91 protein-coding genes and 1 pseudogene (2 of these 92 only partly in view) are annotated in these 115,343 nt (G+C 49.5%); 51 read left to right on the forward strand and 41 right to left on the reverse strand.

The genetic code is table 11. The features are described from left to right. The 11 genes in view from BUB16_RS09005 to BUB16_RS09055 are tightly spaced (at most 21 nt apart) and all read right to left on the reverse strand, a layout consistent with a single transcriptional unit that may run on beyond the window. A protein-coding gene (locus BUB16_RS09005) for a Na(+)/H(+) antiporter subunit D (RefSeq protein ID WP_073062599.1) crosses the window boundary here: on the reverse strand, positions 1 to 977 show its 5' portion. It extends 754 nt beyond the left edge of the window; only the first 977 of its 1,731 coding nucleotides appear in the window; it begins with the start codon at positions 975 to 977; the stop codon falls past the left edge of the window. Further along, the gene (locus tag BUB16_RS21465) at positions 967 to 1,182 is read right to left on the reverse strand and encodes a hypothetical protein (protein ID WP_073062603.1); all 216 of its coding nucleotides are present in this window, start codon (positions 1,180 to 1,182) and stop codon (positions 967 to 969) included. The genes BUB16_RS09005 and BUB16_RS21465 overlap by 11 nt, the downstream gene beginning before the upstream one ends. 4 nt (positions 1,183 to 1,186) lie before the next feature. Next, entirely contained in the window at positions 1,187 to 2,671 is a 1,485-nt protein-coding gene (locus BUB16_RS09015; RefSeq protein ID WP_073062608.1) for a monovalent cation/H+ antiporter subunit D family protein, read from the reverse strand. A gap of 21 nt (positions 2,672 to 2,692) precedes the next feature. Then, positions 2,693 to 4,192, reverse strand: a complete 1,500-nt coding sequence (locus tag BUB16_RS09020; protein ID WP_073062611.1) for a complex I subunit 5 family protein — start codon at positions 4,190 to 4,192, stop codon at positions 2,693 to 2,695. Next, complete coding sequence (locus BUB16_RS09025; RefSeq protein WP_073062615.1) at positions 4,189 to 4,557, reverse strand: cation:proton antiporter subunit C; 369 nt, start codon at positions 4,555 to 4,557, stop codon at positions 4,189 to 4,191. The genes BUB16_RS09020 and BUB16_RS09025 overlap by 4 nt, the downstream gene beginning before the upstream one ends. Beyond that, a complete protein-coding gene (locus BUB16_RS09030) occupies positions 4,557 to 4,991 on the reverse strand; it encodes an MnhB domain-containing protein (RefSeq protein WP_073062618.1) in 435 nt (144 codons plus the stop codon). Before BUB16_RS09030 ends, BUB16_RS09025 begins: the two co-directional genes overlap by 1 nt. Beyond that, positions 4,988 to 5,296 carry a hydrogen gas-evolving membrane-bound hydrogenase subunit E gene (gene mbhE, locus BUB16_RS09035; RefSeq protein ID WP_073062621.1) on the reverse strand — a complete coding sequence of 103 codons (309 nt, stop codon included), beginning with the start codon at positions 5,294 to 5,296 and terminating at the stop codon, positions 4,988 to 4,990. Before mbhE ends, BUB16_RS09030 begins: the two co-directional genes overlap by 4 nt. After that, positions 5,293 to 5,538, reverse strand: coding sequence for a Na(+)/H(+) antiporter subunit B (locus BUB16_RS09040; protein ID WP_073062624.1), 246 nt, complete (start codon positions 5,536 to 5,538; stop codon positions 5,293 to 5,295). The genes mbhE and BUB16_RS09040 overlap by 4 nt, the downstream gene beginning before the upstream one ends. Beyond that, complete coding sequence (gene mnhG / locus BUB16_RS09045; protein ID WP_244545665.1) at positions 5,538 to 5,873, reverse strand: monovalent cation/H(+) antiporter subunit G; 336 nt, start codon at positions 5,871 to 5,873, stop codon at positions 5,538 to 5,540. The genes BUB16_RS09040 and mnhG overlap by 1 nt, the downstream gene beginning before the upstream one ends. Further along, complete coding sequence (locus BUB16_RS09050) at positions 5,863 to 6,138, reverse strand: MrpF/PhaF family protein (protein ID WP_073062629.1); 276 nt, start codon at positions 6,136 to 6,138, stop codon at positions 5,863 to 5,865. Before BUB16_RS09050 ends, mnhG begins: the two co-directional genes overlap by 11 nt. Next, entirely contained in the window at positions 6,138 to 6,695 is a 558-nt protein-coding gene (locus BUB16_RS09055; protein ID WP_073062632.1) for a Na+/H+ antiporter subunit E, read from the reverse strand. The genes BUB16_RS09050 and BUB16_RS09055 overlap by 1 nt, the downstream gene beginning before the upstream one ends. 506 nt (positions 6,696 to 7,201) lie before the next feature. Here BUB16_RS09055 and nuoL point away from each other — a divergent pair. The 18 genes from nuoL (at position 7,202) to folE2 (ending at position 27,946) form a co-directional block, all read left to right on the forward strand. Next, positions 7,202 to 9,223, forward strand: coding sequence for an NADH-quinone oxidoreductase subunit L (gene nuoL, locus BUB16_RS09060; RefSeq protein ID WP_073062635.1), 2,022 nt, complete (start codon positions 7,202 to 7,204; stop codon positions 9,221 to 9,223). A gap of 13 nt (positions 9,224 to 9,236) precedes the next feature. Next, positions 9,237 to 10,844: a complex I subunit 4 family protein gene (locus BUB16_RS09065; RefSeq protein WP_073062637.1), complete on the forward strand. Its 1,608-nt coding sequence runs from the start codon at positions 9,237 to 9,239 to the stop codon at positions 10,842 to 10,844. Positions 10,845 to 10,848: 4 nt separating this feature from the next. Next, on the forward strand, positions 10,849 to 11,139 hold the full coding sequence (locus BUB16_RS09070; RefSeq protein WP_073062640.1) for a 4a-hydroxytetrahydrobiopterin dehydratase: 291 nt from the start codon (positions 10,849 to 10,851) through the stop codon (positions 11,137 to 11,139). A 5-nt stretch (positions 11,140 to 11,144) separates the two neighbouring features. Further along, entirely contained in the window at positions 11,145 to 12,593 is a 1,449-nt protein-coding gene (locus BUB16_RS09075) for an NADH-quinone oxidoreductase subunit N (protein ID WP_073062643.1), read from the forward strand. A gap of 331 nt (positions 12,594 to 12,924) precedes the next feature. Then, entirely contained in the window at positions 12,925 to 13,311 is a 387-nt protein-coding gene (rpsF, locus tag BUB16_RS09080) for a 30S ribosomal protein S6 (RefSeq protein WP_073062646.1), read from the forward strand. A gap of 37 nt (positions 13,312 to 13,348) precedes the next feature. Beyond that, positions 13,349 to 13,600: a 30S ribosomal protein S18 gene (gene rpsR, locus BUB16_RS09085; RefSeq protein ID WP_073062649.1), complete on the forward strand. Its 252-nt coding sequence runs from the start codon at positions 13,349 to 13,351 to the stop codon at positions 13,598 to 13,600. Positions 13,601 to 13,617: 17 nt separating this feature from the next. After that, the gene (gene rplI, locus BUB16_RS09090) at positions 13,618 to 14,076 is read left to right on the forward strand and encodes a 50S ribosomal protein L9 (protein WP_244545666.1); all 459 of its coding nucleotides are present in this window, start codon (positions 13,618 to 13,620) and stop codon (positions 14,074 to 14,076) included. Positions 14,077 to 14,114: 38 nt separating this feature from the next. Then, positions 14,115 to 16,142, forward strand: coding sequence for a protein-disulfide reductase DsbD family protein (locus BUB16_RS09095; protein WP_073062651.1), 2,028 nt, complete (start codon positions 14,115 to 14,117; stop codon positions 16,140 to 16,142). A 149-nt stretch (positions 16,143 to 16,291) separates the two neighbouring features. After that, complete coding sequence (locus BUB16_RS09100; protein WP_073062654.1) at positions 16,292 to 17,002, forward strand: MotA/TolQ/ExbB proton channel family protein; 711 nt, start codon at positions 16,292 to 16,294, stop codon at positions 17,000 to 17,002. Positions 17,003 to 17,040: 38 nt separating this feature from the next. After that, positions 17,041 to 17,310 (forward strand): hypothetical protein, encoded by a 270-nt coding sequence (locus BUB16_RS09105; RefSeq protein ID WP_244545667.1) that lies wholly within the window; start codon positions 17,041 to 17,043, stop codon positions 17,308 to 17,310. Between the two features lie 18 nt (positions 17,311 to 17,328). Further along, positions 17,329 to 17,874: an ExbD/TolR family protein gene (locus BUB16_RS09110; RefSeq protein ID WP_073062660.1), complete on the forward strand. Its 546-nt coding sequence runs from the start codon at positions 17,329 to 17,331 to the stop codon at positions 17,872 to 17,874. An 8-nt stretch (positions 17,875 to 17,882) separates the two neighbouring features. Continuing rightward, complete coding sequence (locus BUB16_RS09115) at positions 17,883 to 18,332, forward strand: ExbD/TolR family protein (protein ID WP_073062663.1); 450 nt, start codon at positions 17,883 to 17,885, stop codon at positions 18,330 to 18,332. An 85-nt stretch (positions 18,333 to 18,417) separates the two neighbouring features. Continuing rightward, complete coding sequence (thiL, locus tag BUB16_RS09120) at positions 18,418 to 19,458, forward strand: thiamine-phosphate kinase (protein WP_073062667.1); 1,041 nt, start codon at positions 18,418 to 18,420, stop codon at positions 19,456 to 19,458. A 171-nt stretch (positions 19,459 to 19,629) separates the two neighbouring features. Next, positions 19,630 to 21,693 (forward strand): ATP-dependent zinc metalloprotease FtsH, encoded by a 2,064-nt coding sequence (gene ftsH, locus BUB16_RS09125; protein ID WP_073062669.1) that lies wholly within the window; start codon positions 19,630 to 19,632, stop codon positions 21,691 to 21,693. A 345-nt stretch (positions 21,694 to 22,038) separates the two neighbouring features. Beyond that, the gene (locus BUB16_RS09130) at positions 22,039 to 24,789 is read left to right on the forward strand and encodes a TonB-dependent receptor (protein ID WP_170864339.1); all 2,751 of its coding nucleotides are present in this window, start codon (positions 22,039 to 22,041) and stop codon (positions 24,787 to 24,789) included. A 103-nt stretch (positions 24,790 to 24,892) separates the two neighbouring features. Continuing rightward, the gene (locus BUB16_RS09135; protein ID WP_073062675.1) at positions 24,893 to 26,242 is read left to right on the forward strand and encodes a beta-helix domain-containing protein; all 1,350 of its coding nucleotides are present in this window, start codon (positions 24,893 to 24,895) and stop codon (positions 26,240 to 26,242) included. Between the two features lie 311 nt (positions 26,243 to 26,553). Further along, positions 26,554 to 27,012 (forward strand): 6-pyruvoyl trahydropterin synthase family protein, encoded by a 459-nt coding sequence (locus BUB16_RS09140; protein ID WP_073062679.1) that lies wholly within the window; start codon positions 26,554 to 26,556, stop codon positions 27,010 to 27,012. A 34-nt stretch (positions 27,013 to 27,046) separates the two neighbouring features. Next, positions 27,047 to 27,946 (forward strand): GTP cyclohydrolase FolE2, encoded by a 900-nt coding sequence (folE2, locus tag BUB16_RS09145; RefSeq protein WP_073062683.1) that lies wholly within the window; start codon positions 27,047 to 27,049, stop codon positions 27,944 to 27,946. Positions 27,947 to 28,176: 230 nt separating this feature from the next. On the opposite strand, the gene BUB16_RS09150 is transcribed toward folE2, so the two are convergent. Beyond that, positions 28,177 to 31,827, reverse strand: a complete 3,651-nt coding sequence (locus tag BUB16_RS09150; protein ID WP_073062687.1) for a multifunctional oxoglutarate decarboxylase/oxoglutarate dehydrogenase thiamine pyrophosphate-binding subunit/dihydrolipoyllysine-residue succinyltransferase subunit — start codon at positions 31,825 to 31,827, stop codon at positions 28,177 to 28,179. A 374-nt stretch (positions 31,828 to 32,201) separates the two neighbouring features. Here BUB16_RS09150 and BUB16_RS09155 point away from each other — a divergent pair, with 374 nt between their 5' ends. The 8 genes from BUB16_RS09155 (at position 32,202) to BUB16_RS09190 (ending at position 44,688) form a co-directional block, all read left to right on the forward strand. Next, the gene (locus BUB16_RS09155) at positions 32,202 to 33,998 is read left to right on the forward strand and encodes a M3 family oligoendopeptidase (RefSeq protein ID WP_073062690.1); all 1,797 of its coding nucleotides are present in this window, start codon (positions 32,202 to 32,204) and stop codon (positions 33,996 to 33,998) included. Between the two features lie 7 nt (positions 33,999 to 34,005). Continuing rightward, positions 34,006 to 35,520: a GAF domain-containing protein gene (locus tag BUB16_RS09160; RefSeq protein ID WP_084088150.1), complete on the forward strand. Its 1,515-nt coding sequence runs from the start codon at positions 34,006 to 34,008 to the stop codon at positions 35,518 to 35,520. Next, positions 35,517 to 36,689 (forward strand): phosphopentomutase, encoded by a 1,173-nt coding sequence (locus BUB16_RS09165; RefSeq protein WP_434083888.1) that lies wholly within the window; start codon positions 35,517 to 35,519, stop codon positions 36,687 to 36,689. The genes BUB16_RS09160 and BUB16_RS09165 overlap by 4 nt, the downstream gene beginning before the upstream one ends. A gap of 178 nt (positions 36,690 to 36,867) precedes the next feature. After that, positions 36,868 to 37,722, forward strand: a complete 855-nt coding sequence (locus BUB16_RS09170) for a sigma-70 family RNA polymerase sigma factor (RefSeq protein WP_073062696.1) — start codon at positions 36,868 to 36,870, stop codon at positions 37,720 to 37,722. A gap of 452 nt (positions 37,723 to 38,174) precedes the next feature. Next, on the forward strand, positions 38,175 to 41,045 hold the full coding sequence (locus tag BUB16_RS09175) for a ligand-binding sensor domain-containing protein (RefSeq protein ID WP_073062700.1): 2,871 nt from the start codon (positions 38,175 to 38,177) through the stop codon (positions 41,043 to 41,045). A 47-nt stretch (positions 41,046 to 41,092) separates the two neighbouring features. Further along, the gene (locus BUB16_RS09180) at positions 41,093 to 41,728 is read left to right on the forward strand and encodes a response regulator (RefSeq protein WP_073062906.1); all 636 of its coding nucleotides are present in this window, start codon (positions 41,093 to 41,095) and stop codon (positions 41,726 to 41,728) included. 125 nt (positions 41,729 to 41,853) lie between these two features. Beyond that, positions 41,854 to 43,110, forward strand: coding sequence for a hypothetical protein (locus tag BUB16_RS09185; RefSeq protein ID WP_073062702.1), 1,257 nt, complete (start codon positions 41,854 to 41,856; stop codon positions 43,108 to 43,110). Positions 43,111 to 43,212: 102 nt separating this feature from the next. After that, positions 43,213 to 44,688: an OmpP1/FadL family transporter gene (locus tag BUB16_RS09190; protein ID WP_084088151.1), complete on the forward strand. Its 1,476-nt coding sequence runs from the start codon at positions 43,213 to 43,215 to the stop codon at positions 44,686 to 44,688. A 238-nt stretch (positions 44,689 to 44,926) separates the two neighbouring features. Here the strand turns inward: BUB16_RS09190 and BUB16_RS09195 are convergent, their stop codons facing one another. After that, the gene (locus BUB16_RS09195) at positions 44,927 to 45,991 is read right to left on the reverse strand and encodes a carbohydrate-binding family 9-like protein (RefSeq protein WP_139240252.1); all 1,065 of its coding nucleotides are present in this window, start codon (positions 45,989 to 45,991) and stop codon (positions 44,927 to 44,929) included. A 384-nt stretch (positions 45,992 to 46,375) separates the two neighbouring features. Between BUB16_RS09195 and BUB16_RS09205 the strand changes: the two genes are divergently transcribed. The 5 genes from BUB16_RS09205 (at position 46,376) to BUB16_RS09225 (ending at position 54,029) form a co-directional block, all read left to right on the forward strand. Continuing rightward, positions 46,376 to 47,737 carry an acyclic terpene utilization AtuA family protein gene (locus BUB16_RS09205; protein WP_073062710.1) on the forward strand — a complete coding sequence of 454 codons (1,362 nt, stop codon included), beginning with the start codon at positions 46,376 to 46,378 and terminating at the stop codon, positions 47,735 to 47,737. Between the two features lie 129 nt (positions 47,738 to 47,866). Next, positions 47,867 to 48,904, forward strand: a complete 1,038-nt coding sequence (locus tag BUB16_RS09210) for an NAD(P)/FAD-dependent oxidoreductase (protein ID WP_073062713.1) — start codon at positions 47,867 to 47,869, stop codon at positions 48,902 to 48,904. 215 nt (positions 48,905 to 49,119) lie between these two features. Beyond that, on the forward strand, positions 49,120 to 50,922 hold the full coding sequence (locus tag BUB16_RS09215) for an ABC transporter ATP-binding protein (protein WP_073062717.1): 1,803 nt from the start codon (positions 49,120 to 49,122) through the stop codon (positions 50,920 to 50,922). A 77-nt stretch (positions 50,923 to 50,999) separates the two neighbouring features. After that, entirely contained in the window at positions 51,000 to 52,232 is a 1,233-nt protein-coding gene (rnz, locus tag BUB16_RS09220) for a ribonuclease Z (RefSeq protein ID WP_073062720.1), read from the forward strand. Between the two features lie 12 nt (positions 52,233 to 52,244). Then, positions 52,245 to 54,029, forward strand: coding sequence for an ABC transporter ATP-binding protein (locus BUB16_RS09225; protein WP_073062724.1), 1,785 nt, complete (start codon positions 52,245 to 52,247; stop codon positions 54,027 to 54,029). A 386-nt stretch (positions 54,030 to 54,415) separates the two neighbouring features. On the opposite strand, the gene BUB16_RS09230 is transcribed toward BUB16_RS09225, so the two are convergent. The 7 genes from BUB16_RS09230 to BUB16_RS09260 all read right to left on the reverse strand — a co-directional run bounded on the left by BUB16_RS09230 (position 54,416) and on the right by BUB16_RS09260 (position 64,071). Further along, the gene (locus tag BUB16_RS09230) at positions 54,416 to 56,230 is read right to left on the reverse strand and encodes an SLC13 family permease (protein WP_073062727.1); all 1,815 of its coding nucleotides are present in this window, start codon (positions 56,228 to 56,230) and stop codon (positions 54,416 to 54,418) included. 212 nt (positions 56,231 to 56,442) lie between these two features. Further along, the gene (locus BUB16_RS09235) at positions 56,443 to 57,429 is read right to left on the reverse strand and encodes an endonuclease/exonuclease/phosphatase family protein (RefSeq protein ID WP_073062730.1); all 987 of its coding nucleotides are present in this window, start codon (positions 57,427 to 57,429) and stop codon (positions 56,443 to 56,445) included. A 2-nt stretch (positions 57,430 to 57,431) separates the two neighbouring features. After that, on the reverse strand, positions 57,432 to 58,325 hold the full coding sequence (locus tag BUB16_RS09240) for a universal stress protein (protein ID WP_073062733.1): 894 nt from the start codon (positions 58,323 to 58,325) through the stop codon (positions 57,432 to 57,434). Between the two features lie 50 nt (positions 58,326 to 58,375). Next, complete coding sequence (gene corA / locus BUB16_RS09245) at positions 58,376 to 59,482, reverse strand: magnesium/cobalt transporter CorA (protein WP_073062918.1); 1,107 nt, start codon at positions 59,480 to 59,482, stop codon at positions 58,376 to 58,378. Positions 59,483 to 59,769: 287 nt separating this feature from the next. Continuing rightward, the gene (locus BUB16_RS09250) at positions 59,770 to 60,453 is read right to left on the reverse strand and encodes a YiaD family glycine zipper/OmpA-like lipoprotein (protein WP_073062736.1); all 684 of its coding nucleotides are present in this window, start codon (positions 60,451 to 60,453) and stop codon (positions 59,770 to 59,772) included. Positions 60,454 to 60,768: 315 nt separating this feature from the next. Beyond that, entirely contained in the window at positions 60,769 to 63,318 is a 2,550-nt protein-coding gene (locus BUB16_RS09255) for an ABC transporter permease (protein WP_073062739.1), read from the reverse strand. A gap of 30 nt (positions 63,319 to 63,348) precedes the next feature. After that, a complete protein-coding gene (locus BUB16_RS09260) occupies positions 63,349 to 64,071 on the reverse strand; it encodes an ABC transporter ATP-binding protein (protein WP_170864340.1) in 723 nt (240 codons plus the stop codon). A gap of 262 nt (positions 64,072 to 64,333) precedes the next feature. Here BUB16_RS09260 and BUB16_RS09265 point away from each other — a divergent pair, with 262 nt between their 5' ends. Beyond that, on the forward strand, positions 64,334 to 64,972 hold the full coding sequence (locus BUB16_RS09265; RefSeq protein WP_073062742.1) for an arylesterase: 639 nt from the start codon (positions 64,334 to 64,336) through the stop codon (positions 64,970 to 64,972). 286 nt (positions 64,973 to 65,258) lie between these two features. Here BUB16_RS09265 and BUB16_RS09275 read toward each other — a convergent pair whose 3' ends face one another. From BUB16_RS09275 to BUB16_RS21470, 5 genes are all read right to left on the reverse strand, one after another. Further along, the gene (locus BUB16_RS09275; RefSeq protein ID WP_084088153.1) at positions 65,259 to 65,948 is read right to left on the reverse strand and encodes an SIMPL domain-containing protein; all 690 of its coding nucleotides are present in this window, start codon (positions 65,946 to 65,948) and stop codon (positions 65,259 to 65,261) included. A gap of 69 nt (positions 65,949 to 66,017) precedes the next feature. After that, on the reverse strand, positions 66,018 to 67,499 hold the full coding sequence (locus BUB16_RS09280; protein WP_073062748.1) for a diadenylate cyclase: 1,482 nt from the start codon (positions 67,497 to 67,499) through the stop codon (positions 66,018 to 66,020). A gap of 497 nt (positions 67,500 to 67,996) precedes the next feature. Further along, complete coding sequence (locus BUB16_RS21080; RefSeq protein ID WP_084088154.1) at positions 67,997 to 68,809, reverse strand: VOC family protein; 813 nt, start codon at positions 68,807 to 68,809, stop codon at positions 67,997 to 67,999. Between the two features lie 103 nt (positions 68,810 to 68,912). After that, complete coding sequence (locus tag BUB16_RS09290) at positions 68,913 to 69,728, reverse strand: helix-turn-helix transcriptional regulator (RefSeq protein WP_073062751.1); 816 nt, start codon at positions 69,726 to 69,728, stop codon at positions 68,913 to 68,915. Positions 69,729 to 70,143: 415 nt separating this feature from the next. After that, a complete protein-coding gene (locus tag BUB16_RS21470; RefSeq protein ID WP_170864341.1) occupies positions 70,144 to 70,311 on the reverse strand; it encodes a hypothetical protein in 168 nt (55 codons plus the stop codon). 67 nt (positions 70,312 to 70,378) lie between these two features. Between BUB16_RS21470 and BUB16_RS09295 the strand changes: the two genes are divergently transcribed. Then, on the forward strand, positions 70,379 to 71,779 hold the full coding sequence (locus BUB16_RS09295) for a DNA recombination protein RmuC (protein ID WP_084088155.1): 1,401 nt from the start codon (positions 70,379 to 70,381) through the stop codon (positions 71,777 to 71,779). A 114-nt stretch (positions 71,780 to 71,893) separates the two neighbouring features. Here the strand turns inward: BUB16_RS09295 and BUB16_RS09300 are convergent, their stop codons facing one another. The 8 genes from BUB16_RS09300 to BUB16_RS09335 form a co-directional block, all read right to left on the reverse strand. Next, complete coding sequence (locus tag BUB16_RS09300; protein ID WP_073062755.1) at positions 71,894 to 72,169, reverse strand: anti-sigma factor; 276 nt, start codon at positions 72,167 to 72,169, stop codon at positions 71,894 to 71,896. Between the two features lie 131 nt (positions 72,170 to 72,300). Beyond that, a complete protein-coding gene (locus tag BUB16_RS09305) occupies positions 72,301 to 73,173 on the reverse strand; it encodes a class I SAM-dependent methyltransferase (protein ID WP_073062757.1) in 873 nt (290 codons plus the stop codon). Positions 73,174 to 73,368: 195 nt separating this feature from the next. Beyond that, a complete protein-coding gene (locus BUB16_RS09310) occupies positions 73,369 to 74,832 on the reverse strand; it encodes a sensor histidine kinase (RefSeq protein ID WP_073062759.1) in 1,464 nt (487 codons plus the stop codon). Continuing rightward, complete coding sequence (locus tag BUB16_RS09315; protein ID WP_073062933.1) at positions 74,829 to 75,548, reverse strand: response regulator transcription factor; 720 nt, start codon at positions 75,546 to 75,548, stop codon at positions 74,829 to 74,831. Before BUB16_RS09315 ends, BUB16_RS09310 begins: the two co-directional genes overlap by 4 nt. A 205-nt stretch (positions 75,549 to 75,753) precedes the next feature. Next, positions 75,754 to 76,701: a hypothetical protein gene (locus BUB16_RS09320; protein ID WP_073062936.1), complete on the reverse strand. Its 948-nt coding sequence runs from the start codon at positions 76,699 to 76,701 to the stop codon at positions 75,754 to 75,756. A 367-nt stretch (positions 76,702 to 77,068) separates the two neighbouring features. After that, positions 77,069 to 77,767, reverse strand: a complete 699-nt coding sequence (locus BUB16_RS09325) for an RluA family pseudouridine synthase (RefSeq protein ID WP_073062761.1) — start codon at positions 77,765 to 77,767, stop codon at positions 77,069 to 77,071. Beyond that, a complete protein-coding gene (locus tag BUB16_RS09330) occupies positions 77,767 to 79,245 on the reverse strand; it encodes a sodium:solute symporter family protein (RefSeq protein ID WP_073062763.1) in 1,479 nt (492 codons plus the stop codon). The genes BUB16_RS09325 and BUB16_RS09330 overlap by 1 nt, the downstream gene beginning before the upstream one ends. After that, the gene (locus BUB16_RS09335; protein WP_073062765.1) at positions 79,245 to 79,478 is read right to left on the reverse strand and encodes a hypothetical protein; all 234 of its coding nucleotides are present in this window, start codon (positions 79,476 to 79,478) and stop codon (positions 79,245 to 79,247) included. Before BUB16_RS09335 ends, BUB16_RS09330 begins: the two co-directional genes overlap by 1 nt. A gap of 322 nt (positions 79,479 to 79,800) precedes the next feature. On the opposite strand from BUB16_RS09335, the gene uvrC reads away from it, so the two are divergent. The 6 genes from uvrC (at position 79,801) to BUB16_RS09365 (ending at position 86,506) form a co-directional block, all read left to right on the forward strand. Then, positions 79,801 to 81,669: an excinuclease ABC subunit UvrC gene (uvrC, locus tag BUB16_RS09340; protein ID WP_073062767.1), complete on the forward strand. Its 1,869-nt coding sequence runs from the start codon at positions 79,801 to 79,803 to the stop codon at positions 81,667 to 81,669. 212 nt (positions 81,670 to 81,881) lie between these two features. Continuing rightward, positions 81,882 to 82,529: an RNA polymerase sigma factor gene (locus BUB16_RS09345; RefSeq protein WP_073062768.1), complete on the forward strand. Its 648-nt coding sequence runs from the start codon at positions 81,882 to 81,884 to the stop codon at positions 82,527 to 82,529. Continuing rightward, entirely contained in the window at positions 82,513 to 83,175 is a 663-nt protein-coding gene (locus BUB16_RS09350; protein ID WP_073062771.1) for a hypothetical protein, read from the forward strand. Before BUB16_RS09345 ends, BUB16_RS09350 begins: the two co-directional genes overlap by 17 nt. Positions 83,176 to 83,542: 367 nt before the next feature. Next, on the forward strand, positions 83,543 to 84,286 hold the full coding sequence (recO, locus tag BUB16_RS09355) for a DNA repair protein RecO (protein ID WP_073062774.1): 744 nt from the start codon (positions 83,543 to 83,545) through the stop codon (positions 84,284 to 84,286). Further along, positions 84,283 to 85,485 (forward strand): S1C family serine protease, encoded by a 1,203-nt coding sequence (locus BUB16_RS09360; RefSeq protein WP_073062776.1) that lies wholly within the window; start codon positions 84,283 to 84,285, stop codon positions 85,483 to 85,485. Before recO ends, BUB16_RS09360 begins: the two co-directional genes overlap by 4 nt. A gap of 454 nt (positions 85,486 to 85,939) precedes the next feature. Then, on the forward strand, positions 85,940 to 86,506 hold the full coding sequence (locus BUB16_RS09365) for a hypothetical protein (RefSeq protein WP_073062779.1): 567 nt from the start codon (positions 85,940 to 85,942) through the stop codon (positions 86,504 to 86,506). Between the two features lie 506 nt (positions 86,507 to 87,012). Here the strand turns inward: BUB16_RS09365 and icd are convergent. Then, positions 87,013 to 88,260, reverse strand: coding sequence for an NADP-dependent isocitrate dehydrogenase (icd, locus tag BUB16_RS09370; RefSeq protein WP_073062782.1), 1,248 nt, complete (start codon positions 88,258 to 88,260; stop codon positions 87,013 to 87,015). A gap of 272 nt (positions 88,261 to 88,532) precedes the next feature. Between icd and BUB16_RS09375 the strand changes: the two genes are divergently transcribed. The 4 genes from BUB16_RS09375 to BUB16_RS09390 all read left to right on the forward strand — a co-directional run bounded on the left by BUB16_RS09375 (position 88,533) and on the right by BUB16_RS09390 (position 93,249). Next, complete coding sequence (locus tag BUB16_RS09375; RefSeq protein ID WP_073062785.1) at positions 88,533 to 88,733, forward strand: hypothetical protein; 201 nt, start codon at positions 88,533 to 88,535, stop codon at positions 88,731 to 88,733. 117 nt (positions 88,734 to 88,850) lie between these two features. Beyond that, positions 88,851 to 90,701 carry a DNA mismatch repair endonuclease MutL gene (gene mutL, locus BUB16_RS09380; RefSeq protein WP_073062789.1) on the forward strand — a complete coding sequence of 617 codons (1,851 nt, stop codon included), beginning with the start codon at positions 88,851 to 88,853 and terminating at the stop codon, positions 90,699 to 90,701. 169 nt (positions 90,702 to 90,870) lie between these two features. Then, a complete protein-coding gene (locus BUB16_RS09385; protein WP_073062792.1) occupies positions 90,871 to 92,004 on the forward strand; it encodes a tRNA-queuosine alpha-mannosyltransferase domain-containing protein in 1,134 nt (377 codons plus the stop codon). Between the two features lie 249 nt (positions 92,005 to 92,253). Further along, a complete protein-coding gene (locus BUB16_RS09390; protein WP_073062796.1) occupies positions 92,254 to 93,249 on the forward strand; it encodes an aldo/keto reductase in 996 nt (331 codons plus the stop codon). A 112-nt stretch (positions 93,250 to 93,361) separates the two neighbouring features. Here the strand turns inward: BUB16_RS09390 and BUB16_RS09395 are convergent, their stop codons facing one another. Both BUB16_RS09395 and lysS read right to left on the reverse strand, forming a co-directional pair. Further along, the gene (locus BUB16_RS09395) at positions 93,362 to 94,588 is read right to left on the reverse strand and encodes an ABC transporter permease (protein ID WP_073062820.1); all 1,227 of its coding nucleotides are present in this window, start codon (positions 94,586 to 94,588) and stop codon (positions 93,362 to 93,364) included. 89 nt (positions 94,589 to 94,677) lie between these two features. Next, positions 94,678 to 96,213 carry a lysine--tRNA ligase gene (gene lysS, locus BUB16_RS09400; protein WP_073062823.1) on the reverse strand — a complete coding sequence of 512 codons (1,536 nt, stop codon included), beginning with the start codon at positions 96,211 to 96,213 and terminating at the stop codon, positions 94,678 to 94,680. Positions 96,214 to 96,752: 539 nt separating this feature from the next. On the opposite strand from lysS, the gene BUB16_RS09405 reads away from it, so the two are divergent. After that, the gene (locus BUB16_RS09405) at positions 96,753 to 97,406 is read left to right on the forward strand and encodes a 4'-phosphopantetheinyl transferase family protein (RefSeq protein ID WP_139240253.1); all 654 of its coding nucleotides are present in this window, start codon (positions 96,753 to 96,755) and stop codon (positions 97,404 to 97,406) included. Positions 97,407 to 97,557: 151 nt separating this feature from the next. Beyond that, a complete protein-coding gene (locus tag BUB16_RS09410; RefSeq protein WP_073062830.1) occupies positions 97,558 to 98,454 on the forward strand; it encodes a Rossmann-like and DUF2520 domain-containing protein in 897 nt (298 codons plus the stop codon). Between the two features lie 2 nt (positions 98,455 to 98,456). Here BUB16_RS09410 and BUB16_RS09415 read toward each other — a convergent pair whose 3' ends face one another. The 3 genes from BUB16_RS09415 to BUB16_RS09425 form a co-directional block, all read right to left on the reverse strand. Beyond that, positions 98,457 to 99,332 carry an endonuclease/exonuclease/phosphatase family protein gene (locus BUB16_RS09415; protein WP_073062832.1) on the reverse strand — a complete coding sequence of 292 codons (876 nt, stop codon included), beginning with the start codon at positions 99,330 to 99,332 and terminating at the stop codon, positions 98,457 to 98,459. A gap of 401 nt (positions 99,333 to 99,733) precedes the next feature. Then, positions 99,734 to 101,320: a sodium:solute symporter gene (locus BUB16_RS09420; RefSeq protein ID WP_073062835.1), complete on the reverse strand. Its 1,587-nt coding sequence runs from the start codon at positions 101,318 to 101,320 to the stop codon at positions 99,734 to 99,736. A gap of 396 nt (positions 101,321 to 101,716) precedes the next feature. Then, positions 101,717 to 102,718 carry a LacI family DNA-binding transcriptional regulator gene (locus BUB16_RS09425; protein ID WP_073062845.1) on the reverse strand — a complete coding sequence of 334 codons (1,002 nt, stop codon included), beginning with the start codon at positions 102,716 to 102,718 and terminating at the stop codon, positions 101,717 to 101,719. Between the two features lie 353 nt (positions 102,719 to 103,071). Here BUB16_RS09425 and BUB16_RS09430 point away from each other — a divergent pair, with 353 nt between their 5' ends. The 5 genes and pseudogenes from BUB16_RS09430 to BUB16_RS09450 all read left to right on the forward strand — a co-directional run. Beyond that, on the forward strand, positions 103,072 to 106,110 hold the full coding sequence (locus BUB16_RS09430; RefSeq protein WP_073062847.1) for a SusC/RagA family TonB-linked outer membrane protein: 3,039 nt from the start codon (positions 103,072 to 103,074) through the stop codon (positions 106,108 to 106,110). Between the two features lie 18 nt (positions 106,111 to 106,128). After that, on the forward strand, positions 106,129 to 107,637 hold the full coding sequence (locus BUB16_RS09435; RefSeq protein ID WP_073062849.1) for a RagB/SusD family nutrient uptake outer membrane protein: 1,509 nt from the start codon (positions 106,129 to 106,131) through the stop codon (positions 107,635 to 107,637). A 115-nt stretch (positions 107,638 to 107,752) separates the two neighbouring features. Beyond that, positions 107,753 to 109,345, forward strand: a complete 1,593-nt coding sequence (locus BUB16_RS09440) for a sulfatase family protein (RefSeq protein ID WP_073062851.1) — start codon at positions 107,753 to 107,755, stop codon at positions 109,343 to 109,345. Between the two features lie 41 nt (positions 109,346 to 109,386). Beyond that, positions 109,387 to 110,766, forward strand: a complete 1,380-nt coding sequence (locus BUB16_RS09445) for a glucoamylase family protein (protein ID WP_073062853.1) — start codon at positions 109,387 to 109,389, stop codon at positions 110,764 to 110,766. A gap of 267 nt (positions 110,767 to 111,033) precedes the next feature. Beyond that, a pseudogene (locus BUB16_RS09450) lies at positions 111,034 to 111,957 on the forward strand (glycoside hydrolase family 3 N-terminal domain-containing protein); the annotation flags it as partial. Positions 111,958 to 112,273: 316 nt separating this feature from the next. Here the strand turns inward: BUB16_RS09450 and BUB16_RS09455 are convergent. Together BUB16_RS09455 and BUB16_RS09460 are read right to left on the reverse strand one after the other, a co-directional pair. Beyond that, on the reverse strand, positions 112,274 to 113,269 hold the full coding sequence (locus BUB16_RS09455; RefSeq protein ID WP_073062858.1) for a LacI family DNA-binding transcriptional regulator: 996 nt from the start codon (positions 113,267 to 113,269) through the stop codon (positions 112,274 to 112,276). A 126-nt stretch (positions 113,270 to 113,395) separates the two neighbouring features. Then, positions 113,396 to 114,400 (reverse strand): LacI family DNA-binding transcriptional regulator, encoded by a 1,005-nt coding sequence (locus BUB16_RS09460; RefSeq protein ID WP_073062860.1) that lies wholly within the window; start codon positions 114,398 to 114,400, stop codon positions 113,396 to 113,398. 639 nt (positions 114,401 to 115,039) lie between these two features. Between BUB16_RS09460 and BUB16_RS09465 the strand changes: the two genes are divergently transcribed. After that, positions 115,040 to 115,343, forward strand: partial view of an RNA polymerase sigma factor gene (locus BUB16_RS09465; RefSeq protein ID WP_073062862.1) — the 5' end (the start) only. 326 nt of this gene lie beyond the right edge of the window; only the first 304 of its 630 coding nucleotides appear in the window; its start codon is at positions 115,040 to 115,042; its stop codon lies beyond the right edge, outside the window.

Consider the following 115,343-nt stretch of genomic DNA (forward strand, 5'->3'; position numbering starts at 1 on the left):
GAAAGCTTGTTTTTGCCTGTGGCATACATGACGGCGCCGGCGCCCATAAAGAGCAGCGATTTATACAGGATGTGACTGAATGCATGGGCCGCTGCCCCGTTAAGAGCCATCTCGGTGCCGATGCCGATACCCGTAACCATGTACCCGATCTGACTAATGATACTGTAGGCGAGAATTTCACGTATGTCATTGGCAAGCAGCGCATAGATAGTCCCCCAGACAGCCATAGTCAGTCCGGCCCAGATCAGGATATCCCAACCGGGGAACAGGCGAATCAACACATAGACTGCAGATTTTGTTGTCAGGGCGCACATGAAAACCGCTCCGGTAATGGTCGCTTTGGGATACGCATCCGCCAGCCACGCATGCAGCGGGGGGATGGCAGAGTTTATGGCCACGCCGGTCAGCATCAGTGTGCTTGAGAGCGTATGCTCCGGAGCGAGGGGGCCCAGCAAAAGAGAGCCCCCCTCCGAGAGGTGCAGCAGTACACCACTGAGCAGGAGTCCCCCGCCCAGGGCATGGACCAGTATATATCGCATCCCTGCCTTGTCGGACCGTTCCGTCCGCCGGGCCCAAATCAGGTAGGAGGAAGTCACGGCCATAATTTCCCAGTAGACAATAAGGGTAAAAAAGTCCCCCGCAAAAGTAACCCCGAGCGCACCGCCGGCATAGGCAAGGGCAGAGGCCTGCTGTCCCAGCTCTTTCATGTGCAGGGCATAGATTCCGCCTACAATTGTGATAAGGGCGAAGATGGTACCAAAGATACGGCTCAGGGCATCAACGGTGAGCAGGTGAAGCTCATAATTCGCCAGTGTGGCCTGCAACAGACTTCCCTCGGGAAGCATCCACAGAACGCCCAGAGCTATGGTCGGAAACAGGATAAATGCCGTCCCGCGCGCTTGCCGGGGAAGCAGCGGCAGCATAAATGCTCCGGCAATTAAAATGACAGCCGGTATCGTAAATAGTTCAACGATCATAATAATCTTCGTCTCTTAAGAGGATTAATTTTCCCAACCACAGGGAGAGAAATATAAGAACGGCAGAACCAACAAGTCCCAGGATGATATAAAATGCCGGAATATGGCTCCACCAGTGATCTCCGTGGTGTTCTACCATAGTGAATTCAACAATGAGACTTATCACTGTCAGAATTCCAAGTAATATCCAATGCCATTTCTTCATAGCGTTACAGAGTATTAAAAACAGTTTCAGCTATACCGGATGCCAGCTCGAAAAAGTGAAAAAAGAGATCCGGGAAGAGGCCGAAAATAACGGATGCTGTTGCTGTTATTACGATGGGGACGACCATGAAGGGGGAGGCCTCTGTATGTCCCTCCAGTTCCTTCCCGCCTTTCTTGAAATATGCGCGGTGTATGATGGGAAAAAAATACCCCACATTAAGCAACCCGCTTATGATAAGAATGATCAGCGGAAGCATCATATCCCCTTCCAGTACGCCGGCCCCTAAAAACCATTTACTTACAAAACCATTTATGGGAGGGAGTCCCGCAAGACCCATCGAACCAATGACAAATGCCCCCATGGTCCAGGGCATAACCGTGGCAATTCCATTCAGATCGCTGATGTTCTTTTTATGAAGGTTTACCATAATTGCTCCCGCACAGAAGAAAAGGGTAATCTTCATCGTGGCATGGGCTGAAATGTGCATGATACTGCCCGTAAGTCCCAATGGAGTGACCATGGCCGCACCCAGTACGATATAGGAAAGGTGTCCCACGGTCGAATAAGCCAGCCGCCGTTTTAGGTTATCCTGGGCAAAGGCCAGCAGGGATGCCACAATAATGGTAACCCCCGCTATGACCATGAGGATGTCGTTTAACCCGAAATTGCCCATCACTTCCGGACCGAATACATAGTGAACGACGCGAATAATGCCGAAAACGCCCGATTTTACGACCGCCACCGCGTGTAAAAGGGCGCTGACCGGGGTGGGGGCCGCCATTGCAGACGGCAGCCAGCTGTGAATAGGCATAATTCCGGCTTTAACACCCACGCCTCCCAGGTAGAGTAGAAACAGCGAAACCGCCATGGTATTGCTGAGCTCCACATCTCCAAAAATACCGCCCGGCTGAAATGAAAGTGTGCCGGTAAGGGAATAGGTAATACCTACCGCTGCAATAAGCAACAGGCCCGCTGTTAGCGTATAGGCTAAATATTTGCGACCGGCGCGGATAGCCTCTTTGTTTTCGCTGTGTATCACCAGCGGGTAGGTCGCAATGGTCAGCATTTCGTAAAAAATAAGGAAAGTGAGGAGGTTTCCCGAAAAAGCAATACCGATCGTTGACGAGAGACATATGGCAAAACTGGCAAAATAGCGGGTCTGTTTCTTCTCCTTGTGTCCCCGCATATAGCCGATGGAATAGAAGGAAGTGAAAATCCACAGGCCGGATGCAACGATAGCAAAATACACCCCGAACGGATCGGCGCGCAGCTCAATGGGCAAATTCGGGGCAATTTCAAAAAGAGTCAGTTCGATAGTACGTCCCTCTAAAGCGGCGGGGATGAGCGTAAGGACCAGCAGAAACTTAACAACGCCGGCCAGGATGGTCCAGAACTCACGAAGGTTGGGTTTGCCGGAACTCAGCAGGATAAACGGTACCGCGGCCAGCGATACGAGTACAGCATATAAGGGGACAAAAGTAAGCTCCATTACAAAGGTTAATTTCTTGGTTTATAATCCAGCGGGAAACATTGTTACAATAGCCGAAACGATAAATGCATTGAGCAGTCCGACAGCCAGAATACCGAAGGCAATGATGGAGGTGGTCCAGAGCATAGACGGTTTAACTTCATTGGTAGTCAGGGATGAAATAATACCGGTTTTCTCATCCGTCGACTCGGGATCACGCAGGTACACTTTCTCGAGAATGCGGAAAAAGTACACTGCATTGAGCAATGAACTTATCAGAATAACTGATAATAGCAGCCAGTTGCTGTTTTCAATGGTTCCAAGCGCGAGATACCACTTGCTGAAAAATCCCGCCAGCGGCGGCAGGCCTACCATGGAGAGGGCGGCTGTTGTAAAGGCTACCATTGTCCACGGGTATTTTTTCCGGTAACTGTCGTCGAATTTCGTAATATCCGTATGTCCCTCTTTCAGGCGGAGGTTGCCCGAGACCAAAAAGAGACAGGCTTTCATCAAGGCGTGATTGAGCACATGCAGCACGGCACCGATAAAACCGAAGGGATTTGCGAGGCTGATCCCCATAATAATGTATCCGATTTGAGAGACACTGCTGTAGGCAAGCATCCTTTTGAGGTCACTCTGGGCAATGGCCATTACCGATCCATATAAAATACCGATTCCGGCCAGTATGCCGATAATATCAGTAATAGGGATCGCCGAATCTATAATATCAACACCGAACAGATAGAGAACGACCCGAAGAAGAACATAAGCCGCCACCTTTGTACCGATGGGAGCTATAAGAGCTGAAGAGGTAGAAGAGGCATAGCTGTAGGAGTCGGGCAACCAGCCGTGCAGGGGAAAGAGCGCTGCCTTGATCCCGATACCGGCGACCATTAATGCCAGAGCCGTAATAATCGCAGAATTGCCAATGACCTCCGGTAGCATGGCCGCCATATCGATGATGTTGAGCGTACCCGTCACGGTATACAGAAAGCCGACACCCAACAAGTAAAGCGATCCGCCCACCGTACCGATAATCAGGTAGCGAAAGGCCGCATAGGGCGCTCTCTTCTCACCGATGCCGATAAGGGCGTAGCTGGCGAGCGAAGAAATTTCAAGAAAGACGTAAAGGTTAAAGAGATCGCCCGTCAGAACCATGCCGTTGAAGCCAAGCATAAGCAGCATGGCAACCGAATAATATCCGGTTACTTTGCCCGGAAACTCTCTTTTGCCGATCAGGCGGGAATGGATCAGCACAAAAAGAGCAATAGTATTGATAACCAGCACGATAAACCCGGACAGTCCGTCGTAGACAAATTCAATCCCTACGGGCGGCTCCCAGCCCCCGAAAAAGTAGCGGATGGTTTCGCTGCCGCTGATGTAGTTATAAAAGCCGAGAGCAGAAAACCCCGTAGCTATGGTTGCCCCCAATACGGCCCAGTAATACGACAGGTGCCTTTTCCACAGCCCCAAAAGCGGAATAAGAACAGCAAAAGCCAGAAATGTAATAGGAATTAAAGCCGGTATATCTGATCCGATCATTGAATCTTTTCTAACAGTTCTTGTTCGTTCAGGGTCTCGTAGCGATTGTAGATGGTAATAAGCAGGGCAAAAGCGACGCCCAGGGTTGCGACTCCCACTACAATAGCCGTAAGCATGAGGGTATGGGGGAGGGGATTCATATAATTTGCGACCTCTGTGACAGGAAATTCATCGCTTTTAACGGGGACGGTAGCTCCCCACTTAGAGGCAATTGAGACAAAAAACAGGATGACCCCCGTTTGGAAGATCGAGAGCCCGATCGTCTTTTTGACAAGATTATCTTTAATGAGCATCCCGTAAAGCCCGATAGCCAGCAAGATAATGGTGAACCAATACGCATAATGTCCCAATACAAAATCAACCATCAGTCTTCCCCCCTGATCATATCGTCAAAAATTGATACCAGTACCGCCATGACGGTCAGGCCGATACCCAGTTCAATAATTAAAATTCCCCAGTAACGCAGATCCGGGGCATCAAGTCCCGGAATGGGAAGCTGTCCATAATCAAGAAAATAGCCTCCCGCAAGGAGAGCCGTCAGTCCCGTACCAAAATAGATCAGCACCCCGATGACCGCCAGGGGCGTGGTGAGATAGTCGCTGAACTGAATACGTGAAATACGGCGTCCGCTGGAAATGCGGATCAGGAGCAGCGAGGCCGCCAGAAGAGTGCCGCCCTGGAATCCTCCGCCCGGGCTGTAGTGGCCGTGAAAAATAACATACAGCCCAAACAGCATGATATAGGGACTCAACAGGCGAGAGCCCAGTAAAACAATAGGACTTGCAACGCGCTTTTTCATTCTTCCTCCTCCTCGTGTTTTCTTAACAGCAGAAAGCAGATCATCCCAGCGGTGAATATGACTATTTGTTCCCCAAGTGTATCAACACTACGGTAATCGCCCAATACCACCGTGACCATATTATTGGTATGGGCATCGTTATAAGCCTCCTGCACATAATAGTTGCCGGGCACTTCCGTACCCGTAATACTCGTTTCCCGGTTCATTTGATTGCCTGCCTCTCCGCGATACGGCAAATCCATGGCCGCAAAAAGCAGCAGGCCCGTAAAGCAAATTATTAGAAAAAACTGGATAAAATTTTTCAATCGACTGTCTTATATGTGGTTTGATAGATAGCAACGACAAGCAGAATACCGGTGACACCGGCCCCGACAACAGCCTCCGTAAAGCCGACATCCACAGCTCCCATGGTGGTAAACAACAGGGCATTCAGGAAGCTGAAGATCGTAAGCATGACGACTGCCACCAGCAGGTCATCCGATTCGAGGGCAATAATGGCCGTCGTGAGCAAAAAGAAAAATAATATGAGTTCAAATTCCCAGTACATCAGGCTTGGTTCCCTTTTTCTTTATCGGTTCCTTTGAATAACGGCTTGAGATTCGCTTCATATGCGGCGCGGGCCAAAGCATGTGAACCTATTGGGTTTGACAGTGCAATAAATAACAGGATTAAAAGCAGTTTGAGACTATTGACATGGAATCCTTCATAGATAATAAGTCCCGCAATAATCAGCAAAAGTCCCAGCGTGTCGCTTTTACTGGTGGCATGAGTACGAGAGTAAAAATCGGGCAGGCGTATGGTGCCTATACTGCCCACCAACAGGAAAAAAATGCCCGCAATAACGAAGAGGACCGTAAAGATAATTTGAATATCAGTCATCATATCGCACCTCCACTGCAGTAAAGTATTTGGCAATGGTCAGTGAGCCTATAAATCCCAGAATGGCGTAAGCAAGTGTTATATCAATAAACATGTCGATCCGGCCGAAGAGGTATCCGATCAGGCAAATCAGAGCGATGGTTTTGGTAGCTATGGCATTCGTACCGATCAGGCGATCGAATACCGTAGGCCCTTTGATGACACGGTAGGCCGGTATGGCAATAATTGCCGTAAGTATGACGGCACTGTATAAAAAGAAAGTGTGCATTACAGATTTTCGTTATCTGATATAATTTCGACATCCGAGACGACCGGGTGCATCTCGCTCGTAAAAAGCTTCAGCACTTCCCTGGGCATTTTGTCATTGACGATGCCCTCATAGGCCTTGGGATCAATGGAATGGACGAGAAATTCGTCTTCATGTATGTCCACCGTAAGCGTGCCGGGCGTAAGAGTAATGGAATTTCCCAAAATCATTTTGGCATGGGCGCTGGGCAGATCCACCTTGAAGCGCACCATCCTTTGTCTGACCGGCAGAGAAGGCGTAATAATTAAAATGGCCACCTGAATACCCGATAGAACAATTTGCATTACCATCCACAGCAAATAAAACATCAGTCGGCCGTACCGCAACTCATCCAGTACATCCACCTCGTCTTCAAAATATTTATGCTTGCGCAGCTGGTAGTTGAGAGCCATGACTCCGGCAACGCTGGCAACGCCCATAAGGCTGTGTATGGGATCAAAAAAACCGCTCATAATGTACCAGAAGGTCATCAGCGTGATGAATGACACAACAAAATTTCGCAGGGACAGAGTCTTCACAATTCCGTGGTCAATATGTTATCAATGATCAAAATAGTCGCTAAACATACAAAATCTAACTTAGACCTGAAATAGAAATAACAGCTTAGGAATGAATTTAACAAAACTTAAATAATTAATTGATCCGCAGACTCAATCTGCGAGGGAAAGTAAGAAAAGTCGGTTAAAATTTGAAAATGAGACTGCATTTTCTTTTTAGGGAAGACACTGACAGGCGTCAATTCCAATGGTCTTTTCGTCAATACCGACAAAGGCACAACGGGATAGTGCGTAATACGTGTATCGTATGGGGTCATCAAAAAGGTTCGATAGTTAAATACATGAAACTGCTAATTTAGAAAGCAACTAAATACGTGCAATTATCAAATAATTGCACATCCTGTCCTTTACCTTCACTTACTTTTTTGTATCTTTGCCCTCTGATAATTTCCCTTGGGAAAATGAGGGGTATTGGCTACTTTTGGGCCTGAAATTTTGTAAGGATACAATACTGAAATATCGTTTAAATGGATTCTGCTACTACGCTTACAAGTCTGATAATTATCCTTCCGCTGGTGGGCTTTCTGATCAATGGGTTAATAGGGTTGAGTTCCGATTCGTTCCGCCGGCGAAAAAGCCTGATCGGAGCGATTGCCAACCTTTCGGTATTTATTCCATTTGCTATAGCTGTCTATTTCTTTTTGAATATGGGGCAGGAATCAGCACCCATCTTCGCCGAACTTTTCACCTGGATTGAAGTCGGTTCGCTCAGCGTGGATATTGCCTACCAGATCGACCAGCTTTCCCTGGTCATGATCCTGGTGGTAACCGGGGTCGGATTTCTGATCCACCTCTATTCCATTGGGTATATGTGGGAGGATGAGGGCTACTGGAAGTTTTTTGCCTACCTGAACCTTTTTATTTTTGCCATGATCAATCTCGTGATGGCTGATAATTTGCTGTTGCTGTTCCTGGGATGGGAGGGCGTGGGACTTTGTTCCTACCTGCTGATCGGGTTTTGGTATTCCGATATGGCGAAGTCCGATGCGGCCAAGAAGGCTTTTCTCTATAATCGCGTGGGCGACTTTGCTTTTCTCATTGCAATATTCATGATTTTCCAGTTTGTCGGGAGCCTGCGCTTTGAGACTATATTGGCCAACCTGGGGGCTATTCCGGCGGATGCTACCTTCTGGATCGCCCTGCTGATGTTTATCGGGGCCACCGGGAAAAGCGCTCAAATCCCGCTTTTTGTCTGGCTGCCGGATGCAATGGCCGGACCTACATCGGTTTCGGCCCTTATCCATGCGGCCACCATGGTTACCTCCGGAATTTACCTGATTTCCAGGCTCTCCCCGATGTTCGTGGCGTCCCCGGAAATCATGATGATTATCGCCGCCATCGGGGCTCTCACCGCAATTGTTGCAGCCACTATCGCGCTCACGCAAAATGATATCAAGGGCGTGCTGGCCTATTCCACCGTATCGCAGCTGGGATACATGTTTCTGGCCCTCGGTTCGGGAGCCTTTACCGCCGCTATCTTTCATGTGGTGACGCACGCCTTTTTTAAAGCTTGCCTCTTTCTCGGATCCGGTTCGGTCATCCACGCCATGGAACATGTCGAGCACGGTCTCCACGAAGAGGGCAGGGATGTTCATTTTGATCCCCAGGATATGCGGTTTATGGGGGGACTAAAGGAATACATGCCCTCGACATACAAGACTTTTCTGATTGCAACGGTGGCGATTGCCGGAATTCCCCCGCTGGCCGGCTTTTTCTCAAAGGATGAGATTTTGGCATTTACCTTTAACGCCGGCTTCGGTGAGTTTGCCGGTTCTCTTTACTTTTTGCTTTGGGGCGTGGGTATCATTACCGCTTTCCTGACGGCTTTCTATATGTTTAGGCTCACCTTCGGTACGTTTAACGGATCGTTTAAGCTGCCCGATAAGATAAAAGAGGCAGCCGGAGCAGAAAAGCACCTGCATGAAAGCCCCCAAACGATGACGATTCCTCTGTGGACCCTCGGCGGATTGTCGATTGCGGGGGGATTTATTGGCGTGCCCAACTTTTTAGTATCGACGTTTACTCATGAAGAGGCGCATATTAACCTGCTTCATAACTGGCTGCATACGGTTACCGCAGACTACGGACTCGGACTTTCGCACTCCGTTGAATGGATCCTGCTTATTGTCTCAGTCCTGGTAGCCGTGGGTGGATTGTATGTCGCCTGGCGCTTGTACGGCGGTGGTGCTACCGAGGAATCCGACGCTCTGCTTTCCGACCGGTTCGGTGCACTGTACCAGACCTGGAATGAGAAATACAGCCTCGATGAGTTTTACGAGGGACTGGTGGTCCACCCGCTGGTTCGCTTTTCTGACAAGGGGCTTGCCAAATTCGATATGAAGGTTGTTGACGGAACAGTAAATGCGGTGGGAGGGATCGTTCGCCTATTTGGTAGTGTATTCCGGTACCTCCAAACGGGGGTGGCCAGCAGTTATGCCCTTGCGCTTGTTATCGGTGTTCTTCTCGTGTTAAGCTTGTTGATCCTGTAAATAAATTGTGAACATGCAGTTACTTTTAAACATTTGTATTTATCTGCCGCTTGCCGGCATTGCCGCCATCCTGGTATCCCGTAACGACAAGGCGACGAAATGGATTAGTCTGCTCACTACAGGAGTTACGTTCCTGCTGTCGCTGCTGCTGATATTTAACTTCGATATCGCAAATTCAGGGACTGCCCAGTTTTTGACGGAGGGTTCGCCCGTGCTGGCCGGTATGGATATTAAGTATCTGATCGGATTGGACGGACTAAGCCTCCTTCTTTTCATGCTTACAACTCTTATGGGTCCCCTCGTTATTCTTTCTTCCTGGGATTCGGTCAATAAGCATCTGGCCGGCTATTATTCCATGCTGTTGCTCTTGCAGACAGCCTCGATGGGCGTGTTTGCCTCTCTTGACCTGATTGTATTTTATGTCTTCTTTGAACTTTCGCTTATTCCCATGTATTTCCTCATCGGGATCTGGGGCGGCAAGGGGCGTATTCATGCCACCGTAAAGTTTTTTGTATACACCCTCGTCGGCTCGCTCATCATGCTGGTCGGACTTATTTATCTTGGCTACGACGCCGGCTCGTCCCTGCAGGGGTATGTTTTCAGTACCGACTGGCGGTTTCTCTCGAGTGGAGCCTATCAAATAGGACTGGTCGAGCAGACCTACCTGTTTGCCGCTTTTGCGCTGGCATTTTGTATCAAAGTACCGTTGTTTCCTTTCCATACCTGGCTGCCCTATGCCCATACGGAAGCCCCGACGGCCGGATCGGTGGTACTGGCAGCCATTATGCTGAAGATGGGGACCTACGGGCTTCTCCGGGTGTGCCTGCCGATTTTTCCGAATGCATTTGTTGAATTCGCTCCATACATGGCTGCTCTTGCGGTTATCGGTATAATCTACGGGGCCCTGGTGGCGATGGTTCAGAAAGATGTGAAGAAGCTGGTCGCCTACTCCTCTGTAAGCCACCTGGGGTTTGTCGTGCTGGGGTTGTTCGCCGTCAATGTGATCAGCGTGCAGGGTGCGTTGCTGCAGATGATCAACCACGGAATTTCTACCGGCGCCCTCTTCCTGATTGTAGGCATGATTTATGATCGAAGACACACCCGCATGATTGAAGATTTCGGAGGCATTGCCAAGGTTCTGCCCGTTTTTGCGGTCATGTTCATGGTTGCCACCCTCGCCTCCATCGGCTTACCGGGGTTGAACGGCTTTATAGGAGAATTCCTGATTTTGAACGGTGCTTTTCATTCGGAGGTGATCCCGCAAAATGCGTTTGTCGTATTTGCGGCCCTTGGCGTTATCCTGGCAGCTGTCTATATGCTGTGGATGTATCAGCGGGTGATGTTCGGTCCGTTGAAACACAAGGTTAATGAGAAATTGCAAGACTTGAATGCACGGGAAATCGGCATACTGGTCCCCCTCGTCATTTTAATGTTCTGGATTGGAATTCGTCCCGTTGACTTCACCCAATATTCCGAAGCACAGGTGAACAATCTGTTGCAGGCATCCGAGGAAAAAAGAATGGCCATTAAGCAGTCAGCAACAATCGGGGAACTTCCGGAGTGGACTTCCGCATTTTATGATGTAACGGATGAATTAGCATTACAACCCAAAAACAGATAGTACCATGGCTGATCCACTTTCACTTGATGAAATCACTCGGCAATTAGAAGACCTGCCCGGATGGGAGCACAAAAACGACAAGGTGAGCAAGGAATTCACCTTTGAAAATTTTCGGGATGCGATGGGCTTTATTACCCGTATTTCATACGAAGCTGAAGAGCAGGTTCATCACCCGGAAATTTTTAATGTCTATAATACCGTTGATATTTCGTTGAGCACCCATGATGCCGGCGGAAAAGTTACCGAAAAAGATATTACGCTAGCAAAAACTATTGAGTCACTGTATAACAACTAAGTTGCATGGATTATTTACACGATCTTAACGCTTTTTTGCCCGGCATTATCGTAGCTGTTGCCGGGCTTATTGCCCTTTTGATTGACGCCTACAAAGATGATCACGACGGCATTTACGGCTTGGCCGTAGCCGCTCTGGGGGCCGGCCTGATACTGGCCGTAATGGATATGTTCGGCCCGGTGGGCGAGGCATTTTCCGGTATGATTACCTATGGTGGGGTTTCTGCTTTTGGAAGTACGGTAGTACTGTTCGGTTCGCTTTTTTGTGTTCTGATATCCCGGGAATATTTAAAAGCGGTTGAGCACGACTTCGGCGAGGTCTATGCGATGATTCTTTTCGCCACCACGGGTATGCTGGCTTTGGCCAGTGCCAATAACCTGGTTATGATTTTCGTAGGTCTTGAAACCATGTCCATTTGTCTCTACGTGCTGGCGGGCCTGATCAAAGATCGAAAAACCGGAGCCGAGGCGGCGCTTAAATACTTCCTGCTTGGGGCTTTCTCAACCGGTTTTCTGCTCTATGGAATGGCCCTGCTCTACGGGGCAACGGGTTCGCTGAGTATTCCGGAAATTGCCCGGCAGGCCAGTTCCGATCTTCTTTTTGTCGGGGGAGGCGGCCTGCTGCTTGTCGGTTTTTTCTTTAAAATATCCGCGGTTCCTTTCCATATGTGGACTCCCGATGTCTATGAAGGCACTCCTACAACGATTACCGCATATATGGCCACGGCCTCAAAATCTGCGGCATTTGTGGCGCTGATTGTCATTGTATCGAAGATGATACCCGCTGAAACGGCCGACTGGTCGAATGTCATAGAAGTGATTGCTATTATTACGATGATATTGGGAAATATCATCGCACTGGTTCAGGACAATATGAAGCGCATGCTGGCATACTCCAGCATTGCCCATGCCGGTTATCTGCTGGTAGGATTGGCCGCAGGGACCCCCGAAGGGTACAGCGCGGTACTTTTTTACCTGTTGGCGTATTCCATCATGAATATCGGAGCATTCGGCATTGTCGCCTACTACGAACGCCAACAGGGACTGGACTTTACGGATGTCAATAATTACGCGGGGCTTGGATTCAAGCGTCCTATTATGGGCGTGATGCTTTCGCTCTTCCTGTTTTCACTGGCGGGTATCCCCCCGCTGGTCGGATTTTTCGGGAAATACCTGGTCTTTGCCGCCGCGATTAATGCCGGGATGATCGGTCTTGCTGTCGTAGGCGTACTGGCAAGTGCGGCAAGCGTCTATTATTATTTGCGTCCGATGGTTTATATGTATTTCCGTGAACCCCATAAGGATGTCCCTTTCGTACAGGCCGGGATGGTTTATAAAACGACCCTCATAGTGTTAGCTGTCATGACAATCTATTTCGGCGTGGCCTTCGGCGGGTTACACGATCTCCTTTCCTCTTATTACACGGGCAACTGGGTAGCATTTTTGGGCAACTGACCTGAATAACTTAATACGGGTTAGGTTCTTTTGTCGCTCATCTCCTTGGGGGACTTTCTGCAAGAGTGGTTACTCGGATTATTCTTATTCGCTTGTGAATAAGCCGGGGTAAATGTGCCTGGGGTCAAAACATAACCTTCAGGCTTTTTTCTTCGCCGCAAAATAGTACTTGGTTAAGCAAGGGAGCGCGGTTCACCGGCCGAAGCATTTTATTTGCCGGGAGAAGATTGTAATTAATGGCAAAAAGCGCTATTTTTGCGTGCCTGCTGGCGAGTGAAAGTCACTACGCCGGCTGTTTCAAACCGAAGCAACCAAAGGAAACATATCACACATGAGTAAAAACTATTACGAGCTAACCTATATTATTAATCCCGTTCTCGAGGATGAACAGTACGAAGAGATCGTGAAAAAGTTTACCGACTATATCCGCAACAACGGGGGAGAGATCGATGAAGTGGATGAGTGGGGAAACCGCAAGTTCGAGTATGAGATGGATAAAAAATCAAGCGGTTATTACGTAAATGCTTATTTTAGTGCCCCCGGCGAGCTAATAGAAAAGCTGGAACGTGCCCTTCGCATTGATGATCACGTAATGCGCTATCTTACGCTTAAGTATGATGCAAAAATGCTGCGACATCGTGAACTTCAGCGCAAAAATGCCGTACCTACGGTCTTTGTTGATGAAGAGGAAGAGGAAGGTGAAGAAGACGAAGATTAATTCGAATCTATTTTGATAACTACAACTATTTTTTGCTATGATTAAGAATCCATCACATCCGAAGAAGGGACAGATAAAAACACGCTCATGCAAGTTTACCAAAGCGGGCATTGAGTATATCGATTACAAAGACACTGAACTGTTACAGCGTTTTATGAACGACCAGGGAAAAATTCTGCCCCGCCGTGTAACGGGTACGAGCGCAAAGTACCAGCGACAGCTTTCCCGTGCGATCAAACGAGCCCGTTTTTTAGGAATGCTTCCCTATGTAGCAGATAACCTTCGATAAAAAATTTACTATTTCCAATGGCTAATAAATATATGAAATTAATTTTACGAGAAGATGTGGAAAAGCTCGGTGACTCCGGTGATATTGTCGAGGTTAGAGCCGGCTATGGGCGGAACTACCTGATTCCCCAGGGGAAAGCTATGATGGCCACCGACGGGGCGCTGAAGCAGCTGGATCGTATCAAGGAGCAGGCGGAACGTCGGGCTGAGCTTACCATCGAAGCGGCGCAGGAGATGGCTGAGCGTCTTGAAACCACTTCCGTCACTATTCCTGTTTCCGTGGGGGAAGACGAGCGTATCCACGGCTCCGTAACCAATCAGGATGTCGCAGAAGCCCTCGAACAACGGGATGTTACCATAGACAAGCGAAAGATTTCGTTGGACCAGGACATCAAAACGTTAGGTGAGTATACGGCTACCGTAAATCTTATCGGTGAGATTAAACCGCAGATTAAGGTTTGGGTCGTGAAAGAATAAAACGTCGACTTCGGCGTTTTTAACCTAAACTGCCAAGTATGGATGCGTATTTAAAATATGTAGTGGGGATCATCATCTTGATGTTATCCCCATTTCTTATTCAGGCCCAACAGATGTTGGATCCTGTCACGTATACCGTTGCGGAGGCTCCGCGCGAGGCAGAGGCCGGGGCCGTTATTGAAGTCACGGTGCACGCCTCCATTGAGGGACAGTGGCATTTGTATTCGATAGCGAACGACCCGGACGCGGGCCCGTATCCCACCCAGTTCAGTTCAGCCAATCCCCAGATGAGCGTGGCGGGAGAGGTCCGGGAGAGCGAACCTTCCATAGAGATGGACCCCAATTTTAACGCCGAGCTCGGCTGGCATACCGGGGAAGCCACCTTTACTATTCCAGTGGCTTTTAAGCCCGATACGGAAGGATCTTCCATGATTGACCTCGAAGTCCTGTACCAGGTGTGCGATGACCGTTCATGTCTCCCCCCCAAAACCAAGTCCATTACTCAGCCGATTACCATTAGCGGGGTTGCGGATGAACCCTATCGCGATTTTGAAGAACCATCGGAAAGTACGGCCGGCGAAACCGGTACCTCATCCAACACTCCCGATGACACGGGGGATCTTTCGGATTCTTCCGGAGAGGACGAAACGTCAACTGCCGGAACAATCACCGGTAGCAGTTTGAGCTTTGGCAGTGATGGCATCTTATCATTTTTATGGATTGCACTTATGGCGGGTTTTGCCGCACTGCTCACGCCTTGTGTATTTCCGATGGTACCGTTGACAGTTTCTTTCTTTTCAAAACAGAAAGAAGGACAGGGCAGCAGGGCGGTGGGACAAGCACTTGTTTTTGGTGTGGCCATTGTGGTTACGTTTACCATCCTGGGGGCGCTTCTTGCCCTGTTGGTCGGGGCATCAGGAGCCAATCAGTTTGCTGCCAATCCATGGGTCAATCTTTTTATTGCTCTCATTCTTGTTGTTTTTGCGGTCAGTCTGCTGGGAGCTTTTGAGCTTCGTCTGCCGTATCAACTGACGAACTGGCTGAATAAAAAAAGTAATGAAAGTTCAGGTATAGCCGGTATTCTGTTCATGGCATTGACGATCAGCGCGGTCTCGTTTTCATGCACAGCACCCTTTGTAGGTGGTGTTCTGGCCGCGACCACCGGTGGCGAATGGTTTTATCCCATCATCGGGATGGCCGCCTTTTCGGCAGCATTTGCAAGTCCCTTCGTAATCTTTGCCCTTTTCCCGCGCTGGCTGGAATCGCTGCCGAAAAGCGGTTCATGGATGAATATTGTTAAAGTTCTGTTAGGCTTTATTGAGCTTGCCGCCGCCATCAAGTTTTTCTCGAATGCCGATCTGGTCTGGCAATGGGGACTTATTTCCCGTCCTTTTGCCATTGCGGCCTGGATCGCCATCTTTATGGTGGCCGGTCTTTATGTGCTGGGAGTTTTTACGCTTTCTCATGAGACTAAACCCCAAAAAATCGGAACGGGCCGTGTAATGTTGTCGCTTCCCTTACTGCTGTTTAGCTTTTATCTCATCCCGGGATTGCTGGGAGCTTCGCTTGGAATATGGGATTCCTGGCTCCCCCCCAAACAGGCTACGGATGTAAGCGTAGTACAGACGCTCGCACAGCAGGGCTCCACAAGTACCAGTAACGGGGCCCGTAAATCCTGGTCAAGCAATTACCAGGCTTCCGTGGAAAAAGCGAAAAAGGAAAATATTCCCGTATTTATTGACTTTACAGGCTATACGTGCACTAATTGCCGGGCGATGGAAGCAAATGTATTTCCTCAGCCATCTATTCAAAAACGATTTGCAAAAATGGAGCAAGTGCGTTTATATACAGACGATGGATCTGAGGGTCCAAAAAATCAGCAATTTCAATTTGAATTTACAGGTACCGTTGCACTCCCCACATATGTAATTGTGGAACCGGAAACCGAAAGAATCTTGGAACAACTGGTTGGTTATGCCAGTAAAGATAGGTTCCAGCGATTTTTGGATGCAGGCCTTCAAAAATTTGACAACATAAAAAAAAGGCAGCAAATTGGGATGAAATGATAGACATTTGATATCAGAATGTGTGAAAAGAAGTGAAAATATTTTTTTTGCTTCCTTCCTTTGACATTTTAATTAAATTAATCTATCATTTTCCATCTTTACGAGCCCTTATAAACTGATAACTAATTTAATTTAACTGGAGTAATCGTATGACATCGTCAATAACACTCTTTTTCCTTCAAGCAGGAGCGGATCAAGGTTTTTTTAATTTAATCGTCGAAAGATTTAATGAAGGTAACGAGGGTGGGTTTATGTGGCCGGTCCTTGTCGCTCTCATCTTAGGTTTGGCTATTTTTCTTGAACGTATCATAACATTAAACCTGGCAGATATCGATACTCGCAAATTTGTCGTTGATGTACAGGAAGCCCTCGATGAGGGAGGCGTGCCTGCTGCCCGTCAACTTTGCGCTGAAACCCGTGGACCGGTTGCCTCTGTTTTTCAGGCTGGCCTGATGCGGGTCGACGAAGGCATCGATGCGGCAGAAAAGGCCATTTCAGCATACGGATCGATAGAAATGAGCTTTTTGGAACGGGGGCTCGTATGGCTCTCCCTATTTATTGCTATCGCCCCGCTGTTAGGTTTTCTCGGGACGGTTGTGGGTATGATCCAGGCATTTGATGCCATTGAACAGGCCGGTGATATTTCTCCCTCACTGGTGGCCGGCGGTATTAAGGTAGCACTGCTTACAACAGCTGCAGGTCTTCTCGCGGGTATTATTTTGCAGGTTGGGTACAACTACTGCGTCTCCAAGATTGACCGCATTATTTCTGAAATGGAGGAGAGCTCCATTACCTTAATTGACTCTATTGTGATGCTCAAAGAAGGAAAGCAAGTGGCTCCTGATGAGTCCGGTGAGTAAAATAACCTTGAAATTAATGCTAATTCTTATTTAATATTATGATTGTAACCATAGCAATAGGATTAGGCTTGGGGTTAATCGGACTCGGTATCTTAGGAATGCTGATTTCCGGTATCCAAAGCCTTATTAAAGGAAAACAGGACTTTAAGAAAATTCTGACAATGCTGGTACCATTTGCCTTTTTTGGAATAGCCTATGGTATCTTTGGCGATATCACACAGGCCGGGGTTGCTACCATGTTGTTTATGATGGCACTCATGATTCTGACAATCCTTCTTACCGGTTTGCGCGGTACATTTAATGTATAATTCTTAGGTTCTAACACTATGTTTAATAAAAACAGGAAGCGAGAGGAACCGGAAGTAGGAGGCGCAGGAATGGCGGATATTGCCTTTCTGCTGCTTATTTTCTTCCTGCTCGTCACAACCATTGATATTGATACCGGTATCGGCCTTCAACTGCCTCCGGCCCCTGAAGAAGACCAGGAGCCGCCCCCCATTAAAGAGCGTAATTTGCTCAACATCCTTGTTAATGCAGAAGGCATGATATTGATTGATGATGAACCCACACAGGTTGGAGAGGTAAAACAGATCATCAAAGATTTTGTAACCAACCGTGGAGAAGATCCCAATCTTTCCGATTCGCCCGATAAAGCGATCGTTTCGATTAAGACGGCCCGACAAACGCCTTACCGGACATATATTAATATGCTCGATGAAGTGATGGGTGCCTATAACGAACTGCGCGATCAGGCTTCACAGTCCGAATTTGGCGTTCCATACAGCCAACTCGAGGATGAGAGTGACCAGCAACAGGCCGTACGGGATATCTATCCCAAGAAAATTTCAATTGCAGAACCAGATGAAGGATAAGATCAACTATGGCACATTTTGAAAAAAAATCGGCTGATACAAGCCAGGATATCCCGATGTCCGCAATGCCGGACATCATCTTTATGCTGCTTATCTTTTTCATGGTGACGACCGTACTCCGTGAAGTTGAGCTTCAGGTTCAAATTAATTATACGGAAGCAGAAAATATAGAGAAGATTGAGCAGAAGCGCCTGATCAGTTACATTTATATAGGGCCCGAAAAGCTTCAGGGTAATCAACTGGGAGAGACGCGTATACAGATAGACGACGCCCTCATTGATGATATTGGAGCCATTAGAAATATTATGTATGACAAGTATCAGGAACAGCCCAAACTGATCGTTTCCCTCCGTGTACATGATGAGACCGAAACGGGCATTGTTACGGATGTTCAGGAAGAACTCCGCGAGGCTGGGACTCTGAGAATAAACTACTCTACAAGGCAGGAGACGGAATAAAAGCATAGCATAACATTATTTTTCAAAAGGCAAGTACACACCTGTGTACCTGCCTTTTTTATTTATTTTATTATAGCAGAAGAATATGGATAAAGGATCTTTTAGGACGATAGATTCAGTAGGCCGCGGCGAACTTATCAAAGAATTGATGGAGCACAGTTCCTTCAGCCGGGATGAGGTCATACAGGGGTATGGCGATGATTGTGCGGTGCTGGAAAATAGGGGGGAGGGAATATATCAGCTGTTGAGTTCAGAAAGCTTTATGGAGGGAGTTGATTACGACCTGACCTATGTCCCTCTTCATCACCTGGGCTACAAGGTTGCTACGGCTGCTGTCAGCGATATTTATGCGATGAACGGTACTCCGCAGGTGGTCCTGGTAAATCTTGCCGTTCCTAATAAGATTTCCGTCGACATGTTGAAAGAGATCTACCGCGGGATCGGCGCAGCGGGGAAGGATTATGAATTTCAGATAGCCGGTGGGGACCTGACAGCTTCTCACAAGACGCTGGGCATTAGTATCAGCTGCCGTGGCGAGGTCCCCGGAAACAACGTTATCTACCGGGAAGGAGCACAACCGGGAGATGCGATCTGCGTGACCGGCGACTTGGGCGCAGCTGCTGCCGGGTTGCGCATACTTATGCGTGAGAATAAATTTTGGCGGGAGCAGGAGCAACAGCAGGCTTTCCAGCCGGATTTGTCCGACTATGAGTATGTGGTACGGCGACAACTGGTACCGGTCGCCCGGAAGGATTTTATTGAACAGCTTACCGATTTGAACCTTTCGCCCTCATCCATGATCGATTTAACCCAGGGACTGGTCAGTGAGCTCAAGCATCTGACCGGAGCCTCAGAGGTGGGAGCTTATTTTTACCAGGCCGCCTTACCTATCAGCTTGGATACCCGTTCGGTGGCTGACGAAATGAAAGAAGATGTTGACAAATATGCTCTGTACGGGGGCGAGGATTACGAACTGATGTTTACCCTTCCCGAACAAAAAGTGGAAAAATTAGCTGATGAATTCAGTGATTTTACAGTTATCGGAAAAATAACCGACTCCTCGGAAGGTATTCGCATGCAAAAAGCAGAGGGAGACGTTGCCGTTTTTGATGGTAGAGAAGAATAAAAGAGAACGTAAATAAACAGGACTGACTGTTTGTGCACTCCGGAGCATACGTTTTGGTATTTTAAACCGTTAACAAGAAGGTCAGCGAAAGTAAATCCGGGGTATATTACGCACACTTAAAATATTTGCCGTATATTTATACGATAAAATCAATTTGCTACCATTCAGTACATGTCTGAGAAAAAGAATTTTTCTAATAAAAATAATTTGAAAGGCCCCAAAAAGGGAGATGAAAAATCTCCTAAATTTCCTATTTGGATATATGTGGTCCTGCTTTTAGCCCTGTTCGGTATTCAGATCTACTTTATGAATACCGGCAATGGTGAACAAATAAAATACAGCACCTTTTTATCGTACGTTGAAAAGGGCTACATCGAAGAGATTACGATAGAAAACGGATCCTATATCAAAGGTGTGTATAGCAATAAAGCCGTAAAAGAGGGCGTCGTGACCCCGGCAACTGAGCAGGAGGACGGGTGGCAGCTTGACAGCAGTTCAGCAAGCCAAAACAGCTTTACGACCACCATGCTTGAGGGCGATGAGATTCGACCCCTATTAGATGACCATGACGTTGCATATGACGTACGCGTTGAAGGCGACTGGTTCAGCGGAATCTTAATTTGGCTGATACCCATCGGGCTGGCTATCATTTTCTGGATATTTATTTTTCGCCGGATGAATCCCGGTCAACAGGTACTGAATATCGGCAAGAACAAAGCTTCGCTTTACGACAAGCAGAAAGAAAATGAAGTCTCTTTTAAAGATGTGGCCGGACTTGAAGAGGCAAAGGCGGAAGTAGAAGAGATCGTCGAGTTTCTGCGGACCCCCAAGAAATTTACCAAGCTGGGAGGAACCCTGCCCAAGGGAGTACTGCTGGTGGGACCTCCGGGCACGGGGAAAACGCTGCTGGCCAAGGCAACGGCCGGCGAAGCGGATGTACCCTTTTTTAGCCTCAGCGGTTCTGATTTTGTGGAGATGTTTGTAGGCGTGGGGGCCGCCCGGGTGCGCGACCTGTTCAAACAGGCGAAAGAAAAGGCGCCCTGTATCATCTTTATTGACGAGATTGATGCTATCGGACGAAGTCGCGGCAAGGGAATGATGATGGGATCGAACGACGAACGGGAGAATACCCTGAATCAGCTGTTGAGTGAGATGGACGGCTTTAACACCGATAAAGGGGTTATCATCATGGCTGCTACCAACCGCCCGGATGTCCTGGATACGGCGCTGCTCAGGCCGGGACGTTTTGACCGGCAGATTTTGATTGACAAGCCTGATCTTCGGGGACGGATGGAAGTGTTGAAAGTGCACGCCCAGAAGCTGAAACTTTCCGAAGATATCGACCTTAAACTGTTGGCCTCACAGACACCGGGCTTTGCCGGGGCTGAGCTGGCAAATCTCTGTAATGAAGCAGCTCTCATGGCTGCGCGTCGCGGTAAAGAACAGGTGGAAATGGAAGACTTCCAGGATTCCATTGAACGGGTTATAGCGGGACTCGAAAAGAAAAATAAGCTTATTAATCCCCGGGAACGGGAGATCGTAGCTTATCACGAATCGGGACATGCCATCGTGGGCTGGTACCTGGAACACACGGATCCGGTATTGAAAGTAAGTATCGTGCCCCGGGGATTGGCCGCCCTGGGCTATACTCTGCAAACACCGCTTGAGGACCGTTTTCTCATGACCACCGAAGAGCTTAATGATAAGATATGTGCGCTGCTGGGCGGCCGTGTAGCAGAAGAAATCATTTTCGGACGTATTTCTACGGGGGCCCAGAACGATCTCGAGCGTATCACCAATATGGCTTTTGCCATGGTAGCCGAATACGGGATGAGTGAAGAAATTGGCTATCTGTCACTTAAGGACTCTCAGAATCCTGAAAACAGCTACGGCTTCAATAAAAAATATTCCGAACACACCGCAGAGCGCATCGATGAGGCGGTAAGTGAAATCATCCGCAGCAACTATAAACGTACCAAAGCTCTGATCATCAAGCACAAGGATAAGCTTGAAAAAATGGCCGATACGCTCCTGGATAAAGAAGTTATCGACCACAATGATTTAAAAGAGCTGCTGGGCGACCATCCCGAGGGAAAGTACCCGGATGGGATTTTTGCCACCGACCAGGGATTGAAAACCTCCAACGGACATGGCGATAAGGGTACGGCCGGCGACCCCGCAGAGGAGGAACCTGCACAAGAAGAGGAGAGTAATATTTCGGAACAGGGAGAGTAGGTACAGAAATCTTTGTAGAGGCCTTTGCAAAAGCGTTGCTTTGGCCAATGGCTGTACGTTCCCGATTTCAACATCCTCATCTATCGTTTATACACTGCGGTTTTGAAATCGCTCAGGGATTGGTATTGAACAAAACCCTGGTTTTTTCAAAGCCCTCTTATATTTATTTGAGACGGTAAAACTCCTTTCTTTGACGACAGTGCAGGCCTGTTAACATTAAGGTTATATGGGAATAACATTTTGGTAATGATTGCATAATATTCGAGCAATGTGAGTGTGCTATCCTTGACATGTCATGTTAAGGAATCAACTAAAAATAAACTCAGCACACTTATCATGAATGTTATGACGCTTTGTAAAAAGATATTCATCATTCTCCTCATACCCGCTGCAGCGGTATTGGGCATCAGTGAGATGTCCGCGGCACAATCCCAATCGGCAGATCCCGGGCAGATCACCGGGAAGGTCGTAGATGCCCAAACGGGCGAAACGATCATCGGTGCCAATGTGGCGATAACCGGCACGACCAAAGGAGCCGCAACCGATCTGGACGGTAGATACTCGATCCGAAACCTGCAGCCAGGAACTTATTCCATAACAGTAACCTATATTTCATATTCCAAGAAAACGGTCACGGGAGTTGAAGTCAACCCGGGAGAATCTCAAATACTTGATATATCGCTTCAGCCTAAAACTGTAGGTATGGACGAAATTACCGTGACGGCCACCGCCGATCAGAGTAGTGCTGCTGGCTTGTTAGCCATGCAGCGGAAATCAGTGCCCATGCAGGATGGATTGTCTTCGCAGCAGATATCCAAACTGGGAGACAGCGATGTTGGCGCAGCCATAAAGAGAGTAACAGGCGTCACAGTACAGGATGGGAAAAATGTTTTTGTTCGTGGCCTGGGAAATCGTTATAGCAATGTTCAGCTAAATGGTTCGCAGCTGCCGTCCACCAATCCCAATAAAAAGGAAGTGCCTGTCGACCTGTTTGGAAGTGGATTGGTGAGTAACATTATTGTTCAAAAGACGTTTACAGCCGACCAGTCTGCTGAATTTTCGGGCGGATCAGTACAGATAACCACTCGGGAATTTCCCGATGACCGGAATTTAACCCTAAGCTATTCAACCAGTTATAATACGGTTTCCACGCTTGAAAATACATTGACAAGCGGGGGCAGCAGTACTGATTTCTTAGGGTATGATAATGGCAAACGTAAACTGCCCTCCATACTAAAGGGACAGCGTCTTAACGATGAAATTGCTCCCCGTGTTGTACAGGGCCTGCATGACAATTGGGGAATTGATTCGAATAGAAACGCTATTCCATCACAAAGTGTGAGTGTTAACTATGCCAACCAGTTTAATGAAGACAGGATACCAATAGGAATCGTGGGTAACTTTTCTTACAAATTCGCGAGAGATCTGCAGCCCAATAAAATACAACGATTCATACAGTTTTTCGATAGTAACGGGCCTAATTATCTGACGGATTATGATCACAATGAGGGTGTCATACAGGCTGATCTCAGCGGTATGCTTAACATTTTTATCAAACCTTCATCTGTCACCAAGATTGGACTCAAATCATTGTATTCCAATGCAACGACTGATAGTAAAAGCGTCATCGAAGGACCCTATCAAAATGGTATTAACCGATTGACCGTACTGAATTTTGATCGTCGAACGGTATTCTCGAATACGTTGGAGCTGGAAACCTACTTTAGGAACTTCATGTCATCAACGCTTTCCGGTAATATTAGCTACAACCGAGCGGTGCGTATGCGGCCGGACCGGCGCACTACACGCTATAACCTCACGGGGGGAGAGTACAGGTTTGCTCCTTTTGGAGATAACAACGGGCACTTTTTCTCGGATCAGAACGATAATAACTATGCAGGAAAACTTAAATACGAGTTTACGCCTGTAGACTTTGTTAGAATCTCTGCCGGCGGCAATATTACCATTAAAGATCGTAGCTTTACGGCCCGGCGGATTGCGTATCGTGATCAGGTGGCTCCATTTATAAATGGTGATGTGGCTACTCAGCCACCCAGTGGTATTTTAGCTGATGAGCTGGTTGAAAATGGAGCGCTGGAAATGGTCGAGACTACACAGTTTGGGTTGAATCAATCCGACTGGTATGATGGTTTTCAGTCCATCTATGCGGGTTTTGTGAGTACACAATGGAATGTTATTGACAGACTTTCTTTCGAGCTGGGAGGGCGTGTGGAAAACTCTGTTCAAACCATCGAAGTACCCCTGAACCTGGGTGGAGATTATGAAGAGGCTTCAAGAGTTGACAATACCGATTTTTTGCCTGCAGTCAATGTGACCTATGAGATTAGTGACAGGAGTAACTTACGTGCTGCTTTCTCACGGACATTGGCAAGGCCTGAGTTCCGGGAGATTTCAAACTTTAATTTTGCAGATTTCTTCGGCGGGAAACGGATTTATGGTAATCCCGATTTGGAGCGAACCCGAATAACCAATTATGATCTGAGGGTTGAAACTTATCCGAGAGGCGGAGAATTATTTGCCGTTAGCGCTTTCTACAAACAATTCGAAAATCCTATTGAGCTTTTCTATCGCCTTACCGAAAACGTTGAGGTGTTTTACGATAATGCCCCAGAAGCCGATCTGTACGGCATTGAAGTTGAGGGCCGAAAGAACATAACCGATCGCCTACAGATTGTTGCCAATGCGTCGTATATCCTTTCTGAAACAAAGATGGGCAGCGGCGCTTCTAACCGGGTAGCGAATATAGAACGCCCCATGGTTGGACAATCACCCTTTATTTTTAATGTTTCTTCATTTTATACCATTCCCAAATGGAATATGAATCTGTCGCTAAGCTACAACACATTTGGAGAACGTGTTGTTACTGTTGGTCAAAGCGGGCAACAGTACGATGAATATGAGCAGCCCTTCCATGATTTGGGAGCTAAGATCGAGTACCCGCTGGCGGGTGTGAATCTGAGCTTGGAAGCTAGCAATCTTTTAAATGATGTACAAGAATACACACAGGGTCCTGCAACTACATTCCGATACAAACCCGGAGTCACTTTTCAGCTGGGAGCTACCCTTTCATTATAACTTAATGGTTTAAAAATACTATCATAATGGTTTCGTAATGATCATCACTTAAATTTTTCCTCTAACAAAACAACCACCTAATCAATCTAAAACCTTACTTACTATGAAGTCGATAGTCACAAAACTGATTGCAATTTTGATGCTGCCATCAATGCTATTGTTGGCAAGCTGCGATGATGACAATCCCGTTAATCCCGAGCCAAATCCGCCCGAAGAAATCCCCGCTGTTTATGAAGATCTGCCGGGAGAACTCATCAGTCAGGATGAGACCTGGTCGAACGATACCACTCTAACCGGACCCCGTTTTGTTCTCCCCGGTGTTACGCTGACGGTGGAAGAAGGGGTAGAGGTCAGTTTTACCTATCATAATCAGAATAATGATGAGGTAGGCACGATCATTACGTTACCCGGCGATGCTACTAATTTCGACGAGCCGCGCGCTTCTGGTCGTTTAGTTGCCGTTGGTACGGCAGACAATCCGATTATATTTACTGCCGAACAAAAAGAAGTAGCCAGCTGGGGCGGTATTATCCTCGCCGGTGAAGCCAGCAACAATGTTCCCGGGGGACTGGGAGAAATCGAAGGTCTCGATCAGGCCGTACAATATGGTGCTGATATTGGCGGAGGAGAGTCGTTTAACGACCAGGACGACAGTGGTCGGTTAAGCTACGTGCGCATTGAATACTCCGGCTACAGCATTGCGGACGGCAGCGAGCTTCAGGCATTGACGCTTTATTCTGTAGGCAGCGAAACGCAGTTAGACCACATCAGCATCTACCAATCGGTTGATGACGGCGTAGAGCTCTTCGGCGGTACGGTAGATATCAAATACCTGGTCATCAAAGGAGCACAGGATGATACCTTTGACTACGACCAGGGATGGACCGGCCGAGGTCAGTTCTGGGTTGGGGTACAAACCGAAGGAACTCGTTCTAACAGTGGTTTTGAGAATGACGGTTGTGATGACCAGGCTGACTGTGATGGAGGAAATGGTCCGACTGCACCTCAAATTTACAATGCAACGATCTATGGAAATGATGTAGCCAATGGCGAAGATATTCGAGGCTTGCGCTTACGTGAAGGCATCGAGGGGGAATATAAAAATATCATCATTGCCAACTTTGGAAAAGAAATAATAGCTCCGATTGTGGTTGATGAAGATGGAACGGAAGCTAATATAGGTTCTTCACTCACATTCGGTGGCAACATTTCATACAATAATGCCAACGATGGATCTTCGCTTTCGTACTATAGTGATCTGGGGCTACAGAATATGGATCCCCAATTTGTAGATGCGGCAGGATTTAATTTCGCCTTGGAATCGGATTCTCCTGCACTGACCAGCGGCGTTGCACCTCCTGTGGATGACTTTTTTGACCAAGTTGAGTACAGCGGTGCTTTCGGTACCGAAGACTGGACGCAAGAAGGCAGCTGGGTACGCTGGTCTGATTAAAAATTTCTATCTACCCATAATCGTCTCACATACATCGTGTGAGGTGTGCTGATCACAAGGAGGCTCTGTTGAAAGCGGAGCCTCCTTATTTTTTAGGTCACATCCCATATCCCAAATATCCGGGTTCTATGTTCTTTGGCTAACACCCTTATTCTACCCGGATTATGCACCGGGTAAGCACAGAATAGTATCTTCCAGGTCACAATAAATTTGAAAAAAAACTTTAATGGTTATAGTTTAGGTTGATATTTCGGAACCCTGGCTTTTGCATATTCGTTTTGGAGAGTCGATATTTCAAACAATAAAACAGTATGGATTTGGTTTTTGTTACACGTAAGGCACATTTTAACGCAGCTCACCGATTACACAACCCCGACAAGTCCGATGAATGGAATCGACAAACGTTCGGCAAGTGTAATCATGAGAACTGGCACGGACATAATTATATTGTAAAGGTGACGGTTGCAGGAAAAACGGATCGTGCTACCGGATACGTAATCGACTTGTCGACGCTTAAATCGATTATTGAAGAACGCATTGTTGAAGAGTGCGATCATAAGAACCTGAACCTGGATGTCCCGTTTTTAGAGGGCATTATGCCTTCAACGGAAAACTTAGTCAAAGCCTTTTTTGAGCAAGTCGAGGAACCGATTGCAAATGAAGCATATGGCAGTGGTTTCCTGTATAGCCTTGAATTGGAGGAAACCGAACGAAATTCAGCTGAATATTGTCCTTATCGATTGGGAAAACCGTTGCCTGAAATTGATTAATATTTATTGAACAAGCATTACCATTACTTAAAGAATGATTTCTACCACATTGAAACGATATTACGACCCTACATTTACCGTCTCCGAGGATTACAAGGACAGTCTCCCCGACCTGCAAAATGGTCCGGCTTCACTGATCGAAGGAGCGAATGTCCCCATTCAGCAAGTGGGTATTTCGGATTTTAAGCTTCCGCTCAAGTACCCGCGTCCCGATGGTGAACTCATTACCCTTGAAACATCTGTCGAAGGCTATGTGGGACTTGAAGCGGGCAAGAAAGGGATTAACATGAGCCGGATCATCCGCCGGTTTTACGATTTCAGGGATGAAGTCTTTCATCCGGATATGCTCAGGGACATTCTGGAAACGTATATCGAGCAGCTTGATTCGAACGCTGCCTATCTCAAATTGTCATTCAACTATCCGATACTGCAGGAGAGCCTGCGGTCGGACCTGGAAGGGTACCAGTATTATGAAACGGCTATCGAGGGCGTATTGAGTGCGGATGGCGAGTTTCACAAATTCATGCATCTCGATTTTGAATATAGCAGCGCCTGTCCCTGTTCCTATGAGCTTTCCGAACATGCACGGGACAAAAGAGGCGTCGCCAGCATCCCGCACAGCCAGCGCAGTGTGGCCAGCTTGACGGTTGAACTGGATGAATCAATCTTTGTAGAAGATTTGGTCGACCACTGCCGTCAGGCATTAATGACCGAGACCCAGGTCATGGTCAAGCGAGAGGATGAGCAGGCCTTTGCGGAGATGAACGGCGCCTTCCAGAAATTTGTGGAGGATGCGGCCCGGTTGCTTTATGAGGAGCTGAACCGGGATAAAAATATTCTGGATTTTGTCATCCGCTGTGCCCATATGGAGAGCCTCCACAGCCATGATGCGGTCAGCCGCATTTGCAAAGGGGTCCCGAACGGTTTACGCTGAGCCGCATTTCTTAAAGAGGTCTTTGCAAAACCGTCCTTTTGGCCAATCTCTGTATTTTTGCGGTTTCAACATCTTCACCTGTAGTCTATACACTACGGTTTTGAAATCGCCCAGAGGTTGCTGTTGAACAAAAACCCCGGTTTTTCAAACGCCTCTCACAGTAAATTCCATGTAAAAGGGTTGCCGAACTTTAAAAATTGGCCACTCTTTTTTAATATATTTTGGTTTTTTTACGTCAGTGCCTGGTCAATCAGTTTCTGCTGCTCTGCTTTGTGGATTTTCACCTGTCCCGCTGCCGGTGAAGCCGAAGCTTGACGTCCGGCATAACGGAGGGACTGGTTTTCCTGAAGCTGCTGCATGATGCGGGGTGCGACGAATGTCCATCCTCCCATATTCTTTGGCTCTTCCTGACACCAGACAATGTCATCCACGTGTTCGTATTCCGACAGCATATCTTTTACGTCCCGGTCGGGGAAGGGATAGAATTGTTCCAGTCTTGCTACAGCAATGTTGTCAATCTCCTCGTCTTCACGCTGTTTATACAGGTCGTAATACACCTTGCCCGAGCAGATGACCAGCCGGTCAATACGGCTTTTGTCTTCCACGTCCCCGTCCGCAATAAAAGGCTGATAGGCCCCCTCTGCGAGGTCCTCAGTCCGCGACGTCGCCAGCGGGTGACGCAGCAGGCTCTTGGGCGACATAATAATAAGCGGTTTTTTGTCCTCCTGCATGGCCTGTTTGCGAAGGATATGGAAATACTGGGCCGGCGTAGTCAGATTTACGATCTGCATATTGTCTTGGGCACAGAGCTGCAGGAAGCGCTCGAGCCGGGCGGAAGAGTGCTCGGGGCCCTGTCCCTCATATCCGTGCGGGAGCGTCATCACAAGTGCTGATTTTTGTCCCCATTTCGCTTTGCTGGATGAAATATATTGATCAATAGGAATTTGAGCGCCGTTCACGAAATCACCGAACTGGGCTTCCCAGATGACCAGTGCATCGAGCTTGGCCGCGCTGTAGCCGAATTCAAATCCCACGCAGGCGAACTCGCTGAGCAGGCTGTTATAGGGGTAAAAAGGGGCCTGGTCCTCATTCAGGTTATTCAGGGGGGCAAATTTCTGGTCCGTCTCCGTACCGTGAAGGATCGCATGACGGTGAGAGAAGGTCCCCCGTTCGGCATCCTGCCCGGTAAGCCGCACCGTGGTCCCGTTTTTCAGCAGCGATCCGATAGAGAGGGCTTCGGCAAACCCCCAGTCGATCTTTTTTGTATTTTTTTCTACTATTTCCGCTCGTTTTGCCAGCTGTTTCAGCAGTTTGGGATTGGCATCGAACCCTTTGGGAACGGTATTAAGCTTAACGGCGATATCCTTGAGCTCCTCTCCGGGATAGGTCGTATCCGGGAATTCCGGCCAATTTTCCTGCCTGGTTTCGTGGCGCTCGATCATATCGTCGGTGACTTCGAGGGGAGAGGCGTTTTTGGCATCCTCAAAGGCCTCCCGGAGCAGCTCATCAAACTCGTCAAAGAGCTCCTGTGCTTCCTCCTCCGTCAGTTCTTCCTGGTTAAGCAGGTGTTGTGCATAGAGGTCGCGGACCGGCGGATGCGATTCGATCTCCTGATACATGCCAGGCTGGGTGAAGGCGGGTTCATCGCCTTCGTTATGACCATACTTCCGGTAGCAGATAAGGTCGATAACGACATCTTTATTGAATTTCTGGCGATATTCAAAAGCCATCTGCATGGCATGTACCGCTTGTTCGGGGTTGTCGCCGTTCACATGGAAGATCGGGGCCAGGATCATCTTCGCCAGGTCGGAGGCATATTCGGTAGAGCGGCCGTCTTTCGGGAGCGTGGTGAATCCGATCTGGTTGTTGATGATGATATGGACGGTGCCCCCGGTTTGATACGCTTCCAGCTGGGACATGTTAAGGGTTTCGCTCACCACACCCTGTCCCGAGAAGGCGGCATCGCCGTGGATGAGAACCGGCATGATATTTTTGTTGGCGTCATCCGCCTGATCGTGATCCTGGGTTGCCCTGGTAGCCCCTTCCACTACGGGGTTCACGGATTCGAGGTGGCTGGGGTTCGGCATTAACTCAATATCAATATCCCGGCCGGCTTTCGTACGGTACTTGCCTTCAGCTCCCAGGTGGTACTTGACATCCCCGGAGCCCTGTATGCTGTCGGGATCGAGATTACCTTCAAAATCGGCGAATACTTTGCGATAGGGTTTGTTCAGGATATTCACCAGGATGTTTAATCGTCCCCGGTGAGCCATACCCATGAATATTTTTTCCACCTCATCTTCCCCTGCTTTTTCGAGCATGTGATGCATCATGGGAATCAGGGTATCGGCGCCTTCGAGCGAGAACCGCTTATGGCCGATATATTTTTTATGAAGAAATTGTTCGAATGCTTTGGCCTGGTTAAGCTTGTGCAGTATTTCCTTTTTTTCATCAATATTCAGCTCAGGCGTATTGGCCGTAGACTCCATTCGCCCGCGCAGCCACTGCCGCTCATCCAGATCCAGTAAGTGCATGTACTCAGCCCCGATTTTACCGCAGTAGGTGTCGCGAAGCAGACGCACAATTTCCCGCAGGGGCGCCTTCTCATTGCCCCCGAGTCCGCCGCAATAGAACTCGCGGTCCATATCCCAGAGGGTCAGCCCGTAATATTCCAGATCCAGTTCGGGACTGTGATCCGGCTCGTCGCTCAACGGGTCGAGGTCCGCCAGTACGTGTCCCCGCGTACGGTACATATTGATAAGACGCATGACGGCAATAGCCCGCTTGTTATCCTCGAGCGAGGCTCCCTGGCCGTCAAGCTGACCCACATACTTGTCACCCCCAAAAGGCAGGGGATCGTAGGAAATGTCGAGATCGTCAAAAATCTCCTCGTAAAAGGTTTCTTCGCCATTAAGCAGGGTATGGAGTTTTTTCAGGAACGAGCCTGATTCTGCTCCCTGGATCACCCGGTGGTCGTAGGTAGAGGTCACCGTCATCACTTTGCTTACCCCCAGCTTGCTGAGCACTTTTTGCGACATCGACTGGAATTCGGCCGGGTAGTCAATGGCCCCGGTGGCAATAATTGTCCCCTGAGTATTCATCAGGCGCGGTACGGACTGCACCGTGCCGATCATTCCGGGATTTGTCAGCGTAATGGTGGTCCCGTCAAAATCGGAAAGCTCCAGGTTACCGTTGCGAACCTTGTCAATAAGATTGTTATAGGCATGGAAAAACTCCCGGAAGTTCATTTTGTCCACCCCCTTGATATTCGGCACCAGGAGGTTGCGCGAGCCGTCCTTGTTTTGCACGTCTACCGCCAGTCCCAGGTTAACCTGGTCGGGAATTACTTTGTAAGGGTCGCCATCCTTGCGCACAAAAGAGTTGTTCATATTGGGAAACTCTTTCAGTGCTTTTACAATAGCCCAGGCAATATAGTGCGTAAAAGATGATTTGGGCTCATCGTGCTGGAGGAGATGACGATTGATGATCGCCCGGTCCTCAATGAGCATCTTCATGGGCAGCACGCGGACCGACGTAGCGGTCGGAATCTGAAGGCTGTCATCCATATTTTCGACAATCTTGCTCGATACCCCCTTGATTTTTTCGAGCGTCTTGCCCTTGGGCACGCCCTTGTCTTCTTTCTTCTCTTTTTTTCGAGCAGCCGTTTTATTGTTCTTTTCGCGTCGTTTGTTAGAGGCAGGGGTACCATTACCGGCCTTCTGGGCTTCTTCTTTCAGCTCTTCTATGGAATCATCCTCATCAAGCTCGTCAAAATATTGTTTCCAGTGATTGGGTACCGATGAAGGATCCTCCTTATATTGGTTAAACAGTTCTTCAACAAGTGCAGAATTAGGTCCAAATACAGCTTCCAGCGACTTCAAAATGTGATCTTATTGAGTAAGGTTAAAAATTAGCAACAGTTTAAAAAACTGATCAATTCAATGTTAAATTTGATTGATTTTTTTGGTTTCTTTAAGAGACCAGGAAACAAGTCTAAAGTTAATCATTGTAATGTTAAAATACGATTCCTCAGGGCAGTTAATTTTTATGGTAGATAGCCTTGCAAAAACCGTGATTATGGCCAATCTCTGTATTTTCGCGTATTCAACATCCTTCCATATGCTTTATTTGGAAAGGTATTGAATACACCCGGGGGTGATGTTGATCAAAATTCCTGGTTTTTCAAAGCCATCTTGTGCTGAGCCTGTGTGAACGTATATTACTATGAATCATTAATATTAATTACAAACAATTTATGACTAATAACGTGAGCGACCAAACCGGTGCTGAGAAAATAACATGGGACCTTTCCGATCTGTATGCATCCATAGACGATCCCGACCTGCAGGATGATAAAAAACGCGTGCGTAAACTCGCCGAAGAGTTTGCCTCTTCATATAAAGGGAACGTAACGGAGTTTGATGAAAAAAATATGAAGCGCGCCCTGCAGGATTATGAGAAAATTTTAGAACTGCTGGGCAAAATAGGATCGTATGCCCAGCTTATCTGGTCGACCGATACCTCAAACGCCGAATATGGCAAATTAGTTCAGGAGTCGAATGAACTTTCCTCGGAAATCCACCAGCAACTGGTCTTTTTCGACGTGGAATGGCTGGCAATGGATGATGAAAAAGCGACCCGCCTGATTGAGAGCGAAGAACTGCATGACTATCAACATCACCTGGAGACGTCGCGCCGGTATAAATCCCACATTCTGGATGAAAAGGCAGAACAGGTTCTGTCGGCCAAAAAAGTAACCGGTCGCAGTGCCTGGAATCGCTTTTTCGATGAGACAATGGGAGCGGCTCGGTTTAGGCTGGATGGAGAAGAGCTTACCCAGCAGGAAGTGCTGAGCAAGCTGCACGAACCGGATCGTGGGTTGCGGAAAAGGGCTCACGCCGCGCTTACGGAGACGTTCTCCGAATTAAGCCGGTCGCTGACCTTTATTTTTAATACGCTGCTGGCCGACAAACACACTGACGACAAGCTGCGCAGCTATTCCAGCTGGATTTCCTCACGTAACCTGGCAAATGAAATCGAAGACGATACGGTCGATATTCTGGTCAACACCGTAACGGATAACTACCGCCTGGTTCACCGCTTTTATAACCTCAAGCAGTCGCTGCTGGATTATGATGAATTCTACGATTACGACCGCTACGCACCGCTGCTGCAAAATGAAAAGGAGGTCCGGTGGGCCAGCGCCCGCAGTACCGTACTGGATTCGTATGCCGACTTCCATCCCGAGATGGGTCGCATTGCCGGCAAGTTTTTTGATAAAGACTGGATCGATGCCGCGATAAAGCCGGGCAAACGGGGTGGGGCTTACTCCGCCAGCACCGTCCCCTCCGTCCACCCCTATGTGTTTATGAATTATAACGGGAAGATTCGTGATGTCCAGACGCTGGCTCATGAACTGGGACATGGGGTACACCAGTACCTCTCGCGTGAGCAGGGCGTACTGCAGGCCAATACGCCACTTACTACCGCAGAAACGGCTTCCGTATTTGGTGAGATGCTGGTCTTCCAGACCCTGATGCGCGAACTCGACGACCCCAGAGAAAGGCTGGCCCTGTTGATCGGCAAAATTGATGATACCATTGCCACCGTATTCCGCCAGGTCTCGATGAATCGTTTTGAGCACGCCATCCACACCAAACGCAGGGAGGAGGGAGAGCTGACAACCGAGGAGTTTTCTTCGCTGTGGCGTCGGACGCAGCAGGATATTTACGGGGAATCCGTAACGCTGACGGAGGGTTATAACCTGTGGTGGAGCTATATTCCCCATTTTCTTCACACGCCGGGATATGTATATGCCTATGCGTTCGGTGAGCTGCTGGTGCTCGCCCTTTACGAGCAGTATACCCGGTCGGAAAACGGCTTTGCTGACCGCTATATCGAGATGCTCCGGGCGGGAGGAGCCGACTGGCCGGAACATATTGTCGGAAAGCTGGGTCTGGATATTACCCGGCCGGATTTCTGGGGTAAGGGAGTGTCAGCCATCGAACAGATGATTGAACAGGCAGAAGAATTGGCACAAAAGATTAGCTAAGACCTCTATGAACAACTATGCAGCCGCACCTGAAGAAAATCGATCAAAAGCGGAAATAATGGGACGAAAACGCCAGGAAAAGGCATTGAGAGAGTTCAAGCATGTGCTGAAAGATCTCATTTTCCTGCTCCGGAGTGCTTCCGGCATGCAAACCGTGTACATGTACTGGATTAACCGGTCGCGTAAGCAGTTTGTCCTTGAGACCAAATCTACCGAGCTCGATAATGTTATCTTTAAAGACCGCCTCGCCTTTGAGAACCATTTTTTAAATGACTATAAGGATATCTCGGAAGCCGCTACCCTGGAAATAGGACGGGAGCTGGATCCCTCCCTGCTGAAGCACTATTACGACAGGGTACCGGTGCGGTATGTAACCATGCTGCCCTTTGTGAATAACGGCGAAACCGTCGCCATCACCGTACTTGAAGCGCGCGATCAACATTCTGCTGACGAACAAGGCGATGTTATATATTCCTATATCGAGGCGCTGCGCAATGTCCTGAATACGTATCTGGAGATCAGTGATCTCTATGAACAGCAAAATGAATGGGTCGATTACGAGAAATGCCTTGACAGACTGAACGTACGCTGCCATCGCGCAGAACTGGTTAAGCGGCTGCTCAATATCCTGCAACAATTTCTGCCGGATGGCGGAGTGTCATTTGTCACGCAGGGGATGGGAAGCTGGTGTAATGTGATGAACTCTGATGAGGCCCGGCATCCTTTACCGGTCGGTATGACCATGGAAAAACGCTCGCTTGCCAGCGAGGCCGCCGAAAACGGGAGTACCGAATTTGCTATTCATTTTAATAACAGTCCCAAGCGATTATCGCCGCGGGAACAGCAAACCGAAGGCGCAACCATGGCCATACCTCTGCTGATGAACGATCGCCGGCAGGGAGTCGTGCTGGCCCACGATAAAAATCCGCTTACGTTTAAGGAATCCACAAAGCACAAACTGATGAACCTGGTGCGTGTGGCGGGACTTCAGATCATGGGGAACGATCCCGGTATTGATATTGATGAGCCTGTTTTTGCGAATAAGTTCGGAGCGTTTTTACCCGACTTTTGGAAGAAGACCGTTGATTCCGAACTTGTGAACATTCGGGAGCAGCAATCTAAATTCCATTCCTGGTTCGGACTTATTACCCTGTCGAATTTACCGAAATTACGCACAAAAATGCGCATTGACCAGCTGGACCAGATGCAGCGCGATTTGGTAAGAACGTTCAATCCTTCTCAGTACGGATATACCGGCATTCTAGGCTTTCATTCGGATTATATATACTCCTTCTTTATCCAGAATAAAGATCCCGGAGCCGTTGACAAGTGGATCGCAGCACTGCGGAAGAATTTTCTGAATTCGTTTGAGCTCGACAACGGCATGCATATTGAGACGGATATCACGGTCGGTTCGGTAAAGTTGCAGGACGAATTACAGGATTCTTACCAGGTGCTGACCAAAGCTAAATCTGCGCTTTCGGGAGCCATGAAGTCCGGAAACAATGAGGTTATACAATAATGGGAAATTGCTATGTAATTGTTATTGACGGGCTGGGAGTCGGCGCACAGGAAGATGCGGCGGAATATGGGGATGCAGAGGACAATACCCTTGCCCATGTCTGCGGGGAGACCGCCTGCAAGCTGCCGAATATGCAGCGGATGGGACTGGGAAACATCATCCCCCTTGCTTCCGTGCCCGTTACTGCAGAACCGCTTTGCGGACATGGAAAGATGCGCGAGCGATCCGCCGGCAAGGATTCGACCACCGGTCACTGGGAAATAGCCGGTATCCAGCTGAACCGGCCCTTCCCGACCTATCCCGGTGGATTTCCGGACCCGGTTATCCAGCAATTCTGCGGCGGTGCGGGCGTAGAGCGGGTTCTGGTCAACAAACCGTATTCGGGAACCGACGTCATTGAGGATTACGGGCAGGAACATCTTGAAACCGGCTATCCCATCGTTTATACCTCGGCAGACAGCGTATTCCAGGTGGCCGCTCATGTCGACGTCACGCCCGTGGAGCGTCTCTACGAGTGGTGCGAGTATGCCCGGAGTAACGTTTTGACCGGCCGGCACGGGGTGGGACGGGTGATCGCACGTCCCTTCGAAGGGCGACCCGGCAGTTTTGTGCGCATTTCCGACCGGCGACACGATTTTTCCATAGAACCACCCGGACACAACCTGCTGAACCGCCTGCTGGAAGCCGGCATTAAGACGTATTCCATCGGAAAAGTGGTGGATCTGTTTACGGAACAGCACTTTTCCCAGTTTCGACGCACGAAGCATAATGCCGAGGGTATTTCGCAGCTGCTCAGCCTGATGTCGGCCGTATCGGACAGTTTTGTCTTTGTCAATCTCATTGACACCGACCAAAAATACGGGCACCGCCTGGACGCCGGAGGCTTTGCCCGGTGTCTGCAGGAGTTTGACCGGGCCATACCGGCCATTATGGATAAGGTCCGGGAAGATGACCTGTTGATGATCACCGGAGATCACGGGAATGATCCTACCTCAACCAGCACCGATCACAGCCGTGAATTCGTGCCGGTGCTGCTGTTTCCCGCTTCTTCTGCTGAACAGCTGAACCTGGGCACGAGGCAGACTTTCAGCGATATTGCCTGCACGGCAGCTCATTTCTTTGGGCTGGAAACAAATTTTTCCGGGAAAAGTATGTTAAAAAGGGAATGATAGCTGCCCGGATCTTTGTTCGTAATTATCTAATGGAACCGTTATATTATAGAGATTGAAAAGGCAACATTCTGTTATCTTAGGCGTTACCTTACCCTAAACCGGATTGATCGCTGTTCGTCCCGATCAATTTTTTTGTGGAAATGCACTAAAATTATCAATAAACCCATAATATCCCGTGGCAAGAAGCTCAGGAATTTCTACTCGAGAATCAGAATCACTCGATCGCTATCTACAGGAGATCGGCAAAGAAAAACTCATTACCCCGGAAGATGAGGTGCGTCTTGCCAAGGAGATCCAGAAAGGTAGCCAAAAAGCGCTTGAAGACCTAACGAAAGCCAACCTCCGGTTTGTAGTCTCGGTGGCCAAACAGTACCAGAACCAGGGATTATCGCTCGGGGATCTTATCAATGAAGGAAACCTGGGGCTCATCAAGGCTGCCAAGCGTTTTGACGAGACCCGGGGGTTCAAGTTTATCTCCTATGCGGTATGGTGGATTCGTCAGTCAATCCTGCAGGCACTGGCTGAACAAAGCCGTATCGTGCGATTGCCCCTGAACCGGGTCGGCGCACTGAATAAGATAGGCAAAGAGCTTTCAAAGCTGGAACAGGAATACGAGCGCGTGCCTTCGGCTGCCGAGCTGGCCGAAAGCCTGGATATGACGGTTTCGGAAGTAGCGGATACGCTCAAGATTTCCGGCCGGCATCTTTCCGTGGACGCTCCTTTTGCCCAGGGCGAAGATAACCGCCTGCTGGATGTGTTGGAAAATGAGGAAACCCCCGATCCGGATAACGACCTGATGGGAGAATCGCTGAAGGTGGAGATCGAGCGGGCGCTTTCCAAGCTGACCGATCGCGAGGCGGAAGTTATCCGGCTTTATTTCGGAATTGGCCGGGAGCATTCACTGACGCTCGAAGAGATCGGCGAGCGATTTGATCTGACCCGCGAGCGCGTGCGCCAGATTAAGGAAAAAGCACTTCGCAAGTTGCGTCACCATAACCGGAGTGCTGCGCTGAGAGCTTATCTGGGTTAGTCCGGATTTCTCACAAATATATCACTGAATATATTGCAACCTTTTGCAAAGTAATAAGTTGGGTTCATATTTAATCCTTTTAAAAAATAACAGGGTGTTTTTCCGGCGAAATTTATTCTTCAGCTGTGTTAAAGATAATATGGAGCGCTCATTGTACCCGGGTACATTTCCGCGACCATTTTACTTTTGCCTTGCTGGCGAAAAAATTTCTTGGTGAGACAACCGGATTAGTGGTGTTACAAAATATCCGTTGATAAAAAGCCCCGAGCGATCATCGGGGCTTTTTTATTTTGTCAAACTTTTAATAGACTGAAGGCAGGAGACAAAACCTTCTGGGTCACCTAACGTTATACAGACTGATAAGCATAATAACAGTGATAAAATTAATGCAGGCTGATAAGCATAAAAAATGACCTTGTTGGTGTCCCCCTGTTAGCAAATGGAACCCGGCTATGAAACAGTCTTCGGTTATACTTCTTTTATTCGCATTGCTGTGCAGCTTTGCGCAGGCCCAGGTATTGCCGTTTCGAACCTACTCTATAGAGCATGGGCTAAGTGAATCGGTTGTAAACGATCTCATTCAGGACAGCGAGGGCTACCTTTGGGTCGCTACCAGCTATGGATTAAATCGCTTTGACGGTATTCAATTCAAAAACTATTACACCGAGGAAGGCCTGCTTGACAACAGGGTGACCGCTCTATATGAGGATCATAACAACCAGCTGTGGATCGGTACGGAAAGCGGCGTAAATGTCCTCCGGTCCGACAGCATCCATACTCCGCAGGCATTGCGTCCCCTGCAATCAAGCACGGTGTTGGCTATTTACCAGGACCAGCTGAATGATTACTGGTTTGCGACCGACGGAGAGGGGGTCTGGCACTGGGACCAAAGCCGGAATTTAACGCAGTACCGGGAGGTCAACGGACTGGGGGGAGATCGGGTTCGCGATATCGTGGAAGATGACCGGGGAGTCCTTTGGTTTGCCACGCGAGAGGGACTTACGAAATTGGAAGGGGGAAATTTCAGGACCTTCACTACCGAGGATGGGCTGGCCGATAATCGCCTTCGCGACCTGGCCCTGACGTCTGACGGCCTGTTATGGGTGGCTACGCGGGGCGGGCTGTGCCGGGTAAAAGAAGACGATATCCACTGCTACAGCGAAGACGACGGGCTCGTCAACAACCGCATACAGTCTATTTCGGTGACCGAATCGGACGGACTGTGGCTTGGCACGGAGGAGGGAGGCAGCTTTTTTGAGGATGAGCACTTCACTAATTATGCCATTGAAGAGGGACTGGCCAACAATATCATCCAGGCTACGCAGTACGATCGTGAGGGCAATATATGGTTTGGGACGTTCGGAGGGGGCATAAGCCTGTTTTTAGGCAGCGGTTTTAAAAACTATACGGTAGAGGAAGGGTTGCCCAATAACGTGGTGACGGCGATCACGGAAGATCCCTCGGGCAGCCACTGGATTTCAACCTACGGGGGAGGAATAACCCGTATTGACTCCTCGGGCTCTGCTACTACCTATAACAGTGAGAATGGACTGGTTGACAATAAAGTTTATACGCTCGACTCCGACGGTGAAGGTCGCCTTTTTATCGGCACGAGATGGGGATTGAGTATTTTTGACGGACATCAGTTTGTTAATTTTGACGAGGAGGAGCTGCCTTATCGTAAAATACGTGCCCTCCACCAATCACGACAGGAACCCGGCAACTGGTGGCTGGGGACCTACGGGGAGGGGGTTCTCAAGTATGACGGAAACCGGTTTGAACAGTTGACGGAGGAAGACAGCCTCGCGAATAATACCGTAATGGCGGTGGAAGAAATGGAGGACGGGTCGGTCTGGCTTGCTACCTACGGCGGCGTCAGCCGGCTGCGGGATGGCAAATTTACCAATTATACCATACAGGACGGGTTACCGAACAACGGGGTGCTGGATATACTCAAAGATAAAGCCGGGAATTTGTGGTTCGCTACCTTCGGAGGGCTGGCTCAATTTAATAATAACGGTACCTTTGAAACGATAACGGCGGCCGACGGGCTCCCCGATGAAGTATGTTACTTTATCGAACAGGATGACCGGGGCATCTTTTGGATCGGCACTAACAGGGGCATTGTCCGGTTCGACTATGGAGCCTACAGTTCCGGACAAAATTCAAAAGAAGTCCCGGCATTTAAGCTTATTACGCAGGACCAGGGGCTTGTGGCCAACGAGATGAATGCCGGGGCCTCGTACGAGGACAGCAACGGAACGCTTTGGTTCGGTTCGGTAGGCGGGGTAACGCAGTTTGATCCCACCAAAGAGAAAGTGAACAGAGCGGCCCCGAAAGTCCATATCGAAAATATCACCGTATCGGGAGAAAGTATCGGTGTTAAACCGGATCTGGAGGTGGGGAGCGACAACCATAATATCACGTTCACCTTTATCGGTATTAACTTTACCGCTCCCCACCAGGTTGAATACCGGTATCGCCTTAAGAATTCCGGGGAAGGCTGGCAAAGGACCACAGAGCGAAGCGTGCGATACCCGGCATTGATGGCGGGCGATTACACCTTTGAGGTCATGGCCCAAAATAATGACGGACAGTTAAGTGCACAGAAAGCCGAAATAAGTTTTACCGTATTGGCTCCTTTTTGGCTAAGGTGGTGGTTTTTTATATTGTTATTAGTTGTTATTTCAGGAGTTATAGCATTTATATATAATTATTATAGAGTTAGAAAAATGGTTGATATCGAGCGTATGCGGGTACGTATTGCCAGCGATCTGCACGACGATGTGGGCTCCGCTCTTACGGAAATAGCTCTGCAGTCCGATTTTTTACAGACGATGGATGTGGACGATCCGCTGCAGGAATCCATTCGTCAGATAGGGAACCAGAGCCGGAAGATTGTTTCCAGCCTCGATGATATTGTCTGGTCGATCGATGCCCGCAATGATACGCTGGGTGATTTAACCGATCGCATGCAGGACCACGTGAACAGCGTGTTGCCCGAGAAAGAGGTTACCTATCAATTCGAAGGTAATATGGAGGAAAAGCTTCAGGTTTCACTGAAAGAAAATTTGTATCTTATCTTCAAGGAAGCAATCAACAATATCGCCAAGCATTCCAATGCCGATAAGGTTGAAGTTGCGCTTTCAACCAATGGCAGGGGCTTTTCGTTGCGTGTCCGCGACAACGGGAGCAGTGCTAAAAATGAGCGTAAGAGCGGACAGGGATTGCGTAACATGAAAATGCGATCGAACCGTATTGGCGCAGATATTACTTTTAACAACAGCGAGGGATTTGAAGTGCGCGTTGAACATGCAGGGTAGTGACAGCAAGCTGCATGAATCCGAATATTCACCTAAATCACCGTCTTATGGCTTCAGTAGCCGGCATCGTCGAAGACAATAAAAAAATTCGTGACCTGATACAGCGGTATCTGGATATGCAGGACGATCTGTCCTGTCCCGTAGCCGTGGATTCCGTCGAAGAAATGCTTGAATACCTCGAGGAGCATCCCGGTCCGGATGTCATCCTGATGGATATACAGCTGCCCGGCATGTCGGGCATCAAGGGGATCGGCATTATTAAAGAAAAGTACCCCGATATCGAGATTATCATGCTTACGGTCTACCACGATTCACACAAGATATTCAAAGCACTGCGGGCCGGGGCGTCGGGTTACCTGCTCAAGCATACTTCGCTGCCTGAAATTAAAGAGTCTATCCTCAAGCTGCTGGACGGCGGGGCCCCGATGTCTCCTCAAATTGCGCGCAAAGTGATTACGCATTTTCAGGAGGAAACGCCTAAAAAAGATCCCGATTCTAATTTGACCCCCCGTGAGCACGATATTGTCAATGGTCTTGTCGATGGCTTGAGCTACAAAATGATTGCAGACCGGTATGATATATCCATTGATACCGTACGCGCGCATATACGAAACATTTATAAGAAGTTACACGTTAACTCTAAAGCAGAGGTGATTGCGAAGTCACTGAAAGGGGAAATTTAGGCTCCCTAACATGATCATGTGATTGCCGGCAACCAGTATATTGATTAACTTCATTATTAGAAGTTGGGCTGAACACATTCACCGGCCTCATAAGCTGGCAATATAAGCATTATACGGAGGTTCCCATGAGACTTGTCAAATTCATCATATTAACACTGACGGCCATCCTATTAACCGGTTGTTATACCCAGTTACAGCATACGACCAGGAGCCAAACGGATAATGCTCCCCGTTACGAGGGAGAGGAAGAGGAGTATATCCCCGTCGACTATAAAGATTATGAGTATGCCGAACGCTATGAGGCCTGTGATTGTAACCCGTACCGGAGCTATAGCTCCTTTTATTATGCTCCGAGCAGGCACTATCATTCATTTTATGATTCTTACTGGGGACGTACGCACTTTCAGCCCTATTTTTCTTCTCACTACTGGGCATTAAGTCCCTATACGCGCTGGCGAATGAGTGTGGGATTTGGCTATCATCACTCCTTTTACAACAGTTTTGGCTTTTCGCTTTCCTGGGGAAGCCCGTTCTATCACAGCTTTTACGGCAACAGCTTTTATTACGATCCTTACTGGTACGGCTATCACCGTCCCTTCTCCTACAACTACTATAATTTTTACGGGAGCGGGTACTATAGAAATGTTTACCGTGACGACCGTGACCGTACCTATCGCCGCCGGAGCATAGGCACGAGCCGTGTCAGCAGCGATCGCAGCCGTTCCCGGTCGAGATCGACCGGTGACCGAAGCAGGGTACGGAGCCGAAGTTCCGATACATCAAACTCTTCCTCCACCGTACGGCGACGATCTACCGGCAGTTCGCGTACGAGCGATGGGTCGGTGGGACGAAGTCGCAGCCGATCCGGCAACGGGTCCGTCGGCCGGAGCCGAAGCAGGGGCAGCAGCGGAAGCTCCTCCTCGGGGGGACGAAGCCGGAGCCGCAGCGACAACAATCTCCAGTCGAGTGTTGACCGCAACAGTGAAACTCCCAACCGGCTAAGCCGGGTCGGATTTCAGCCCGAATCGGATGCTAATGTTGTTCGTCGCAGGTCCGGACCCGACATCAGCGATCGGCTACGACGGCAGCTCCGCTCTTCCGACAGGAACCGGTCCGCGAACCGAGAGCGCAGCCGGAATGGTTTTCTTAATCGGTTGAAGAAAGCCTTTGATACCGGAAATGTTAGCATATCTGACAGAAACCGGTCGGCTACGACGCGGACAAAGGTGCGCTCGCGCTCCGGCAACCGAACGAAATCCACTGTAAACCGCAGTAACAACCGGAGCAGGAGCCGGTCGACAGTCAGGCAGAGCCGTTCTTCCTCTTCCAGCAAATCCCGCTCGCGGGGGAATTCATCCCGCTCCCGCAGCCGCGGAAAGTAACCGGATCGTTGAGATAGATTTAGCTATACAGCTATACAATAATCGAGGCCGGGAAACGCCTGAGACCAGTCTGAGTTATCTTACACCCTAAATTATCTCGTCATGGATATCAAACGTATATCAAGTAGTAACCGGATCATCATATTTCTTTTTGCTGCTTTGGGAATGTCCTTTTTTTCCTCCTTGTCAGTGCAGGCACAGTCCTCGGATGATGTACTCCGGTACAGCCTCGAATATCCATCCTATGATGCCGTCAGCATGGTCCTGCCGGGCGTGGCCGATCACACTGGTTTCGGGTCTTACCAGGATAATCCGGCTGCCATGGCCCTGGCTGAGAAAGGATACCTGTCGTTCGACCTGAGCACCCGCTATGTGGATGAGACGGGCAGCTACCTGGGAAATACCACGAACTTCTCCGACAGCCAAACCGGCGTCGGAAATTTAGGCTTTGTGTACAAGTTTCCCACTACCCGCGGCAGCCTGGTCGTGGGCGGCGGGTACAGCCAGAGCAGCAATTTTAACCGGGCCCTCTCGGTGAGTGCGCAAAACAATGAATCGACGCTGACCGACTTTTACAACAGTTCTTTTGTACATGACGACCTTTACAACGCTGCTTATAAAGCTTTTGCTCTTTACGAGGGTGGTGACTATACCACCTCCGTTTTCCGGGCGAACGGCTACCGGGGAATACACCAGCACATGGAACTGGTTGAAAAGGGACATCTGGGCGAGTATTCTGCCTTTATTGCAAGCGAAGTGATGAAAGACCTGTTTTTCGGGGCTACCATAGGATTTACCGGAGGCAAATATACCTATGAGCGTGATTTTTTAGAATCCGACCGGGATAACGAGTATAACAACAGGGCCAATAACACGGATATCGATGATATCCTGAGCCTGGATACGATTGATGCCACCATCGAGGGTTTTAATGCGCAAGTGGGACTGATATACCAAATGTCTGACCAGCTTAGCCTGGGGGCAGGTTATGAATTCCCGAGCAGGCTCCGGGTTGAGGAGGAATTCAATACGGTTATTTCAACCACCTTTGACAACGGGGATGTCGAGGAATTTGATGCGCCGGGCACTTTTACCTATGAGGTGGTCCGTCCCCAGCGGCTGAAAGGGGGGCTTACCTACCGTCATCCGGCGGGGTTCACCCTCTCAGCGGCGGCCGAAGGCGTTTTTTATACGGATGCCGAATATGATGTAGAAGGCGTTACCGATGCGGAAATTGATATTAACAATAATATTCGCTCAAATTTCAGCAATGTGGTCAACTTTCGCGGGGGACTGGAATACCAGATGAGCGATCAGGTTACCCCGCGTATCGGCTACGCCTATTTTGCCAGTCCCACGGAGAATTTCGACCGCAGCCGGCAGATGATAAGCGGCGGGTTCAGTGCCCGGTTCAACCGGAGCATGAGCTTTAACCTGGGAATCCAATACAGTTTCTGGGAGGATGAAAATCTATTATACGATTATGAAGATCCCGGCACGGGTGATATTTTCGGGGAATGGGCCGGCGAAGATGTCAGTCGCCTGCACGTGATGGCGGGTTTTCAGGTAGCGCTGTAGTGTAGGGTAGTCCTGTCGGACTTATCAAAATCTACTTCGTGTCCGTCGAATGCGGCCGGATTCCGAGCTCTTTTTCGTCAAACAGGTCCACCATTCGTCCCGAAAGGCTGCGGAATATGACTCAATTCGTCTGGCTCTCCGTGTCCTCTGATTCCGACCGGCTGCCAGGCAGGGGGAGTACCAGTAGTTTCTATGTGGTATATGGATATAGCAGGTAGAAACGTAAAAGGCGAATGCGTCATAGCGTATCACGCGAAAAAGTAATGAAGGGAAAGCATTCGGGGATGTGGGAGTCCCAAACCCCATGCGGGCTCCAGGTCCAGCCCCCGGAGTCATCGGCCGGAGGAGCCTCTTTGTAGGGATTGAACCGTGAAAAATCAATGCGCCAGGTGTCTTTGTCATCGGGGGGAAGTGCCCGCTGATCTGCTTTGGCAAGCCATTTCATACCATCCCACGGGAAAGCCAGCTCCACCGTCCATCCCCGGTCACGATCACTATTGTCATTTAACGTTCCGTCTACATAAACGCCGCTTTGCAAGCCGGGGAAGTAAAAGTCCCAGGAGCCCAGCCGCAGTCCTCTGGGATGCGTATCAAAGCCCACACCGTTAAATTCCTTAACCAGCGGATTTGAACGCTGAAAAGCCGGGTTGGCATTAAATCCACCGGTTTCATAGGCTTCTTCCCAGATAAAAAAGGCTTCGTAGCGGGTCCCCAGGGTATTGATCTCGAATTCATAATAGGCATCTTTGCCGGCAATAAACACTTCGGCATTATTCTCCTGGTAAAGAGGGGCGTTCCGTTCCGTCATCGAACCCTGCACAAACGGTTCCTCATGCCAGAATGCAACGTACAGGTTCTGGTCGTCCCACAGCACGGCTGCACGGGTCTTGTGGATAGTTTCAGCGCCGGAGACAAGGTCAACAAATCGGGGAGAGCGGGGGACCTTGTCCCATGCTTTTTCGTCAAGTTGTCCATCAATGGTTGGAGCAGCGGGTGTATAGTAGGCGGTATATCGTTTGATAGAATCCCGGTTGCAGGGAAAAGGCCATTGCTCCGTAACCGTTTCTCCGGAGTGGGTTAAGGCAGAAGTGTTTGCCGAATCGCTGCTGTCCGACCGATTTTGTAATGGGAGTGGAAATACGAGGTGCTTTTTTGTTTCCGGCCTCTGCTGATTCAATACAGGCGCCTCCTGTGTGAGCTTATCAGCTGGTCCGGTACAGGTATTTACAGGTTCAGTACGCCCGTTTAAAAAGGAGCCGGTTGATAGGATGATAAGCAAGCCTGTCAAATAAAAAGTTCTCATTTCAAGTACTGGTTTATAATATTGGCGGGGAATGATATGATACAGATGGTTGCCTGTTTAATAAACGTTGTAATGCAGGTTGGTACATGGCAAGATTTAGACCTGATCTGTTATAGCATCGAAAAAATACAGCTGTCCGGGTATACGGAGTCGAACGTAACCGTTACCACTTTGAGCGGTTTACTGCGGGACCGGCTTCATCTTTTTGTTCTGTTCTGCAATGCATCCGTACGTTCAAATAATTAATAAAGAAAATAAGATATATACCAACAAGAAAGGAAGATTAAATAGGTAAGAAACTGGGACTAAAACCGTTCTTTATCTTTTGTTAGTGCACGGCAATCCCTTATCTTGGCACAGAAATAGTAACCCAAGGATATTACTGTGGATAAATCTATTCGTATTGCATCGGGACAGGGATTTTGGGGTGATCTGCCTAAAGCGCCCATTGACCAGGTTCGGCGGGGACCTATAGACTACCTGGTGATGGATTACCTGGCAGAGGTGACCATGTCGATCCTGCAGAAGCAGAAAATGCGGGATCCGAGCCATGGGTATGCCCGTGATTTTACAGGGGTGATTCGCGAGGTGCTGCCGGATATCGCAGAAAAGGATATCAAAGTGATCTCCAATGCGGGCGGGGTCAACCCGGATGCCTGCAAGGACCGGGTCCTGGAAGCGATGGAACAGCAGAATATTGAGGGGCTTAAGGTGGCGGTGGTGGATGGAGATGATATCCTGGATGATATCGATGATCTCATTGCCGCCGGCCACGCGTTGAACAATATAGATACGGGCCGGCCTATTTCCGATGTCAAAGAACGGCTGCTCAGCGCCAACGTCTATCTCGGATGCCGGCCCGTGGTTGAAGCACTCCGCAGGGGAGCGGATATTGTTATTACAGGCCGGGTAATCGATGCGGGATTAGCCCTGGCAGCGATGGTTCATGAGTTCGGGTGGTCCCTGGAGGATCCCGATAAGATGTCGGCGGGTATTGTGGCGGGACACCTTATCGAGTGCGGAGCCCAGGTTTCAGGGGGGAATTTTACGGACTGGGAGCAGGTGGAAAACTTTGCGGAAATCGGCTTTCCCATTGTGGAAGCAAAGGCGGACGGCAGTTTTTATGTGACCAAGCATGAAGGGACCGGCGGGTTGATTAGCGAGCAGACGGTAAAAGAGCAGCTCATTTACGAGATCGGGGATCCTTCGGCCTATCTTACTCCGGACTGCATGGCCGATTTTACGTCGGTGAAGCTTGAAGCCGCCGGTCCCGACCGGGTGCATGTCTCCGGCATAGAGGGCCGGCCTCCCACCGCTACCTATAAAGTTTCTGCAAGCTATAGTGATGGGTACAAGCTCTCGTCCACACTGGTGTACTCGTGGCCGAAAGCATTGAAGAAGGCGCAAAAAGCAGGAGAAATACTGCGGTCCCGCGCAGAGGCGTTAGGGTTACAATTCGAAGAGTTTCGCGTGGAATATATCGGGGTGAACGGCTGCAGTGAACAGCCTCTGACCGGGGAGCTTCTTGACGCTTCTCATGATGAAGTTCAGATGCGGGTGTCACTGTCGGGACCAGACAAGGAGGACCTAAACCGGTTCGGGAAAGAGGTGGCCCCGCTCATTTTAACCGGTCCCGGCGGGGTGACGGGCTATGCGGGAGGCCGGCCGCGAGCCAGTGCCGTGGTTGCCTATTGGCCGGCGTTGCTCCATAAAGAGGCTGTAACGCCTCGTGTGCGGGTATTTTAGCATAAAAATAGGATAGATGTGCGTTTAGAATCATCATTAGACAGCGCGTAAATTGGTCTTAGAAATTTGCCGGAAAATTTCGGATTTTCAGTCATCGAATAGTAAAGATTAAATTTTATCACTTCAGAAATGGTTATTGGAATAATTGGGGCAAGTTTTTCAGGACTTATTGCCGGTACGCGGTTGGCAAAGGCCGGCCATGATGTAACAATTATCGAGCGAAACCGATCGCTGGGCGGAACGCTGGCCTCGGTCGAACTGGATGAAATGGTTCTCGACTATGGAATGTCTCATTTTTCTGCGGAGACCCGCACGTTCCGGGAGTTTATTGAAGAGTTGAGCCGGAAAGAGCAGCTTCGCGAGTGGACCCGGGAGTTCAGCATGTACGACGGCGACCAGTTCCATGAGGAGGATCCCAACGCATCGCCACTGGCGCAGTACGTTATGACGAACGGGATGCACTCCATTGCCAACTATTTGAGCCGCTGGGTTGATATAAAAACCCAGGAAAAAGCCGGGGGACTGACGTATATTGGTCCCGACCGGGAAAAAAAACGGTCGTGGATGATCAACCTGACCGATATTAATGTATTTGAGTGCGATGCGGTGATAATTGCCACCCCGGCCCCCGAAGCATATGGCGTGCTCCAAACAGCGCAGGATGAAACCGCTGCGCGCAAAATTATTCGGGAGATCGATGAAATATATTATGACGATTGTATCACATTGTCGGCTACCTATAATCAAGCTTCGCCCGAATGGAAGGGGATCGAATGCGAACGTAGTGCTGTCCGGTGGATCGGCAATGAATCCTCCAAGCGTGGGATAAGAGATCGAACAGGGCTGGTGCTGCACTCTTCACACAACTTTTTCAAAAAGAACGAAAAGATCGGTGACGGGGAGACGGCCACAAAACTACTGGAAGAAGCTTCCGAAATCATCGGTTCCTGGGCGCTTCAGCCGGAGTCGACGTATCTCCACCGGTGGAAGTTTTTCAAAGCCCGCAATGTTATTGACGAATATTTTATGGAATTGGAAATGATTGATGCTCCTCTTGCGTTAATAGGAAACTACTTCGGCAACAGGTCATTAGAAAATGCCTATCTGTCAGGATATAACCTGGCTGAATATTGGATCAATAAGTATAGCGACGTTACGGTTGCGTGAGGTATTTATTGTTGTAGCAAAGGCCGAACAAAGTGTTAAAATAGTTCAAAGAAGACTTTTAAAAACCAGTTATTATGTTCAGGGACAAGGCCAGAGGGACAGTGGAATCGCAGCATATGACTCATATGTGGGCATTTCAACCGAGCGATAACGCCGACTTTGGATAAAAGACAGGTTTTGCAAAGTCCTCTGAAAACAGCTAAAAAAAGAGACCATTGGATTCGCTGCGTAAATTAAACAGTTATTTTAAAAAATATAAGGGCACAATACTACTGGGTTCTTTGTTTTTGACGGCATCCAATTTTTTCCTGGTATGGATTCCCGTATACCTGCGGCGTACCGTCGACCAGGTGGCGGCGATTGAAGTAGATCGTTCCCCGGATAGTTTCGATACCATCCTGGAAGTGCTTTTCGGCAGTGATGCCAGCTGGCTTTTGGCCAAGAATGCGTTGCTTTTGGTGGGGGCCGTCGTCTTATCCGGGGTACTGCTGTTTGCCACCCGCCAGACGCTTATTGTGGCCTCCCGTAAGATAGAGTTCGACTTGCGTAACGATATTTTCGATAAACTGTTGAAACTTCCACAGCGCTTTTACAGTACATATAAATCAGGGGAAATTTATGTGCGGGCTACCGAAGATGTCTCCAAGGTGCGCGAGTATTTTGGTCCCGCTTACATGTACACGATTAATACGATCACGCGGGCCGGCTTTATTATTACGATGATGATTATTGTGAGTCCTGAATTAACGTTCTGGGCGCTGCTTCCGCTGCCGTTTTTATCGGCTTTTGCTTATTGGGTGAGCGGCTATATCAATGACTATTCGCGGATTATACAGGAGCAGTATTCGACGATAGCGGGACGCGCCCAGGAATCGTTTACGAGCATCAGGCTTATCAAGGCGTTTAACCGGGAGGCATATGAACGCCGGCGATTTGAAAATGAAAGTGAGCGGTATAGAAAAAAGAAACTACGGCTCGACCTGGTCGAGTCGCTTTTTCACCCGACACTGAACTTGTTAATAGGGTTATCGGTGGTTATAGTCGTTTGGAAAGCGGGACAGTTGGTGATTGAAGGCACACTGACGGTTGGTAATATTATGGAATACATAATATACGTTGCATACCTGACATGGCCGGTTGCGTCGCTGGGGTATACCGTTAACCGGTTTCAACAGGCGATGGCCTCATGGAAACGGATCGACGAAATGTTAACGGAAGAGGTGAATATTTCGGATAAACCGGCTACCGATCACAATATTGATGAAATCGAAGGGACGATCGAGTTTAACAATGTGTCCTTCAAATATCCGGGCGCTGAAGAGTATGCCCTGCAAAATATCACCATGCGTATTGAAGCCGGACAGAATGCGGCGATTGTCGGGCGGACCGGCAGTGGAAAAACAACGCTTGTCGAACTTATACCCCGTTTATTTGAAGTGACAGAGGGAGAAATCTTAGTGGATGGAACGAATATAAAGTCAATTCCCTTAGAGCTCTTAAGACAGAGCATTGGTCTTGTTCCGCAGGATACGTTCCTGTTTTCGGACACCATTGGCGAGAATATTGCTTTCGGTACCCGGGACGCCTCGCAGCAGGAGATTGAAGAAGCTGCTGAAAAAGCACAAGTTCGAAATAATATTTTGGATTTTGAAAATAAATTTGAGACTATATTAGGTGAAAGAGGCATCACACTTTCGGGTGGACAAAAGCAACGCACCGCGATTGCAAGAGCACTGATTCGGGATCCGAAAATTATTATATTAGATGACTCATTAAGTGCAGTAGATACCAAGACAGAAGAGTCTATTCTACGACATCTCCGTCAGGAACTCATGGGCCGAACGACATTGATGATTAGCCACAGGATATCTACCATTAAAGATGCAGATATTATATACTATATTGAAGACGGAACAGTTGTAGAAAAAGGAACTCACGAAGAATTATTAGATAAAGAAGGTCGTTACTCAGTAATGTATAATAAACAACTCATAGAAGAAGAGTTGGCCGAAATTTAAAATCAAATAGTAATATTCAACCAATAAAATCAAGTTGCTTGACCGCAGCATGATTTAAAAAAACAGGAGTAGAAATCATGATTATTGTACCTTTGGGTGTTGCATCAGCAACCCCGACAGCAACCCGACATTTATCATCCATCGCCGTCTGGAGAGAAGGCAGCGTTTTCTTGTTCGATTGTGGGGAAAATGCCCAAATGCGAATGTTACAAGGAGGACTAAAACGTTCTCAGATTGACTATATCTTTATATCTCACTTTGATACGGATCATTATTCCGGCCTGATTGGGCTGCTGTCGACCCTGCAGCTACAACGGCGCGACCGCCCCATAACACTGGTGGGTCCCACCGGAATAAAAGATTTTGTAGAATGGAATTTTGAGTTTTCCAATATCAACCTGAACTACGAAATCGAATATGTTGAAGTTGAGGAGGACTTTGAGGAAGAGCGGGTCGTCGATACCGATGATTACTATGTAGAAGCGCGTCCTCTTAATCATACCAAGTTTTGCATCGGCTACCGCCTGCAGGAGAAAGATCTCCCGGGCAAAGTTGATGCCGAGAAAGCTCAGAAGCAGGGAATAAGCGAAGATTGGCAGTATAAAGATCTTAAAGCCGGTATAGATGTTGAACTGGAAGACGGCACCGTGGTTAAGTCCGCGGATATTGTGGGTCATCCCCGTCCCGGTGATAGTTTTGCTTATATTACCGATACCAAATACTGTCCCAATTCGGTGAGGCTGGCTAAAAATACCAATGTGCTCATCCATGAGGCTACCTTTAGCGACAGCCTTTCCGATAAAGCCGAAGAGACCGGACATTCCACGGCCAAGGATGCCGCACGGGTTGCCAATGAGGCCAAAACAAAGCTTCTGGTCATTACCCATTTCTCTGCTCGCTATACCAACGAGTATGTGCTGTTGCGTGAAGCCCGGGATGATTTCTTTCCTACCTGGGTGGCGACTGAATTGCGGCCGATCTTTACCGATCCAGCCCACGAAAAAGGGATCATCAAGCCTAAAGTCTATATTAAGGAGATCAACCGGGACAATAATAACAGCAATAAGAATAAGGGTTCTAAACGGAAAAAACGCAGCAGCGGCAAGAAAAAGCGTCGCATGCGTAAACGGAAAAACTCGCCGGGAAAGAAACGCCGGAGCCGAAAAAGCAGTAAGAAACGAAGCGGGAAATCGCGAAGCTCTAACAATAAAAACAATGGAGGAAACGGAGGGAACAAAAACAATAATAATGAACGAAAACCCAAGCAAATTACCCCCCGTACTCCCTTTGACGATTTCGACCGATTCTAAATCCATAGGAGTGTGAGCAACAAGCAGACCGATAATGCCGTCGATTCACACCTGCTTCGGCGGCTTTATCAATTTATCAAACCCTACCGCTGGTATGTCGTTCTGGGCATAATGCTGACCCTCGGGGCTTCCTTCCTGGGGACCATACGCCCGAAACTGACACAGGTTGCGGTTGATGATTATATCGCGAACAATGACTTCGAGGGGCTGCTGTGGATAATTGTGCTGCTGTTCGGAGCTCTGGTCGGTGAATTTATTTTACTGGTTATTAATACTTACCTGACTCGCTGGTTCGGACAGGGTACGCTTTATAACCTGCGCAATGCGGTCTTTAAAAAAATTCAGTCGATGCACGTCCAGTTTTTTGACAGGAATCCCATCGGCCGTTTGATTACGCGTACCACCAGTGATATTGAGGCCCTCAGCGATCTGCTGAGTGACGGGGTCGTTAATATTATGGGCGATATGTTCCGTATTTTCTTCATCCTGTACTTTATGTTCAGCATGAGCTGGGAGCTCTCGCTTGTGGCGATCTCGGTACTTCCCCTGTTGTTTTATGCCACTTTTTTGTTCAAGGCCAAAGTGCGCGTTTCCTTTTTGGATGTTCGCGATCAGATCGCACGGCTTAACTCATTTGTTCAGGAACATATCAACGGGATGGCCGTGGTACAGCTCTTCAACAAAGAGGAGCGACAGCGCAGCAAGTTCAGGGATATCAACAGCAGCTACAAAGGCGCCTACCTGGATACTATTTTTTATTTTGCCATCTTTTGGCCCGCTGTAGAAATAATCGCAAGCCTGGCCATGGCCCTGGTCATTTGGTACGGCGGGGGACGTGCGGTCATGGACCAGGTAACCTTTGGTGTCCTGCTGGCGTTCGTGCAATACGTACGCGACTTTTTCCGGCCCATCCGGGGACTCTCGGAAAAGTTTAATACCCTGCAGTCGGCACTGGCTTCATCAGAGCGTATTTTTGATGTGATGGACACCTCCAATGAAGTGACCGATCCGGAGCAACCGCGACATATTGATGAGCCGGAGGGACATATTCGCTTTGAGGAGGTCTGGTTCGGATACAACGAAGAGGAAACCGTGCTTAAGGATGTTTCTTTCGAAGCAGATCCGGGCGAAACCATAGCGATTGTGGGAGCAACCGGGGCCGGCAAGTCAACGATTATCAACCTCCTGATGCGTTTCTATGATATTAACAGGGGAACTATTTTTCTGGATGGGGTGAATATTCAGGATCTCACCCTGGAGGAACTGCGCTCCAACTTTGCTTTGGTGCTACAGGATAACGCCCTCTTCTCGGGTACCATCATGGAAAATATTACGCTGGGCAACCCGGACATCCCTGAAGAAAAAGTCATTGAAACGGCCCGGAGCGTGGAGGCCGATCAGTTCATCAACAAGCTGCCCGGCGGCTTTAATTTCAAGCTGAGTGAACGCGGGGCTTCGCTTTCCATGGGACAACGCCAGCTGATCTGCTTTATCCGGGCGATGGTATACGATCCGACGATCCTGGTGCTGGATGAGGCCACCTCAAGTGTGGATTCTGAGACCGAGGATATTGTCAACCGGGTCTGTGACCGGCTGATGGAGGGACGTACGTCCATCGTCATTGCACATCGGCTGTCGACCATTCACGAGGCCGACCAGATTCTGGTGATGCACAAGGGAGAGATCAGGGAAAAAGGAACGCATGGAGAGCTGCTTCAAAAAGAGGGAGGTATCTACCGCAAGCTGTACGAACTGCAGTATAAGGATGAGTTTGTACCCTCGACCAAATCCGCCTGATGCCGACGCATCTCCCGGATTTCCGGTAAAAAGTAAGGGCTAAGGATCAAATACCAATTAGCCATTAACCAAATTAATCCCTGCCACGAAGATGGGGGCGTCCGAAGCCTTTATCCGTCAGCTGCCAACTTGCTCACAGCCTCCCTCAACAAAGCGAGTCTAACCTGGATTTCTCACCAAGAAATATTTTCCTCAGCAAGGCGAAGGACGAATGGTGGCGGAAACGTATCTGGATACGTTGAGCAAACCATTTAAGCTTCAACGCAGCTGAGGGAGAAGTTTCGTAGAAAAAAACCTGTTATTTTTCAAGGACTTAATATTGCTTTAACTCATTATCCAAGAACGGGGTACGATATATTTAACAAAATACTTGTGAGAAATCCAGGCTATAGCGGCCATATAAAGGGGATCAGGATGATTACGATCGACCACAGAACCAATTGCAGCGGAAAACCCACCTTGAAAAAGTCGGTAAAACGGTAGTTACCGGGACCGTATACCATCAGGTTTGTCTGGTAACCGATGGGCGTCAACAGGGACATCGATGCTACCAGGGTAATGGCTATGAGCAGGCCGCGGGCTTCCACACCTTGTGTTTCCGCAACCGATAAAGCGATCGGAAACATCAGTGCGACCGCACCGTTATTCGTAATGACCTCCGTCATAATCGCAGTCACTATAACCACGCCGGCCAGCACGGCCCGGGGACCATAGGCGCTGGTCAGCTCCACCATCCAGCGGCCGATGATTTCGGCTGCGCCACTGACTTCCATGGCCCTGCCCAAACCTATAGCGGCTCCGATCACAATCAGTACCGTCCAGTCTACTGATTTACGGGCTTCCCCCGCTTCAACAACATTGAACGCCAGCAACACCGCAACGCCTAAAATGCCCGCCAGCGCTATGTGAAGGGTACCGAGCGTCACCAGCGTTATAATGCCGATTAACACGGCAACGGAAACATAGAGATCTTTTCCGCCGGGACGGTGTTCTTTGGCTTCCTTTGTGGCCCCGGGGGCTTCCCCGCCGGCTTCACTGGTCAGGAAAAAGTCCTCGGTATCCTCATACGCGCCCCTGAAGGCACGACCGGTGTCAAGGAGTAAAAGATCACCGGCATGGAGTACGAATTCGCCCAGAGGCTGGTCAATACGCTTACCTTTTCTGCGGACACCGGTAACCGCTGCTCCGAACCGTTCGAGGAGCTTTGCCTCTTCCAGGGTGGATCCTACCAGCCGGGATCCCTCTTTGATGACCACCTGGTGAAGTTCCCGGTCCATTTTTTCTTCCCGTTTAATGTTTCTCGGGGGCTGAAGGGCAAGCCGGAGGCCGGGAAAATCGTCAAGGTCGGGAGCTTTTGCCGCTATGCCTCCTTCCGCAGCATAGAAAAGATGATCGCCGGCGCGGAGTTGCTCATCTTCCGGGACCGGAGCTATCTCACGGTCGTTGCGGTTAATCCGTGAAAGGTAAAAGCCGGGGAAACTCCCCAGGCCGGCTTCCTCTATGGTTTTCCCGATGACGGCTGCGCCATCCGTAATTTCGAGCTCCACCAGCAGCTCCCGTATTCGTTCCTCTTCATACCGTATATCACGGCGGGCGGGCGTCAGGAGGGGAGAGACAAAAATGAGATAAATAAGTCCCGCAACAGCACAGGGAACCCCCACCCAGGCGAGCTCAAAGAAAGAAAGTCCCTCAAACCCATGGCTCAGCAGGAGCCCGTGCGTAATCAGGTTGGTACTGGTCCCGATCAGGGTACAGAGTCCCCCGAGGATAGCCGCATAGGAAAGCGGTATCAGCAGTTTCGATACCAGAATATTATTTTTCTGACCCCAGCTTCGGATAGCAGGAATGCCCATAGCGACCACAGGCGTGTTATTCAGAAAAGCCGAATAGGCAGATACACTGGGACACAATCGCAAAAGAATCTGTTGTATGCTCCGGGTTTCCTTGCCCAGGATAAAATCGCTCGCCCGGTCCAGCGCCCCGCTTTCCCTCAGTGCCGCTGCCACAACATATAAACTCCCCAGGGCTACCAGGGTGGTATTGCCAAACCCTTCAACCGCCTGGTCCAGGCTAATGACGCCGCTCACCGTCACGAGAGCCAGAGCGGTCAGCAGTACGGCATCGGGACTCCACAGGTCAATGGCCAGCCCTACAAAAGCAAGAAACAGTACTCCTAAAATCAGTAATTGATCAAATCCCATTGAAAACAGCGTAAGTTTATCCTGGTTGGTTTGGTACGATTAAGTTCATATGACGAACATAGGCTTGCGCAAGTTTTTTTGTGTTATGGTTTTAAAACGAACATAGAAGCCGGCTAAAACATAGTAAAAAATCCTGTGGTCCGTACAGTTTTTTTTAAACCGATCGATCATCTCTTAATGGTACCGGAGTAATTCCCAAAACGTCAGCCGGATTATCGCACTATATCAAACTTTGCCCAGACGGGCAGGTGGTCAGAGGTGGTAGATTCAAATTCTGAAATATAATCAAGCGGGGCATCATAGACCGCAACACTTTCGTCCATATAAAAAGGGAAGAGCTCGTCACTAACGGTAATATGATCGATGAGGTTGCCTTCCTCCATATAGTTAAGGGATGAGGATTCTTTATCGGTGGAAAGAACACGAGTGATCACCTCAAAGTGTTGGGCGTGTTCTATAAATTCGTCATAGGGCGTTTCAGCAAAATTACCGGGCTCATGGTAGTAAAGCGATTCATCCACATCATCGTTGTAGTCGCCGAGCAGGATAATGCCGGCACGGGGTTTCTCATCCATCAGGTAATAAAAGAGTCCCTCTGCCGCCCGCTGCCGTCGCTTATAGGATTCCCCGTAATCGGCTGTATTCGCTTTGCCGTGAACGACAACAGCATAACATTCAACAGTCGTTTCCTCAAAGGTGTAGTCAAACCGGAAATACAGGGGCGTCCGCCCGTTAGCCCAGAAATAGTTCCAGTCTTGCCGGTATTCCTCCCGCACATCCGTAATTGCCCCGGCCTCCACAGAATCAATGGTATGGATGTTATAGACAAACGCCATTTTTTGTCCCTTACTGACATGCCCGGCTGTAAACCCGTGGTAGCCGGTAAGTGGTTCCAGCAGGGTAGCGAGGGCTTCGCGGCTGTGGATTTCCTGGAGAGCAAAAAGATCGGCATCCAGCGAATCCATCACCCGGACAGCATTTTTAGTCTGCCGGAAGTCATCGTTTGCTCCGTACCACTCAATATTCCATGTTACCGTTTCAAGGATACCGTCAGGAGCTACAGGCTCTGTTTGAGGAATCTCTTCCTCCGGCCGATCTTCCTCCCCGTCTTCATAACCCGGGGTACCGCAGCTGTATAAAAACAGGACGGCCGTAAGAAAAAGGAGGGGGCTTATACTCGAAATAGTCCGGTTCTTCAACGTTATTCAGTTTCAGCCTCTTGCTTGGGATTAATACTCAGTACCGGACTTTTTACATGGCGTACGACATTCGCCGTGGTGCTGCCCATCATCAGGTAGTCGATGCCCGTTCGTCCCACTGTCGACATAACAACGAGATCATACGGGTCGGCTGAGTTGTAGTTGAGAATCGCCTCGTGAGGGGTATCCGTAGAGACAATCACATTGGTCGATATCAGGTCGTCGAGTTCGTGAAGCTCCTCTTTGGCCAGGATCTTAAGCCGCTGGTTGCGAAGCTCAATTTTTGATTTGTCGGGATTACTGTCGTGTTCGGGATCATAGGCAAAAATATTGATAAGCTCCAGCTTTGCATTTGCCTTTAGCGCTATCTCTTTGGCATAAGGGAATGCTGCCTTGGAATGATCTGAAAAATCAGTCGTAAGCAGAATTCGGTTCAGGTTTGTAACTTCCCGGTCCTCATTGACGATCAGCACCGGCAGGTGTGACATGCGCAACACTTTCTCCGCAACGGATCCCAGAAAAAAGCGCGAAAAGCCGGTACGCCCGTGCGTGGACATTACAATCATGTCAAAGTCTTTGGCTTCCTCAACAATAGCCTGGGCCGGGTTGCCAATGGATATGAGGGGTTTGGTAAGGAGCGAGGGATCAACATTTTCTTCCCCCAGCTCAGACAGCCGGCTGTGCAGGGCCGTTTCAATTTCTTCGTAATCGTCAATCGCGGTCGATCCCATACCCCCGAACATATAGGGTCCGCCGTCTACCTCGCTAAGAGGCAGGTATGAGTGAAAAGGGGTGATGGTCCCCTCAAACAGCCGGGCCATCTGCCGGGCCGAATGAAGGGCGCTGGTGCTCAGTTCGGAAAAGTCGAGCGGCACGAGAATCCTGATATTTTCCATAATGTAATAATAAAAAATTGAGGTTAACGGAAGTTAAGAATCAATAATGGCTAAAGCCATCCTTTTTGTTTAAAATAAAACACCATGCCGACAGCAATAACAGTCATCAATACCAGAGAGGCCGGGTATCCCCAAAACAGATTGAGTTCCGGCATATTATAGGGACTGGCCTCGGGATTAAAGTTCATTCCATAGATACCCGCAATGAAGGTAAGAGGGATGAAGATGGTAGCGATAATCGTCAGCACCTTCATCACTTCATTCATCCTGTTGCTGATATTTGACATATACAGGTCGTGGAGGCTGAGGACCATATCCCGGTAACTTTCCATGGTATCGATTACCTGTATAATGTGGTCATAGACATCCCGCAGGAACAGTTTGGTGTGATCGGATATCAGGGGAGATTCATCTCGTATAGCCGTATTTAGAGCCTCGCGCAGGGGTCTGATTGCTTTGCGAAAGAGAGCCGTTTCCTGCCTGACTTTGTGAATCTGGTGCAGCAGATCTTCTTCGTCGTTTTCAAACAATCCTTCCTCGATGTGTAAAATAGTATCCCCGATTTGATCGAGGGCAGTGAAATAGTGATCAACCACCGTATCGATCAGCGCATAGGCAAGGTAATCGACCGGCTGGGTACGCATACGTCCCCCTTGAACAGTGAGCCGATCCAGGATCGGCTGAAAATGATTGGTGTCCGTCTCCAGAAACGACAGCACATAGTTGGGGCCCAGCACAATACTTACCTGTTCGGAATGGAGCGCTTTATGCTCCTTCGAATACATGAACATCCGCAACACGAAAAAGATGCAGTTGTCATAGACCTCCATTTTAGGATGCTGCCCGGTATTTACAATATCTTCCTGGATGAGCGGATGCAGCTCAAAAAAAGACCAGATGGATTTTAACTTCTCCGTATCATGCAGGCCGTTGACGTTGATCCAGGTTTTCGACGGGTTTTCCAGGTAAGGCTGGCACTCTTCGATATCGGTAACAGAAAGCCGGTCTACATGCGATTCGTCGTAATCATAGAGCGCAATTTGTACTTCCTCTACTCTCTGTTGACCCATATATTCCACGGTACCCGGAGCAGTGCCGGGTTTTTGGGAACCATTTTTTTTGCGCCGGGACAGGGGATGTATAAATTGCTTTGCCATGCTTGCCATACTCTTTGAATTCCGAGGGATGCTATAATATGTACAAGACAAAAGGTATTTCCAAGCATCACAGAAAAAAGCCCGTACCTTTGACGATACGGGCCCTGCGAAACCAAAGGCCGGGAGAATATTCTCGAAAGCTTTTGAAAACCCGGGAATTTTGCTCAAGGTCAAGGCCCCCGAGAGGTTGCCCTCGAAGCATATCCTCCCCATATGTGAGGCTTCAACCGGCCGATAATGTCGTCATCGGGCAAAAGAACGGATTTACAAAGGCTTCTATCGAATCATCAGCCTCCCAATTCTCCATCTTTGGCTTTTTCCTTCAGCTCTTCATTGGCATAGACGGCTATTTCAACGCGCCTGTTTTGCTGCCGTCCCGCTTCGGTGCTGTTATCTGCTACCGGGTCTTCCTCGCCAAAACCGGTGATAATCATTCGATCACTTGCCACCCCCTGCTGCGCTGCATAGCTGGCTACGGCTTTGGCCCGGTCTTCGGAGAGCTGCTGGTTGTATTCTTCGGATCCCCGGCTGTCGGTGTGGCCGGCAAACAAGATCTCGGTATTCTCATAGTCTTGAAGAATATCGGACAGCTCCTCTATATTTTCCCTGGAGGCGGAACGGAGTTCATACGAGTCGAAATCAAAGAGGATACCGGAATCAAACGTAATTTTAATTCCTTCACCCACACGTTCAACCTCGGCATTTTCCAGTTCACTTTCCATCTCTTCCGCCTGGCGATCCATATAATTACCAATGGCCGCGCCGGCCGCTCCGCCCACAGCAGCGCCAATAATGGCACCGGTTACGGTATTGCCGGCGGCTTTACCGATAACGGCCCCTGCCAGTCCCCCTGCACCAGCACCGGCAGCGCCACCTTTAGCAGTTTTGCTCCAGTTTTTACATCCCTGAAACATTAAACCCATTAAACCAATACAAACGATAATTGCTGTACCTTTTTTAAATATTGTCATAACTCTTGGAACTTATTTGAATTAAAAACGGAACAGTGCATTATAGATCAAAAGTGACCAGATGTTCCATGCCTGTTGTTTAATACAAAGATTATGTGTGAGGGATTCCAAAAAGATTCGGTACAGGAGCCACCACTCCTGTCTATTCTTATTGTAGTTTTAATCTAAACCAACAATCAATAATAACAGTCAGTCCAATGCAGGCATAGGCAATATCCCTGTTGTGTTTTTAATTTGAATTAGTAATAACGGTCAAGCTATTTCAGGGACGGACATCCGGCTGCGAATAACTGGTAACCCGTAGGCAACAATCAGTCAGGTTGTTTCTGTGCGTAATACTTCGAGGGGAGTTCGTCTGTAGATACTCCGGCTGTTGAGCATGCCGATAAGGATGGTCAGTCCGGTGATCAGCATCGTACCAATGACGATCACCCAGAAGTTGGGCACAAAGACAATGTCAAAATAGAAGTATCCCAGCAGCCAGCTGGCACTCAGCGATAGAATGAGTCCGGTCAAGGCGGAAAGGAGCCCGAGGAACAGGTACTCCACCGAAAGAATACCGATAATCTGTTTTTTGCTGGCTCCCATGGTACGAAGCAGCACGCTTTCCCTGACCCGCTGAAAATGACTGGTGGCAACCGAACTGGCCAGCACGATGAGCCCGGTCAGAATGCTGAAAAGCGCCATAAACTGGATGGCAAAAGAGATGTCGTCAATAAACCGGTTGATGGTTTCCAGGATACGGCTTACATCAATGGCGGAAACATTGGGGTAGTCCTGTACCATAGCCTGCTGGGTCCCGGCCGCAACCTCCCGGTTGGGTGTGCGGGTGACCGTCACAAATATCTGCGGAGCCTGTTCCAGCACGCCTGCGGGGAAGAGCATGAAGAAGTTGGGCTGTACCCGCCGGAAGTCCACTTCGCGGATACTTCCCACATACGCCTGCACGGGCACGCCCTGCACATCAAACGTCAGTGAGTCCCCGATTTCAAGCTCCAGATCCTCGGCAATCTCCTGGGCGGCCGAAACGGGTACGGCGCCCCGGGAAGGGTCGGCCGTCCCGATCCACTCTCCTTTGAGCAGCGTTTCGGAATCGACCAGTGAATCACGGTAGGTAGAGCGATATTCCCGCTGCAGGGCCCAGCCGCGGACCTCACTGGTGGTGTCTTCCGCGATCGCCCTTGTGCTGCGTCCCCTCAGTGAGTCCAGCCGCATCGTTACCATGGGGACATTCTGAAGGATAGGCAACCCCTCTTCTTCGAGCAGCTGATTGAGTCCCTCATTCTGGTCGGGCTGAATATCAAAAAAGATCAGGTTGGGGGCGTCATCGCGGGTGGCGAAGTCCAGCTCCTCCATCAGCATATCCTGGCTGAAGTACAGCGTACTGACCAGCAGCATGCCGAGTCCCAGTGAAAGCATCAGCGTAGCTGTCTGGTTGTTGGGACGGTAGAGGTTCGCCAGTCCCTGGCGCCATACGTACGGCCAGTGAGAAGGGAAATAGCGCCTCACGAGCTTCATCAGGAGCCGGGCCACCAGCAAAAGCAGCCCAAAAGCCGCAATCATACCCAGGGTAAAGAGTCCCCCGACCCTCCAGCTTTCGGTCAGCAGCGTTGCGTAGCCGAAGACGGTGAGTACGATAACGCCATAAATCAGGAATTTCACCTTGTGAGAGAGGAGGGAGGTGATGGATTCCTCGAGGGTGCGCAGGGCGTACAGGGGAGAGGCCTTGCGGAGCGCCAGCAGCGGCATGAGCGCAAACGCAAGGGCCACGCCGGTACCGGTAAAGAGTCCGAGTCCGATAGAAAACCACGAAACGGTTAGCTCGACATCCACCGGCAGAAAATCGCTGACCAGGGCCGGGAGCAGGTACTGCAGGCCAACCCCCAGGAGGGTACCCGATAGGGCGCCCAGAAAGCCGAGGATGACCGACTGGATCAAAAAGATACTCATCGTTTGGTCGGACGACGCCCCGAAACAGCGGAGCACCGAGGCGGTACTGATCTTCTGGTTGATGTAGACGTGTATGGAGCTGGCAACCCCGATGCCGCCCAGCAGAAGGGCAATGAAGCCGACCAAATTCAGGAATTTACCGAGGTTGCCGACCGCCTCCCCGATCTCTTCCCGGCGTTCTTCGACGGTCTCATAGTCGATATCAATACGGAGATGGTCTTCCAGGGAATCAAGCTTTGCCTCGATCGGCTCCAAATCGCGGTTGTCGTCGAATTTGAAGTAACGCTTGTATTCGATCCGGCTGCCGCGCTGGACCAGCCTGGTGGAGTCCAGCAGGGTCTGCGGGATAAAGACGCGTGGGCCAACCATAGAAGCTGCGGCCGCCTCGCCCGGCACTTTGGTAATCGCCCCGCCGATGGGAAAAGTGACTTCCCCGACCTTGACGGAGTCCCCGACGGAAAGACCGAACTGCGTTAAAAGGGTCTGGTCTACCAGTGCCGAGGAATCGGTCTTGAACTGCTGAGCCGCTTCGGACGGCCGGGTTTCCAGGATCCCGTAAAAAGGAAAGTTGCCTTCGAGAGCGCGGATATTAGAGAGCCGGGTAGCCCCGTTCCCTGGGAAAAAGACCATAGAGGGAAATTCCGTTATGGTGGCCTGCTCCCCGCCCAGGGACTCAGCATATAATCGCAGGGTGTCGGGGAAAGGCTGTTCGGTCTCAATCTCGAGATCGGCCCCAAGCAGTTCTTTGGACTGGTTGTTGATGGTAGTGTTGAGACTGTCCCTGAAGGAGGTGATGGCTACCTGGGCGGCTACCCCGATGATGATAGCTGAAATATATACGAATAATCGCTTTTTATTAGAGCGCGCATCGCGCCAGGCCATCTTCCACGACCAGCTTGAAAAAAATGTGAACATAAGTTTGTATGGTTGTAAGGGCTCGGCGCGTTATCGGTTAACTTGGTCCATTTTGGGCTGACCGGTCCGTTCGTCCCGTTCGATCGCCCCGTTTTTCAGATGGATTGTCCGCCGGCACTGCTCGGCAAGCGACAGGTCGTGGGTTACCAGTATCAGCGTAGTCCCGTTGATGGTGTTCAGGTCAAAGAGTAGCTTTTCGATGGTGCCCCCCGTTTCGGTATCGAGGTTACCGGTGGGCTCGTCGGCAAAAAGGATTTTCGGCTTGTTGATGAACGCCCGGGCAATAGCCACGCGTTGCTGCTCGCCTCCCGAAAGCTGGGTAGCATAATGATGCAGGCGTTCTTCCAGTCCGACTTCCGCAAGCAGCTGCCGGGCATCCTCTTTAACTTCGGCCGTTTTGACGCCCCGCAATTCCAGCGGCACCATTACGTTTTCCAAGGCGGTAAGGGTGGGGACCAGCTGAAAGGTCTGAAAGACAAATCCCACATACTTATTTCGTACTTCCGCACGTTCATCCTCACTAAGCGGGCCCAGCGGGATGTCGTTTAAAGTGACCTCCCCTGCAGTGGGCCGGTCCAGACCGGCACACAGTCCCAATAGCGTAGTCTTTCCGCTGCCGGAGGGACCTACGATCGAGCAGGTCGTACCTTCTTCCACCGAAAAAGAAATATGGTCAAGAACGGTAAGCTGCCGGTCGCCGCTTCTGAATTGCTGGGTAAGATCGGAAACTTCTAAAATGGGATTTGAATCCATAAAAATAATACTGGAAATTAGTTAGTGAACAGTGATACTGCGGAATAATGGTTGAATATATACGTTTGTTAATTGTGCTACTTGTTAAACCGTGCTGAGTCCAATCCCGGCGACTGAATACAGCTGTTATGGGCGAAGCACCTATGTGCCCCGGTTGCCTTTTTGTAAGCGCTGGAATAGCTACAGGTCAATGAATCATTCTGCGGTGAAAATCGTTTCCTGATTATTCAAAGATAACTTTTAAAAACGTATTAACAGATTAATGAAACGATTTTTAACATTTTTTGTTACGCTTCTTCTGTTCTCTTTGCCCGCTTCCGCCCAGGAGGATCCCTCCCGGATCCTTTTCTTCGGCGACAGCATTACGGCGGGACACGGGATTGACAAGCAGGAGGCTTTTCCCGCCCTTATTCAGCAAAAAATTGATTCATTAGGATGGAACTTCCAGGCAATCAACGGGGGACTCAGCGGGGAGACCTCCTCCGGGGGACTTCGGCGTATCGACTGGATGCTGCGTCAGCCGGTATCCGTATTTGTCCTTGAGCTGGGGGGCAATGACGGACTGAGGGGTATTGATCCGGAGGTTACCAAACGTAATTTGCAAATGATTATGAACAAGGTTCGGGCAAAATACCCGGATGCTGCCATTGTACTGGCCGGCATGCAGGTGCCGCCCAACCTGGGCTCGGATTATACCGGTGCGTTCAGGGAGATCTATCCGGCACTGGCAGAGCAGAACAAGGCGGAGCTCATTCCTTTTCTGCTGGAGGGCGTGGGAGGCAACGACGAGTTAAATCAATCGGATGGGATTCATCCCACTGCAGAGGGACATAAAGTGGTGGCGAAAAATGTCTGGGAGGTCCTGAAACCGATTCTCCGGCAGAAACGGTCGGAGGGATGAAGAAGGAGCCCCCCCAACCCCTTTCGGTGTGCACCCGCCGGCCTTTCCCTGACTTTGCGAGGCCGGATGGTTTTATGGAAGCCTTTAAAAACCAGGAATTTTGTTCAAGGCCTCAGGGAGGTTGCCCCGGAGCATTTTTCCCCATATATGAGCATTTCAACCGACCGATAACGCCGATATCGGTCAAAGGAACGGTTATGCAAAGGCTTCTTATGATAGTAAAAATGCTAAAATAGGTGACAAGCTCCCCGGGGTGCAAGTCGGCCGGAGTGGTTCAGAAGTTTTTTCAGTTTTCGAGGGGACGGAAGTTGTATTTGACCGATACGCTGGCAGAGACGCTTACCGACTGCCCGTATTCCGAGATGAGGCTGCTCTGCGACCGGTCCTGCTGAAAAGCGGCCATCTCCATCATCGGGCGGGGCGGCGACTGGTTATAGGAAAAGTCAATCGATTGAATGCCGTCCAGTTGCAGGTCGCTTTCTTTGGCAATCAGCTCCGCTTTTTCACGGGCGGTCTTCAAAGCCTGCCTGAGGGCTTCGTCTTTTCCCGATTCAGCCTTAGACGATACAAAATTACCGTTGAATTCATCATATCCACTTTCGATTAAAGCGACCTGTATCTCTTCATACCGGTCAAAATCCGAAAGCGTGAGCGTGACGCTCTGGCGCGTGCGGATGCGGGACTCCTGGTCCTGGCGGTGGACATTGGTGCGGGAGATGGCAATCGGTTCAAAATCGATGTTCTCTTCTTCAATCTGATGTTTTTTCAGAAGTTCAAGCAGTACTTCCTCCCGCTCCTTGTGCAGGTCAAAGGCTTCCTGGGGATTCGTTGCCTCGGCATTCAGATTAATATTAAAAGCAATGCGATCGGCCGGGAGTTCAACGGATGCCGAGGAATGAATGGAGATAGCGTTATCTTGAGCCTGAATTGCGCCGGTAACAAGAAAAAGGGCCAGCAGTAAGGAAAGAGTTCTCATAACAAATAGGTTTTATGAATATTTTAATGGAAGCCGTTATAACTATCAAACGCTGGGAACCTTAAAGAATTATGATGGAATTTTACGCACGTTGATAGTTACCCTGATATTGGGGGAGGTTTGTTCCGGCAGGCGAAATGAGTCGCCTTCCAGCTGGAGAGCTTTTTGTTGTACGGTCTGTCCCTCAATTTGGCTTAGATCCACGGGTTCGGTCAGAACCGAATCGATTGATGCGGAAGCGGTATCTACCAACACGGTTACGGTTTCTGGAGAGGGGACGGCAGACTGAAATTGCAGGTGCTCTGCTATGGTGCCGCTCACAGGCACTTTTACCGGGACTTCTGCAGGGACAAAGTATTGTTTCTTAAGCTGGAGGGCAGGGGGAGTAGCTTCGAAAAACTGCAAGCCTGCCGGCAGGTTGATATTGTCGCTGTCGATATCGAGTTCAAGGTCTTCGACCTCCTCGGAGGACAGGTCAAACGATATCACCAGGTCCGAGGGTTCGAAGGTACGAAAGGCCTGCTCGGATCCAGAGAGGGTAAGCCGCGCTTCCAGCGGCACCGTATCCTGGAGAGCATAAGGGGTGGATTCCAGGTTGCTGTATTCAATGGGCACGGCATACGTTCGATATACGGTCTCCGAGGGATAGGCAAAGGAAAGCCACAGGATAAAAGCCAGGCTGCCGGCGGCCAGTGCGGTCTTCAGGCTGCGGCGTTCGCCCCATTGTTTGTAGGATGTTGCGCTTGACTGATAATATTCGGCCCAAAAATCATCGAGATGTTTCTTGAGATCGCTGTGGGATTCCAGCTGTCTGATCTGGCCGTTGCGGGCAATGCTGATGGTCCCCCGTTCTTCCGAAACCACGATCACCAGAGCGTCACATTTTTCCGAAAGTCCCAGCGCAGCCGTGTGCCGCGTGCCGCCGCGCGAGAGTTTGTATAAATTGGTCGAAAGGGGCAGGTGGACCCCAAACTTTAAAATTCGCTGTCCGTCACTGAGCACCGCTCCATCGTGACCGGGAGCGCTGGTATTAAAGATGCTGTGCAGCAGCGGGATCGTGATCTTGCCGTCGAGCTCGATGCCGCCGTGAACATGCCGGTCCCAGTCTTCCCTGCCTTTGAGAACAATGAGGGCCCCTGTTCGCTGATCCGCCATCTTGGCGACCGCTTCGGTAATGATGCTGCTTGAAATATCCGTGGAATCGGGCTGAGAGATGTCAAAAAACCGCCAGTTGCTGATGCGGTCGATGATCCGTCGCATATCAGATTGGAATACCACGATAATACCGATCAGAATGATAACGAAAAGTCCCTCTATAAGCAGTTCCGTGAGATACATCCCGGTTAAGCGGGCGATGACATACACAATCAATATCACTAAAAAACTAAATAAATTGCGGCGCGAGGCACTTTGGCGCAGCCAGTTCAGTACGATGTAGAGAAAAGAGGAGATGATAATAATATCCAGCAGATCGACAATACGGATATTTTGAAGGAAGGTATAAAAGGTATCCTGGATATTTTGCAATACTATAAAAGCAGGCTCGATCAAGGTGGTTTCCCCGTTAATAGTTATGAAATGCTTAACATGTTTTCTGCAAGCAAGCCGAATCCGGTGTCACACGAAACTTTGAAAGGGCTGAAAGCAATCCCTTTATGCGGATATCACCAAAGCTTGTCAATCTTAGTTGTTCTAATATATTATATAAACCCGGCCAGACAAGATACGCTAAAAATTATTTATTTCCGGGATATAGCACTAATGCCCTATTTCATTATATATCGCATTGTGTGTTTGGTTCCCAATGGTTTTTAGGATCCCCCAAGGCCTGAAAATATGGTTTTGCAGTGCCTTTTAAAGATGCTGAGGGAATGAATGCCCCGCTGGCACGCTGGAGATCAGTTAATCATATAACGGACTATTGAATAATAAAAAGATTTATGGAATAAAATACTATCCGTGCTTAACGGATTAATGCTTTTTTATGCGTTTATATATTTGGAATCAGAGAAATGAGGCAGCAGCAAACAGTACTTTCGGGCGGTCGCTTAGCGGGACATTTCCTGTTCACGCCTTTTCAACTCTTCCTCCGAAACATCCTCTATATGGGTCGCCATCCACCACTGGTTGTCCCATTGATCCCTGATACCGGCGGAGCGATCCCCGTAAAATTCATCGGTGGGCTCGCGGAGGGATGCTCCCCCGGCCCCGATGGCCTGTTCGTAGGTTGCGTCCACATCCCTGACATACAGATGAAGCATAAAGGTGGTGGGGGGATAGTCCTTGGTACTGCTGGATACCATGAGGTGCGAATCCCCGATTCGTAGCGCAGAGTGCCGTATTAGTCCGTCATCGGACTTCATCATGGATTCCACCTGCGCGTTGAACGCTTCCTGCAAAAAATCGATAAACGCCTGGGCACCATCGACAATCAGATAAGGGGTGATCGTGTGATAGCCCTCGGGAATGGGACGTACCGCTTTTTCCCGGGCCGGTTCAAACAGCTCTATCGGGTTCCCTGAAGGGTCCAGCAGAAGTACCTGTTTCCCCCCTTCGCCTTCCACGATGTCATTTCGAAAAGAGCCCCCTTTTTCCTGTAAGTCGGCATAAAACGATGCCAGATCATCGACCTCAAGCTGCATGCGGTTCCATCCGCCCGGTTCCGGCGACTGTCCGTCGGGCATATCCTGTCCCGCACCGCCCGCTCCCGGCTGATTCAGCAAAAGCCGGAGTCCCTCTTTTTCAAGGGCTGCGAAACCCGGGGCGGGATGCATCCGGAGCTCAAACCCCAGCAGGTTGGTATAAAAGTCAATTGCCGATTCCACATCATCTACGATATAACGGATAGTTGTTTTCTTCATAACAGTGTTCCCCTGTTTGTTGTTTTTGCTTACCTGTGAATGTTCATTTCCAATATAGCGGGGCCGGGGGGATCCCTATTGTATAAATGGGAGATAAAACGGCTTATGCCGGCACGTGGTTCTTAGCGTCTCCCTGGTTCCGGTAATATTCCGTGGGCGAAATGCCGGAAAGACGCTTGAAATCCCGGTTAAAATGCGGCTGGTCGTAGTAACCGCCGGCAAGCGCAACTTCCGCCCAATCCCGGATGTTGCGCTGGTGCATGAGCGTGAGAGTGTGCTGGAAACGGCGTATTTTGGCATACTGCTTGGGCGTAATGCCCACTATTTGCTTAAAAAGCCCGGAAAAATGGCGCCGGCTGTAGCCGATCTTATCCCGGATTTCGGCAATGCGGGGCGTCCCGTTTTTGTTATTCAGCTGCGCAACGGAATAGATAACGGCCGGATTAGGTTGAAAGGATGTGTCAAGGCGCCGGGATAAAAAGGTCTCGAGCAGCTTGCATTGTGCTTCTGCAGATGCTGTTTCGATGAGCCGCTCTCGCAGTGCGGGTACCTGCGAGCCCACCAGGTCCTGGAGTGAGATAACATCGTTTGTGAATGCATGGGCCGGTGTATTAAACAGGGCCGAAAGAGCACCCGGACGAAAGACCGCACCTATGGTTGAAATGCGGGAGTGGGAGTCCAGGAAGATATTGTGAGTATGAATGCCCGTGATTACAGCAGGGTCATACTCTTTCTCTGTAGGAGAATCAGCCGTATCAAAGTGACGAAATTTTTGGTGTCCCATATTGATGATCAGCTGAGAGGAGCCATTCGGCAATAACCGCTCCCGGGAACTCGCCGGAGTATAATTGTCACTGATCCAGATGAATTTTACATAGGAAGAAATCGGTCCGTTCGGTATGTATTCGTATTCCGCCATGCAGAGGGGATTTTTTTAACATCAGTTAGATGATTTTTAGGTGGTGGTATAATGTATGTTCCCCAATATTGTACCTAAAAGGGAAAACTGCAAGAGAGGGTATGTTCGTTCATTTTTTCTATGAGGTAACGCAAAAGGTCTCTTGTTCCATTTTTTGAACGACCAAAAAACGGAACCCAAAAAAATCGCCACCTGAGAATACTTTGCCTGGGCTGCGCATCGCCAGGCCTGCAAAACGCAAACTCACTCGCTACTGCTCGCTTAAACAAGCATATTTGCGGACGGCTTGCCGGTGCTTGCTCCGTGGCGACTTTGAATTCGCAGGGTGGATCTAACTTCTACACTGTGCTCCTCCACCTCCGCTAAAATCATTTAAATCGAATGCCTCCGACATTCTCAAATAAAAATAAATTCCTTACGTTTCGGTCAGCCCTGCCACCCCGCTGTCACCGCGCCCGCCTATCTTATACAATCCACACTGGAAACTGGATGCCAGAACTCTGATATTGACTTCCGTAGTGAGCTTGAGTCCCAGTGCGGTTAGCAGAACTCCGAAGCTCATCCTGCGGGAGGGGTACAACATACAGGTACTTACCACCAGTTTATTCTTTTGTTAATTTTTCATTGAACCATTTTTCATTTACTACGCTATGGAACTGATCTCAATCCTGTTTATCCTCCTCGGACTCATCCTGGGTTACGCCCTCGCGCATTTCAAATACAAAAGCAGTCAGCCTCTGACCAAGGAAGAAGCGGAGGCCCTGGAGCAGGAGCGGGAGGAGGCGATGCAGGTGATCTCCCGGCTCGAGGAGCGGAATGAGCGTTTGGATGCCGAAGTTTCCGAAGCGAAGAATACTTACCACCAGGAGCAGAGCCGTGCCAACGAAGCCGAGAAGCAGCTGGCCTCGCTCAGTGCGGACTACCGCAATCTGAAGGAGCGGCTCTCCGAGCAGAAAGAGGAGATGGAGAACCTGCAGGAACGGTTCAAGGATGAGTTTGAGAACCTGGCAAATAAGATTTTAGAGGAGAAATCCCGGAAATTTACCGAACAGAACAAGGAGAAGCTGGACCAGCTCTTGAAGCCGCTGGGCGAAAAGATGGAGGCGTTTAAGACAAAGGTGGAGGAGACGCACAAGGAGGATATCAAGGGACGCAGTTCGCTGGAGCAGCACCTGAAGCATCTGAAAGAGATGAATAAGCAGATGGCTCAGGAAGCCAAGGATTTAACGAGAGCACTTAAAGGAGAGTCTAAGACTCAGGGAAGCTGGGGGGAAGTGATTTTGCAGCGCATCCTCGAAAAGTCGGGGCTGAGCAAGGGCCGGGAGTATGAGATACAGGAGCATCATACCACCGACGACGGGCGCCGCCTGCATCCGGATGTGGTGGTGCACCTGCCGGACGAAAAGCGGCTGGTCATCGATTCCAAGGTATCGCTGACGGCCTACGAGCGTTTTACGTCGGCCGATGACAAAGCGGAGCGCCGCCAGGCATTGAAACAGCATGTCAGCTCGCTGCGCAGCCATGTAAAAGGACTCAGCAGCAAAAACTACGAGCAGCTTTACGGGGGCCGCAGTCCTGATTTCGTACTTATGTTCGTGCCTATCGAATCCGCTTTCGGTGTGGCTCTGCAGCAGGACGCCAGTCTGTATTACGATGCCTTTGACCGGAATATCGTGATGGTCAGTCCCTCCACGCTGCTGGCCACCCTTGCGACCATCGACAGCGTGTGGAAACAGGAGTACCAGAGTAAGAACGCGCAGGAGATTGCCGAGCGCGGCGGAGCGCTCTACGATAAATTTGTGCTGTTTGTGGAAAGCATGCAGGATATCGGTCAGCGTATTCGCCAGACGCGGGAGAGTTATGAGGAGGCGATGGGACGCCTTTCGGAGGGTCGCGGTAATATGGTCCGCCAGGTGGAGATGCTGCGTGAGCTCGGGGCTAAAACAGGGAAGCGAATGCCGGGTGAGCTGGCCGATCGCCAGCGGATTGGTACAGAGGAGGATGGGGATGATTACAGGGAGGAGAACGGGGAGGGAGACTCTATCCGGTGACAGGATACGGCCCGGGGTGAAAGCGCAGGAATGGACATGTGGGGAGGATGCGGGAGAGAATGAAAATATAAATGAGGAATTGGATGTCGTTTTTTGGTTGTATCCCCGCCGCCGTCAGCAAATGGAATCATTATTGGTCGGATCGGCATCCTGATGCTGGTTGATCAGCCGCTTGATCTCTTTCCGAAGGGCATCGGGCGCACAGGCGCAGGGGCAGCGAGACCCCATCAGCGATTTGATATTCTTTGCCGACTCATATTTCTTTCTAACATCCTTATGGTTGGCAATGTACTTAAAAAAAGCGGTGCGTTCTTCCTCACTTACCTCATCGTCCACAACGGGGGTAATCAGTTCAAGCGCTTCATATTTTGTGAGGCTTTCTTTATTCATAATGTTTTGTACCCTGAGAATGGCTTAGGTAAATTAGAGTGGCTCAGTTTCACTTTTTTCAACATTTAGGAATTCATTAGTGTTCCAATTCAAATGACCGATTATAAGAAATTATTTGAAAAGTTGATTATTTATCGGGCAGAAAAGAGATAAAACCCCCTCAGCATCGGTAAATCGGTGTTTACGGATGATAACAAGTTTTCACTGATCGCATCTGGACCGTATTCTTTCTGAATACGGAAGCCGGAATTCTGCAGAAGCGCCCTGAATGTTTTCATGGAAACACCGAATTCCGGTTTTTCTCCGACGATCCGAAGACTCGATCGAAAGATAAATCGATGGAATGAGGACAGTTCATTCAGTGCGAAATGGGTGCTGACCAGGACGGGTGAGGCAAAGTGACGGCGAAGGGTTGAAAGCAGTTCTGTGACAACCTTTTTTTCGAGATAATCAAAAAAACCTTCTGCAATGATTATCGTCTTTTTTCCCGGGTTGGGCATATGCTGCTGAAGGAGGTCGGAGAGTGAGTGGTCGGGCAGGGTAAGCGGCAGGATATCCGGCTGCGGTTTTCCCGGGTAGTGCTGCTCCAGAAGCTGCCTTTTCAATTGCGCCATGCGCGGAGTGTCGAGTTCCAGCGAGGGAATCCCCCGGCCGGCATACCGGAGTCCCAGGTGGTCAAAGCCAGCGCCCAGCACGAGTATTTGTCCATATCCCCGGTCCACGAGCTCATCGACCATTTGTTCCATATACCATTTGCGCGCCAGGATATGCATAAGGTCCCCGGGCAAAAAAAGCTCCTCCGCTGCAATGTAAAAGGAGCGTACCGGGCGAAACCGGAGCCAGTGATGGTAATACTTCAACGGAAAAGGCAGCGACTGGACGACCTTTTCGTAAAACCGGACGGTGTGCCCGTCAAAAAGATCTCTGAATTCGGCTTTTCTTGTCAACCCGAAAAATTTGATGGCTATGAAGGCGGCGGACTGACTGAGCTTATTTGAACGCATGAGTGCGCAAATGTAACGGTTTCTCCTATGAAGACCAACACGCCCGGCTATTATCAGCCCTCACCGGGATAAACTGAAAGAGAACCCGGAGTCAGGAGGGAACAAAATTCCCTGGCAGGATTGATGTACGACCCGTAAGGGATCGGGGAAAGATCGATCGTCAATATTGAAATCCGGACCCGTGGAAGTATTGCATCAGCCTTTCTTCAGGTCAAAGTAGAACATCGTGCCCCGTCCCTCTTCACTTTCAACATGAAGGGTCGAATGATGAAGCTCAAGGATTTTTTGAGCGATAGCGAGACCGAGCCCCGAACTGCCCTTGGACCGGCTTTCATGCTTTTTACCGCGGTAGAAGCGGTCGAATATATGGGGTAGTTCGTCTTTTGGTATTCCACAGCCGCTGTCCGTTACTGAAATCCGGATCTTTCCGTTGACTTCGGAGGCTGAAAGATCCACATTCCCTTTTGGAGGGGTATAGTGAATAGCATTATGGAGCAGGTTTGAAAGGGCCCGCTCCACCAGTCGGATATCGGCTTTTACAAAGGGAAGAGAACGCCTGATGTCGGTACGAAGCGAAATATTCTCTTTATTCGCTACCGGTTTGAATTTCAGCATCACATCCTGGCCCAATTCGGCAATGGAAAAGGATTCGATCTGTGTGTCCACTTGTCGCGCTTCCAGCTTTGAAAGCTCAAACAGGTTTTCAACAAGTTTCGAGAGTACCGTTGTATTTTTGAGGATGATATCGATGTATTCTTGCCTTTCGCTGTTATCCAGGGAGGGTCCTTTTATTTGGATGGTTTCAATGTATCCGCGGATGGAAGCGAGGGGACCCCTCAAGTCATGAGAGATATTGGCAATGAGGTTCCTCCGCATCCGATCGTTCCGGCGCAATTTTTCAATGAGTAAAACCAGTGTGTCTGCCATCGCGTTAAAGCTGCGGGACAGCTCTCCCAGCTCATCCTGGGAGTCGACTTCTATACGGACATCATGATTTCCCTGCTCAAAATCAGTCACTGCGGCGGCTATCTTTCGAAGACGCCGCGTTAAAAAACCGAAAATAATGAGACCGATGACCCCAGTAGCAAGTATGGCTGTAACCAGGGCCACCAAGCTGTTGCGTACCACATAACTGCCGCGAACCATACTTAGGGCGGTCTCGTACTGCTCTCCCCCCAGAATGATATAAAGATATCCCGACCGGTCTCCTATCTGGATGGATGAAGCCGAAAAGGGTTTCTGTTGCCCGGGCTGGCGGGGGTCGGGACCCAGGATAAGGTTGGGGGTTTCCTGTCGAAGATAGGAATGAATGGCGGCAAGAGGGACGGAGTCGGCTTTTACTTTTTGGGGAGGATCCGCAAAAAAAGCCAAAATTTTTCCCTCCGGGTCCAGCAGGTAGATCTCTATCCTGGGATTGAAGACCATCATATAATGGATGGAATGGTGAATCTGCTCGAGAGGGAGGGTATCGCCGGGCAACGGCTCAAGTTCAGCGGCCATGTTGGAAGCGAGATCAAGGTTCAGTTTCTGATCGGCTTCATTAACCAGTTGCATGGAGGTGCGGTACGTCAAATAGGCCTGAACACCGCCCAGCAGAATCAGAAGGGCCAGGAAAATCGCGGATATCTTTCCATAAAAACTCTTAAAGAAGGAAGTCATGGGTTAAGTTCATCAAGTTCTGTAAAGCGATAACCGACACCCCAAACCGTCTTTATATAAGTCGGATCAGAGGGATCTTCTTCAATCTTGGAACGGAGCCGGTTTATATGGGTATTGACCGTATGTTCATAACCGTCAAACTGGTATCCCCATACGTTGTCAAGCAACTCCTGTCGGGAGAAAGTACGCCCCGGATGCCTGGCAAAAAGCAGCAGCAATTCAAACTCTTTGGCTGTCACCTCAAGTATCCGGTCCCCCAGACGGACCTGGTGTTTTACCGGTTCGATAAGGAGATTTCCGAATGAAAGCGGATCCCGGCTGGTGCTCGCACTCATGGAAGGTTGTTGTGCGCGTCTCAGCAGTGCTTTGACACGCGCCAGCAGTTCGCGGATGCTGAACGGCTTGGTGATATAGTCGTCCGCCCCCAATTCCAGGCCCAGAACTTTATCGAACTCCTCGGATTTTGCAGTAAGCATCAGAAGGGGTGTCGAAGTATCGTCGGCGCGAAATTTCTTGCAAATATCGATTCCGCTCATACCGGGCAGCATCAGGTCGAGAATAATAAGATCATAGTCTCCCGAGGTAATCATCCGGTATCCTTTATGGCCGTTTTGGACAAACTCCACACTGTAGCCTTCATCCTTGAGGTTAATCTGAACCAGCCGCGCTATTTCGGTATCGTCTTCGATTATTAGTATGTTGGCCGTTGTGTCCATACACTGAATTAGTATATCAAAAAAATAGGTGCTGCGGAAGTGGCGGTAGTTATTTGATCCGGAGGCATGCATTTCATTTGATACAGTCTCCGGATCAGATTAGGTAGTATTATGAAGAGCCGATCTCTACATCTGCATATACGAATAATGAAAGCGTAAAAGGCGGTTGTTATCTGTCTGTTTTAAATATGAATGTAGATGGTGGTTATGGCATAACGCTGACAATGGGACAATTCACGATGGCTGCGCCTTCCGCCAGGATATCAGTGTTTTGGGCCGAGGTAAGGTCGGATACCATATCGAAATCGGCGTTGTCATAAATGTTTACAAACCAGAGAGGTGAGTAGTCGTCATCCGTTGGGATGGTTGCGGCTACATTGTGGGTCTGGTCGCTATCCTGTTCCGTCATAAATCCCGAGGGAGGTCCCCCTCCTTCTTCATCCGGATTGATATTGAAAGTAACATAAATAGGGGAAGTGGGGACACTTCCGTCTCCTCCGGGAGAAAGCGCTTTTTCTTCAAAAGAGAAATAATAGACGACCTGTTCTTTGTACCAGCCGCGTATCAGGCCGGGCTCCTCTTCCCCGGTAAAGCGCTTGTTGGCCGTCGAACCCTCAGGCACAACAGGACAATTGACCAGCATGTCGGTTTCCTCAATTTCAAATCCCCGCTGTTGAATATCAGCCATGCTGGTTACGGTGTTGGCCGTATAGCCGGATGGAACAGTGACTTTGTGGACATGCCAGAAGTCATTATATCCCTCTTCGCCCGGAAGGACATTGATGATGTTGAGCTGACCGTCCACAGGCTGATCTTCTCCTTCGCGGAAGAGGACAAAGATGGGAGCCGGCTGGGTGGAGAGGACATCAAAGTTGTAATACTCGACGATCTCGCCGGCGGGACCGTATCCCTGTGTGATAAAAGGTCCCTGGTCGAAGTTAATCGGTTCATCGGGTCCGGGAAGGGTGGGGTTGGAGCTCCGCCGGAAGAGGGTTCCCGCGGAGTCGCTAAACCGGTCTACGGATACCTCGGGCGCTTCATCCGGGTCTGTCACCTCCGGACCCGAGGGGTCATCTTTACAGCCGTCGATTCCAAAAGCTGCCAACAGCAAAAACACGAACAGATAGTTGAGTGATGGTAATTTGTTCTTCATGGTATTGAGGATTGGTTGGATTTTCATTTTGTATATATGATCCATGATTCGCCTGCTTCTTTAAAGCAGAACACCGGTAATATCCCATTTGAGAAGAGGAGAGTTATCACAGAAGTGTAACAAAAGATGTACTTCTGTATAACATAAGGTGAGGTTGACAAAGGTTTCATTTCCCGGACCCATTTTCATGGTAATCGAAATGAGAGAAAGAGGAGGAGACCTCCTGATAAAATATAGGTGAAGTTATTCTATTAAATGAATGATATACAAAACATTATGGAATATAAAAAACGCTAATAATATGTAGACATTATTTCGCATTCATATGTAAATAACTCAGGGTATACCGGAAAACGGGTGGAACAGATTATGATTGGAATGATGCGAAATAAACCCACGGCTCTTCTTCGGGGGCCGCCTGTTCAAACTGCAGCTGCTGGCCGGTAGCGGGATGGCTGAGTGCCAGCTCCAGGGACCGCAGGGCGATCTGGCGTCCGTCGGGCTGCCCGGAACCGTATTTGTAGTCGCCCCAGACGGGATAGCCCTCATGGGCAAGCTGCACCCGGATTTGATGGGGACGCCCGGTTTGCAGGTGAATCGACAGCAGATGTAATCCCTTTTCCCGGGCAAGGGTGGCAAAGGAGAGGGTCGCCTCTTTGGCTTTGCGCTGTCGGGGAGAGGTTACTTTTACCACATTCCTGTTGCGATCTTTCAGCAGGTGGTGGGTAAGGACGCCGTTGGGAGGCGGGTCTCCTTCCGTTACGGCCCAGTACGTTTTCTGGATCGTGCGGTCGCGTATCTGTCGGGCCAGTGCTTGTGCACTCTGGCGGGTTTTTGCCAGCAGCATGAGTCCGCTTACGGGACGGTCGAGCCGGTGGACAAGTCCCACGTAGACCGTACTGCTGCCGCTGCGTTGTTGTGCCAGGTATTCCCTGCAGAGCGTGAGTACATCCGGGTCGCCGGTATGGTCTGCCTGCGAGAGCACGTTTGCCGGTTTGTCGATAACCAGCAGATGCTCGTCCTCAAAAATAACAGGGATGTCGGGATCGGTTCGGGTATGTTTCATCAGGCGTTGCTGTAGCGTTGTATTCGTTCTTTCGATTCCGGTTTGGTCATCAGGCTTACGCCGGCCAGCAGGGGGATATTTACGATTAATCCGTAGATCCCTTCATGCATGGGGAAGGGACGAAGATCGGGATAGAGCAGGAAAAAAATCGTGACGGACACCCCGCCCAGGAGTCCCGCCAGTGCCCCGGACCCGGTGGCGCGCTGCCAGTAAAACATGCAGAAGACCAGCGGAAATATCTGGGCCACCCCGCCATACGATCCCAGCAGGAGATTCACGATCGGCACCTCCGATATGACCGCAAAGTAATAGGCGAGGAGACTGATGACCACGACTAATATACGGATATAACGGCGCTGCAGGTGATCGGTTTTCAGGTGGTCGGGAAGAAACAGTGAAAGTCCGTCGCGCACGCCGATAGAAGCGGCCGAATGAAGGATCGCGTCGCCCGACGACATCGAAGCGGCCAGCGTGCCGGCAAAGACCAGGCCCACTAAAACCACCGGCAGGTCAAGCTGTGTGAGTACGTAGGGCAATATGGTATCGGCGGGGGTAACATTCGGGTAGACCAGGATGGCGGCAAACCCGATCATCAGGATGGGGACCAGGAACAGCTGGAAGGTGGGGTAGAGGACGGCCGTGAGTTTCATTGTCCGGTCGCTGTCGGCGGCGAAGGCCCGCATAAAGAGATGGGGCCACACGGAGAATCCCACGGCCGAAACCAGGACGGCCGAGCTAAAGCCCCACCAGCTCCACGGCTTCCCCTCGGCATTGAGTCCCGGTGCCTGGAGCATGAACTCCGAGACGGCGGGACTCCGGGCAATCTGGGTGAACATCGCACCTACGCCCCCGAACAGCTTATACGGGAGGTACAGCCCCAAAAACCAGGCAAGTGCCATCATGAACATACCCTGAAAGGTGTTGGTCCACCCCACGCCCATAACCCCGCTGAAATAGACGTACAGCAAGACCACCAGGTAGGCAATACCGGCGCCCATCCACTGGGGGATGGCGCCTTCGCTGACGGTGGTGATTACATAGCCGGCGCCCTTCATCTGGAGCGTGAGGTAGGGGATAAAAACGACGATGCTCAGTATGGCCAGCAGCACGGAAAGGGTCCTGCTGTTAAAGCGATCCTGCAGGATTTCGGCCTGGGTGACGAAACCGTACCGCTCGCCCAGCCGGCGCACCTTGGGACCGAAGAAATAGATCGGGATCATGCCGGTGATGCCGTAGCCGATAATATAATAAGCAGCAGCCCCCCGCGAATACGCCCATCCGGGCCCCCCGAGAAAAGCAAAAGACGAAAAGACCGATGCCCCCATCACAAAATAGAGGATCAGCAGGTTCATGCTGCGGTCGCCGGCCACAAAGCCCGTTACGCTGTCGGAAACCTTTAGGCCGGGTATAATACCCATCGCCAGCGTGACAGCCAGGTAGATCCCGCAGATAATCAGAATGACAATCCAGTCTTCCATCAATGATCCCCTGCTTTGTCGGAGGTCCGGGATGGGTTGTGGGCGGGATCACTCCAGTAATACCAGAGAAGCAGAAAAAAAGAGGCAAAAAGCATCGCAATGATCCAGGCAAAAGAAAGGGGGAACCCCAGGATCATCGGATAAACGCCTCTAAACAGCGAATAGACCGGCCAGATGATGCTCAGCTGTATGATAAACAGAAGCACCAAAAAGATTTTCTTTCGTGAACGCATCACCAGCTGTTATGATCTCAGAAATAGTTAAGTGAAATAGTATTTATCCTGTATCGCCTAAAAAAAGATAAACCATGATATGTCGTTGTGCACGATTAGAATATTGTGCCCTTTCAGTTGTAATACGGATAATAAATCTCAGCCAATGGCCTTACTATCTCGCTGTTTTCAAAAGTAATGAATTTGGTTTGTGATGCAAACAGAATCTTTCCGGCAGTGATCGCGTTTCCATTCCAGGTGCAGACTCCTTAAATTTAAGCAAGTATGGAGTAAACAATAACTCCGGTTAATATAAAAGATAGATAGTCGATCGCCAGTCATCATGAGCAACTCCCACAGTCCCGATGTAGCGGTGAAAGAGAAAGTCGATCACCTGCCGCTTTCACCGGGTGTATACATGTTCAAAGACCGCAAAGGCCGCCGGCTGTATATTGGCAAGGCGAAACGGCTGCGCAACCGCGTGCGATCGTATTTCCAGGATTCCGGGGGACATGACGGGCGCATTCGGGTGATGGTTAAGAAGATCGATGATCTTGAAGTGATTGTCACGGACTCGGAGTCCGAGGCGCTCATCCTGGAAAACAACCTGATTAAAAAACATCAGCCGCGCTACAATGTGATGTACCGGGATGACAAAACCTATCCCTATATCTGTGTGACCAACGACGAACGTCCCCGCGTCTATCCCACCCGTACCGTCATTAACGACGGCAGCAAGTACTACGGTCCCTACGACAGCGTGGGACATATGAAGCGGATGCTCGAGACCATCCGCAAGGCATTCGGACTCTGTACCTGTGCGGTCTCCCGGAAGACGATTGACCGTACCCGGGGAGCCCCGAAGTGGCACTCCTGTTTTGACGACTACCTGGAAAGCTGTTCCGGTGACTGGGAGCTGGAAGAGTACCGGGAAACCGTTAATAAAGTGGAGCGCATGCTCAACGGCCGCACGGATGCGCTGGTTCGGGACCTGAAAGAGGAGATGTCGATTGCTTCCGACGCCCTGGCCTTTGAACAGGCGGCCCGCATACGCGACAGTCTCGAGGCGGTCCGGAAGTACAGCCGCAGGATGAAGGTTGTGGCAAAGAGGCAGGTGGATCGCGATCTGTTTGCCTTAAAAGTGGACAAGGAGATCTCGGAAGCGTGCGGGGTGCTGTTTAAAGTGCGGGAAGGCAAGCTCATCAGTAAGTTTCACCGCTTCCTGAAAAATATCGATCATCTGAAAAAGGGAGAGATGCTGCAGTCGTTTGTAGAAGATTATTATACGGGGCAGTATGCCGGAGCCATCCCCGACGAAGTCTATGTAAGTGACGAGCTGGCGAACGACGAGCCGCTGCGGCAGTACCTCCGCGAGCAACGCGGCAAGAAGGTGAGGGTCCATCGTCCCCAGCGCGGCGACAAGGCCAAGATGATTCGCATGGCGCTGTCCAATGCCAAGCTGCTGCTGGGCGAGCGAAAGCTCGAAAAAGAGAAGGCCGCCCGGAAAAGGATCCCGCATTCCGTAAAAGAGCTGAAAGAACAGCTCGATCTGGATCGCCTGCCGCGGCGTATCGAGTGTTTTGACAACTCCAACCTGCAGGGGAGCGACCCGGTAGCCTCAATGGTCTGTTTTGTGGATGCTCGCACACGAAAGAGCGGATACAAGCGATTTAATATCAAGACGGTGGAAGGCCCAGACGACTTTGCCTCCATGAAAGAGGTACTGAGCCGCCGTTACAAGCGGGTAATGAAGGAAAAGCAGCAGATTCCGGATCTGATTGTAGTAGACGGTGGAAAGGGACAATTGAGCAGTGCAGTTGAAGCTTTGCGGGAAATTGGTTTTTATGGGGAGTGTGAGATTATCGGTCTGGCGAAGCGACTGGAGGAAGTTTTTGTACCGGGCAAATCGCAACCGATCATGATCCCCAAAAAATCATCGGCTTTGAAGCTTTTGCAGCGGGTGCGGGATGAAGCCCACCGGTTTGCGATCTCGTTTCACCGGAATAAGCGCTCCAAACGCACCATAAAAACGGAGCTTACAGAAATTAAAGGAATTGGAGAAAAAACAGCACAAAAATTGTTAAGTAACTTTGGATCCGTTGAGTCAGTGAAAAAAGCTACGTTGGAGGACCTGCAGGCCGATATAGGAAATACCATGGGCCGCAGGGTGTTCGATTATTTCGATCAGCAGAAGAAGCGGGCATCACATTAACATGTGATATACAGTAACACTTCCAACAGTTACCATACAAACGGATCATTGACTGAAACGGAACAAAAAGTGTTATATTACGTATTGTGTAGTAGACAAATGAATCATAACGGCTATAAATTTTGTTCTGATAATGGATATAGTCAATGACATGCACGTATTAGGTAGTTGCATAATTGACCGAAAATTCTTAAATCAGGCGTGAGGATATTATGAAGCTTGAACAATCAAAACATATCAGTAAAAAATATAAGCAGCTGGATGATAAGGATCTGGTTCGTTTTTACCGTCAAAACGGTGACGAACAGGCATTCAGTGAATTAATGAATCGTCATCAGACGAAGATCTATTCCTATATCTATAGTATGGTAGGAGGGGCCGGCAAGGCCGATGACATCTTTCAGGAGACCTTTACCAAGGTCATCACAAAGATGGATGACACCTACAACGAGCAGGGAAAATGGATCGCATGGGTGATGCGTATAGCCCATAATGCAACAATTGATTATTTAAGAAAACAAAAACGGTTTGTGGACGTTAGTTCTAACTACGACGAGGAATCAAACACTGATTTCTACGATCGTTTGCCTGATGAAGATCTTGTCAGCGCACAGGAACAGCTTGAGAAAGAAGAGGCTAAGAGCAGCTTGATGACTCATATAGCCGAGCTTCCTGAGGAACAACGTCAAGTGGTAATGCTGCGACATTATTACGAAATGCCGTTTAAGGAAATTGCCGAATTGACGAATGTTTCTATAAATACCGCGCTGGGACGTATGCGGTATGCGTTGATAAATCTTCGAAAACTTTTTGATAAAGAAAAAGAACAAGAAGAACAAAATTATGCGCAACGAGGATAATGATTGTATTCGGTACCTGATGAAGGAAATGGATCCTTCGGAAGAGCTGCTGATGGAGCGAGCGATGATGGAGGATGAAAATCTCCTTATCGAAGTCGAGAGTATGCGCCAGACGCTTGCTAAGCTGGATAAGCTTCCCGAAAAAAATCCTCCTCCGGAGCTTTCCAGCCGCATTGTAGAGCAGGCAGCGAAACATGCGGGACAAAAGAAAAAAGACGCTCAAAAGCCGTTCAAGCCGGTCTATAAATATGCTGTAGCGGCGACGCTGGCGCTTACGATAACGGCTGGTGGCACATGGTTTTTTGTAGACCGGGGGGGAGGGGCTGATAAAGAACGGTCAACAGCGTCCGTTCCCTCAACATCGCAGTCCGCTCAGCCTACAACCGGTAGTGCGGGAATTTCTTTGGACAACGCAGGAAATAATATGTTCAGTACCAATTCCGCAGAAGAGCAACAGACCGGAGATCAACGGGAAGTGGAACCCTGGGTTGACCGGGAGAATGTCCTCCGGTTCGAGGATCAGATGACCAACGGTGATTTTAACGCACTTATCGAACGTTCAACCCGGAAATTAAAATTGATTGAGAATTCCGTCATTAACAACCGGCCTGTGAAGTCCGTTCAACTGACGGGAACCGGAAATTAATAACAGAAGCCTTTGAAAAACCAGGAATATTGTTCAAGGTCAAGGCCAGTGGAAGGGTGGAATCGCAGCATATCGCCCTTATGTGAGATTTCAACCGGCCGATAACGCCGACATTGGCCAAAGGAACGGCTTTGCAAGGGGGCTACTAATTACCGGTTGCATTTCTAAGGGTACTATACGTCCTTTTCTATAGAACTATTGATGGGGACTTTGAAAACCCGGCATTTTGGCCAGTATTACGGCTTGAGCGAATTCAGAAACGCAGCATATGAGGAATATATGAGGATTCTGGACTCGCGAAAAAGTAGAGACGAGCCCAAAAGTATGGCGTTGCCAGGTCCTCTAACAGGTTGATGATAGAAAAGGAATGATTACCCACACCGAAGCCATTATATTCAGGACGGTAGATTACCAGGAGTCGAGCAAAATTGTGACCATGTTTACCCGTGAGCACGGTAAGATCGCCCTGATAGTTCGCAGCGCCAAGAAACCCAAGAGCAAATTTTCCGGACTCATCGAAGTGGGTAATCTACTCGATGTAGTCTATTACTATAAAGGCTCGCGTTCGGTACAGCTCCTCAGTGAGGCCAGTTATATTGAGAAGACGATGAACGTACGTACCGATTTTGAGAAGATGGCTACGATGACCTCAGCCGTCGAGCTCATCAGCCAGCTGGTGCATGAAAACGAGGTGAACAAACCGCTCTTCGATTTCACAAAGAAAATGCTGCTCTGGCTCGATGAGACGAGTATTCATCCCTCGCTTCTGTTTCCCTACCTCCAGATTCGCCTGGCCACCCTGGTCGGGATCGGCCTGCAGCTTGAAGACACATCCTCTTCGGAAAAAACGAACTATTTGAACCTCGAATCGGGTTTAGTATCTACAGAGAGCGTGTCGCCGCACGCGTACAAGCTTACGGAACATCAATACCAATTTATGGCGATTGCTCTCCAGTCGAAAAGTTCGGTACTGTTCGATATTCCGTTTCAGAACGGAGAGCTCAAAGCGCTGATAGAACACCTGGATCGCTATCTGAAATACCATGTGGAAGGATTAAAGGACCGTACGTCGGATGCTATCTTTGAACATATTTTGCAGGAGTCATTATGAAAACACGTGATCGTTATTTGTCGGGAATTTTATTGCTCCTCATAGGAATGGTGCTGGGCACGCTGTTTGCTATCTACCGGCAGGATTCCCCGGATGACCGGGCGGAGGTTCAGGCAACGGAGATCAAGTACAGCAGTCAGCCCATTTTTTCAAACGAGCAGCTGCAGCGGATGGACGACCGGTTTCTTTTTAAAAATATAGCGGAGCGGGTTAAGCCAACGGTGGTGTATATCGAAACGGAAGTGCCTCTCCGTCAACGGGAGATACCTGATGATGAGTTTCATGAGGAGGGAGAGCCGGATTTTTGGGGACAAATCTTCCCGCGCAGGGCCCGAACAGTCGGATCAGGTATTATCATCAGCAGCGACGGGTATATACTGACGAATAACCACGTTATCGATGGAGCGGTGGAAGACGGGATCGAAGTTACGTTGAATGACAAGCGCACCTTTGAGGCAAGAGTCGTGGGGACCGACCCGAGCACGGATTTGGCGGTCATGAAAATCGATGCCCTGGATTTGCCGGCCATCACGGTAGGCAATTCGAATGAGGTGGAGGTGGGTGAGTGGGTGCTGGCCATCGGCAATCCCTTCCGGTTGCGGTCCACGGTAACCGCAGGTATCGTCAGTGCGCTCAGTCGCGACATGCGGATTATTCAGGACCAGATGCGGATCGAAAGCTTTATCCAGACCGATGCCGCCATCAATAAGGGAAACAGCGGCGGGGCTTTGATAAATACAAGCGGCGAGCTTATCGGTGTGAATACCGCTATTGCTTCGATGAGTGGTAACTACCAGGGCTACGGCTTTGCGGCCCCCTCGAACCTGGCCATGAAAGTGGCCGAAGATATTATTGAACATGGAGAGGTACGCCGGGCGCTGCTGGGCGTCAGGATAAGCACGGTTGATGCGGCTACCGCAGAAGAATTGGGCATGGACAGCATCCGGGGGGTTCGGATACAGGATATTAGCCCCGGGGGGGCAGCTGAGAAATCCGGCTTGATGCGGAATGATGTGATCCTGAGCGTCGACGGCTCTTTGGTTAACGAATCCAATGAATTACAGCAGAAAATAGCCGTTTCAATTCCCGGTGAGGTCGTGGCTCTTACCATATGGCGCGAGGGAGAAGAGCTGGTCAAGCGGGTAGAACTCGGCATGCTGGAACGGGATCAGGTGGAATCCCCGACCCGGGAAAACTGAGTTACAGAAGGGTTTTACAATACCTCAATCCCATATACCCTTACCCTTAACACGTCCGTCCGGGGTATCCGTGCTGCGGTCAGACAGGCCGAGGCACTTATTGGATGACAAAATGAACTGTTTGAGGATTATTTAAAGCTTTTTCAAGGATAAATGGGTTATGGATGAAAGTATTCTTGCTCGGAATGATCCTGGGTACATTCACCGGCAGGGAACCTTTTGATCGCTTGACAGTATCTAAACTTTAGGTGATCTTAACGCCGGTTATTCAAGCTGTCTTAAGGCCCGGATTTCATTCCCGGAACCTGAACTGTGAAGCAGGTCGCGGCACCGGCTTGAAGGTTCAACTTTTCCGCATGTTCGGGAGGGAGCACCCGGGCCGGGGACTTGGACAACGGGCGATAATATCGTCCCATAGTTGGAAACCGGCTGTAATCTCAAAAAAATAAGATTTATGCATCGTACTGTTATAAGCATCGTTATTCTCACGGCAATAGTGCTGGTCGCTGCGGCCTGTTCCGGCACCTCGAATACCACTCGTCCCCCTGACACGCCCCAGAAAGAAACGGCACACAAAGACGACGCGCTGCCGGATTGGTTTGGCGAAGAATCAGTGATGTACGACAGCAGTGCCGTTCAGGCTTATGCGGGCGCCATCGGCCCTGATGCGGCTTCTGCGGAGGCCAAAGCAGCTGAACGTGCTACAACCCTGCTGAAACGGTCGATATCCGGCAGGCTTGAAGCCGTACGGGCGGAAGCCGTACAAGAGTTGGGCATGGAGGCCGGTTTGGCGAATGCCGATTTTTTGGTTGACCTCCGTAAGGCTGACGGCGCGGTGGATGAGACGGTAACAACACTGCAAACCGGTACGATGCCGGTGGAAGGGCAGAGCAGCATGCGGGGGCTGGCGGCGGTCGAGCTTTCGAAAGAAGAGCTTATAGAGCAGTTGAATAAGCGAATGTCCGCGCATGCGGAGACCTGGAATGCCATGAAACAGTCGGGGGCATTTCAGGAATTTTAGCTCGTACTGCGCATTTTTCAACCGACATTCCCGGAATGATTGTTACGAAGCTCATCAGTCGGTCTGCCTGTTTGATAACTTCCCGCCGCCGCAAGCATCCGAAGATCCCGGAAAGAAGTCTCTAAATACTATGCATCGTTCTCTCATCCCAATCCTTCGAAGGCGTAGTAATCCCGCGGTCCATGTTTTTTATATAAAAAGAGTTTTTGAAAACCCTGCCATTTCATACTGAACACCCCCGGCGGCAGTCGGGGCAGGCACAGTTTTTCCGTATCTGTTGCAATGGTGCCTTAGATGCTGGTAACGCTATTTCCTGCAGCAGATCCTGAGCACAATTCTGGATAGACGCCTGTGTTGGAAAGCCCCTTCCTTTAAAAAAAGAAACCCGCAAAATTGTGAAAATTTTGCGGGTTTTGGAGAATGAAAGCTGAGAATAGGGATATATGCTATATATCAGAGCTATTGCTAATATCCCGATGGCTCTTGCCTCGGGCTCAGTTATTATATTACATATTCTCAACAATTTTATCGCCGAATTCGGAGCATTTCAAGAGCGTAGCTCCTTCCATCAGGCGTTCGAAATCATAGGTTACCTGCTTCTGGCTGATGGAAGCCTCGATCCCTTTCTCTATGAGGTCTGCAGCTTCATTCCAGCCCATGTAGCGCAGCATGATCACCCCGGAAAGGATAAGCGATCCCGGATTTACCTTATCTTGCCCCGTATACTTGGGTGCAGTCCCGTGGGTCGCTTCAAAGACAGCCAGGCCGGTATTGTAGTTAATGTTGGCGCCCGGAGCGATGCCGATTCCGCCTACGCAGGCAGCAAGCGCATCCGAAATGTAGTCGCCGTTGAGATTCATCGTAGCGATGACATCATATTCGTCGGGACGGGTTAAAATCTGCTGCAGGAAGGCGTCCGCAATGACATCTTTGACAACCAGTCCGTTTGGAAGCTTGCACCAGGGTCCTTCGCCAATGACTTCCGCATCATATTCTTCGCGCGCCACTTCGTAGCCCCACTCCTTGAAGCTGCCTTCTGTAAACTTCATGATATTGCCTTTGTGGACCAGGGTTACGCTGTCGCGGCCGGTCTCGAGGGCATAGTCGATGGCAGAGCGGACGAGGCGCTTGGTCCCCTCAATGGAAATGGGCTTAATTCCGAGGGAAGTGGTATCGGGAAAGCGAATTTGATCGACTCCCAGTTCATTTATCAAAAAGTTTTTGAGTTTTTCGTTCTTCTCTGTGCCTGTCTGGTATTCGATGCCGGCATAGATATCTTCGGTATTTTCCCGGAAGATGACCATATCGGTTTTTTCGGGATGCTTTACGGGGCTGGGCGTGCCTTTGTAATACCTGACCGGGCGGACACAGGCAAAGAGATCCAGTTTCTGGCGGATAGCAACGTTCAGCGAACGAATCCCTCCGCCCACCGGAGTCGTCAAGGGTCCCTTGATGGCGATTTTATACTCTTCAATCGCCTTGAGCGTATCTTCAGGCAGCCAGTGATCGTCCCCGTAAAATTTGAGGGCTTTTTCACCGGCATAAATTTCAAACCATTCAATTTCTTTCTGTCCGTCGTACGCTTTTTCAACAGCGCTGTCCAGGACATGGCGCATCGTGGGGGTGATATCGATGCCGATACCATCTCCCTCAATAAAAGGGATAATAGGATTATCACCGACTTTGAGTGAACCGTCGGATTTTTTTTCAACTTTTGTGCCCGTTTCGGGAGCAGTAATTTTGTCGTAACTCATGTGTGTTCAGCAATATATTTGAATTTTATTTGCCTATAAGTATACCAAAAAAAAAGAGCAGGTGCACAGCCTGACCTGGATTATTCATGAATAATATGGAATGCTTCGTTATCCTATTATTTGTTAAAGCCTTAGCATCTAATTGGGTCTTTTTTTGTGAATAATCCAGCCTGAAAATAAAGAAAATGGAACTGCTGCATTTTCACAATTTTTCTGGTTATATTATTAGGGATTAATGGAAAACTTCTATGCCAACTTGAAAGGAGGCCCCCATGATTACGCCAATGTTCGGGCACCGTCCCAAGCCCAGGAAATTTAATTATCAATTTCGCCATCATGATCCTGAAAAGGAGAAAAGCCGAAGAGAGCGATTAAGGATTGAACGCAAGCACAAGAAATATCACCAGGGACGTTCGGTTATGCTGTATGCCCTGGGGTTATCGCTGGTACTCTATATTATGTATCTGCTATAACGGACCTTACTGTGTAGATTCATAAGACCCTTATTTATATATAATATTCCCCGCCGGGATCAGCGATCCTTCCGCTGTATTGATAACAAATGCCAAACCTGAAACTCAGCGCGTACATTGACCCAGGAAACGGATTCTCAACATTCCATTATACATCCACTGCCTCCCGAAATTTCCAATAAAATTGCTGCCGGCGAAGTTATCCAGCGTCCCAGCTCGGTGGTGAAAGAACTGCTGGATAATGCTATTGATGCCGGGGCCGACCAACTGAAGATTGTCATTCAAAATGCGGGTCGGACGCTCATCCAGGTGGTGGACAACGGCTGTGGGATGGGGAAGGAAGACCTGAGACTCTGCTTTGAGCAGCATGCCACTTCCAAGATACAGGATGTGGATGACCTCTTTCGCGTGCGTACCCTCGGGTTCCGCGGCGAAGCCATGGCGTCCATCGCATCCGTAGCGCAGGTGACCCTCAAGACCAAGCGTCCCGGTGATGATATCGGATACAAATACGAAATCTGGGGCGGCGAGGAAAAGTCTTTTGAACCGGCGGCAGTCGATGACGGAACCTCGGTAGCCATACGCAACCTCTTCTATAACGTGCGGGCCCGCCGGCAGTTTTTAAAGACGGATGCCACTGAATTCCGGCATATTCTCAGAACGGTTCAGCAGGCGGCCCTGGCAAACCCGGAGCTGGGGTTTGAACTTGTTGCGGATACGGATACGATTTACGACCTGCCGAAAGAGCAGCCGCTGAAAGAGCGCATTGCCGAGATGTTCGGCAAAAGCTATAAGGCCAGTCTTATTCAATTTGAGGAAGAGACAAGCTACCTGACGGTCCGCGGGGTCCTGGCAGACCCGAAGCTGACGAAAAAAAGTCGCGGGGAACAGTTTCTTTTTGTGAATGGCCGCCCGTTTCAGCACCGGTACCTGACGCATGTGATTTTGAAGATCTATGACCGGTGGACCGGAGAGAAGGAGTATCCGTTCTATGCTATCTTCCTGAGCGTTGATCCCGCCCAGGTGGATGTCAATGTACACCCGGCCAAAGAGGAGGTCAAGTTTGAAGATGAACGCAGCGTGATCAAGCTGACAAAGTCGGTGGTAAAAAAAGCACTGAATGAGCAGTTCCTGGTCCCGGAGGTGCCGGAACACAGCGACTATTCGCCGCAAAGTCGCTCTTCGGGAGGGTTCGCTTCTGATATTAATTTCGGGGGACCCACCCAGAAGCGGAGCCGGGAAAGCGGACCGATGAAATTTCCCTCGCGGATCAATTCCGACCGGTCGAAACCACCACAACAAAATAAAGACTTTTCACAGCAGCTGTATGATTTTGGAGAACAAGCCGATACCTCCTCTAAGAAGAGACAGCAGGAGGAACGCAGTCAGCAGCCCGACCGCATGCGCGAACGAGGGTTCTGGCAGCTGCATGACCGGTATATCCTGACTCAGACGCGGTCGGGACTCTGTATGATTGACCAGCACGCGGCCCACAAGCGTATCGTCTATGAGAAGGCATTGAGCGCTACCGAGGAGGCGATTCCCAGCACCCAGCAGCTCCTTTTTTCTCAGAATATCGAGTTCTCCGCCTCAGAATTTTCGCTCCTCGAAGAGCTGCACCCTATACTACAGCGTATGGGATTTAATGTTCAGCTGCTGAGCGGCAATACGGCCATGATAAGTGGCGTGCCGGCCGATATCGATATAGGAGATGAACAATCCGTGTTGAAGTCTATGTTGCAGCAGTATCGCGAACTGGGAGGCAAAGTAGAGCTGGATGAGCGCAAGAAGCTGGCGATCGCCTTTGCTTCAAAGACGGCTATTCCAAAAGGAAAAAAACTGACGGATATGGAGATGGAGAACTTGCTGGACCAGCTTTTTGCCTGTGACGAGCCGTATAAAGATCCGTTGGAGAAACCGACGCTCGAGTATATTCCGTTAGAAGAGATCGAATCCCGTTTCCGGTGAAGAGAGGGATGGTTAGCCCGTTAAATGAATGAGGCATAGGATTATTGTTTGAATCACTTATCTTATCGCTTTGTTCATTCAGGCTGCCCGGGAAACAGCGTGTGTTCCCGAATGAGCCGGAAAAAAACACCATCGGGGTACTTAAAAAAACTATAAGTCAACAATTTTCATGAACATTTTAGCGGTTGAACCTTTTTACAGCGGTTCTCATAAAGCCTTTTTGAAAGGACTCCGGGAGCATTCGCGTCACGAGGTGATTCCTGTAAACCTGAGTTACAAGGGAAGGAAGTGGCGCATGCACGGGAATTCGGTTGTGCTGGCGGGGATGGCCCGGGAAGTGAAAGTGAATATCGATCTGCTGCTGGTAAGCAGTATGACGGACCTGCCTTCTTTTTTGTCGCTGACGAATCCCCGGTTTTCGGAGGTGCCCAAGGTGATGTACATGCATGAAAACCAGTTCACCCAGCCGATGCCGGAGGGAGAGGAGCGGGACCAGACGTACTGTTACCTGAATTATTTGAGTATGCTTTCGGCCGACCGGCTGATCTTCTCGTCGCGGTTCCACCGGAATGACTTTCTGCAGGCATTGCCTGAATTTTTGGAGCAGTATCCCGACGACAAGCACTATTACCCGGTCGACAAAATTGCCGACAAAAGCATCGTCATGTATCCCGGTCTCGATTTAAAGCGTTTTGATGCCCAGCCCGACCAGCGGGAGTCGAATGAGCACCCGGTCATTGTCTGGAATCAGCGCTGGCAGTTCGATCGCAACCCGGCCATGTTTTTCCGGGTGCTCAACCGCCTGAATGATATCGATCTTACGTTCGACTTAATCCTTGCAGGGGATACCCAGCATGAAAAACCCGAAGAATTTGAAAAGGCATGGGAACGGTACGGGCGACATATTACCCATTTCGGCTATGTGGAAAACAAGGAAAGCTACAGCCGGCTGCTCCATAAAGGGGATATCGTGGTATCCACGGCGACGTACGAGTTTTTCTGTGTAGCCATCATGGAGGCCATTTATTGTGGCTGTCACCCGCTGCTGCCCAACCGCCTGCATTACCCGGAGCTGATTCCGAAAAGCCTGCACCGGCCGCTGCTGCATGCGCCCGTCCTCTATGATACCGAAGACGACCTGTTTCATTATCTCAAGGACCTGCTTACCCAAGAGACGGATCCGCTGCCAAAAGCCTCGCTGCAGAATATTAACCGGCATTTGGACTGGTCGCACCGTATTGATGAGTACGATGCCGTCTTTGAAGAGTGCAGCCGGATGAGGATCTCTTCGGCGTTGTCATAGGAGACCTCTGAGAATGAGTCGAAATGTGTCCCCTTACCTTCAATTATTGTCACTGCTCACTTGCCGGCGCATTCGCGTATCGTAGCCGGTGAAAATGCCTTAGCAGTCAACCTGAAACCCAAAAATCCTCACTGCGCCGACCGGGCCTCTCAGACAGTTGGGATGGATACATGATCTTCAATGGATAAGACCGTTTGTTTGCTTATATTTCCATACATTTAAAACGGTAAACAAATCAGCTGGCACTTCATGAATTACAGATCTTTTGAAGAAGCGTCCATAGCGGAAGTCGGACTCGGTACCTGGCAATTGGGAAGCAGTGAATGGGGCGAAGTGAGTGAGGAAGAGGCGCTGTCCATACTGCAGGCGTATGTCGACCGGGACGGGAATTTTATTGATACCGCCGACATTTACGGGATGGGGATCAGTGAGCGGACCATCGGAGCCTTTTTGAAACAGGTGGATATGGATACCGACCGCGAGATATACGTGGCGACCAAGCTCGGACGCCGCCAGGACGACGGCTATGGCTGGCCCCAGAATTTTACGTACGAGGTGATGCGAGAGCATGTCGTGAGCTCACTTGAAAACCTGGGCCTGTCACAGCTGTTTTTGGATCAGTTTCACTGTATCCCAAAGGAAGAGCTCGAAAAGGGAGCCGTCTTCGATCACTTTCGAAAAATACAGGAAGAGGGACTGATTAAACACTGGGGAGCCAGTGTCGAGACGACGGAAGAGGCGCTTATATGCCTGGAGCAGGAAGGCCTCAGCTCGCTTCAGATCATTTTCAACTTGTTTCGGCAGCACCTGGCCGATAAATTTTTTGAGAAAGCGGCCGAGCGGGACGTCTCCCTCATTGTGCGGGTCCCCCTCGCCAGCGGTATGCTCACCGGCAAGTTCGATGAAAATACGACGTTCGCGGAGGACGATCACCGGAATTTTAATGCGGACGGGGAAGCATTTAATGTGGGCGAGACCTTTTCCGGCATCCCGTTCGACAGGGGACTACAACTCGTTGATAAGATTGAGAGACTTATGCCCGGGGGATCGATGCCGCAGCTGGCGCTGCGCTGGATTTTGGATCACCCGCAGGTCACGACCGTCATCCCCGGCGCCACCAAAAAAGTGCATGTAGAGAGCAATACGGGAGCCTCCTCGCTCCAGCCGCTGGGAACGGAAACGCACCGGAGGCTACGAGAATTATACGACGAGGAAATACGGCCTCATATCCGGGGACGATATTAGTTGATGATTATTTGTGTACTGGTTATGAGTTGAATATTGCTGCTAACTACATTCGGGTAATAATTAGAAAGGCCCCCCAATGACCAATAACAATTAACTTATAACAAAAAAATCACCGCCCGTAGGCGATCACTTTCAGGGGATCGGTCTTGGAGGCGATGCGGGCCGGCAGGTAGGAGGAGAGGGAACACAGAAATAACGTGACGACCGTTACGAGAAGAAAATCGAGTCCGTGAGGCTCCGTGGGCGCGTACGCCATGTAATAGTTTTCTTCGGACAGCGGGATGATATGGTAGGTCGTTTGCAGCCAGGTAAAGAGCAGCGAGATCGCAATCCCGATAATAAGTCCCACTACCGCCACAAACAGTCCCTCGAGCAGAAAGACCCACCGGATGCTTTTGTCGCTGGCTCCCATTGTTTTCAGGATGCCGATATCACGCGTGCGCTCCAGGACCATCATCAGCACGGTGCCTATGAGATTGAAAGCCGCGACAATAATCATGACGCTTATCACAAAGGGGATGGTTTCTTCCTGCAGGTCGACCCAGGCAAAGATGCTGCTGTACTTTTCGTAGATACTCTGGGTAAAATACGGGAAACCCAAGTCACTGCTCAGCTGTTCTTTCAGTGGTTGGATATCGGCGGGGTTGCCGAGCTTGATCTCCATGACCGAGGCCTGGTCGCCGGGCACCTGAAGCAGCTGTTGGGCGTGGGGGCGTGCAACCAGGGCAAAGATATCATCGAACTGGCCGATGCCGGTTTGATAGATGCCGCTCAGCCGGAACTGCTTGATTTCGGGCGAACTGAGGGGAGAGGGATGTCCCTCTACCGTATAGGCGGTAAGCACCGAATTGATATCCGCATTGAGCGACTGGGCCAGTTTTGATCCCACCACCATGCCCGGCATGCCGGTGCTGTCTTCTCCCAAAAAATAGCGTCCCCGGTCGATATACTGGCGAATGTCGGTCACATCCCCTTCCTCGTCGACCCCTTTCACAAGGATGCCCGTAACCTCCCCGGAAGACTGCACCATCGCCTGTCCCTCTACCACCGCCTGGGCTTGCCGAATGGCCGGATAATCGGCGAGATCAGCAAGCAGCGTATCTGCGCGCAGGATCGGCCGGTCACTAAAGGTAGTGACGGTCACATGGGGCGCAAACCCCAGTACCTTGTTGTCGATGGCAGACTTGAAGCCATGCACGATCGACAGGGCGATAAGCAGTCCCGCCGAACCGACGGCGACCCCGGTAATCGCCATCGCTTTGATAAAACTCAGGAACCGCGAGTCTTGCCGCTTGCCTTTAAAATACCGAAGCGCCAGATACCATTCGAACTTCATTGCGGCGTGATTATGTATTAACAGTTAGTTATTCCTGCTTATTTTTTTATAGGGTTGCCGCCCATCAACCAGTAACAAATAACCAACAACTATTTCTCCGGTTTCATCTGGGGAAAAAACAGGACGTCCCGAATGGAGTCGGAATTCGTCATAATCATCGCCAGCCGGTCGATGCCGATACCCAGTCCCGCCGAGGGAGGCATCCCGTATTCGAGGGCCTGCAGGAAATCCTCATCCAGGGCCATGGCTTCCTCGTCCCCATCGGCACGCAGGCGCGCCTGCTCCTCAAAACGTTCCCGCTGGTCAACCGGGTCATTCAGTTCGGAGAACGCATTGGCAATTTCCTTCCCGTTGCAGATACACTCGAAACGCTCGACCAATCCCTCTTTTTCGCGATGTTTTTTGGCGAGGGGACTCATTTCAATGGGGTAGTCGGTAATGAAGGTCGGCTGGATGAGTTTCGGTTCCACATGTTCGCCGAAAATTTCATCAATGATCTTTCCTTTTCCAAAGCTTTCCTCGAGCTCGATATTCAGATCACCGGCAGCTTTCTTCAATGCTTCGAGATCCTTCCCGTACAGGTCTTTGCCGGTTTCCTTTTCAATCGCTTCGAACATGGGAATCCGTGGCCAGGGGCGTTGAAAGTCTATTTCATGGTCGCCTGCCGTTACCTTGGTGGAGCCATGAAGTGCTTTGGCGACGTGTTCCACCATCGCTTCCACAAAATCCATCATCCAGTTGTAGTCCTTGTATGCAACATACAGCTCAACCTGGGTAAACTCCGGGTTATGAAAACGGGAAAGTCCCTCGTTCCGGAAATCCTTTGAGAATTCATACACACCGTCGTAACCGCCGACGATCAATCGCTTGAGATACAGCTCGTTGGCAATGCGCAGGTACAGTTTCATGTCGAGAGCATTGTGGTGCGTCACAAACGGTTCCGCCGATGCGCCGCCGTAGATAGGCTGCAGGATGGGCGTTTCAACTTCCATATAGCCCTTGTCGTTCATAAAGTTGCGCATCGCCTGAACCATTTCGGTTCGCTGCTGAAAGACTTCACGCACTTCGGGATTAACGATCAGATCGAGGTAGCGCTGGCGATAGCGCTGTTCCTTATTGGTAAAGGCGTCATACACTTTGGTCTCTCCATCCTCCGTTTCGACCTCCTTGGGAACCGGAATGGGACGGAGCGTTTTGCTGAGCAACTGGAATTCTTCGGCATAGACGGTGGTTTCGCCGGTACCGGTTTTGAATACATATCCTTTGACACCCACAATATCCCCGATATCGGAGAGCTTTTTGAAGATGGTATTGTAGTTTTCTTCTCCCACATCATTGCGCCTGATGTACACCTGAATTTCCCCCGTGGAATCCTGGAGATTAAAAAATGTGGATTTGCCCATGATACGGCGCGTCATAATACGTCCCGCCACCGAAACGCGCTCAACCTCGCCGGGATCCTGCTCGTCCTGTTTTATCAGTTCAGGATGCTCCAGGATGTACTGGCTCTTATGGGTGACGTCGAATTCGTAGGGATAGGGATTAGCATCCAACTCCCGAAGTTCCTGTAATTTTTCGAGACGAATTTCGTGTTGTTCACTTACTGAAGACTCAGTGTTGCTCATGGAAAAAGGGCTAAACTTTGTTCTGTGTATTATTGATTATATGATTTTAAGTTGCTAAAAATAGGGAATTAGCCAGAGAGTTGTGAGTTTTTTCTATATCCCAATTGTCACCGGAAAATTTATTCCTGTGCCGGGGTAAGGCAACCGGGGTCAACGTTCGCTGTTATTCATAGAGGGCTTTGCAAAACCGGTCTTTTCCCCAATGTCGGCGTTATCGGTCGGTTGAAATCCTCACATATGGGCAATACGCTGCGATTCCAACCTCCCTCTGGCCTTGACCTTGAACAAAATTTCTGGTTTTTCAAAGGCCTCTCATATCCTGCTTATTTTGCGTATGGAGATGCTATGGGGGCCATGCTACAGGCCAATGCCCTGTAAGAATATCAGGCAAAAAGTTGTGAGAGATGGGAGAAAGCGACCTGAATTTTATCTCATCGAATAAAGGCAATAATTTTGTAGTTTTGAAAACACAGAGGCCACAAATTTTGCAAAGTTTCCAATAATTAGCTGTATTGGTGGAATTAAAAAAGAAAAGCTTTTTGAGTTCAGACCACCTTCATATGAACGATATTCTTACAGATTTAGCCGATTCCCTGCCGTTTAAGAGTATCTTTGCCCTGCAAGAGATTGAGCGGCTTACGCCGGCGTTGTTGGACCAGCTGGGTGAGCAGGAACGGCGGGAACTGGAGTCATTTCAACACGAAAAGCGCAGGCGGGAGTACGCTTCATCCCGGAGGCTGCTCAGGCAGTTGGCCGGGGAGTGGGGGGTGACAGGCGAAGGATTTTTAGTCTGTAAAAATGAATTGGGCAACCCTTTTGCGGAAACATCTTCAACCCGGTTCGAAGTAAGCATCGCCCATACCGACCGGGTGGTATTCGGGGGACTCAGTTCGAGCGAGCCTATCGGTATTGATGTGGAACCGCTGAACCGGAAGGTTTCGGACCGGGTACGCTCACGGATGATGCACCCTGTCGAACGGCAAAACGGGCTGGATATTCCGACCATCCGCCTGTGGACGGTCAAGGAGGCGTATATCAAGCTTCGGGGACAAGGGTTGCGGTTAAATATGAACGAGGTATGCGTGCAGCGGAAGGGAGAGGATTTTGTCGTCGCCCCGGATCGTGACAAAACGGCCAAAATTTGTAGTTTTGCATACCGGGGACACTGGCTGGCCGTAGCATTTTATCTGTAACTATTATAGACATCTCCTGTGAATACCATCTCTTACATCCTGCGGGAAACGGAAAGGGAAAAATTGAAAGCCCGGAAGCTTTATCGGAGGCCACGAGCCAAGATCTCCGGCTGTGCTTTGCGGGGGAAGGATTCAACAAAGATAATATAGCATGAACATATCTGATATCGAAATAACTGTTATTGGCCTGGGGGCGCTGGGGACTGCATTGACGGAGGCCTTTGCGAGTCATAACATCAAGATTAAGAGCGTATTTAACCGCAATGAACAGCGGGCCGGGACCGTTGCCGTAACGCAAAAAGTAGCGACCGCCTCCTCGTTTCCGTCCGAATTGGACCAGCTGGGGGAGGTGGTATTCCTGACGGTGACGGATGCGGCGATTGCGGGCGTTGCGGCCCGGCTGTCCGCACTCGGCGGCGATTTATCGGGCAAAACGTTTGTCCACTGCTCGGGAAATGAATCCGCTGCTCTGTTGGACCCTCTAAAGGAGAAAGGAGCCCGGACTACCTCTATGCATCCCCTGCAAACCTTTAATGCCCGTTCGGGCGCCTCGGATTTTAAGGACATCTATTTCAGCCTGCAGGGGGATGCTGCGGTCTTCCCCCTGCTCGAGCGCATGGCTCATCTGCTGGGAGCCGAAACGCTGTCCGTTACGGAGGAACAGAAATCCCACCTGCATGTTGCGGCCGTGTTAGCTTCCAACTACCTGATAACCCTGCTGGATGCCGCAACCGATACCGGCGGACTGAGCGGACTCGATAAGAAGCAGGTCCGCGAGGCCCTTTACCCGCTGATCGGCACAACATTGAAGAACGTTCAGTCCACCTCCTTCAAGGAAGCCATCAGCGGACCGATTGTCCGCGGTGACGTGGAAACGGTCACCCGACATCTCCAGCTGTTGCGTAATCAACAGGGGCTGCTGGGGTTGTACACCGTTCTGGGGCAACAGACTGCGGACAGGGCAGAAGAGGCGGGCAGGCTGGACCGGGCGTCTGCAGATGAGCTTCGCAGTCATTTTACGGAGACAGAGGGGAGGGATGACGGCTGACCTTACTTCACCTTTATTTCCGCAAAAACCGGGAGATGATCCGAGGGGTAATAGCCATTCCGGAAAGAAGTAATGGTAGCGTGCTTTAGGACTTCAACCGCGTTATTGGTAAAGACGTAATCGATGCGCCGTCCCCGTGAGGGAATCTGCACCTCAAATCCCCCGCCGGTAAATGCCGGTCCCACATGCGGGAGATCGGAGGTATGGATGGCATCCGTCATGAAAGAGGACGTCAGTACTTGATAGGGCTTGCTGTCATCGACGATATTGAAATCCCCCATCAGCACGACGGGACGATCACCCGCTGTTTTTTTGATGGTATCGAGGATGATTCGGGCGCTTTCGGTGCGGGCCGTTTCCCCCACGTGATCAAAATGCGTGTTAAAAACGAAAATACGGTCCCCGCTCGATTTAACCTCAAATTCTCCCCACGTCAGGACCCGGGGCAGGGCGGCATCCCAGTCTTTGCTGGGCTGGCCAGGTGTTTTGGAAAGCCAGATTGTACTGTCGCTACCCGCAACCAGTTCCACCTTCCGGGAGTCATAGAAAAGAGCGGAAAACTCACCGCCTTTTTTGCCGTCTTTCCGTCCTTTGCCGATCCACCGGTAGTCGGTGAGCGCACGGTCAATATCCTCAAGCTGGTGGAAGAGCACTTCCTGGGTTCCCAGGAAGGCTGGTTCGTACAATTGCATGAGATTCGTTACGCGCTCCTTGCGGTTGTCCCACGTATTGGGAGCATCATCGGGGTTGTCATACCGGATGTTGTAGGTCATCACGCCCAGCGGCTCCTGCTGCGCCTGGGCCCGCAGCTGGGGGGTGATGACTGCAACCACTATTACGGAGGACAAAAGAAGAAGGATGGGAAATAACGTTTTCATAGGAGTGAATCAGTATATTGATAATTGTGTTTTTATTTTCTGTTCAGCCAGGATTTCTCACCGGTAAAGTGGTCTGGAACCATGGCACCTCACACAAGTATGCGAGAGGGTACCGTTAAGTGAGCGTATTGGGATTCAACGTGCCTACAGGAGCATTTCGCTGATGTCACAGCAATCGTAATGTTCGTTGTTATTCTAAAGAATCGCAACTCGGAGTTATTAACAATTTATTATCATTATTTCACAGAATCATTAGGAGAGGCCTTTGAAAAATCAGGGGTTATGCAAAGGCCTCTGGGATTCTCCGAAATAGAAACATCAACCATCTATAGCTGAGTGATTGTTACAGAAAAACTTGCATGCCGTTATGTAAGAACACTATCGCTTGGTGGTCATATCAATTACCAAAAGGAAATAACAAGTATCAAGGTAGCCGTACAAACAAAGAAAGCAAATCCTTTGGAAGAAAGATACCAGGGTCCGCTGTACTCATCAGCAGGTTGATCGTGGTCCGCCATCTCCCGGATGGTTCCCAGCGCACCCTCTTTTTCACGCCCCGCCCGGGTACGGGGTTGCAGCGCACTGGTAACAACCATGACCAGGCAGCTGAAGGTAAAGATCATCGTGGCGGAATAAAGGTAGTGCACGGTTCCCCAGATCGGATAAACATAATTATTGATGACCATCAGGAAAGCGAAAAAAGTGCCGAGCAGAAGGGTGTAGAAGGCCCCTTCTGCAGAAGCCCGCCTCCACAGCAGTCCCCCCAAAAAACAGGTGACCACGGGGGGCGTAAGATAGGCGAGTACCGCCTGCAGGTATTCCCAAAGCGTCGGGAACTGCTCAATAAAGGGAGCCCACAGTGAGGCGATGGTTACAAAAAGGATAATGAATATCTTGCCCACCAGGATAAAATGGCGTTCACTTTTAGCCGGAACTATATTTTTATAGATATCGAGGGTGGCGATACTCCCGGAGGCCGTAAGAGCAGAGTCTATGCTTGACATCAGGGCGGCAATGAACCCTGTCATGACGATTCCCAGGAGTCCCGCCGGCAGGAGATCGTAAAGCATCGTCGGAAAGATGAAGTTGGCATTTTCCAGATCCGGGTACAGCAGGAGTCCCATGGTGCCCGGGAGGACCAGCAGAAACAGGATCGGCAGCTTCAGAAAACCGGCGAAAATAGCTCCTTTTTTTCCATCCTCGATCGATTTCGCCCCCAGGATTCGCTGGACCATGTGCTGGTTGGAGCACATAAAGTAAAAACCGAGAATAGGGATACTGACAAACAGGGTAGGCCAGGGGGTCAGCTCGTCGTCGAGCGGCTGGATCAGGCTCATAAAATTATCCGGAAGCGCCGCCGTGATTTCCGTCCAGCTCCCCAGCTTCATGAAAAGCATAACAGAAATAATGCCGGTCCCCACAGCCAGCAGGATGCCCTGCACGGAGTCGGTGAGCACGACGGCCTTCAATCCCCCCACGACGGTATACAGTCCCGCTATCAAAGCCATGACTCCTACAAAAACAAACAGGTCGATATCCGGGAAGAGCCCCCTCAGAAACAGGCTGCCTGCATACAGGGCGCCGGCAATATCGATGAGTACGTTGATGAGGATCGAAATGACGGAAAAATAGAAGCGGGACCGGTGATCGAAACGCCGCTCCAGGAACTCGGGCATGGTTGTCAGGCGGTTCCGGATATAATAGGGGGCGATGAACAGGGCAAAGATCACCAGCATGATGGCCCCGGTCCACTCGTAATTAAAGACGGATATGCCCGTTTTATACCCGCTTCCGCCGAGCCCGATAATGCTGCTGGTAGAGATATTCGTCGCAAAAAGAGAGAGCCCGATAACGGGCCAGCTCAGGGAGCGATTGGCCAGGAAGTAATCGTCTGCGGTGCTATAAGACGTGCGGGCGCTGATACCGCGCCAGCAGATAAAAAGTATATAGGCAGTAATGATTAGCAGATCAATTCCGGCCAAAGGCATACCCGCATGTGTGTGGATTCAGGGGTCATAAGAAAACGGGTAAGATAGCTTTTAATGCATAGTTGTGAAAATGGATATTGAAAAAGCGGGAAATCTGTTTGTTCTCTTCTCTCACATACCGGCCGTTGCCGGGAGCCCATTTATTTGCAGGCGATCATACTACTTATCCTCTATTATTGAGGGCTTTGCAAAACCAGGAATTTTGATCAATATCAACCCCTGACAAGTTCAAAACCGCAGCATATGATGTATATGTGAGGATTTTGAATGAGCAAAAATGCAGAGATTGGCCGAAAGGACGGTTTTGCAAAGCCCTCTTATTATTGGTGAAGGTATTATTGATGATAGGAAAATATCTGGGGATCTGAATAATATATTTATTCATCCACCCTGGGTTTATGAGGACTGGCGGTGGCGCAGGGAGACCGAAACAAAGCTCAGCATATTGTTATTCTGAGCGGGATTTTCCACCAGTTCCCGTAATAGCTTCATCGTGGTCATGCCCAGGGCCTCGTAATCCGTCTTAATGGAGGATATGGTCGGCTGGTTGTGACGGCAAACCGGTAAATCATCATAGCCGATTATGGCTACATTGTCGGGAAATTGTATGCCTTCCTGTTTGGCAGATTCCATGAATCCATTAGCCATATCGTCATTACCGGCAAAAATAGCGCGGGGTTTTTGGTTCAGCTTTTTATACTCCTCATAAGCCCGGGCACCCGATTCAAACGTAAAGTCACCTTCATGAACCCAGCGGAGATCCAGGTGATTGTGCTGGTGGATGTAATCTTTAAACCCGTTGCTCCGGTAGCGTGCCTCCGCCCGTTCAAAAGGTCCCTGTATAAGTCCCAGGTCGCTGTACGACTGATCCTCAAGATGTCTGGCAGCAAGATAGCCCCCGCTGTACCCATCAAAGGTCACCGTGGGGAACACCGGGTTTTCTATAAGAGCATTTGAAATGATAGGTAATCCGCTGGGAATATTGTTTGAAAGCTCTTCATACTCACTGCGGGTGTATTCCGGGATATAGAGAATGGCGGCATCGTAATAGTGAAGCGAAATTTCTTTCAGCAGCTTGTGAAGCTCTTCTTCCGGATCAACAAGACCGATAAGAGAAAGCCTGATATTGTTCCTTTTGGAGGCCTGATTGAGTCCGTCAAAAAAGGAGACATAGAATTCCCCCTCCTTAAAATCACTTGCGATCAGTGCTACATTCAGAAATTTCCCGGAAGAATCACTGTTCTGCTGTCCGGGGGACAGGTATCCCAGCCGCCGCGCACTTTCCATGACAATGTCCCGGGTCCGGGCACTGATTTTGGGGGACCCGTTAAGGACCCGCGAAACGGTTGATTCCGAGAAGCCCGAATCCTTTGCAATGTCTTTCAGTGTTACTTTCATAAGAAATTATAAGAACCTTTGACTGTACCCCTGTGGCTGAATGTTATTTCGCTACTATGCTATCAAATTGGGTCCACACCTGCAAATGGAATAATGTGGAAGTATAAACGACCAACTGACGTACCGTATTCTTGCATAAAATTGCATTAAATGAAAGTAGTTAACATTAATTTTCTTTTATTTCAAGCTTAAATGGAGGTAAATAGTAAAATAAAAGCAATAAAATGCAAGAAATAATATTTATTAATATAAAATTGCATAATAAATTGCATCATTCCCATTTAATTTTTAGTCTTACAACAGTTCCTGGTTGTTCCAGCCATAAAATTATTATCAACGACGACGGAAAAATTATGAGATACCAAAGCCTATCTATTGTTGCCCTGACCTTCATCTGCTCCCTGTTTCTGTTCCCTGAGGAAAGCCTTTCCCAGGCCCACAGCGTAGAGGGAACTGTGAGTGATCAGAATGGAGAGCCGCTGCCTGGCGTTAATATCCAGATAAAGGGCACCACGCGAGGTACATCCACCGGTGCGGAGGGCAGCTATAAGCTGACCACGGAAAGTGAAACGGATACCCTGGTGTTTTCTTTTATCGGTTTTGAAACGCAGGAAATACCGATACAGGGTCGCAACCAAATCGATGTGGCCATGACTCCGGCAACGCTCGAATCGGGAGAGGAACTGGTGGTCATTGGCTATGGGACACAGCAGCGAAGCGACCTGACCGGGTCGGTCTCGAGCGTCAGGGGCGACGCCCTTACGGCTCCCGCCGTTTCTAATCCCGCCCAGGCACTGCAGGGTACGGCTTCGGGCGTACAGGTCGTATCCTCCGGGGAACCGGGATCGTCCCCCTCCATAAATATCAGAGGGATTGGTACGACGGGCGACAGTTCCCCCTTGTTCGTCGTTGACGGGGTATTTGTCAATGATATTTCGCATTTAAACAATAACGACATTGAATCCATGGAGGTGTTGAAAGACGCTTCCGCAACGGCGATCTACGGTTCAAGGGGAGCCAATGGGGTAGTATTGATTACGACCAAACAGGGGACCAGTGAGGAACCGGTTTTTAATTTTACCATGTCTGAAGGGGTGGAAGTGCCTACTTCCTATAGTATGGTCAATGCCCGGCAATATGCCACGCTTATTAATGAGGGGCTCGAAAACATTGGAGAGGAATCGAGGTATGATCTCAGTCAGATCGACAGCTCCACCGACTGGTTTGACGAGGTAATGGATCCCGCTTCCGTGCGGAAGTACAACATTTCATTCAGCCAGGGAACAGACCGAAACAGCTATTACGTCAGTTTAGGATATGACAACCAAAACGGGACTGTTGATAAAAGTGGCTACAAAAGGTATTCGGTTCGCGTGAATAACCGGTATCATCTGAGCGATAATGTTACGATCGGCCATAACCTGTCAGGCAACTGGTCGGATAAAGACAATCGATTGGGAGAGGCCTTCGGCTGGACGTATAGAATTCCTTCTACCGTACCGGTACGGAATCCCGATGGCTCGTATGCGTCTACCGGCATCGGTTCTAACGGGAATGTTATCGCAGCTCTTGACTATCATCATAACTTTACAAAATCCAGGGCTTTGGTGGGAAATGCGTTTGCTGAAGTCAGTTTTCTGGAAAATTTTCAGTTTAAGTCCAGCCTGGGCGTTGATATGAGTCACGCCGAGAATACGAACTTTGATCCCGTATTTTTTGTGGACGAAAACCAGAGAAACCAGGAAAGCAGCCTCTCAAAAAGGTGGGCCAAGACCCAGAATTGGCTGTGGGAGAATACTCTTACCTATAACCAGACGGTAGATATGCACAAGATTGACGCGGTGGTCGGGATTACGGCCCAGGAAAACAATTTTGAGCAGTTGGGGGGAGAGCGTAATAATATTTTCTCCGATGACAGAGATCTCTGGTATCTGGATGCGGGAGCGACCGAGGGACTTGGGAATTCAAATATTGCCAGCTCCAGCAGTATTGTTTCTTACCTGGGACGGGTTAATTATACCCTGATGGATAGGTATCTGTTTACGGGGACTCTGCGCATTGACGGTTCTTCAAAATTTCCGGAAGATGAGCGGTGGGGAACCTTCCCGTCCTTTGCCCTCGGCTGGCGGATTATCGAAGAGCCTTTTATGGATGAAGCGGGCTGGCTCTCCGATCTTAAAATCCGGGGCAGTTGGGGACAAATTGGCAACCAAAAGATCGGGGATTACCGGTACTACGCTACCGCAGCTACCGGTATCGGCTACGCCGGCATCTGGGGGAATAGTATCGACCGGGGAGCAACGATTACGAACCTGGTCAATCAGAATGTGACATGGGAAAAGAGTGAACAAACAGACATCGGATTGCAGTTCGCACTTTTTGAAGACAAAATTGAGGGAGAAGTGGACTGGTATAAACGTACCACCAAGGATATGTTGGTGGAGGTGGGAGTGCCGGGCTCCGTTGGGTTGAATGCCACCGAGGGAAATGTCGGGTCCGTAGAGAATTCAGGTATTGAGTTTAGCCTCGACCTTAGCGGATCACAAAGTGACTTTTATTATAACATCGGATTAAGAGCATCTACAATAAATAATAAGGTGGTGGATCTCGGTACCAGGGATGAACTGATCGGCGGAAATATCGGAGCGGGTAAAAACGTGAGTCGCGCCCGCGTAGGTCAGCCAATCGGATTCTTCTACGGCTATAAGTCCCTCGGCCCGTTTGATACGCAACAGGAGATCGACAATGCCCCCACCCAGTCTAATGTTGCCCCCGGGGACCTGAGAATGGCCGACATCAACGGCGATGGTACGATCAGCAGTGAGGACCGGACGAAGATCGGTTCTCCGATTCCGGATTATACGGGAGGCCTGAATATAACCGTGGGCTACAAAGCATTCGAGTTATCGGTTGATATGTACGGTTCCTTTGGAAGCGAGATTTACGACGGTAACAATAATGTGCGGTATTCCGGCGACGACAACTTTTCGAAAGAGTGGCTGGATCGCTGGACGGGTCCCGGTACAAGTGATGAGGTCCCGCGAATTACTTTCGGCGGGGATTGGAACTATGAAGTTTCTTCACGGTGGGTACACGACGGATCCTTTGTTAAAATCCAAAATGTGCGATTGCAGTATACCCTCCCGGCATCCACGCTGGAGGCCTTGCCGGTATCATCCGCAAATGTGTATATCAGCGGTAATAATCTCCATTACTTTACAAAGTATGAAGGGCTTACTCCGGAAATCCCGGGTAGTGTCAGGTCGCCCGGCAGCGTTGATGATCCGAACAATGCCAATGTGAACAACAATAGTGCCTTAAATGCAGGCATTGATAACAACATCTACCCGGTGTCGAGTTTTTTCCAGCTTGGAACTTCCATAACTTTCTAAATTTAAGATTGAGCAGCCATGAAGAAATTCATAAACGTTACCTTGTTAAGCATCTTTGTACTTGCAGGGACTGCCTGCGACGACGGGGTTGTGAATTTAAACAAAGAGCCTTTGGGAGAACCCTCCAGTTCTACGCTGTATACTACAGAGGAGGGGATTCATAAACTTCTCAACGGGGCCTATGCCCAGACCAGGAGTTTTGGGTTAAGCGGATTTGGCCGGTTTGTCGCTAAAGAAGTGGGATCTGATGATACGAATCCCGGCAGTACCCCCGCAGATGGCAGTGTGCCCCGGATGGAACAAGTCAATAACTTTACGTACCTGACCAGTCAGGGTGATTTGGGTTCTTATTATGACAGTAATTACACGTTGATTGCACGCGCCAATATGGTCATCAACAATGCCCCGGATGTTGAGATGGATGGCGGACTCCAGTCACGATATATCGGGGAGGCTAAGTTTTTAAGAGCGGTTGCCTACTTTAATCTGGTGAGAGGATGGGGCGGGGTACCCCTCTATGAGGAAGTACCCGGAGACCCGGAAGAAGCGGCACAGGTAAAGCCGAGAGCATCGGAAGAGGAGGTTTACCAGTTAATTGTAACCGACCTGGAGAGCGCGGTCGAGGATCTGCCACTTAAAAGTGAATATGCTTCTTCGGAACGGGGAAGAGCGACAAAGGGAGCGGCCAGGACCATGCTTGCCCAGGTATATCTTTTCCGGCAGGATTATGAAAACGCGCTGAGCTATGCCATGGATGTAATTGATTCCGGTGAATATAATTTGCTGGACACTTATGACCAGAACTGGAGCGTTGAGCACCAAAATGGTGCGGAGTCTATTTTTGAAGTCCAGTTTATAACACGAGATGAACAGGATATATCAAACGAATGGAACAAATGGCAGGGAGTCAGAGGGAATATAGGATGGGGCTTCTTTTCTCCCTCCGAAGATCTGGCGAATGCCTATGAAGATGGCGACCCAAGAAGAGATTACACCATATTTTTCGAAGGAGAAGCCTGGCCCGGAACACCGGATGAGGTTCCGGAATTTGCCGAGGGCGCCGATCCGCGGGCGAATCAAAAAACGCTGCTTCCCAAACCGTGGCCCGTCGGCTACCCGTCAAATTCACCGGTCAATATGGTGGTTATGCGTTATGCCGATGTGCTGCTCATGGCTGCAGAAGCTCATAATGAGTTGGGTAATACGGGAGAGGCTTTAATGTACCTTGAAATGATACGAGCCCGTGCAAGAGAAGGCGAGCCGTCGGTATTACCGGAGATTACGACGACCAGCCGAGAAGAGCTGCGTCATGAAATATGGCAGGAACGCCGGTATGAGCTGGCCCTGGAAGGCTACCGTTATTATGATATCATGCGCTATAACAAGGTAGAGCCGGGGTATGCCAAGGAATTATTTGATGCCCTGGGGAAAACCGATTTTGATCCCAATAAGCATACACTGTTTCCTATTCCCCAAAGTGAAATCGACTTTTCAGGGGGACAGTTGGAACAGAATCCGGGGTGGTAGGAGAAAGATGGAGCTCTGCATTTATATTTTTTGCATGTTCTGATCCCAATGCCGGCAGGAGATGGGATAATTGGGGCAATACCGAATATTATGAATTAAAATCCCGGTTACTGGTTTGTCAACTGCTAAGACTATATTTATTATTCTCCTGGCTTCTGTCCTCCTTTTTTCCTGTTCCCAAAAGTCGGAAGAAACCGAGAATACAGGCGAAGGCAAACGGCCGAATATTATCTTTATCATGACGGACGATCAGGCGACCCGCACGGTCAGCGCCTACGAGGGAGCTATAAACAGCACGCCCAATATCGACCGACTGGCTGAAGAAGGAGCGGTCTTCCGGAACAGCTTTGTGGCCAATTCCATATGTAACCCGAGCCGGGCTGCGATCCTCACCGGCAAGCACAGCCACAAAAACGGCGTAGTCGGCAATGCCTCTTCCTGGGATAACCGTCAGGCTAATCTGCCGCGACTGCTGCAGGATGCGGGTTATACCACGGCCCTGATCGGCAAATGGCATATGAACAACCCACCGGGCGACGAGTTTGATTATTCAGACCGGCTTACGGGAGCGGGGAAACAGGGCTTTTATTATAACCCTGAATTTGTCACCGGTGACGCTGATACGAGCAAAGCGGTACAGGGACACTCCACCGACCTGGTAACCGGTAAAGCCCTCCTGTGGCTTACAGGCCACACCGGTCGCCAGCAGGATCCCTTTATGCTCTTTGTCCAGTACAAAGCTCCTCACGTGCCCCGCATGCCGGAGTTCCGCTTTCTCGACCGGTATCAACATGTCACCATCCCCGAACCCCCGACCCTGTTTGACGACTATGATACCCGGGAGCCCTATGCCGAAAAGGCGAATATGAACATCCATTACAACCCGCTGCCCCCGCTGGAGGAACATGATCCTTGCGAAAATATCTATTATGACCGGATGACCCAGGAGCAGCTCAGGCGATGGCACCGATACAAGGATCCTGAGGCGGAGAGGTACCGGGAACGGACGAAAACGAACGGAAAAGAGCTCCGTAAATTCGAATATCAGCTGTTCATTAAGGATTACCTGCGCCTTATCGACGGCGTGGATGAAAATGTAGGCAGGTTACTGGACTGGCTCGAAGAGCACCCGGAGATCCGGGATAATACCGTGGTGGTTTTCACCTCCGACCAGGGATTCTTCACGGGTGAGCACGGTTGGGCGGAGAAACGGTTTATGTACGAGGAATCACTGACGATGCCCCTTTTGATGCGATGGCCCGGCCATATTAAGCCCGGCAGCAGCATTGACGCCATGGTACAGAACATCGATTTTGCTCCCACTTTCCTGGATCTTGCCGACACTAAGATATCCGATGACATGCAGGGACGATCATTCGCACCGCTGCTGGAAGGAGAGACTCCCGACGACTGGCGGCAAAGTATCTATTACCACTATTATGATCACGGACTGCACGGCGTTCCGCGGCATGACGGCGTGCGAACCGGCCGCTACAAGCTGATCCATTTTTATACGGATGACGTGTGGGAATTCTACGATTTGGAAAAGGATCCCCGTGAAGTGGAGAATCAGTATGGTGACCAGGAATATGAGGAGACGATTAAAGAACTCAAAGAGGAACTGGATCGGCTGAGAAATTATTATGAGGTGCCCGCGGAGCATTTTCAACCGCCCTATGTTACAGCCGGACAAGATCAGAAGCTGTGAATATTATTCGTACATCCGTTAATTCCAACTTAACCTGAGTCATGAAAAAATTACTTCGCATTGCAGCACTTGCCGTTTTCGCATCGGTTGCCACCATCGGCTGCCGGTCCCCCGAACCCACGTCCCCGGCCAAACAGGCCCCGGAAGGCGCGGCCACGCAAATTTCAGAAGATTCGCTTTTGACGCTTACCCAGGAGCGAACCTTCCAGTATTTCTGGGATGGCGCCGAACCCAATTCCGGGATGGCGCGCGAGCGTTTTCATATGAACGGCAACTATCCGCAAAATGATAAGCATATCGTTACCTCGGGCGGGTCCGGCTTTGGCATTATGGCTATTATCGTGGGCATGGAGCGCAATTTTATCACGGACCAGAAGGGGGTTGACCGGCTGGAGCGGATCGTGAAGTTCCTGAAGGAGGCCGACCGTTTTCACGGCGCGTGGCCCCACTGGTTAAACGGGGAAACAGGCGAGGTAAAACCTTTCGGAACGCAGGATGACGGCGGAGATCTGGTGGAAACGTCATTTCTGGTTCAGGGACTCCTTACAGCGCGGCAATACTTGCGGCGGGACGGCGGCCAGGAAGAAGTATTTCTGGCCGCCCAAATGGATACGCTCTGGCGGCAGGTGGAGTGGGACTGGTATACCAAAGGGGGCGAGGATGTGTTGTACTGGCACTGGTCTCCCGATTACGGCTGGGAGATGAATTTTCCTCTCGAGGGATATAATGAAACCCTGATAACCTATGTGCTGGCCACCTCGTCCCCCACACATACGATTTCAGCGGATGCGTATCACGAGGGCTGGGCGCGCAACGGAAATATAACGGCCGATGTCACAACCTACGGATATGAGCTGCAGCTTTCTCACAACGGGGCGCCCCGGTATGGGGGACCCTTGTTCTGGGCGCACTATTCGTACCTGGGACTCGATCCCCGGGGACTCAAAGACCGGTATGCCGACTATTGGCAGGAAAACAGGAATCATACGCTTATCAACAGGCAGTGGGCCGTTGAAAATCCCCATAATTACGAGGGATACGGGGAGGATTTATGGGGACTTACCGCCAGTTACTCGGTCAACGGATACGCGGCACATCGCCCCGGGGAGGAAGATCTGGGAGTCATTTCCCCGACGGCAGCTCTTTCCTCCTTTCCCTACACCCCGGAATACTCGATGGATGTGCTGCAGAATTTCTACTCTAATCTGAGCGGCAAAATCTTAGGTCCCTATGGATTCTATGATGCCTTTAGCCTGGAAGATGACTGGTTTCCCCAAAAATACCTGGCCATCGACCAGGGACCTATTGTGGTGATGATTGAAAACCACCGCACCGGACTGCTGTGGGAGTTGTTCATGTCGAGCCCGGAAGTACAGGAGGGACTGAAAAAGCTGGATTTTCAGAGTCCCCATCTGGAGTGATGGGATGGAGGACAGACGAGAATTACCGGCTAAATCGCCTCCTTCAGAGGTGAATAGAAAGAGTTAGAACGGTCTGTTTCACAAAATTTCCTTTGCGCTTTTTTATGAGAGCCGGCAAGGAAACATATGAAGTGGTTCTGTATATCGTCTCTGTATATGGTCGACGAAAGATAACATGGTCAATAAAGGTTAAGATAAAATAGTGAGAAAGAGATGAATATTCGTAAACAACACTATTTAATTTCTGCGGCAGAGGTCCTTTTAATCATGCTGTTGCTGGCCACGCCCGGGGCAGGTCAGCATACCGATATAGTTTCCGATGAGCAAGAAATTGATCTAAAAGTAGATTCTTTGCTCAATCGCATGACGCTGGAGGAAAAAATCGGCCAGCTCACGCTATTCACAAGCGATTTAACGACTACGGGTCCGACTATCAGGGATGATTATAAGAAACTGATTAATGAAGGGAAGACCGGAGCTATATTCAACGCTTACGGCACCGGGTATACCCGCCAATTGCAGGATGTGGCGGTGGAGAACAGCCGGCTGGGCATTCCTTTGTTGTTTGGCTACGATGTCATTCACGGCTTTCGAACCATTTTTCCCATCCCGTTGGGTGAGGCGGCAAGCTGGGACCCCGGGTTAGCCCGAAAAACATCCCGCGCAGCCGCCCGGGAAGCCGCCGCCACCGGCCTGCACTGGACCTTCGCGCCCATGGTGGATGTGTCCCGTGACCCCCGGTGGGGACGCATAGCCGAGAGTGCCGGCGAAGACCCTTATCTCAACTCGCGGTTTGCCGAAGCCCGGGTCGAAGGGTTTCAGGGTACTGACTTGGAGGATGCCGAGACTATTCTGGCTACGGCCAAGCATTTCGCGGCCTATGGGGCCGCGGAAGGGGGGCGGGACTATAATACGGTCAATATGTCTGATCGACGGCTTTGGGAAGTTTACCTGCCTCCGTTCAAAGCGGCTATAGATGCCGGGGTCGGCAGCTTTATGACGGCTTTCAATGAGTATAACGGCGTGCCCGCAACCGGGAATAAATACCTTTTCAATACTATTTTACGCGACCGGTGGGACTTTGAAGGGTTTGTCGTCACCGATTATACCTCCATCCCCGAAATGATTGCCCACGGGGCCGCAAAAGATGAAGCGGCGGCGGCAGCCATGGCGATGGATGCGAATGTTGACGATGTGAAAAAAGCCGAAGTGATCATTCAATGATCAGATCAGTCTGTCAAATGTCAGCTACCAGATATCAGACGTTATGCCAGGTCCAGGTACCGGGGCACAGGGAACTGCCAGATCCTGTAAAAGTAAATGAAACCTTCCATTTCCTCCACTTTTATTTTATTTACACCTGCACGGTCTATCCGTTCCTGTGATACCGCAGATCCCGAGCGTTCACATTCACTCTCACCTACACTCTGCACTGGCCACAGTTATCCCCGGCCCCCTACTATCTGTTTACAGGTCGCGTAGCCATGATGATGCTATTATGCTGTTATTATGAAGATTCACGCACCTTGAGGGTTGTGGGAACAAGGTTTAGCATTCGGCCCGGGTGATTGTCGTTGCCCAACAGGGTTTTCATTTTTTGAATGGAGACGGTCCCCAGATGTTCGTAGTGGGTATGTACGGAAGAGATCTTGGGACGATGCCGCGAGCAGATAGGCAGATCGTCAAATCCCACAATAGCGATATCATCGGGAAAAGATAGTTGCTCGACCATCGCCTGCTGCATAAAACCCTGACACATATTATCATTCCCGGCAAAAACGGCTCGCGGGGGGTCCTCAAGCTTGTTAAAGTCATCGAAGGCCTCGATGCCGGACTCAAAGCTGAAATCTCCTTCAAACTCCCAGCTGAGCTCCATATCCTCCTCGTAGGTTACGTAGTCGATAAACCCGTGGGCCCGTTGACGCGATACATTCTTGTCACTGGGACCGTAAATGATGCCAAAGCTCGAATAGCCCTGCTCTTTAAAATGCTGTCCCACCAGTTGTCCACCCCCGTAATTATCGAATCCCACCGTCTCAAAGATAGGATAATCCAGGATTTCATTGGAGACTACCGGAAAATCCTCAGGCAGCGCTTCCTTAAGATCTTGATACTGTTGCGTGGAAAATCGGGGAACATTAATGATCAATCCGTCGTAATCCTCCTTTTCAATCTTTTCTGCAATATCTTTGGTTTTTGGAATATGATCTTCGAGGCTGGAAAAACTGAGCCGTACATTCTGACGGGAGGCGGCCTTGTTTAATCCGTCAAAGAAGGAAGCATAGAATTCTCCGATCTCTATTCCTGCGATAAGCAGAATATTAAGCAGCTCGTCGGAACTAATCCCTTTGTCAAAGTTTTGGATCGGGTAGTTGAGCTTCCGGGCACTTTTCAGGATGGTTTTCTTGGTATCCGGATTCGTATCAAATCCATTCAGAACTCTTGAAACCGTTGAAATGGAGTATCCGGTATCGTCGGCAATATCTTTTAGTGTAACTTTCAAAGCGTAAAAAGGGTTATATGTTAATAAATTATTATTTGATTTAAATATGCATGATAAAATAAATAAAATTTAATTATTTATGTAATTAAATTAAATTTAAGGATGCCATAATTTATTTTTGCTTTGTTAAGTAGATTCCCGGGCTTCGACCGTGACCGGCACCAGGCTTAAAACGCCCTGCCTCTTCACCGGATTGTTGATTACTTCTTTGATTTTCTCCATGGTTACCATACCCAGTTTCTCATAGTCAGTATTAATGGAGGAAATGGTGGGCTGGTGCCGCCTGCATATCGGCATATCATCATAGCCTATGAGGGCAACATCATCCGGAATATGGTAATGGTGACTGATTGCCTCCTCCAAAAAAGCATGTCCCATATTGTCATTACTGGCAAACAGAGCCCTCGGCCTGTCTGCTGTATTATGGAATGCTTCAAAAGCTTTCTGGCCCGATTTAAAACTAAAGTTTCCATCATACGTCCAGATCAACTCCATATCACGGGTCTGCGTGATGTAGTCGCGAAACCCATTGAGGCGATAGCGTGCTTCCGGCTTTTCCATCGGGCCTTTTAAAATACCGCATTTTTTATAGCCTTGATCGTACAAATGTTCAGCAGCCATAAAACCGCCGCTGTAACCATCGAACGTTACAGTAGGGAGAACAGGATTTTCAATAAGAGCGTTTGATACGATGGGAAAGTTTTTTGGAAGTGTGTTAAACAGCTTTTGATAGTGCTCTCGACGAAATCCAGGGGCGTAGAGTATCAGACCTTCATAATAATGGTCCTCTACCAGCCTTTGGAGCATTTGCAGGGACTGTGTGAATGTCTGAGGCAAACTGGTCATCGACAGATGGATCCGGCTTTTTTGGGCCGCTCTGTCCAATCCGAAGAACAGGGAGGAGTAAAATTCCCCCAGCCGAAATTCTGTGGCAATGCATATATTTTTTAAGGCCTTGTCGGCGTACGTATCGTTATCCCTATTTAAAATAGGATAGTTTAATCGCTGAGCACTTTGGTATATCTTGCGGGTTGTTTTGCTGCTTATCTTGTCCGATCCATTTAGAACGCGCGATACCGTGGATATCGAGTACCCCGTATCCTCAGCAATATCTTTGAGTGTTACTTTCAAGCCTAAGTTGTTTTTTCAGAGTTTTCAATCATCTTGATAAGACGACCGTGATTAGCCAAACGTTATTTGTACAATGCGTGCAAAAAATTTACGCACCCGAATATAAGAAATAGTTTATATTTATTTTAATGCCCGTCAGATCTTTGTAGTACTATTCTACGATTGAAAAAAGACATTATTATAAAAAAAAGAAAGAAAAATTTATAAAACTGACCTTAAACAAAATCCCTGGTTTTTCGAAGTCTTTGAAAGGAATACGACTGGAATTCTTTTTTCCGGGAAGGGATGGCGGATGAAAAGGGATTGTAGCATTTCTGTGATATTTTACTTTATTTGAGAATATCTGTCGCTTCATTAAATTTTTTTTAACAAAAGATCAGGCTGTGGGACTATATATTTTAGAAGGTTTTGATAAACCAGAACTTTTAGTCAATATCAACCCCTGAGTGCATTTATAACCACAGCATATAATAACAGTATATGAGGATGCTGAATGCGCGAAAATACAGCAATTGACAAAAAGAACGGTTTTGTAAAGGATTCTTTAATAAAAGATATTCCTGGATGATGTGAGGATGGATTAGTGCTGGGTTACAATGGATGACAGCTGATGAATAATATCAATATTGACCGGAATTTATGATAGAACCGATACAGTCGGGCGGTGATTCAGAGTATGAGACATTAAGTGATTCCGAAGCCTGGAAGGCGTTCCTGGACGGGAATTGTGACGCCTTTCAATATCTGTTTCGAACGTATTACGACGATCTGTATCATTATGCGGTGAAATTTAGCGGGGAGCCCGCAGTTGCTGAGGATCATATACAAAAGCTTTTTTTTAAACTATGGCGGCGAAGAGACCAGCTGGATGAGGTGGAAGGAGTAAAGACCTATCTATGGACTGCTTTACGGAGGAGTATGATCGATACTCATCGCAGGAAGA

It is taken from the genome of Fodinibius roseus (assembly GCF_900129315.1).
In the GTDB taxonomy this organism is placed as follows: Bacteria; Bacteroidota; Rhodothermia; order Balneolales; family Balneolaceae; genus Fodinibius; species Fodinibius roseus.

Bases quoted from the DNA above. Each gene is read 5' to 3' on its own strand.
- BUB16_RS21465 (WP_073062603.1), bottom strand. From the start codon at position 1,182: ATGAAGAAATGGCATTGGATATTACTTGGAATTCTGACAGTGATAAGT.
- BUB16_RS09015 (WP_073062608.1), bottom strand. From the start codon at position 2,671: ATGGAGCTTACTTTTGTCCCCTTATATGCTGTACTCGTATCGCTGGCC.
- BUB16_RS09020 (WP_073062611.1), bottom strand. From the start codon at position 4,192: ATGATCGGATCAGATATACCGGCTTTAATTCCTATTACATTTCTGGCT.
- BUB16_RS09025 (WP_073062615.1), bottom strand. From the start codon at position 4,557: ATGGTTGATTTTGTATTGGGACATTATGCGTATTGGTTCACCATTATC.
- BUB16_RS09030 (WP_073062618.1), bottom strand. From the start codon at position 4,991: ATGAAAAAGCGCGTTGCAAGTCCTATTGTTTTACTGGGCTCTCGCCTG.
- BUB16_RS09040 (WP_073062624.1), bottom strand. From the start codon at position 5,538: ATGTACTGGGAATTTGAACTCATATTATTTTTCTTTTTGCTCACGACG.
- mnhG (WP_244545665.1), bottom strand. From the start codon at position 5,873: ATGATGACTGATATTCAAATTATCTTTACGGTCCTCTTCGTTATTGCG.
- BUB16_RS09050 (WP_073062629.1), bottom strand. From the start codon at position 6,138: ATGCACACTTTCTTTTTATACAGTGCCGTCATACTTACGGCAATTATT.
- nuoL (WP_073062635.1), top strand. From the start codon at position 7,202: ATGGATTCTGCTACTACGCTTACAAGTCTGATAATTATCCTTCCGCTG.
- BUB16_RS09065 (WP_073062637.1), top strand. From the start codon at position 9,237: ATGCAGTTACTTTTAAACATTTGTATTTATCTGCCGCTTGCCGGCATT.
- BUB16_RS09070 (WP_073062640.1), top strand. From the start codon at position 10,849: ATGGCTGATCCACTTTCACTTGATGAAATCACTCGGCAATTAGAAGAC.
- BUB16_RS09075 (WP_073062643.1), top strand. From the start codon at position 11,145: ATGGATTATTTACACGATCTTAACGCTTTTTTGCCCGGCATTATCGTA.
- rpsF (WP_073062646.1), top strand. From the start codon at position 12,925: ATGAGTAAAAACTATTACGAGCTAACCTATATTATTAATCCCGTTCTC.
- rpsR (WP_073062649.1), top strand. From the start codon at position 13,349: ATGATTAAGAATCCATCACATCCGAAGAAGGGACAGATAAAAACACGC.
- rplI (WP_244545666.1), top strand. From the start codon at position 13,618: ATGGCTAATAAATATATGAAATTAATTTTACGAGAAGATGTGGAAAAG.
- BUB16_RS09095 (WP_073062651.1), top strand. From the start codon at position 14,115: ATGGATGCGTATTTAAAATATGTAGTGGGGATCATCATCTTGATGTTA.
- BUB16_RS09100 (WP_073062654.1), top strand. From the start codon at position 16,292: ATGACATCGTCAATAACACTCTTTTTCCTTCAAGCAGGAGCGGATCAA.
- BUB16_RS09105 (WP_244545667.1), top strand. From the start codon at position 17,041: ATGATTGTAACCATAGCAATAGGATTAGGCTTGGGGTTAATCGGACTC.
- BUB16_RS09110 (WP_073062660.1), top strand. From the start codon at position 17,329: ATGTTTAATAAAAACAGGAAGCGAGAGGAACCGGAAGTAGGAGGCGCA.
- BUB16_RS09115 (WP_073062663.1), top strand. From the start codon at position 17,883: ATGGCACATTTTGAAAAAAAATCGGCTGATACAAGCCAGGATATCCCG.
- thiL (WP_073062667.1), top strand. From the start codon at position 18,418: ATGGATAAAGGATCTTTTAGGACGATAGATTCAGTAGGCCGCGGCGAA.
- ftsH (WP_073062669.1), top strand. From the start codon at position 19,630: ATGTCTGAGAAAAAGAATTTTTCTAATAAAAATAATTTGAAAGGCCCC.
- BUB16_RS09130 (WP_170864339.1), top strand. From the start codon at position 22,039: ATGACGCTTTGTAAAAAGATATTCATCATTCTCCTCATACCCGCTGCA.
- BUB16_RS09135 (WP_073062675.1), top strand. From the start codon at position 24,893: ATGAAGTCGATAGTCACAAAACTGATTGCAATTTTGATGCTGCCATCA.
- BUB16_RS09140 (WP_073062679.1), top strand. From the start codon at position 26,554: ATGGATTTGGTTTTTGTTACACGTAAGGCACATTTTAACGCAGCTCAC.
- folE2 (WP_073062683.1), top strand. From the start codon at position 27,047: ATGATTTCTACCACATTGAAACGATATTACGACCCTACATTTACCGTC.
- BUB16_RS09155 (WP_073062690.1), top strand. From the start codon at position 32,202: ATGACTAATAACGTGAGCGACCAAACCGGTGCTGAGAAAATAACATGG.
- BUB16_RS09160 (WP_084088150.1), top strand. From the start codon at position 34,006: ATGAACAACTATGCAGCCGCACCTGAAGAAAATCGATCAAAAGCGGAA.
- BUB16_RS09175 (WP_073062700.1), top strand. From the start codon at position 38,175: ATGAAACAGTCTTCGGTTATACTTCTTTTATTCGCATTGCTGTGCAGC.
- BUB16_RS09180 (WP_073062906.1), top strand. From the start codon at position 41,093: ATGGCTTCAGTAGCCGGCATCGTCGAAGACAATAAAAAAATTCGTGAC.
- BUB16_RS09185 (WP_073062702.1), top strand. From the start codon at position 41,854: ATGAGACTTGTCAAATTCATCATATTAACACTGACGGCCATCCTATTA.
- BUB16_RS09190 (WP_084088151.1), top strand. From the start codon at position 43,213: ATGGATATCAAACGTATATCAAGTAGTAACCGGATCATCATATTTCTT.
- BUB16_RS09195 (WP_139240252.1), bottom strand. From the start codon at position 45,991: ATGAGAACTTTTTATTTGACAGGCTTGCTTATCATCCTATCAACCGGC.
- BUB16_RS09210 (WP_073062713.1), top strand. From the start codon at position 47,867: ATGGTTATTGGAATAATTGGGGCAAGTTTTTCAGGACTTATTGCCGGT.
- rnz (WP_073062720.1), top strand. From the start codon at position 51,000: ATGATTATTGTACCTTTGGGTGTTGCATCAGCAACCCCGACAGCAACC.
- BUB16_RS09230 (WP_073062727.1), bottom strand. From the start codon at position 56,230: ATGGGATTTGATCAATTACTGATTTTAGGAGTACTGTTTCTTGCTTTT.
- BUB16_RS09240 (WP_073062733.1), bottom strand. From the start codon at position 58,325: ATGGAAAATATCAGGATTCTCGTGCCGCTCGACTTTTCCGAACTGAGC.
- corA (WP_073062918.1), bottom strand. From the start codon at position 59,482: ATGGCAAAGCAATTTATACATCCCCTGTCCCGGCGCAAAAAAAATGGT.
- BUB16_RS09250 (WP_073062736.1), bottom strand. From the start codon at position 60,453: ATGACAATATTTAAAAAAGGTACAGCAATTATCGTTTGTATTGGTTTA.
- BUB16_RS09255 (WP_073062739.1), bottom strand. From the start codon at position 63,318: ATGTTCACATTTTTTTCAAGCTGGTCGTGGAAGATGGCCTGGCGCGAT.
- BUB16_RS09260 (WP_170864340.1), bottom strand. From the start codon at position 64,071: ATGGATTCAAATCCCATTTTAGAAGTTTCCGATCTTACCCAGCAATTC.
- BUB16_RS09265 (WP_073062742.1), top strand. From the start codon at position 64,334: ATGAAACGATTTTTAACATTTTTTGTTACGCTTCTTCTGTTCTCTTTG.
- BUB16_RS09275 (WP_084088153.1), bottom strand. From the start codon at position 65,948: ATGAGAACTCTTTCCTTACTGCTGGCCCTTTTTCTTGTTACCGGCGCA.
- BUB16_RS21080 (WP_084088154.1), bottom strand. From the start codon at position 68,809: ATGAAGAAAACAACTATCCGTTATATCGTAGATGATGTGGAATCGGCA.
- BUB16_RS09290 (WP_073062751.1), bottom strand. From the start codon at position 69,728: ATGGCGGAATACGAATACATACCGAACGGACCGATTTCTTCCTATGTA.
- BUB16_RS21470 (WP_170864341.1), bottom strand. From the start codon at position 70,311: ATGTTGTACCCCTCCCGCAGGATGAGCTTCGGAGTTCTGCTAACCGCA.
- BUB16_RS09295 (WP_084088155.1), top strand. From the start codon at position 70,379: ATGGAACTGATCTCAATCCTGTTTATCCTCCTCGGACTCATCCTGGGT.
- BUB16_RS09300 (WP_073062755.1), bottom strand. From the start codon at position 72,169: ATGAATAAAGAAAGCCTCACAAAATATGAAGCGCTTGAACTGATTACC.
- BUB16_RS09305 (WP_073062757.1), bottom strand. From the start codon at position 73,173: ATGCGTTCAAATAAGCTCAGTCAGTCCGCCGCCTTCATAGCCATCAAA.
- BUB16_RS09310 (WP_073062759.1), bottom strand. From the start codon at position 74,832: ATGACTTCCTTCTTTAAGAGTTTTTATGGAAAGATATCCGCGATTTTC.
- BUB16_RS09315 (WP_073062933.1), bottom strand. From the start codon at position 75,548: ATGGACACAACGGCCAACATACTAATAATCGAAGACGATACCGAAATA.
- BUB16_RS09320 (WP_073062936.1), bottom strand. From the start codon at position 76,701: ATGAAGAACAAATTACCATCACTCAACTATCTGTTCGTGTTTTTGCTG.
- BUB16_RS09325 (WP_073062761.1), bottom strand. From the start codon at position 77,767: ATGAAACATACCCGAACCGATCCCGACATCCCTGTTATTTTTGAGGAC.
- BUB16_RS09330 (WP_073062763.1), bottom strand. From the start codon at position 79,245: ATGGAAGACTGGATTGTCATTCTGATTATCTGCGGGATCTACCTGGCT.
- BUB16_RS09335 (WP_073062765.1), bottom strand. From the start codon at position 79,478: ATGCGTTCACGAAAGAAAATCTTTTTGGTGCTTCTGTTTATCATACAG.
- uvrC (WP_073062767.1), top strand. From the start codon at position 79,801: ATGAGCAACTCCCACAGTCCCGATGTAGCGGTGAAAGAGAAAGTCGAT.
- BUB16_RS09345 (WP_073062768.1), top strand. From the start codon at position 81,882: ATGAAGCTTGAACAATCAAAACATATCAGTAAAAAATATAAGCAGCTG.
- BUB16_RS09350 (WP_073062771.1), top strand. From the start codon at position 82,513: ATGCGCAACGAGGATAATGATTGTATTCGGTACCTGATGAAGGAAATG.
- recO (WP_073062774.1), top strand. From the start codon at position 83,543: ATGATTACCCACACCGAAGCCATTATATTCAGGACGGTAGATTACCAG.
- BUB16_RS09360 (WP_073062776.1), top strand. From the start codon at position 84,283: ATGAAAACACGTGATCGTTATTTGTCGGGAATTTTATTGCTCCTCATA.
- BUB16_RS09365 (WP_073062779.1), top strand. From the start codon at position 85,940: ATGCATCGTACTGTTATAAGCATCGTTATTCTCACGGCAATAGTGCTG.
- icd (WP_073062782.1), bottom strand. From the start codon at position 88,260: ATGAGTTACGACAAAATTACTGCTCCCGAAACGGGCACAAAAGTTGAA.
- BUB16_RS09375 (WP_073062785.1), top strand. From the start codon at position 88,533: ATGATTACGCCAATGTTCGGGCACCGTCCCAAGCCCAGGAAATTTAAT.
- BUB16_RS09385 (WP_073062792.1), top strand. From the start codon at position 90,871: ATGAACATTTTAGCGGTTGAACCTTTTTACAGCGGTTCTCATAAAGCC.
- BUB16_RS09390 (WP_073062796.1), top strand. From the start codon at position 92,254: ATGAATTACAGATCTTTTGAAGAAGCGTCCATAGCGGAAGTCGGACTC.
- BUB16_RS09395 (WP_073062820.1), bottom strand. From the start codon at position 94,588: ATGAAGTTCGAATGGTATCTGGCGCTTCGGTATTTTAAAGGCAAGCGG.
- lysS (WP_073062823.1), bottom strand. From the start codon at position 96,213: ATGAGCAACACTGAGTCTTCAGTAAGTGAACAACACGAAATTCGTCTC.
- BUB16_RS09410 (WP_073062830.1), top strand. From the start codon at position 97,558: ATGAACATATCTGATATCGAAATAACTGTTATTGGCCTGGGGGCGCTG.
- BUB16_RS09415 (WP_073062832.1), bottom strand. From the start codon at position 99,332: ATGAAAACGTTATTTCCCATCCTTCTTCTTTTGTCCTCCGTAATAGTG.
- BUB16_RS09420 (WP_073062835.1), bottom strand. From the start codon at position 101,320: ATGCCTTTGGCCGGAATTGATCTGCTAATCATTACTGCCTATATACTT.
- BUB16_RS09425 (WP_073062845.1), bottom strand. From the start codon at position 102,718: ATGAAAGTAACACTGAAAGACATTGCAAAGGATTCGGGCTTCTCGGAA.
- BUB16_RS09430 (WP_073062847.1), top strand. From the start codon at position 103,072: ATGAGATACCAAAGCCTATCTATTGTTGCCCTGACCTTCATCTGCTCC.
- BUB16_RS09435 (WP_073062849.1), top strand. From the start codon at position 106,129: ATGAAGAAATTCATAAACGTTACCTTGTTAAGCATCTTTGTACTTGCA.
- BUB16_RS09445 (WP_073062853.1), top strand. From the start codon at position 109,387: ATGAAAAAATTACTTCGCATTGCAGCACTTGCCGTTTTCGCATCGGTT.